The following is a 115,343-nucleotide window of genomic DNA, read 5'->3' as shown; positions in this document are numbered from 1 at the left end:
CATTAAAAGCGGCTATTACCTACCGCTCTGAAATTGAACATAATACAAAATCCAATGAAACTACGCTTCTACCGTATCCATCTTTAAGTGCGCTGACATCATCTGTTGATGCAACAACACCTCAATCAGTTAACTTAGATTTCCAAACAGGTATTGCTAAAGATACGCTAGCATTTGCCAATGTTCGTTGGGTACATTGGAGCCAGTTTGCGGTTAAACCAACTTTACTTGGTAACGTAAGTTCAATTCCAGCACCTCATGTCCGTCAAAATCTTATTGATTACTCAGACGACCAATGGTCAGCTAATGTTGGTGTAGGCCATAAATTTAACAGCAAATGGTCTGGTTCTGCATCTGTAGGTTACGATTCGGGTGCTGGCAACCCTGTTACGACTTTAGGCCCTGTTGAAGGGTATTGGAATGTTGGTCTAGGTGGTCAATATAGTCCTGCTGAAAACTATTTCATCCAAGCAGGTGTTAAATACTTCTGGTTAGGTGATGCTACTGCTCAAACTGGTGGTAATCCAGTAGGTGAATTTGAAGATAACCATGCGCTTGGCTATGGTTTGAAAATAGGCTATCGCTTCTAAGTTGTTAGAACAGCTTTGCATTAAACAAGAAAGGGCGCATAAGCGCCCTTTTCTATAACCAGCTATACAGAATTAAGCTGGAATATCACGAACTGAAGCATTACGAATCGCTTCTTTTAATGCAGCATAGCCATGAATTGGTGGGAATTGTGGAAATTCTGCAATCACATTGTCAGGCGCATCAAATAAGAAACCCGCATCTGCTTCACCAAGCATCGTCGTATCGTTATAAGAATCACCTGCTGCAATCACCCGGAAGTTTAACCCATGCAATGCTTGAACGGCTTTACGCTTTTGATCAGGTTGACGAAGCTTATAAGCTGAGATCATACCATTTTCATCAGTTTCTAATTTGTGGCAGAAAATCGTTGGCCAACCAAGTTGCTGCATTAATGGATGTGCAAACTCATAGAAAGTATCTGAAAGAATAATCAATTGAAAATGAGTACGCACCCACTCTACAAACTCTTTTGCACCTTCAAATGGCCCCATATCTGCGATTACGTCTTGAATATCGTTTAAACCCAAACCGTGTTGTTTTAGGATATTTAAACGCTGAGTCATCAACACATCGTAATCTGGAATGTCACGAGTCGTTGCTTCAAGTTCTTTAATGCCTGTTTTTTTCGCAAAATTAATCCAAATTTCAGGTACTAAAACCCCTTCTAGATCTAAACAAACGACTTCCATGCACTCTACCCTCTGTTATGTGAAAAAAATTTTTCATTATCATAGCGGAAGAATAAAAAAATGCATTGTTCTTTTTTAAATCTGTTTTTTTCATAAGTATCTATTTTTTAGTGATAAGTGTGTTTTAGCATTTCCATTAAAATAGTTCTGAAATAAATTAATATAGGTTTTAACGTTCCAAGCCTATAGCCAGGACATTCATGACTACCATCCCTACTATTGACCTTGTCGATGCACTTGCATCTGAATATGCAGATAAATCACCTTCTGAGATTATGAAACTTGCGCTTAGCCAGCAAGGTGAAGTTGCGATTTCCTTTTCTGGTGCAGAAGATGTTGTACTGATTGATCTTGCATCGAACTTAGGGATTCCTTTTCGTGTATTTAGTTTAGATACCGGTCGCTTACACCCTGAAACTTACCAATTTTTAGATACTGTCCGTAAACATTATAAAATTGATATCGAAATCTGTTTCCCAAAAAGTGATGCGGTACAAAAACTGGTGACAGAAAAGGGCTTTTTTAGCTTCTATCAAGATGAACATAAAGAATGCTGTGGTATCCGAAAAGTACAACCTTTGCGTAAAAAACTAGCCACTTTAGATGGCTGGATCACAGGTCAACGTAAGGACCAAAGCCCTGGCACACGTAATGAAATTCCTGTGGTACAAGCAGACCCCGGTTTTTCAGGTCCGGGCAAGCAATTGATTAAATATAATCCTTTGGCAAACTGGTCTAGCGCTGATGTATGGAACTATATCCGTCTCATGGAAATTCCATATAATCCACTACACGAACGTGGCTTTATCTCGATTGGCTGTGAACCATGTACTCGACCTGTTTTACCGAATCAACACGAACGTGAAGGTCGCTGGTGGTGGGAAGATGCAACCCATAAAGAATGCGGCTTACACGCAGGCAACATGAAAAAATAAAGATCACAAAACCACTGCATAGCAGTGGTTTTTTTCAACGCATAGATACACATAATTCCGTATCATTTCAACGTAAAAACGCTATACTGCAAATGACAATTTAATAATTCTAACAATGCTACTCATACATGAGCAGCTGTAGAAATTGCAGTGAGGCAATCAACGCTATGCGTCCATTACATCCTATTGATTTCATATTCTTAAATTTAGAGAAACGGCAACAACCGATGCACGTAGGTGGTCTATTTTTATTTCAGATCCCTGACAATGCACCAGATACTTTTATTCAAGATTTAGTCGCAGATATTCGTAATTCAAAATCCATTCCTATTCCTCCTTTTAACAATAAACTCAACGGCTTCTTTTGGGATGAAGACGAAGAGTTTGATTTAGATCATCACTTCCGCCATATCGCACTGCCGCATCCCGGTCGTATCCGTGAACTTTTGACTTATATTTCACAGGAACACAGTGCGCTGATTGACCGTGCAAAACCGCTTTGGACCTGCCATATTATTGAAGGCATTGAAGGCAATCGTTTTGCCATGTACTTCAAAATCCACCACGCGATGGTCGATGGCATTGCAGGTATGCGTTTAGTTGAAAAATCGCTTTCGCATGACCCAGATGCTAAAAGTATTGTGCCACCATGGTGTGTAGAAGGCCCTCGTGCAAAACGCCTGAAGCAGCCTAAAGCCAGTCGTATGAAAGGTCTGTTATCGACCATTAAGGGACAACTTGACTCTACTCCACGAGTTTTGTACGAACTGTCACAAACCGTGATGAAAGATATGGGGCGTAACCCAGATTATGTGTCTAGCTTCCAAGCGCCGAGTTCAATATTAAACCAACGGGTCAGTTCTTCACGTCGTTTCGCTGCTCAGTCTTTTGAATTTTCACGTTTGTCACATATTGCCAAGTCACTTGGTGTAACAATTAACGATATTGTGCTCGCAATTTGTTCAGGTGCATTACGTGAGTATTTAATTACACAAAATGCATTACCTAAAAAGCCATTGATTGCCATGGTGCCTGCATCTGTGCGTACCGATGATTCAGATATGTCAAACCGTATTACCATGATTTTGGCCAATCTTGGAACCCATAAAGAAGATCCGCTAGAACGGTTGAAGATTGTGCGTCGTAGTGTGCTCAATGCCAAAGAGCGCTTTAAGCGGATGAACTCGAATCAAATTTTAAACTACAGTGCTTTTGTCTACAGTGCAGCAGGTTTAAATATTGCATCAGGCTTCATGCCAAAACGTCAGGCCTTTAACTTGGTCATTTCGAATGTTCCCGGCCCACAAGAGCCGTTATATTGGAATGGTGCACGTTTAGAAGCGCTCTACCCAGCGTCTATTGTTTTGGATGGTCAAGCGCTTAATATCACCATGACCAGCTATTTAGATAAGCTTGAAGTTGGTTTAACCGCATGTCGTAATGCGCTGCCAAAAATGCAAAATTTACTCACGCATTTGGAAGAAGAAATTCAACGATTTGAAACTATTGTGAACCAAGATTCCCCAAAGTTACAGGCGGTTAGCTAACCGCCTGTTTCTAGATTTGGTATCAATTCATCAGCATCTTGAACCATACATAATGATAAAAACCCGTCTAAATTAAACAATCTAGACGGGTTTTTAGTATTTGAACTTTGATTGATTTTTTGGAGCAATTTATGTGTATAAGCTAAAATTTAGGTGAACAAATCCGTTGCTATTGTTTAATTATGACTTGTAGATACGAACTGATAATTAAGTTTATTTTCCATTATTTATAAAATTTTAGCGCATTAAATATTTTAGAATTGCGCGTTAGCACTTTAACCCTCTGGATTACATTATTTATATTTCAATATTTAAGCTTTAATTGCTCGGCACTGTTTAAGTAACTGATGACAAGCAGAACGAATCATAGACGCTGTAATTTGAACCTCATTACCACGCTCATCCACGATATAACCTGAATGGATCGCTTTTGCTTCAACAACAGTTTTAAGACCACTTTTCATTACTGTTTTACTAACACCCATAGTACACCTCTTTTTGCTAAGCCATTTTCAAGTCCAATGCAGGAAAATGGCTTTGGCTATTTGATGTGTCTAGTATTCAAAATAACAGTTCAAAAGTAAAATCTCAGTTGTAACAAGTGTTTAACGATATTCTGTTACAATTTCAGCTCAGAATGATATCGTATTGCTCTTGCGTATATAAATTTTCCACTTGGAACTTGATCACACGGCTAATAAAGTGCTCTAAATCAGCTACCGCAGGTGCTTCAGCAGTTAACAATCGGTCAATCACCGACGGATGTGCCACCACGGTAAAACCACTTTGTGACTCATAAGCACGTGCATATCTCAAGATTTCACGGAAAATTTCATAGCAAACTGTTTCAGCCGTTTTCACATAACCACGCCCCTGACAGGTTGGGCAAGAATCACAAAGAAGATGCTCCAAAGATTCACGGGTGCGTTTCCGAGTCATCTCCACCAAACCCAGCTCAGACACTTGAGTGATCTTGGTTTTTGCATGATCGCGCTCGAGCATTTTCTCAAACTGGCTCATCACTTCTTCACGATGATGTGCTTCTTGCATATCAATGAAGTCAATAATGATAATCCCGCCCAAGTTACGTAGTCGAAGCTGACGTGCAATGACCTGTGTGGCTTCCATATTGGTTTTAAACACAGTGTCTTCAAGTGAACGACCACCAACATAGGAGCCAGTATTGACATCAATCGTGGTCATGGCTTCAGTTTGATCGATCATCAGATAGCCGCCAGACTTAAGTGCCACACGTGTCTGTAAGGCTTTCTGAATATCTTCTTCGACATTGTACAAGTCAAAAATTGGACGCTCACCTGGATAATGCAGTAAGCGATTTTGCATACTCGGTACAAATTCTTGGACAAACTCTTGCAATTTGCCATGTACTTCGCGTGAGTCGACCTGAATTTTAGACGTTTCTTCGTTGGCTAAATCACGGATGACGCGTTGCGGTAAAGGCAGCTCTTCAAAAATCAAAGATGGCACAACAATACTGCGTTGTTTACGTTGTATGTATTCCCACAGTTTTGCTAAATAAGCCATGTCCTGCGCAATTTCACATTCAGGAATACCTTCAGCAGCAGTACGAACGATGACTGAACCCGGTAAATTGTGTTCCTTTTGAATGCGTTCAATCATGCTACGCAAGCGATCACGTTCTTCTTCAGACTCAATGCGCTGTGAAACACCGGTATGACTGCCATATGGCATTAAAACGAGGTAACGGGAAGGAATAGAAAGATCAGTTGATAGTCGTGCACCTTTTGTACCCAACATATCTTTCATCACTTGTACGGTGAGTACTTGTCCCGGTTGTAACAGCTCAAAAACGTTCGGGGTCGGTTGATTGCGCTGCCAGACCATATCATTGATATGTAAAAAAGCCGTTCTCGACAATCCAATATCAATAAAAGCAGCCTGCATACCCGGAAGCACACGAACAACTTTCCCTTTATAAATATTGCCCACTAACCCACGCTTCACGGTGCGCTCAACAAATAATTCATTGACCGTACCGTTTTGAATCAACGCCACCCGACATTCCATCGGTGTGACGTTAATCAACAACTCGTCAGACATATCAAAACTCAAAACATTATAAAAATTCTTGTGTTGCAGCAGTTAATTTAATGCCTTAACTGTCTGTAATAACTGTACGGTTTCATGCAAAGGCAGCCCAACGACATTGCTGTAGCTCCCTTCAATACAAGGAATATAGCGCGCAGCAATTCCTTGAATGGCGTAGGCTCCCGCCTTGCCGATTGGTTCACCTGTTGCCCAATAGCTTTCCATGTCAGCTAGACTCAGCGTTTGAAATTCAACCTGTGTGCGCACTACTATACTGTATATTTGATCTTTTGTACTGACACAAACACCTGAAAACACATCATGTTTTCGTCCAGAGATCATTTCCCACATAGAAAAAGCATGTGCTTTCGACGCTGGTTTTCCTAAAATGTGCTCATCAACGCCTAAACTGGTATCGGCGGCAATAACAATAGCATCAGGGAATTGTTGTTGTACTGCGCAAGCTTTAGCACGTGCTAAACGCTCTACATAATCCGCTACAGGTTCTCCTTCCAACACGGACTCATCAATATCTGGACTGAAAATTTCAAATTCCAGACCTAATTGTTGCAATAGTTCGCGTCGTCGAGGAGAACTCGAAGCTAAAATTATATGCGCCATTTTCTCAAGAAGTAATACATGATTGGCCAAATGAGTAAGCTAGTAACAATTGGCTGCCAATGGCGGGCAAATGAAAACTGTGCTCCACCCATCACTTGAACAATCCACACAAACAGTAAATGCGCGAAAATTGCCATTGCAGCAATAATCCATAAATTACCAAATGTGAGGATACGACGTTCACGGGTCAAAAAGCGTGTCACAAATGCAATGACCACAAAACTCAGTGCGTTCATGCCAAATGGCGCATCAGTCAATAAGTCCGTAAAGAGACCTGTGGCAAATGCAAACCAAACACCGCACCATGTCGGCTGACAGAGGACCCAAAATAGCATGATCATCATCATGAATAATGGGCGCCAACCCGATAGGTCATAAGAAAGCGGATACACCATCAGCACGGATGCCAAAATGATGGAAAAGATAATTGGAAATAATGGGTCGCGCTCTGTATGACGACTAAGCTTAGCGAGTGACATGCGGTTGCTCCATCGCTAAAGAATCGGAAAATAGCACAACCACATGATGACCACCTGCCAATTGGGCAGCAGGATTGATATCAATTTGGGCAAATTCACCACTATTGTGACGACTGACTTTCGAGACTGTCCCCACCAAATATCCTGCTGGGAAATGTGCCCCTAGCCCTGAGCTATAGACTTTTTCACCGACTTTGATATTCGCACTGGTTGGCACGTATTCCATCTTAAGTCGACCTAAGTCACCTGTACCCGTAACGATTGCGCGCATACCTGTATGCTCCATACGCACGGATAAAGAGTGCTCTTTGTCTGAGAGCAACATGACACGGCTACTATGCGGGTAAACATTGATAATTTGCCCCATAATGCCCTTGTCATCGAGTACAGTTTGTCCCACTTTAAGCTGACTGCTGGCTCCACGGTTAATCACAATAATATGACGTAAGGGATCAGCATCAGTACCAATGACTTCGGCAATCTCCATACGACCATCAATGATGAGTGGTGTATCGAGTAGTCCACGTAGTCGAGTATTTTCAGCAGAAAGTTCAGAAAGTTTCTGTAAACGGACTTGAGCCTGAATTAACTCTGCTTGCATCGCGGTATTTTCACGACGTAATTGAGCTTCAGACTTGGTTTGTTGATTCAGCCATTCTCGCGATAACACTGGATAGCTTGCAAGGGCATAAATTGGATTATATGCCGCATACAAGACGTCTCTGGCCGGTTGAATTACATGTGGCATGCGCCAATCAAAGAAAAGCACCACCAAGCATGTAATCACCGCAATGATAAATGAGCGAAAAGATGGCGGTTGTCTTGAAAACAGTTGCGTTTGCACCCGCCGAGTCCTTTTCTTAGCCTACAAATAACATGTCATGATTTGGGTTATCGAAGAATTCGAGAACCTTACCACCACCACGTGTAACACATGATAGTGGATCTTCTGCAACCACGACAGGAAGACCTGTTTCTTTTGCAAGAAGCTTATCAAGATTGCGAAGTAATGCACCGCCACCAGTCAACACAATACCGCGTTCTGCGATGTCTGAAGACAACTCAGGTGGCGTTTGCTCTAGTGCAGATTTAACCGCAGCCACAATGTTTTGCAGTGGATCAGAAATCGCTTGAGTCACTTCATCAGAAGTTACGGTAATCGCACGAGGTACACCTTCAGCCAAGTTCCGACCACGGACTTCGATTTCCAAAGGTTTTGCACCTTCTTCTGGAAGCGCCATACCAACTTCTTTTTTGATGTTTTCTGCAGTGGTTTCACCAATCACACAACCATGTGCTTTACGCACGTAATTAATGATTTGTTCATCAAATACATCACCACCGATACGTAGTGAGTCTGCATAGACACAACCTTGAAGTGAAATGATCGCGATTTCAGTTGTACCACCACCAACATCGACAACCATCGAACCACAAGCTTGCTCAACAGGCATACCTGCACCAATTGCAGCAGCCATTGGCTCTTCAATTAAGCGAACTTCACGTGCACCTGCATTGTATACAGCTTCACGGATTGCACGGCGTTCCACCAACGTCGATTTACATGGCACACACACCACGACACGCGGTGCAGGTGGGAACAAACGTTTTTCGTGCACTTTGCCAATGAATTGATTCAACATCGTTTCAGTGACTTCAAAATCTGCAATCACACCATCTTTCATTGGGCGAATCGCAGAAATATTTGCAGGTGTACGACCTAGCATTTGCTTCGCGTCAAGACCTACTGCGGCAACGATTTTTTGTGAACCACTGTGGCGAATTGCCACCACCGTCGGTTCATTTAATATAATGCCTCGTCCTGGCGCATAAATAAGTGTATTTGCAGTGCCTAAATCAATGGCAAGATCCGGCGAAAACAAGCCAATTAGTCGTTTTAGAATCACGGGGACGTTCTCAGTTAAACTTTTATATGGACGCAAGGTGGCAACTTTAACTAAATGTGATGATTTGAACAAGTCAATCGCTTATTATAAGCCACGATATTTTGAATTTTTTTAATACTGATTAGGTAATGTTATGTCTACATCGGATGCACAGCATTCTGCAGATCTAAATGCACAAACAGTTTCAGCGATTGCCCATCTGGCTCGATTGTCGCTAGATGAAGCGCAATCTGCTGACTATGCTCAAAGTTTAAATAAAATTTTAGGCATGATGGAAACCCTGAAAGGCATCGATACTGACGGTGTTGAACCACTAAAAAGTCCATTCGACAATCCACAGCCCTTACGTGAAGACGTGGTATCTGAGACCAATCATCGCGAAGCATATCAAGCAGTTGCTCCTGCCGTACAGGATGGCTTGTACCTTGTTCCGCGTGTGATTGAATAATTTTTATTCAGATCAACATTTTTTCAAATTAAACGTAAAGAAATATTTCTCATGACAGATTTACATCGCTTATCAATTCGTGAATTGTCTGAAGGTTTGGCTGGCGCTAAATTTTCTTCACGCGAATTGACAGAACACTATTTAAAACGCATTGAAAAAATCGATGCTCAAGTCAAGTCATACGTGACCGTGACTGCTGAACAAGCACTTGCGCAAGCAGATGCGGCTGATGCTGCAATTAAATCAGGCAATGCAACTGCGTTGACCGGTGTACCAATTGCGCACAAAGATATTTTCTGTACCCAAGGCATTAAAACCACTGCTGGTTCTAAAATGCTGGACAATTTTATCTCTCCTTACGACGCAACCGTTGTAGCGAAAGGTAAAGCTGCGGGCCTCGTGACACTTGGTAAAGTGAACATGGACGAATTCGCCATGGGTTCGACCTCTGAAAACTCTTACTACGGCGCAACGGCGAATCCTTGGAATTTATCGCACGTTCCGGGCGGTTCATCAGGCGGTTCAGCTGCGGCTGTCGCGGCTGACCTTGCACCATTTGCAACAGGTACAGACACAGGCGGTTCAATCCGTCAGCCTGCATCATTTTGTGGTTTGACAGGTCTTAAACCAACATACGGACGTGTTTCTCGCTTCGGTATGATTGCATACGCATCATCTTTAGACCAAGGCGGCCCAATGGCGCGTTCGGCTGAAGACTGTGCATACCTCATGAACGTGATGGCAGGTCATGACGCGAAAGATTCAACTTCGGTTGAAAAAGATGTCGATAACTATGTGGCGAACCTCAACGGCACATCAGTAAAAGGCTTACGCATTGGTATTCCTAAGCAATACTTTAATGTTGCAGGCTTAGATGCTGACGTGAAAGCACGTGTTGAAGAATCTCTAAAAAAACTTGAAGAGATGGGCGCAATCTTGGTTGAGATTGACCTGAACATGACTGAAAGCTACGTGCCGACTTACTACTTGATCGCACCTGCTGAAGCTTCTTCAAACCTTTCTCGTTATGACGGCGTACGTTATGGCTACCGTGCAGAGAATCCAGTGGATTTGATGGACTTGTACAAGCGTTCACGTTCAGAAGGTTTTGGTAAGGAAGTTCAACAACGTATCTTGATTGGTACCTACGCGCTTTCTGCGGGTTACTACGATGCTTATTATGTGAAAGCACAGAAAGTACGTCGTTTAATCCAACAAGATTTCTTAAAAGCATTTGAATCTGTAGACGTGATTGCTGCCCCTGCTGCCCCAACGACTGCTTATAAGATTGGTGCAAACCTGTCTCCTGTAGAAATGTACTTAGGCGACATCTACACCATCGCAGTGAACTTGGCAGGTCTTCCTGCGATTAACGCGCCTGTTGGTTTTGACAAAGACAACTTGCCTGTTGGCTTACAGTTGATTGGTAACTACTGGTCAGAATCTCAATTGTTGTCTGTGGTGCATCAGTACCAACAAGCAACCGATTGGCATACTAAACGCGCTGCGATTGCTGAGGAGAATGCATAATGGCGAAGAACGCTGCTAAACCAAAATCTAACCTGATTGATGGTTGGGAAGTCGTTATTGGTATTGAGATTCACACTCAGCTTGCGACAAAATCTAAAATATTCTCAGGTTCTTCTACTGAATTTGGTAATGATGCAAATACGCAAGCGAGCCTTGTTGATCTTGCAATGCCGGGCGTATTGCCAGTATTGAACAAAGAAGTGGTTGATCTTGCGATTCGCTTTGGTTTGGGTATTGATGCTTACATCGACCAAGCTTCTGTGTTTGCACGTAAAAACTATTTCTACCCAGACTCTCCAAAAGGCTACCAAATCAGCCAAATGGACAACCCGATTGTGGGCTTGGGTCATATCGACATCCAGCTTGAAGATGGCACAGTAAAACGCATTGGTGTAACCCGTGCGCACCTTGAGGAAGATGCAGGTAAATCGATCCATGACCAATTTGAAGGCATGTCAGGCATCGACTTAAACCGTGCAGGCACACCTTTACTTGAAATCGTATCTGAACCTGATATGCGTTCGGTTGAAGAAGCGGTTGCCTACATTAAAGCGATTCATACGTTAGTGCGTTGGCTAGGCATTTCTGACGGTAACATGGCAGAAGGTTCATTCCGTGCTGACTGTAACGTGTCTTTACGTCGTCCGGGTCAACCGTTTGGTACACGCTGTGAGTTGAAAAACCTCAACTCATTCCGCTTCATTGAACAAGCGATTAACGTTGAAATCGAACGTCAAATGGAAATCCTAGAATGGGATGGCACGATTGACCAAGAAACACGTTTGTTCGACCCAGTGAAGATGGAAACGCGCTCAATGCGTTCGAAAGAAGAAGCGAACGATTACCGCTACTTCCCTGACCCTGACTTGTTGCCAGTTGTGATTGCAGACGCGCAAATTGAAGCGGCTCGTGCTGCGCTTCCTGAGTTGCCTGCTGCACGTCGTGCGCGTTTCGTGGCTGACTTTGGCGTGACTGAGTACGATGCGCACGTTTTAACGCTGACGCGTGAAATGTCAGAGTTTTATGAAGCTGTTGTAAACGCTGCGGGCGGCGCTGCTCAAGGTAAAGTGGCTGCTAACTGGGTGATGGGCGAATTCTCTGGCGCTTTAAACAAAGCGAGCCTAGAACTTGCTGACGCGCCTGTAACAGCAGAAAAACTTGGCGGCATGATTGCACGTATTGTGGACAACACAATTAACGGTAAGATTGCGAAGCAAGTGTTCGGCTTTATGTGGGAAGAAGGCAAAACTGCGGATGAAGTGATTGCGGAAAAAGGCTTGAAACAGGAAACTGATACAGGCGCAATTGAAGCAATTATTAAAGACGTGCTTGCTGCTAACGAGAAAATGGTTGAAGAGTATAAATCTGGTAAAGACAAAGCCTTTAACGGTTTAGTTGGTCAAGTGATGAAAGCAGCGAAAGGTAAAGCCAACCCTGCGCAAGTGAATGAATTAATGAAGAAATTAATTGGTTGATCTGATCAGCTTTGAAAAAGGAAACCCGCTTTAGAGCGGGTTTTTATTTAAGCGAAATCCTAGGTTAAAAGCTATTCCTAATTCAAATGAAAGTAAAATCATGAGTGCCATCACTATATTATTTGTCTTCAATAAGTATTCTGTATAGGATAACGTGATTTTTTCAGAGCTAGAACCTGATATCGGGTAGGTTATAAGCTGTGTAGATTCATTATATTTCAACCATTTATGATGAGATGCATTTCTTAATTTACTATCATATTCAAGACTAAAAATGTTAAAGATACTTGTATTCCCCTCAAAACATTTCATCTTTGTTGCCTTATCAATAGTTAAGTATCTTTGATATGTTAATTTTTCACTTTGAAATTCATCATATTTTCTTTGGTTTTCAATATTATTTAAAAAAGCTATCGTGTTTATATTTGAACCTAGAATCTCAAACACTTCACCATATATCATTTTTGTGCGCTTAAAATTAGTTGAAGAAACCTTCGAATTCTTAAATGTTTCAACCTCTAAACGTGCTTGCAAATTCATTTGCTTAAATTCTTGATAATTTGAAAAGAAAGTATCAAAAATCTCCATATAGTCATTAATTTTTTCTTCTAGATTAGGAAATAAATCATCATTGGCAAACCTATGAAATTCTGACTTATTTTTTTGTAAAATACTTCTAGAAAAATCTCCTAATATATCCATATCCCTAGTTAGCCGTTCACTACCAATAAACATCTCAATAAAACGAAATATTAACTCGGTTAACTCTTGTCCTTGAATAATTTTATCTCTCTGAAGTAAATTTCCTCTAATATTAAATTTGTATGCCTTATATAAATCTTTCCAAATTTCTTCAATGTTTGAAACTCCCATTACCCCCTCTATTTTTTCAGGATTATAATTTTCCCCAAAAGCTTCTTTAAGAATTTCATTCATTTGATATAAAAATGGTGAATATAATTCTTTATTCCTAACCTCATCTGGCACTGTGAAATCTGTACTGAGATTAACTACTAAAGATTTTTCTTCATCGACATCTCCACTTTCAATATAAATTAGATTTTCTAACTCATTAAATGAAATTTTCACCTGTGGTGGATTATCTAATAACAAAACTAATTTAGAATTAGCCTCACAATGTGGGCATGTAAAGTGTAACTCTTGCTTCAATCCATGAGAAATTTGCGTTCTAGTAGTTATAAATCCATCACAAGTTAAACATTGAAAATATATTCTTGAAATCATATTACCTTGATATTTCTATATAATTTTTCATATAAATTACTATATGATATTTCTATATAATTTTCATTACCTCTAGCAAATTAAAACAACATGACCATCAAAAAAGTATCTTCTATCGCAAAACTCGAAGACTTAGGACGCATTCAACTTTCCAAGTCCTTCTTTATGCGCGACTTTCTCTATAGTGAAATCGCCAATTGGTACGGTGTACCCAACGTCCCTGACCATCCTGATATTGCCATTCGTACGGGCTCGAAACTCTGCGAAGAACTACTTGAACCACTGCAAGAAAAGTTTGGACGTATTGCCATTCGCTCCGCTTACCGCTCACCAAGCGTGAACTAAATCGGCAATGAAAAAGGACACAACTGCGCGAGCAATGAGAAAAACTTTGCAAGCCATATTTGGGACTATCCTGACGCAAAAGGCTACGGTGCAACGGCGTGTATTATCATTCCCTCACTCATCGATTTAATTGAAAAAGACCCAAATAATTGGAAACAGATTGCATATTGGATTCACAATCACTTGCCATACAGTCATCTAGAATTTTTTAAAAAAGAAAATACGTTTTGTGCATTCAATATCGGTTGGCATGAGAAACCACTTAAAGAGATCAATAGCTATGTCACAGGATCTAAAGGCAAGCTGAAAGTAACGCATGAACCAAATCTAGACTATGAAAAATTTTATCCTGATTTGCTGTGATTTATCCCTCTCCCAATGGAGAGGGAGCTTTCAAAGTGAATAAATACTTAAACGATTTTTTGGATATCCCCCTCTCCTTTTAGGAGATAAGCAGCAGTGCTGCGCAAGGGAGAGGTAAATATTTAACTTTTTAAAACTTTGTGAAAAACACTAAAGTCATTAATAATTGATAACAGCTAGCCTACTAGACTCATCATAATTTGAACTATAACCATCCATAACTTTTTATAAATCTAAATAAAAATATACAACTAAAGAATTTACAGCCTGCTTAAAACTGTCATTCCAATATGCTAAGGTAAATGAAAAATTGATATAAATCATATTTCAACAGAGGGTTACATCATGTCAAAACAAATTCTGATGCTGGTTGGCGACTATGCCGAAGACTATGAAACCATGGTGCCATTCCAGTTTTTAACTGGTCTGGGCTATACCGTACATGCAGTCTGTCCAGACAAGAAAGCTGGTGACACAGTGGCAACTGCTATACACGACTTTGAAGGTGACCAGACCTATAGCGAAAAACGCGGCCATAACTTTGCCATTAACTATGACTTTAGTACGGTAAATACCGAAGACTATGTTGGTCTGGTGATTCCGGGTGGTCGTGCACCTGAATATTTACGTATGAATGCACGTGTGATTGAAATCGTACGCGAATTTGACGCAGCGAAAAAACCGATTGCAGCGGTTTGTCATGGTGCGCAAATTTTGGCAGCAGCCAATGTACTGAAAGGCCGCACCTGTTCCGCTTATCCTGCATGTGCCGCTGAAGTCAAATTGGCAGGCGGACAGTATGCCGATATTGCAGTCACGGATGCAGTGACCGACGGTCATTTAGTTACTGCTCCTGCTTGGCCTGCTCACCCTGCGTGGATGGCGCAATTTGTTAAAGCATTAGGCGCGACGATTACCATTTAATGCTCTAGCCACCAAACTAAAGCAAATTGGATCATCATCCATTTAGGGTGAATCCATAAAAAATGCTCCTTGTATAAAAGGAGCATTTTTTATTTACTCAAAATAAAATTAACGAACCACACCTAACTTATTCCAAATTTCTGGGGTTAAAAATTTAGTCACCAATTTATTCAAATCGACATAACGCAGTACGCCTTGTAATTGTTGTTTAATTTCAGGCGTCTTTAATATTTCATCCCCTGTGATACTACCAAGCTCTTGAAAACTTTCGCCTACAGCCTGTAGACCGTCGGCTTTAATTACGGCCTGCGTTTGCGTAGAACATTGCTCCACCAAAATTCGCTGCATCACTTGAGCTAGATTTTTATCGAGTTGCGTTTTTTGCGCATCACTGACATTACTGTATTGTTTTAAATCTGGATGCGCTGCCAATGCTGAAAAAGTCCATTGTAAAACTGCTGTTTTATCCGCCGCAGTGGTCGATTTCACTAAACATTGACTGAGCTGATCGACCGTCGGACTCGCCAAACTCACCTGAGTCGTCCCGAGCATCATGAGCGTCAATACAGCCAAACCTGCTGGTCGTGAAAAACGTAGATGTAATTTATTAGATAAACCGTAAGCCATAGACCAAACTCCCAAAAGCTTGAGTCACCTTTTTATCATGAAGTGCTGTATTTGCTGTTTGGTCTATGTAACTCAACTATTCATTTTTGCTAGTCGGTGCATAGATGAGAGGATGAATCGTTGGCCTTCTATTCCAATACCAGTAAAAATGTCCGTGGGTATCGAGCAAACTATGGGTGGTCAATGTCGATTTATTACTGTCACCTCGCCAACATGCAAGTGCTGCATTACGATTATTATGGAGGTCAATAAACTCAGGATTCGAATATTTTGGCTTCGCAGGAATGTAGAGAACATCTCCCGGATTGACCCATAAATCTGCCAAGTAAATCTTGCCTAGATTTGGAAAATAGCGTCCTACTGAGATGACCAGAGGCAATTGATCCCGATCGGTCGCGCTAAATATATGCGGAAAGTCGTGATGTTCTAAATCAGTAGCCACAAAAGGAAATAAGGTTTTTCCACTACAGTCAGGCTTACCGCCATCTAGATAGGCAAAACAATGACCTGCCATCATGCCGTATTCATAATGAATCTCTGACAGTCGTTTTTGATTTGAATGAATCTGAATCGCTTCACCTGCCTGAACTAAGGTGATACCAAAAGCTGCCGCGGTTTCTTTGCTTGCCACCAATGGCATAAACTCGAAGTGTTGCCCTTCAAATTCAAGCTCCGTTTGCTCCCCCCAATTGGTAATTTTAGTCGAAATTTCAGAAGGAACCGCGTAGGGATTTCCCATCGTCATTTGCGCATTGGTTGGTGACTCGGTAATTAAATGAATCCCTGCCCCAAGTGATGCTAAATATGTTGGATGCCCACGATCATTCAAAAAGAAGGGTGTTTGCTCGATATTGACTGTAATTTCTGCCAATTCTCGGTCAAATAATGGTGCATTAAAATAAGTTTCATTTACTGAACTCATGGTTTTTCCTTATTATTTTTTAAAATTTTATCTGAGTACATGAATGGATCAGGATAAAAGCTTATTTCCCCAAATGGCTTTTATCCTGTTGAGGTTTATTTCATACGATTCAACATATTTTTTGCCCCTGCGTGGTTATAGTTGGTCGCCAAGTTTTGTAGGATGCCTTTTGCTCTTGCATTGGCGTTTGGATAACTTTTGCTATATGCAGGCACTGAGGTTAAGCATTTTGCAACGAGCATACCTGATTCAGCATAGGCTCTATTGGCATTTGCACCATTTAATTTGCCATAGCTATAAGCGCGCTGTGCATTATTACAAGCGGTGACTTGGTTTTTTCCCGCATTTAAGTCACGTCGTGCATTCACATATAAGCGCATTTGTATCTGCTGCGATGTTTCTGCAACTGGTTTCGCTGTTGGTTTGTTTTCAGGCTCTTTGGCTTTGGTTTCTTTTTTAGTCTCTACTTCTTTTTTTGTTTCATCTTTCGCATTGCTTTTTGTTGTCGTTGCTTTTGCTTTTGCTTTGCTTGATGTGGCTTTTTTAGCAACAGCTTCTTCTTGTTTATTATAATTTTTGCGACGTTCTTCGGGTCCGATGATTGCTGTATACAAACTCACTAAGCGGGTTTCAGAACGGTCATTTGATTTACGCTCTGAAACGGGTTCAATTGCAACCATCCAGCGTTGTCCATCTGCCTGACTACACTGAAATACGCCTGTGCCCTGTTTTATACTGCTATAGGTCGCTAATAATTTACGACTCCATGCATTTTTGACTTGGTTCAAATTGCTTTTATTCAGTTGAATAAATTTGCCATTTTTGGCTTGGCAGTAACTGCTCATATTTTGCTTGGGTATAACTGATTCTGCTTCCATATTTTTCTTTTGTGGCCCCCAATCATAGACGTATTCTTTCGCCTTCCCATTTGAGCTATTTAGCCCTTTTTGATTGATCACTTCTTGTGGTGATGCATAATGATTAAATGAATTTGGGTTTAAACTCTGCATGGTTGTACAACCATGTAATCCAAATCCAATACTCCCCACCCATAACATTGCCTTTAAATTCACAGCAAAAATCTCAAAAATTTCACCCTTAAAAAATAGCGTAATTTAGTGCCTTTCACAATTTTATAATCTTGATTTTATTTATTATTTTTATAAATTTAATCACTAAAATCGCATACGTTTGAGATCTATACATATGTTGTTCATTTTAATTTGATGAATTTCACATTTTATTTAAGTGTATTTGTTTATCCTTGGTGAACGGTCATCATCGTTCCCTTTTAGGTTATTTCGCAAGCATTTATGTATCGCTATGTGCTTATCAAATCTGCCATCAGAACAAGCCTCTATTATTAATCATGATATAAAACTAGGCTTATCTAGGATTCGAGCGACAATATGGAATCGAGTAAAAAAACAGCTCATCTAAAAATATTAATCTATTGATTTTATTGAAATATATTAACTTAAAATTAAAGTCATAAAAAAACCTGCATTTTAGTGCAGGTCTATTTTAAACTTATAAAATCAATTATTAATTTTTTCTTCAAATGCTCTTAAACGTTTATAAATAGAAATCAGTTCGATAATGGTTGTCCATGAGGAAATCAGGTATTGGAAAGAATCACGTACACGCCCAAAGACATTTAATATTTGCATTAATATACCGAGCGTGATTGTTCCCGCTGCAATACTTGGGAACAATATAAAGAACCCATAAATATTATCAAGCTGCATATACCAAATACGAACTAGGTTGAAATAAGCATAGTGAAAATACAGTCTAAAATAATTAAATCGGACTTTACCAAATAATTCTTTTAATGTGAAAGGGTCTGCTCGATCTGCATGATCTTCACCATAAACTAACTCTTTACGATATGCCGCTTCGACTTTTTGATTATTAAACTCCAAACCCGGTAGTTTATAACCCACCAGCATTAAAATAACCGTCCCTAAAACCGCCCAAAGGACTGCCGCCCAAACCAATGCATAGGCGATTTCCCCCACGACAGGTAATTTCTTTACATGTGTTGATAAAGTTAGCAGCACAGGTAGAAATGCAATTAAGGTCATCACCGATTCAACTAAGCTAACCCCAAGTCCTTCTGTGGTTCTCGCAAAACGCATCGTGTCTTCTTGAATACGCTGTGAGGCACCTTCGATGGTTCTCAGTTTTTCCCAATGCGCTGTATAAAAGTCATTCATCGCAGTACGCCAACGAAAAACATAATGACTGACGAAAAACAGGTTCAATACCGCCAGTGTGACATACACCATGGCCACATAGAGAAAAGTCAGTATCTCAGAATATAGCATCGTCACTTCGCCCCCACCACCTGAAAGCATTTTCTGGATCAGGTCATAGAATGGGTTATACCAAGCATTGATCACGACATTACATTCCACACTAAACCAAACATTAAACAGAATAAGTGCGGTTCCCCACACCGACCATCGCTGCCAAGGATTATCTGATTTGATCTTCCAAAAGGCTGCAAAAAGCGCCGTTGCTACAAAAAACCAAACATAGAACCATAAAAATTTGGGACTCCAAAATCGGCTGACACCAATAGGTAGTTCTGCAATATGATAATTTGCAGGTAAACCAAATATCGTACCCCAACTATTACCACCGCTATACCACAAGACAATATTGATTACGAACCATAGAAGGAATGATCCAAAAAACCATTTTGGATTTGGAAAAAACGATTTAAACATTGGCCCTACATTTCCCTGAATCTTTGTTTTTAGTTTGAGTTGCTGATGATAAGTTTTATTTCATCAATTTTGTTATTCGGATTGAATATTTAACGCTGTTTAATCTGAAATTTAACAATCAAATACAAGACGACACATCATTCTGTTAGCTTAAGCATGAAAACTGAAAATTGCCTTAAATTCCTTTATTGATCAAGTCATATTGATGATTTGGTCATTGTTTGTGGAACAAAAGACGCATCTTAGGACATATAATTACAGTTAAAAAGATTGTCATATTTTAAAATTATTTTTGATATCAATAGATTAAAAAACCATAATTTATTTAACCATTATTTAAACTTAAGTTATGGAATTCTCTAAAATATTTTCTGCGATGTAGCTCACGTCATTTACAAAACATGTTTCTTCACCAATAATATGCTAAGTTCAATTAACAACCTATGCTTGGGGAAGTAAAATGGAAAGTGCAATTGTTGAATTACTCAAACCAATTACATTAAATAAAGAAAATTGCAGTCCTTTGGTTTTTGAAACTGGTACCGTTCTAAAAGTGATTATGCAAACGCCAGAAGGCCTTTTGGTAAGTAATGATGACAAATTTAACTTTGTGATTTCATTGAAAGATAAGAATGAAGTTTGGCGCGAAATTTAATTTTCGCCTCACTTTGTGATTTGTTTTTAAATCATATTTATTCTAAGAAATTTAATCATACAATTATTGAATAAACAGGATAAGGTTCTTAAATTCCATAAAAAAAGAATCCTCCTTTTAAGCAAATATTTTTCATAACTTAGCTTAACGTTTAAATCCGTAAATCATATTTTTCTAAAATCGCATTGGTTTTCTGATGCAATCCCTCAAAATAGACTTTACTCACCAGTGCTGAAGGCTTGTTTTTTGGCAATGGACGAATTTCATGTGCGTGCGGAAAACGTTCAGTAAAATCAAATCGTTTAACCACTTTTTTAAATTCATCAATCACAAGATTTTCATCTTTACAAAAGACATCATAGGCTTGCTGTTTTTCTGCATCCCAAAACTGCTTAAATGCATCTTGAACACTTTGGCCATTCAGCATTCGTGGTATTTGTTCATCAATAAATTTCTGAATCAAATCCATTTTTTTATACATTTTTCGGTCATTACTGAGTAAAGATTGGAGTTGTTGCTGCTGTTTCGCTCTTTGAATCGAGGACGGTGGCGCAGCAGCAATCATATTTAATAATGTATAAATATAATCCTGATTTACATAATCACTAATAATAAAATCTAAAGCAAAATTCACGTCACGTAGCACTGAATCTTTTTCAACCGCTGTACCTTTATTTATTCTGTCATACAAATCTTTATATTTAGATTTATAGTCCTCAAGTTCTTGCGGCACTATAACTGCTTTATCAACATCAAAGTCTGTATACATTTTCAGTTGTGAATGTAGACGAATCACATCACGAAAAGCTTGAATAAACTGCAACTGCTGACTTTCGAGTTTTAGATCATCTACTGACTGACACTCAGGTGTTATTTTTCTTAATTCACTAACACACTTATTAAATTCTGCTAATTGTTGATCCAACGGTGGCACAATCACTTGCTCAAAATTTTGGTCGTCTGCAAAAGTAGAAAGAGCTTTATCTGTTGCCTGCTTTAAATTTCTAAAACACACGACATTGCCAAAAGCTTTTGTTGGCTTATAAATACGGTTTGTACGCGAAAAAGCCTGAATTAAACCGTGATATTTTAAGTTCTTGTCGACATAAATCGTATTAAGTGGCAATGAGTCAAAACCTGTCAGGAACATATTCACCACCAACAGCAAATCAATTGGCGGACCTTTCAACTCCCCAACTTCTTTAGGTGGTTTAGGGACTTTGAAGTACTTAACGCGATCACCTAGATTTTTATAATATTCATAAAATCCTTCGTCACAGTTATAGCTAGCCAGATGGCGCGTATTAAATTCTGCAATGATCCGTTCAAGTTGCGCTTTACGCCCCATATCAACTTGACTCGGCTGTTCAAGTTCTTCTTCAGAAATCGTACCTGTTGTGGAGTCATTGGCGTCGTTTGTCGTATCCTGCGCTCCAAAAGAAAAAATCGTACCAATCACTAAAGGGGTATAAATTTCTTCCTTCTTGTCCGCTTCTGCAACCAACTCTGCTTGGACTCTGGTAAATATTTCATAATATTGAAGTAGGACATCTACTGAGCTGACACAAAACATTGAACAAAATTCGCGTTTTGCCGTTTTTTTGTCATGATTTTTTAAAATATAACGTACAATTTTTTCTAAGCGCTCAGGGTTGTCATACAGTTCTTTAGTATCGATGCCTTGTATTTTTTCATCACCTGCATTCACCTGATGAGCGGTAAATTGTCCTACGTAATCAATTTGAAATGGTAAAACATTTTTATCTGCTATCGCATCGACAATCACATATTTATGCAGTCGTTTAGGGAATAGATATTCTGTGGTGTATTTCACGCCACCAATGCTTTGACAGTTCACAGGAAAAATAGGCGTGCCTGTAAAACCGAACATTTGCGCCTGTTTAAAGAAGCGTTTGATATTTTGGTGAGTATCACCAAATTGACTGCGGTGGCATTCATCAAAAATAAATACGACTTTTTTATCTGCCAAATCAGCGATCAATTCTCTGAATTTAGGGAGTGTAATTGCGTTATTCAGCTTTTGAATGGTTGTCACGACCAATTTATCTGTGAGTATATTGCTTTCATTTTTTCGTGAATTCAGCCGTTTACCGATGAGCTGTTCGACCAATGTTTTGGTGTTGGTCGTTTGGTCTACGCAGTCGGGAACAAAGGCATTGAACTCTTTGGTGGTTTGATTATCGAGGTCTTTTCGGTCCACGACAAAGATAACTTTTTCTATTTCAGGCAACTGACGCATGATTTCACTGGCTTTAAATGCCGTGAGTGTTTTACCCGAACCCGTTGTATGCCAAATATAAGCATGATCGGTTGAGGTTTTCACATGCTGAATCATGTTTTCAACTGCATAGACTTGATAAGGTCGCAGCACCATTAAGCATTCATTGGTTTGATGCTGAACGATGTATTTACTGATCATTTTCGTAATATGTTCTGCGTTTAAAAATGCTTCGGTAAATTTACTCAAATCATTAATTGCTTTGTTGTTTTCATCTGCCCATGGAAATGTGAAATCAAACAGTGGCGTACCGTGTGAATAATATAAGCAATTTACGCTGTTGCTAATGACAAACAGCTGTATGTATCCAAACAAACCTTTTCCAGATGTATAGGCATTTTTACTGTAGTTATGCACTTGGTTAAACGCCTGTGCGATTTCTACACCACTGCGTTTAAGTTCAACTTGTACCAACGGAAAACCGTTGATCAATAGCGTGACATCAAAACGGCTGGTTTCTGTACCGCTCTCACCGTATTGGACCGTCACTTGGTTGGTCACTTGAAAAATATTTTTTTCTGCATCATCACTTAAAAAGCGCAGTGTTTGGGTAGTACCATCTTCATGTTTAAGCTGATATGAACCACGTAAAAGTTTGGCTTTGCCGAAAATCGTATGTTCACTGCTCAGATAATTCCATACCTGTTCCCATTGCTCATGTGTGAGTGGTGCAGTCAGTGAGTTAAATTTTTCTATCTGTTTTTTTAAGTTTAGGAGTAAAGCTGTTTCGTTTCTGTACTGAACACGTTCGTACCCTAAAGTTGTTAAGTGCGCTATAAATTGGTTTTCGAGTTCGAGTTCTTTTTGGGTCGACATTTATAATACTGCTCAGTTTTTAACTATTGGTATGTATATCTTTTGATTCTAATAGATTTATTATATTTTTCAATCTTTTAAATTCATCAAATAAACATCTAAACTGATGATACAGATCACTGTTTTTTCTTTTAGGAATCCTTATTTTCTTTCTTCTATAAAAGATTCCTGCATTTATTCAAATACAGGAATTTTATGAAACCCTATAAACAATCACACAAACATCTGCTGTAACAAGCCTTTTTTCCACTGTTTGGCTTGTTCAATTTGCTGTGCAACAGTTTCAATTTTTTGGTCAATAGCAGATAAAAAATTGGCAATTTGGGTTTGTTCTTCTAAACAAGGTACTTTGACCTCAATATTACCAATTGAGGTTGTATTTAAACTTGGCACACCAGTGGCTTCATTCAAATTTAACCAATTAACCAATAGCAGTTGCTGATAAACAAATTTAGGTATTAATCTCTCACCAATTTCCGTATAAAAAAGAGTATCAACTGTCCAAAATTTCCCAGATATAAACTGAGGTTTATCAATCGTACCTTTACGACCAATAAGAATACTGTCGCCGTCGTAAAGATAAGAATCAACGTATCGCATTATCCCACCTGTCCCAAGAACAGGAATATTTCCTTCTTTTAATGCCTTATGATCTTTTCCATATTTGATAGTAATAACATCTCTAAATTTTAAATTTTCCCACTCCCCAAACTCACTCCCATCATCCGCTTTAAAACGAATCTGTTGGCTAAAGAGCTTTTGCATCATGCTCTGTTTATATTGGCTCAGTAGTTTATATTTCTGAGTTAGTAGGTTAATCTTTTCATCCACAGCGGAAAGAAAAGAAGCGATTTTTGTTTGTTCTTTAATTTTAGGAAGATCAAATGAGAAATCACCAATTTGTTTTAAATTCAAATTTGGTTGTGCGCCTGTAGAAATATTTGAATCAATATATTTTTCCATCAAAGGTGAGTTCAATACCTTTGATACAAATACATTGCTATATTCTTCTTTTAATCGAACTATTGCTAAAGCCTGATTTGTATTCGCAGGTAAAAATTTCTTTTGAACAATGGCATTTTTACCAATCGTAGCTCCGGCAATGGCAAATAAAATATCACCTTCTTTAAGGACCGATCTTTTCAATTCTTTATTATGAATTTCACTATTAATCGTCTGACATTTGGATAGATCAAACCCATTTTCAGTAATAGCTTCAATTTTTAAGAAGTTTATATCACCATTTACAAATTGTTTTGGAGTAGTTCCTTTTGTCACCAAACTACTAATTTCTAGTAAACAAACAGAACTCCAATCACCATCAAATTCTTTAAACCGTAACTTAGGTGAAGCCATTACTTCACCTCCGTAAAAGGTGAATCAATGCCGAGTTCTGCACAAAACTTAGAAATTTCTGCATCAGTTTTTAGACTTTCAACCTCTAAGGTTTGAAGCTGTTTCGCTATTGCATCTAAATCAATTTCAGCTTCCGCTTCAAAAGTATCGACATAACGCGGAATATTCAAATTGTAATCATTGTCAGCAACTTCTTGCAGACTCGCTACGTATGCATATTTTTCAATATTTTGACGGTTTTCAAATGCACCAATAATATTATCTAAATGCTCAGGCAAAAGCTTGTTTTGATTCTTTTGCTTATCAAACTCGTTACTCGCATCAATAAATAAAATATTGTCGCTATGCTCACGGTTTTTCTTCAACACCAACACACAAGTCGGAATAGTCGTGCCATAGAAAATATTGGCAGGCAAACCAATAATCGTATCAATCACATTTAACTTTTCGATTAAATGCTTACGAATATGCCCTTCACTCGAACCACGGAACAAAACCCCATGCGGCAGTACAATCGCCAAAGTCCCATTTTCATCTAACTGATAAAGCATGTGCTGTAAAAACGCCATATCTGCCTTAGAACTTGGAGCTAATTTGCCAAAATCACGGAAACGCGGATCGCTTAAGTATGACTCACTCGCAGACCATTTAGCAGAAAATGGTGGATTCGCTACAATCGCATCAAATTTCAGTTCCATATGCTGTGGACGTTTTAAAGTATCTTCCTGCTTAATTTCAAACTTTGAATAATGCACATCATGCAAAATCATGTTCATACGTGCCAAGTTATAGGTCGTACGATTCATTTCTTGACCGTAAATCGCATCCACATCACCAACTTCACGCTTTACACGTAGCAATAAAGATCCTGAACCACAAGTCGGGTCATATACACTGCGTAAACGCTCTTTACCTAAGGTGACAAGTTTTGCAAGCAAAGTCGAAACCATTTGCGGTGTATAAAACTCACCTGCTTTTTTACCAGCACCTGAAGCAAATTCACCAATGAGAAACTCATAAGCATCGCCTAAAATATCAGACTCAGTATTCGATAGATCAAAATTAATATCGTCTAAATGTACGATCACACGGCTAATCAACTCATTACGGTCATCAGGCGTATTTCCTAACTTGGTCGAACTTAAATCCATGTCTTCAAACAAATGCGAAAAATCATCGGCCGCATCTGTACGCAGCGTACTTTGCTCAATTGCCTTAAGGGTTTTAATTACATCATCCAAAATGTATTTTTTTGCTCGAGCCAATGTTGCCATACTATGGAACAATTCTTGTGGCGCTAAGAAATAGCCCATACTGGCAAGACATTCTTCACGCACAGCACTCAAATATGCTTGATTAATTTCAGTATCTTCGACCAATTCTGCAAACTTAATTTGATCAGGCGCCAAAATGTCGTTGGCATTATTTTGAATTTTTTCAGACAAATATTTGTAGAAGATCAAGCCCAAAATGTAATCACGGAATTCATCTGCCCCCATTTTACCGCGCAAAGTATTGGCAATATTCCAGAGTTGTTTTTGCAGTTCTTGAAGCTGGACTTGAGTCATTGTTGTACCAAAAAATGTTTTTAATTAATCATAAAAAAAGCCGAACCCGAAGGTTCGACTTTTTTGAATTTTGGTGGAGATGGCGGGAGTTGAACCCGCGTCCGCCAGCACTACGCTCGAGAATACTACATGCTTAGATATCGTCTATTGATTTAGCTCTTTGTGACCCGACGAACAGGGTACAAATCGCGATCCTTAAAGATTTAGTATAAGACCCCAAGGCTTGATCTTATACGGACTTGTGTGCGTTCGCTTCAGTCGGGACCCCTAACCACAAGTATTCAGGGATGCGGACAAGCTGCCCTTAGGCAGCTAGAGCGTAAGTTTCGTCGTTTGCGACTAAAATATGCAAATTTGATTTACGAGAGAAAATGCGCTCTCGACATGCATCTATGAGTTTCATCACCAGCGTCGAAGCCAGAAACATCCCCAAAGTAGCGTCATCATAGCATAACTGCAAAAAATTGCGATGCAATTTTGAAACAATTACACATTGATCTGCGCTTAATTACATAATTGCGTTAATATTTTATTTTTCAAGACCGCAAAAGAAAAATATATGAGCTATTTATTGGCACTCGATCAAGGAACGACTTCAAGTCGTGCGATCATTTTTAACGAACATGGACAAGTTCAAGCTACAGCTCAACGGGAAACCCATATTCAAACCCCACATTCGGGTTGGGTGGAGCAAGATGCTCAGGAAATTTGGAGTACCCAAATTGCCGTCGTACAGCAAGCGCTCGCTTCTGCCCGTATCCTCGCCAAAGACATTAAAGCCATTGGCCTGACCAATCAGCGTGAAACCACTGTGGTTTGGGATAAACGCACAGGTCAACCGCTCGCTCCTGCAATTGTCTGGCAAGACCGCCGTGCAACCGAGTGGTGTGGGCAACTAACTCAACAAAACCTCAATGACCTCATTCACAAAAAGACCGGTTTACGTATCGACCCCTATTTTAGTGCTGGGAAATTGGTCTGGTTATTAGAACACACCCAAGGTCTACGTGAACTCGCAGAGCAAGGTCATGTGGCTTTCGGCACGATTGACAGTTGGTTGGTGTGGAACCTGACACAAGGTGCAGAGCATGTGATTGAAGCAAGCAATGCCTCACGAACCATGCTAATGAACTTGCAGCAACAAGCTTGGGATGAAGAACTCTTAGAATTATTTGATATTCCCCTTTCGGTCCTTCCTAAAATCATCAGTTCAGATGAATATATTGCAGATACCGCTACAGGTTTACTTGGCGCAAACATTCCCATTACCGGCATTTTAGGTGATCAACAATCTGCGCTATTTGGTCAATCTTGTTTTGAAGCCGGTACAGCCAAAAATACCTACGGTACAGGCTGTTTCATGTTGTTTAATACCGGCACTGAAGTTCAATATAGTCAAAATAAACTACTCTCGACATTGGCGTGGAAAGCACAAAACCAAACCCATTATGCACTCGAAGGCAGTGTCTTTATGGCGGGTGCCATTGTGCAATGGCTAAGAGACGGTTTAGGGATTATTCAAAAAAGCAGTGATGTTGAAAAACTCGCGTGCCAAGTGGAGCATACCGATGGCGTGGTTTTGGTTCCTGCCTTTACTGGACTAGGTGCTCCGCATTGGGACAGTGATGCCCGCGCCCTCCTATGTGGAATGTCACGTGGTACCAATAAATCCCACATTGCTCGAGCCGCCCTAGAGGCCATTGCCTTTCAAGTGTCGGATGTATTGACCGCCATGCAGTCAGATCTGTCTAGTCCACTTAAAGAACTCCGAGTCGATGGCGGTGCCAGTAGCAATGATATGCTGATGCAATTTCAGGCCGATATTTTAAATGTGCCTGTACTGCGTCCTAAACTTTTAGAATCAACAGCATGGGGCGCTGCCGCAATGGCTGGACTCAAAGCGGGTGTGTTTTCAAATCTTGATGAAATTGCCGCATCATGGCAATTAGAACGTGCTTTTGAACCAAAAATGAATGCTGATCAACGTGAATTTCATTTGGCTCAGTGGCAGTCTGCACTCAAACGGGCGCGCTCGGACCTTTGATTTTTTTCAATCAACGCCGTATGCAATAAAAAACCGCTCGAATGAGCGGTTTTTTATACTTGATGATATTTAGTGTGCATGACCACCACCCACACCTGCTTTAGGTCGTGGACAGAGCCAAATGATCAGTGCAGCGAATATAAAGACACCCGCCAAGACTAAGAACACATGATTGGCTGAAAGCGTTAAGGCTTCTTTATCCACCAAACTGGAGATGTAACCCAAAGCAGCTTCTGAACTCATTCCATGATTCACCAAGGTATTTTGTACCTCAGTAACATGTAAATTACTGACCATTTCACTGCGTGCGACTTTGGTGTGATCATCCCAAATGGTTACTGCAATCGACGCTCCAATTGCCCCTGCCATGGTTCTTAAGAAGTTCATCAATCCTGCTGCAGATGCCATGTCTTGTGGCAGTACCGATGCTAAGGCCATATTTGACAAGGGAATAAAGAAAAATGGCACGGCAAAACCTTGTAATATTTGCGGTAAAGCCAAAGCCATAAAGTCTGCATCCGTGGTCCAAAAGGCGCGCATAAGAGTTACACCGCCCAAGATACTTAAACCAAAACTCGCTAAAGCACGTTGATCGTATTTGGTTGCAAGCTTCGCAACAATTGGCGACATGGTCAGACTACCGACGCCCATCGTTGCAGTGAGATAGCCTGCCCACGTTGCGGTATAGCCCAAGTTGATCTGTAACCACTGCGGAATCAGGACAATACTGCCAAAAAAGGCACCAAAACCAAAGGCCAAAGCCAAGACCGAAATGGTAAAACTTCTGTACTTAAACAGCAGTATATTTACCACCGGATGCCGTTCAGTCAGCTCCCAAATCGTAAAAACGATCAACCCGACAAATGCCGTCAGTGCCAGCACCACGATAAATGGATGATTAAACCAATCTCGCTCATGGCCCAAGTCCAACATCAATTGCAAGGCACCGATCCACAACACCAACAGCAGTAAACCACCGCGGTCTATTTTCAATTTCTGTGTAGGTGTTTCAGCCGTTTTCAGTAAGCGCATCGCTGCGATAGCACAACCGATCCCGACAGGAATATTGATAAAGAAAATCCAATGCCAAGATAAATTATCACTGATCGTACCACCCAAAATTGGACCTAAAATGGGGCCAACCACAGTGGTCATTGCCCACATCCCCATGGCTTGCGATTGCTTTTCAGGAGGGAAAATGCGCATTAACAACGTTTGGCTCAGTGGCATAATTGGGCCACCAAACAAACCTTGCCCAATTCGGCAAAACACCAACATTTCCAAACTGGTCGATAAACCACACAGTATCGAAAATACCGTAAAGCCAAACAGGCTGATCACAAAAACCCGTACAGAACCAAAGCGTCCAGCGAGCCAACCGGTTAATGGCACACAAATCGCTTCTGCCACGGCATAAGAGGTAATGACCCATGTCCCTTGGGATGCCGATACTGCAAGGCTACCGGTAATATGCGGCACAGATACATTGGCAATGGTCATGTCGAGCACAACCATAAAGTTCGCCAATGCCAAAACCAAGGCAGCGATAATCAGACGACCACCTTTCAGGTCAGTCATTTGCATTTGCTGATTCATAGGCAATTACTTCGATTTCAGGTCAATCGTCGCTTCCATAGACAGCCCCACACGTAGTGGGTGTTCTGCCAACTCTTTTGGATCCAAACGAATCCTCACAGGTAAACGCTGAACCACTTTAATCCAGTTTCCTGTGGCATTTTGTGCTGGAATCAAGGCAAATGCTGAACCTGTGCCACCAGAAAAACCAGTGACTATGCCATTAAATTTAACTTTGTCACCATACAGATCAGATGTCAGTTCAACTTTTTGACCCGCTTGCACCCCTGCCAATTGGCTTTCTTTAAAGTTGGCATCGACATATAACTGAGAGACAGGCACCACCATCATTAATGACGTTCCCGGTGCAATGCGTTGCCCAACTTGAATATTGCGACGTGTCACTACACCATCAAAGGGTGCTTTAATTTGTGTACGTTCTAAGTCCAACTGAGCTTGTTGTAGACGTGCTTGTGCAATTAAAACATCTGGGGTTGAATTTTCATTGCTGTCTTGAATTAATGCATCATTTGCCGCTTTATTACTTTGTGCCGCTTTTTGACTAGATTTGGCTTGAGCGAGTCCTGCTTGTGCCACATCAAAACTGGCTTTAGCGGTATTCACAGCACTCTGCGCTGTGCTTAATTCTTCTTTAGAAATCGCACCTGAAGCAGCCAATTGTTGACGACGTTGTAATTCATCTTGTGCTTTATTCAGATCGGCTTGTGCTTTGGCCACTTGTGCGCTTGCACTATGAATTGCATCATCACTGACAAAGATTTGCGAGTTTAAAGAACTACTATTCGCCGCAGTTTGTTTGTATTGGCGTTTTGCTTTAAGTAATTCAGCCTGTGCCTGAGCTAAGGCAATTTCAGCATCACGAGCATCAATGCGAACAAGCACATCGCCTTTTTTCACTTGCTGCGTATCACTCACCAAAACCTCTGCCACTTGCCCCGTGACCATCGAGGTAATCGACGCTGTTTCTGCACCGACATAGGCATTATCGGTACTGACGGAATGATTTAGAAATATTGACCAAATCAAATACATCACCAAAGCAATCACGATCAATACAGCCACTATACCAAGGCCTTTTTTTCTGCGTGCTTTTAATTCCTGATCGGTGGGCTGCTCTGTAGATGGGGTTTCTGGCAGGTTACTAACGGTATCTGTCATAGATTTGTCCTAAATCTAGCAGACTTGGTCATGGCATCATGAGCTTTGCAAAGCATGTCAACTTTGCTGTCAGATAATGGTGTCGTGAGAAAGTCTATCTTCTTCAATTTTCCGGCATTTTAAAGCTAAAAAATCATATCCTGAGAATAGAAAATGTAACTCGTCAGTCTTTTTTTCGTCGGCAACAGGATAAAATCATGCCCTGCTGCCAATACTGGACTTTATTTTTTCATCATTTTGAATGTGTTAACTTAAAAATGGCTTAATAAGCATACGATGCAATCGCCGTTGCAATCGCTTTACCTTCATCATTAACCATGGTCATACGCATAGTGCAACCCTTACGGCCTAAACGTAAGGTTTCAGCTCGTGCAACGAAATACTGTCCACGTCCTGGCGCCAAATAATCCACACGCATATCGACGGTCGCTAAGCGAGATACCTTTTTACTCGTTTCTGCTAGATCTTCAGCTGTGGCCTTTTTATACAATTCAGCCATCGCTGAAATACCACCGATACTGTCGAGTAAAGTTGCCGCAACACCACCATGTAAAATTTGGAATGCGACATTTCCAATTAAATTACTGGCCATATCCACACGTGCTTCGATCTGACCATCAATCACCGTCATTTTCATGGCATTGTGTACAAAAAATGGGGAGCTGTTAAATGCTTGAGCAATGTTATTTAATAAAGTATCGATTTCAATCTTCGAGTTTAGGTCAATATTACCGGTCCAACTCTTATTTACATCTGTCATAGCCTACTCGAATCGCTGTCATTGAATAAAAAAATAATACGGGGTGCGCCAAACCCTCATTATGCGTCTACAATAGTCAAAGTTTAATACTGATCAATGAGATTGTTATGACCTATACGTTCAATCGTCCAGCTTTTCCTGCCACCCGCATGCGTCGCATTCGTAAAAATGACCAGCTTCGTGCCATGGTGCGTGAAACTCAACTGACGACTGATCATCTCATTTATCCAGTATTTGTGTTGCCAGGCCAGAAACAAACTCAAGACATTCCAAGCATGCCAAACGTACAGCGTCTATCTGCTGACTTGTTACTAAAAAAGGCAGAACGTTTACTCGAATTGGGTGTTTCAAAATTAGCTTTGTTCCCAGTTACACCACAGGAAGATAAAAGCTTAACGGCTGAAGCAGCTTGGCATGAAGATGGCTTAGTCCAAAGCACCATCCGCTTATTAAAAAAAGAACTACCAGAAATGGTTCTCATCACTGATGGTGCTCTCGACCCATACACCACACATGGTCAAGACGGTATCATTGATGATACCGGCTATGTACTGAATGATGAAACCGTTGAATGCTTAATTAAACAAGCGCTCAGCCATGCCGAAGCGGGTGCAGATGTGGTTGCACCAAGTGACATGATGGATGGTCGTATTGGTGCGATTCGCCAAGCGCTTGAAGCCAATGGCCATATCTATACCAACATCATGGCCTATTCTGCAAAATATGCGTCTAGCTTCTATGGTCCATTCCGTGATGCGGTAGGTTCTTCAAGCAACCTCAAAGGTGGCAATAAATACAATTACCAAATGGACATCGGTAACCGTGCTGAAGCGCTACATGAAATCGCACTCGATATTCAAGAAGGCGCCGACATGGTGATTGTAAAACCGGGTATGCCGTATTTAGATATCGTCCGTGAAGTCAAAGATAACTTCGGTGTTCCAACCTTTGTCTATCAAGTGAGTGGCGAATACGCCATGTTGGCAGGTGCCATTCAAAATGGTTGGTTGTCTGATAGCGTGATTATCGAATCGCTTATGAGTTGCCGCCGCGCAGGTGCAGATGGGATCTGGACTTACTTTGCTGAAGATGCAGCACTCATGCTGAAAGACATGAAATAACCTGCAAAGCCTTCCTGAAATAGTAACGTTCAGGAAGGCTTTTTTATCTCTGTAAAATTCAAAAAACAGTCATGGAAGAAAAACTTCGGCATTACTGAAGTTTAGATCAAACTTATACATTCATCGGTTAAAAGAACATGAATATTGCCATTATTGGGGCGGGTATTAGTGGTTTACTCAGCGCATTAGAACTGGTTGAACGTGGTTGTACGGTGACGATTTTCGACCAACAACGCACAGGTTCTGCTGCATCATGGGCCGGTGGTGGCATCCTCTCCCCGATGTATCCTTGGCGATATCCCAATGAAGTCAATGCGCTTGCACGTTATGGCAAACAGAGCTACCAAAGATGGAATGAAAAATTAAAACCTATGACTGGGATTGATTTTGAAATTCATGAAACTGGGATGCTGATTTTTGATGAAGATGATTTTGAAATCGGTTTAGATTATGCCCGTTTGCACCAAGATCCAATGCAACAGGCGGAATATTTACAATCCGAGCAAATTGAGCAGATTAATCCTCACATTTCAGCACGCTTTGCACATGGCATTTATTTTTCGCAATTAGCCAACATCCGTAATCCGCGACTTTTACAGTCATTAACGGCTTATTTACAGCAGCATCCCAAAGTTCAGATTTATGAACATTGCCCTATCCGCCAATTAAACCGTTCGGACAATCGTATCCAGTCCATCACCACCGCAGATGGCAAACAACATACAGCTGATCAATTCGTTATTGCCACGGGCGCTTGGTCAGCCGCATGGAGTGAACAACTAGACATTGAGATACCCGTACAACCCGTACAAGGACAAATGCTTCTCTTTAAAACTCCGCAGAACTGGTTGCCGACCATGTGCATGAATAAAGTCATGTACTTGATTCCACGCCAAGACGGTCATGTGGTTTGCGGCTCAAGTATGCGCCAATGTGGCTTTGATACTCAGACCACAGATGCAACCTTGCAGCATATTCAAAAATCCTGCTTTGACATGGTACCAGAGCTTGCCAACTTTCCGATTGTGAAATCTTGGGCTGGCCTGCGTCCATCTTCCCCTGAAGGGATTCCGTATATTGGGCAGATGCCAAATTTCGACAATCTATGGGCAAACTTTGGGCATTTTAGAAATGGTTTATGCATGGGACCTGCTTCAGCTCAGTTATTGGCTGAACTGATGACTGGGGAAACACCTTCATTCAATGCAGACCACTATAGTCCGACTCGCCTGTTTCAAGATGCATTATTAAGTGTCGAATAATGGTCAATCCGTCAAATTCAACTAAGCCAATAAATCCTGCAAGGCTTCTTTTAACGTCGGAAATTTAAACTCAAAGCCTTGCTGTAATAATGCGGCTGGCTGAACCAATTGACCATTTAAAATTAATTGCGATTGCTCACCCAATAAAATTTTAAAGATAGTTGCAGGCACATTGAGCCACGGCTTTTTGGCTAATTGACGTGCTGCAATCTGCGCAAACTGAGCCTGCGTCGTTTTTTCAGGCGCAACCAAATTGAAAATATGCGGATCGATTGGCGTGGGTTCAAGCAATGCATGTTTTTTCTCTGCTTGTTTCATTAAAAACAGCATACTTCGGATCACATCTTGTATATGTATCCACACAAAAGGCTGCCGACCGGAACCTATTTTGTTGACCAAATTGAGCTGAATCGGTCGCAGCATTTGCGGTAAGATTCCGCCACCTTCAGCCAAGACCACACCTAGTCGTGTGATAATGGTATTTTGTTCAGGAAATTGGCGTGTGACTTGCTCCCAACTTTGGCATAGCTCTGACATAAAAATGGCTTGTGGTGCAGCATTTTCATCGCACACTTTTGTCCATTGTTCTTCAATATCAATACCATAATAGCCAACAGCCGAACCTGAAATAATGCATTTCGGAAAAATTTTACGTTTACGTAAATATTGATACAGCGCTTCTGTGGTTTTGACCCGACTTTCTAATAATTGCTGTTTACGCGTCTCTGTCCAGCGACCTTTGCCGATACTTTCACCTGCAAGATTAATCACATAATCAATTCTGTCATGAGGAATTTGATCGAGCTGCTGTACCCAAGTTAAATGTGGTGATTTAGAAATACGCCCAGCCTTACGACTGAGCCCAATCACTTTATAATCCGCAGCTAAAAGTGCCTTGATGAGATGTGTGCCAATAAAACCGCTGCCACCCGTCAGCAGTACTGTGGGCTGATGCATAATTTGTTCTTATCTATATGAAATAATACTGTTATCTATAGAACAAGATCACCAGATGATCAAGCTTTATGCGCCAAACTTTTGAGAAGCCATCCGCTGTGCTTGCGGACCATAAAACCAATAGGTGATTAAATACAAAGGGATAGCCATCAGTAATAACATGATCACCATTAAACTCATAAACTGAGGATGTTGAACATAGAGCATTAAATTTTGCCAAATTTCAGGATCTTTTCTTGAAAAAATTGCGATACCCAAAAGTACAAAACCAAAATTATATAACCAAAAAATCAGGCTAAAACCTAGGGTAAATTTTTTACGTTCTGCCTGTGTCGGTGCTCTCTGATTTTTATTTAAAAACCGAAATAACACCACGATCATGGCAATCAGATAGGGTACGACCGTTAAAATACCACCCACACCCTGTGGCAATAATGCTGCGATCACACCGCAAATACAGGTCATGATTAAACAAATGAAAAAAAACAAGAAAAAATAACGTGTTAAAGACACCATGACCCTAACCCAAGAAGAAGTTGACACCTAGTATAAAAAAAAATGCATTTTTTTTCATTTTCATGTCAACCAATCTGTAATCAGCTACGTTATATAGGGTACAAGGTCTGTAGCAACCGATGATTTGGACGGCATCCACAATGTTTCGGTGACCTTTTTAAAAGCAATAAGTTTCATTTTGAATTTAAGTATGAACAGCAGCCATCACTTAAATTTAAAATCGATTTTTTGACCGACGATTTCATCATCACTCGAATCGTCGGTCTTTTATTTTGTGCCTTATGTATTCAGCATTTAATTTTTATATTCTACACCCAAAAAAATCAGCCGATAAAATATCGACTGACTAAAAACTTGCTGCAACTTTAAAATAAGTCACAACTGCAAATCTATGTTATGCAGCACAGTAGCGATTACGCCCCTGTCTTTTGGCTACATAAAGGTTTTTATCAACTTGATCCAGAAATTGCATTGGATTATCAAGATCTGAAGGAATAATGGTTTTTACCCCCATGCTGAGTGTGACGAGTTCCGACACCGCAGAGGCTTTATGCGGTAATCGTGCAGCACGCACGGCATCCATAATTCTATCGGCCATCATTGCTGCTGCTGCCTCATTGGTCTCTGGTAAAATCCAAGCAAATTCCTCGCCACCAAAACGCGCAACTAAATCACGAGGCCGTGTACAACAAGATTCCAAACTTTTAGCAATTTGACGCAGACATGTATCCCCAATCACATGACCATTCAAGTCATTGTATTGTTTAAAATAATCTAAATCGATCAGAATTAAACTCAGCGGCTTTTGCGTGCGTATCGCGTTCAACCATTCCCGTTGATAAAAATCATCAAACAAACGTCGATTGGCAATACCGGTTAAGCCATCTTTATATGAATATTCTTCGAGCTGACGTTGCAATTTTTGTAGCTGTTCTTCTTGTTTTTTCCGCTCGGAAATATCAAACATAAAGCCTACAAGACAATCTACATCACCGTTTGGTTTACGCACGACATGTACAACATCTCGTATCCAGAGATACGAACCATCTTCTTTAAGTGCACGATAATCTGCTTCATGATCTACACCAGCCATAGACTGTGAAACACAATAATTCAGTACATAATTACGGTCTTCGTCGTGCATACGTGATGCCCAATCATCTACCGTTTTCCAACTACTTTGTTTCCAACCGAGTAACTTTTCAATTTGCGGTCCAATATAGCTGAATGTTTTACTGTCCCAATCAATACACCAAGGAATGGCTAATGTAGACTCTAATAAAGTCTTATACACCATATTATTTGCAAGTTTTTCTTCATCAAAAGGATTATTTGGCATGTTGCATCTCCTGCTACCCCAAATGCAGGTAATATACCCGCTGTACAATAATTCACCTATATACAGGATTAGAACAACATTTTATATTCCTAGTTCTTAGTATTTTTTAGCCTAATTTCAAATCTCTGCTATTTGAAATGTGCAATCCATCAAACAAAGAGCAATAACAATGAACCAGCTCTGCTATTTTGAAATTCAAAGCTCCGATCCAAAGCGTGAAGTTGCCTTTTATTCTGCGATTTTCGGTTGGTCATTTATCCCAGTTGAAGGGCTACCGATTCAATACTTCCGTATTGAAACTCAAGGCATTCATGGTGGCCTCTTAGAGCGCCCTGCTCAGACTCCACCAACGCACTGCGGCACCAATGCATTTACCTGTAGTTTTGAAGTTGAAGATTTCGACCATATCGCTGAGAAAATTTTGGCGCAGGGTGGTCAAATTGCCATGGAAAAATTTGCGATTCCTGGTCAATGTTGGCAAGGCTATTTCTTAGACCCAGACCACAATACCTTTGGCCTCGTACAAGTCGATTCAAATGCACAGTAACAGCTTAGATTGATGACCTTGTAACTGTCGAGAACGACTTAGTTTGACGTATGAATGATTAATCACCCTCGAAAATGTGAACATCTGTGATACTTTAGACCCCAATCAATTTTTTTGATTTTTGGGGGCTTGCATGACTGTTCGTTTTTTTCATACTTCTGATTGGCATTTAGGACAATTCTTCTATAACCACTCACGTGACTACGAACACGAACAGTTTCTTCATTGGTTACTCGAACAAATAGAACAAAAGCAGCCGCATGCCCTGCTGATAGCTGGCGATATTTTTGATGTCATCAACCCAGCTTCCAAAGCGCAAAAACAGCTCTATCAATTTTTAGCCGATGCGCATGTGCGTGCCCCGCACATGCAAACCCTGATGATCGCAGGCAATCATGACTCAGGTTACCGTATTGAACAAGTTGAGCCATTATTAGAAAAATACCATGCCAAAGCTGTTGGCGTGGTCCATAAAAATACTGAAGGTCAGCTCGATTTAGACCGATTACTCGTGCCTATTTATGATGAACACAAAAATATTGTGGCATGGTGTCTAACCTTACCTTTTTTACGGGCTGCCGAGATCACCGGATTCAATGATCAAACCACCAATAGCCAAAACGCTATTACCTATGTGCATCAGCAATTAATTGCGGAAGCCAAAGCACGTAAAACTTCAGATCAAGCCTTAATTTTAATGTCACATGCCCACATGCAAGGCGGTGAAACGTCGGACTCAGAGCGCCCGATTATTATTGGCAATGAAGAAGCGCTTTCGACTGCCCTATTTGATGATGTAATTGACTATGTCGCACTTGGGCATTTGCATAAACCGCAAAAAGTCGCACAGACCCATATCCGTTATAGCGGCTCACCGATTCCCCTGTCATTTAGTGAAATTAATTATAAGCACCAAGTGCTTGAGATCAGTATTGATCCAACTCAAACAGATGAATCACGCTTTCAAATGGGGTCCTTAGCAATTCCGCGCAGTGTGCAATTGCATCGCATCAAAGGCACAATTCCAGAAGTTTTGGCACAATTATCTGCTTTGGCGAGCGGTGAAATTGAAGATATTGATCAGCGTGAATATGTCGAAATTGAATACCATACCGACACCCCGCCTGCACCGAATTTACGACAGCAGTTTGAAGAGGCTTTAGCGCCGAACCGTTATCGGTTGGTGCGCATCAGCCGCCGTTATTTAAACTCAGATCAAAATAATCAGCAACAAGCCGCAATCAACCTTGATCCACCTACGCCTGAAAAATTATTCCAAAACCTTTGGGAAAAACAAGGCTATGGTGCTGATGACACCGTAATGAAAGATTTTTTAAGTTTGGTCGATGAAGCACAAAAATCACTTGAAGATGATGTGAACGCTTAAGGAATTGCCATGAAAATTTTATCTATACGTATTAAAAACTTGGCATCTTTAGCGGGTGAACATTTTATTGATTTTGAATCTGAGCCTTTAGCCAGTGCAGGCTTAGTAGCAATTATTGGCAAAACTGGTGCAGGTAAATCAACCATTTTAGATGCCATGTGTTTGGCGTTATTCAACGAGGTACCACGTCTTAAAAACAGCGATGGTAAACTTATTGATGTAGATGGGTCAGAACTCCTCACGAAATCAACACAAACAATATTGCGCCGTGGTACAGCCCAAGGCTTTGCCGAGCTCAGCTTTGTTGCTCAAGACCAAAAAGTCTATGCTGCACGTTGGGAAATTAAACGTGCACGTGAAAACCCAAACGGTAAATTGCAAAGTGTACAGCGTTCACTAAAATGCTTAACGGACGAAACAATTATTGCTAATCAAACCAAACAGGTTGAAAAGCATATCCCCGAAATTATAAAACTCAGTTTCGAACAATTTACCCGTACAGTACTACTCGCACAATCAGAGGTCACTGCTTTTTTAAAAGCACGTGATAATGAACGTGGAAAACTTTTAGAATATCTAACCAACTCTGAAATCTTCGCAAAAATTGGTCAATTGGCCTTTGATAAAACCAAAGAAATTGCCAATCAGCGTAAAGAGCTGGAAAATGTTTTAGGACATATTGAAATATTGTCTGATGAAGATCTAATAACAACCACGAATCAATTCAATACGGTTTCTACAGAATATAAAAAGCTGGAAATAGAAAAATCAGCGTTCGAAAAAAATCAACAGTGGTATGAACAAAAGCAAAAATACGAAACTGATGTGCAAGCACGTCAGCAACAACTACAAAATCAGCAACAACAACTTGATGCACTTGCGCCTGAAAAGCTACAACTGCAACAACTTGAACGCTTTTCATCTATACGCCCAAGTGTAATTCAACAAAAAAATATCAAGCTTGAAATTGCACAATTACAGCCGCAATTGACACATGCACAACAGCATTTTTCAGAGATTGAACAACAATTCAATGCTGAAAAAACCATCTTTGAAAAAATAGATACAGAACAAAAACAACAGCATCAATTTGAGATTCAACATCAAGACAAAATTAAACTGGTGCGTGACCGGATTGCTGAACGTCTTGTATTGGTAGATCAATTACGCAAAGCGCAAGGTGATTTTAAAGAGATTGAAAACCAACTTGTTCCGCATATCAACAATGAAAAACAGATGAAGGAACAGCTTGAGCAACTGCAAACCAATATTGCTCAACACACGGCACAGCTAGAAAGTTCAAATCACTTTGCCTCACTCGATGATGCACTTTCAGCGCATATCACACAGACTCAACGATTTATTCAAAGTTATGCACAATTTGAAAAAAATTATGGCAATGTGCAACAAGCCAATACACAATTACAGACACAACAAAAACAACTTGAAAAATTAACGCAAACATTTGGGCAAGAAGATGCGCTCAATCAGAAAATTTCATCACTACGTTACGAACGTGACCAGCTTTTACAAAAATTAAATCAGCTCAATGTTGTTCAGCAACAATGGCAAAGCTTCCAAAATATTGATGCTGAAAACACCAATCTCATGACGGTGAAACGTACACTAGCTCAGCAAATTAAACAAAGTCATACGCAGCTAAAAACGGCCGAACTTACCTATCAAACGCAGAAAAATGAGCGTGAAAAACTGCAACACATGTTGCAACAACAGCGCTTACTGAATACGGAAAATATTGAAAAATTGCGTGCAGATTTGGTCGATGGCGAAGCGTGTTTAGTCTGTGGAAGTACCCATCATCCTTATTCAGAAAAAGAAGCTTTTTCTGATGAATTACTGAAACTACAAACGCAACAAGAACAACAAGCACTTGCATTGGAAAAAGTGGCTTTCGAAGCTTGGCAAAAATTACAAACCACCTCCACTCAGCAAACCGCGTTAATGGATGCCAATGCGCAACAGCTAGCGACCTTAAAAATACAACTTGATCAGGCAAAAAATGCGCTTCAACAACAATTAAATATTCTAAATATTTCTTTTGATTTTTCACATCAGCATGAAGCCTTGGCGCAACTGATTCAGACAAGAATCAATGAATCACAACAAGCGCAAAAACAAACTGAAGATGCCTTAATTTCACATGAAAATGCTCAAAAACAAAGTCATGCACTCATAACTTCAATTCAACAAACCACACAGCACTTATCCAGTGTGCAACAAGCTGAAATCAATATTCAGCATATTCTCATTGTGTTGAATGACGTAGAAAAAAAATTATGGGAACAGTCGACTTTAAGCGCGGCTAAACAGATTTATCACACACTACAACAACGTCAAAATTACTTAAAGCAACGCCACGAGTTAAATACTCAATATAATCAAACTTCACAACAGCTTGAGCACTATCAGCAACAAATTAAATTTAGTCAGGAAAAAATTCAAACGGCTCAAAATCTAATTGAAAATTTAACAATTGAGGGCAAAAAAAATAGTGATATTGCGATTCAAACTATTTTTGAGATGACCCAAACACAAGTTGAAAAACCACATGATTGGTTAAATGATTTTGACCAAAACAGACAACTGTTACAGACGAGATTCAATCAGGCTCGTCAAACATTCGATCAAGTACGTCAAGCCTTTGAAACCAGTCAAAGTCGCTTAAAAGAATACCTCACCCAGCAAACACAATTAGTCACTCAAATGAGGCATGTTGAAAATACGCTTCAACAATGGATGAGCCAAAATTCAGAATTTAGTGAAACGCTGTTAGCGCAACTTAGTGCAATTTCATATGAACAAGAACAGCAGCTTAAACAGCGTGTTTTAAATGCAGAACGTGCCTATTCAGATGCTCAAGCAGGTATTCAGGCTATTCAAGAAACGTTGAAACAGCATTTAAAAACACAGCCTGAAATACAAATTTTACAAATCGAGCGTGTCATTGCACTAAATCTTAAAGCCCTTGCAGAACAGCAAGAACTTAGAGATCAACTTAAAAGTAAGTTAGATGTTCATTTTTCTAACCTCAGCAAACAAAAACAATTTGCCGATCAGATTCAACAGATCCAATCTGAAGAACATCGTTGGAATAAAATTTCGAGCTTAATGGGCGATGCAACGGGCAAGAAGTTCCGTGATTTGGCGCAGCAATATAACCTTGATATTTTAATCGAGTATGCTAACCAGCAATTGGCGATACTTTCACAGCGCTATACCTTAAAGCGCCTTGAAAATTCCTTAAGTCTAGCCATTATCGATCATGACATGGATGGCGAAACTCGCTCTGTCTCTTCGCTTTCAGGTGGTGAGTCGTTCTTAACAGCACTCGCTTTATCCTTAGCCATTGCAAGCATGGCATCAGGAACAACGAAAATCGAAAGCCTATTTATTGACGAAGGATTTGGCACGCTAGATGCCTCAAGTCTACACATGGTCATGAATGCTCTAGATCAGTTGCAAAACCAAGGCCGTAAAGTAGTATTGATCTCGCATATTCAAGAAATGCACGAACGAATCCCTGTGCAAATTCAAGTCAATCCTGTCGGAGCAGGTGCAAGCACCATCCAAATCGTATCTTAAAAAAAGCCTGCTTAAAGCAGGCTTTATAATTTTTGATTCTCTAGATCATTACGTCCCGAGTGGACGTAGCGTTAAAATCTGTTCACTACGCCCAAATGGGCCATGGACATCATGCAATACAGAACTACTCAAACCAACACCATCCGCTCCATACTGCTGCACGGTTTCCAGACCTAACCACTGTCCCTGTGGTAAACGGTGCAAATGGATTTGTAGATCCAGATTTGGAAAGCCCCAGCCAAATGGCCAATCCTGACGCGGAACAATACCATTGGCGGTATCAACCATGCCCATTAAACGGACAAAATCAGCAGTCGGCTCACCTTCAACCATGTCATGCTGTGTTCTCAGCCACACAATGCCTTGACCTGCACGGCGCCCATGGCTTCTTGCTTCAATCGACTGAATATATCCCCCCGGCCACTGACGGATACCGTCCCAAATCGGCGCAGTTTCTGGCCCAGTCACATCAGCATCCTCCAAACCTTTCACGGACTGGCTATTTTGCGTCATCATGCGCCAAGTGCGTGCCACAATGCAGGTTTTGCCCTGAGCCCGCATTTCAGATTCAATCAGTTCAATGGTTTTTCCCGGACGAATCACTTGCGTGATTATTTCAAACTCGCCAGCAGGAATTAAGCCCAAAATATCGAGGCTAATGCGCCCGATACGCATATCATGACGTGGTGAAAAACGGTCTAATTCAGCACAAATAATGCCTGTAGCTGGTGCCATGTGTTGCTCATGTGCATTCCATGCACCTTGTGCTAAATTGGTCGAATGGTAATGTGCCGTGACACAGCCTTGCGCATCTACGTCGCGTTGAATCAACTGATAATATGCCGTCATGAACTTCCCTATTTGTCCAAGTGTGAATTACTTCAATATCAAAAACATCCTGATTATTTTGTACTCAACTTTAATGGAAAGTTCAAATTAAAAGGCTCACTTTGAACCCATAGGTTTCATCTATTGTGAAAATTTATCTGCTGTGCTTACACTTTATAAGCCTAGTTTTTGAAAGCAGGCTGAATCTTCTGTCCTATTTTGAATAATCACGTGCGCCAAACAATGCTGTCCCCACGCGAACCATCGTTGAACCCGCAGCAATCGCATCAGTCATATCGCCTGACATCCCCATACTTAATGTATCCCAATCTTCAGGTTTCGCATGCTGTGCTTTGACGTGTTCAAAGAGCATTTTGGCATCAGCAAACGCTTGCGGATTGTTTGGAGCAGGAATCACCATCAGTCCACGTAAGCGTAAATTCGGTAGCGTAGAAATCTGTGCGACCAAACCTGCTACTTCATTCGGCTGACAGCCATCCTTCGTATCTTGCGCATCAATATTGACTTGTAGGCAAATATTCAAAGGTGCTTGCGTCGCTTCTCGCTGGCTTGATAAACGCTCCGCAATAATCAAACGGTCTACCCCATGCACCCAAGCAAAGTTTGAAGCCAAATGTTTGGTTTTATTGCGCTGTACATGACCAATGAAATGCCAATCAATCTCTAAATCTGCCAAAGCCTCAATTTTTTCAAGCGCTTCTTGCAGATAATTTTCACCAAATGAGCGTTGCCCCGTTGCATACATTTCTCTTAGCATTTCAGCAGGATGCGTCTTAGATACAGCCAACAATTCAACCGATTGCTGTGGTCGACCCGCAAGTTGGCAAGCCTGCTCAATTTGCTGCAAGACTTGATTTCGTGCTTCTTGAAGTTTATTCATTGACTGGGTTCTCATTTCATTCATCTTTTTTTGCATTGCCCTGCAACTAAGTGTTGGTTAAGCTGTGGGAAAGCCTTATTATTCTATCAAAATAATTAAGATTTAATTTTTATCTCGGGGATTTTATGGACATTACAGAACTATTGGCCTTTGCTGCCAAAAATAACGCTTCGGATTTACATTTATCTTCTGGTATGCCACCAATGATTCGTGTGGATGGTGAAGTTCGTCGTATCAACCTTCCTGCTCTTGAACATAAAGAAGTGCACAAATTGGTTTACGACATCATGAACGATAAACAGCGTCGTGATTACGAAGAAAAATTAGAAACTGACTTTTCATTTGAAGTACCTGGTGTGGCTCGTTTCCGTGTGAACGCATTTAACCAAAACCGTGGTGCTGGTGCCGTATTCCGTACCATTCCTTCAAAAGTACTAACCATTGAAGATCTTGGCATGGGCCAAATCTTCAAAGATATTTGTGAATATCCACGTGGCATCGTATTGGTGACCGGTCCAACAGGTTCGGGTAAATCAACCACGCTTGCTGCGATGGTTGATTACATCAACGACAACCGTTATGACCATATTTTAACGGTCGAAGACCCGATCGAATTTGTACACGAATCAAAAAAATGCTTGGTCAACCAACGTGAAGTACACCGTGATACGCACGGCTTTAACGAAGCACTTCGTTCCGCACTGCGTGAAGACCCGGATATTATCTTAGTCGGTGAGATGCGTGACCTTGAAACCATTCGTTTGGCGCTGACAGCTGCTGAAACCGGTCACTTGGTCTTCGGTACACTCCATACAACCTCTGCCGCAAAAACCATTGATCGTGTGATTGACGTATTCCCTGCTGAAGAAAAAGACATGGTTCGTGCCATGTTATCTGAATCACTTCAAGCCGTAATTTCACAAACCCTACTCAAGAAAAATGGTGGCGGTCGTGTGGCTGCGCATGAAATCATGATCGGTATTCCTGCGATCCGTAACTTGATTCGTGAAAACAAAGTCGCGCAAATGTATTCTGCGATTCAAACGGGTGCCAACTACGGTATGACCACACTCGATCAAAGCTTAAAAAACCTTGTCGCAAAAGGCATTATTAGTACGCAAACTGCACGGACTGCAGCGAAACAACCCGAATCTTTCTTGTAATTTTTTTATTTTTCTGGGGCGATCGTTATGGATTTTAACGGCTTACTTGATTATATGGTGGAGAAAAAAGCATCGGATTTGTTTATTACAGCCGATGTTGAACCCTCGATTAAGATCAATGGGCAAATTTTGCCAATTGGCTCGACTAAGTTACCGGGCCCGACTGTCGGTCAAATCTTACATTCGATTATGTCTGACAAACAGCGTAAGGAATTTGCCGATACGCGCGAATGTAACTTTGCCATTAGTAATACCAGTAAATCTGCTCGTTTTCGTGTCAGCGCCTTTCAACAACGTGACCAGCCAGGTATGGTGCTGCGTCGTATCGAAACCGTTATTCCAACGATGGATGAGTTGAAATTACCGCCGATTTTAAAAGAATTAGCGATGACCAAGCGTGGCATTATCATTTTCGTAGGTGCAACGGGTACAGGTAAATCAACCTCTTTGGCATCTTTGATTGGCTATCGTAATGAAAATAGCAAAGGTCATATCATTACAATTGAAGACCCGATTGAATTTGTACACCAACACCGAGGCTGTATCATTACCCAACGTGAAGTGGGTATTGATACCGACTCTTTCGAAGTTGCCTTAAAAAATACGCTACGTCAGGCACCTGACGTGATTCTGATTGGTGAGATTCGTTCACGAGAAACTATGGACTATGCGATTGCCTTTGCTGAAACCGGTCACTTGGTTTTTGCAACACTGCATGCCAACAACGCCAACCAGGCCATCGATCGTATCATTCACTTCTTTGAAGCAGATCGTCATAGTCAGCTATTCATGGACTTGTCTTTGAACTTAAAAGCAATGGTTGCGCAGCAGTTGATTCCAACCATTGATGGTAATTCACGTCGTGCTGCCATTGAGATTTTGATCAACTCACCTTTAATTTCAGACTTAATCCGTAAGGGTGAAGTGCATGAAATTAAAGACCTGATGAAGCGTTCTCGTGAACTAGGTATGCAAACCTTTGACCAAGCCTTATATGACCTTTATAAAGCCAAGCAAATTAGCTACAAAGATGCGCTCAAACATGCCGACTCACCGAACGACCTGCGTCTACAAATTAAATTGTCTGAAGAAGGCGGTGAGCATTTACTGCGTGCAAATTCAAATATTACCTTTGATGGTCAACATTAATTTTGCTTAAACGCTTTCGGAAATAAAAAACAGACTTCACATGAAGTCTGTTTTTTATTCATTCTCATCCGCATCGGATTATTTTTTACGATATGCTTCTTGGCATTCAGGCGCATCACAATAGCCATAAAGATTTAATGAGTGACCTGTAAGTTGGAAACCAAATTTTTCTGCCACTTGATGTTGCTCATGCTCAATCACATCATTAGTAAATTCCACCACTTTATTGCAGTTTTGACACACAATATGGTCATGGTGATCTTCTTGCATAATCTCAAAAACAGAATGATTGTTTTCAAAATGATGGCGTTGAATAATACCTGCAGCTTCAAACTGTGTTAACACGCGATACACAGTTGCTAAACCCACATCTTCACCCTGTTCAAGTAAAGTCTTATAAATATCTTCTGCGCTTAAGTGATGTTGTCTTGAATTTTCAAGCAATTCCAATATTTTAATTCGTGGAAGTGTAACTTTAAGTCCAGCTTTACGTAAATCTTGATTTGAAATAGGCATGAAAAAAGGTCTCTCAACAAAATTAAAGTTGGAATATGCAACAAAGTTTAGATGCAGTATGATCTATCCTTGGATCAAATGCATCATAATTAATTTGGGATAGTTTAGCAAAATGCAAAAAATCATGCTGACGTTATTTGTCACTTCATTGCTCGTAGGCTGTTCAACCTTGGGCGTTTATAAAGTTGATATTCCACAAGGTACACCTTTAACTCAAGCACAAGCGGCTAAAATTCAAGTGGGAATGAGCCACCAACAAGTTCGCTTTTTGCTAGGTAGTCCAACTGTTGCCGATCCAATGAATCCGTTACGTTGGGACTACATTTATAAGTATACCCCAGGAACATATGCTAAAAAAGCCAAGATTCCTGCTGCACATGGTCAACACTTAAAAATCTTCTTTGACCAAAACGGTATCGTTCAAAAAATTGAAGGCTTAGAAACCATTCCAGAGTCTCAACCTGGCTTACCAGGTTCTAAAGAAGCGATTTTAACTGCGCCACCACTATAGTCGCTTTCAGATAAAAATAAACCCCTAAATTTAGGGGTTTTTTTTATAAGTACAATTGTTTGAAACGATTGCCTCGACAATAACGACCAACGGGATTTTTCTTGGCGCGATTACGACGAATATCTTTCGGATTAATGGTTAATGCACGATAGATTTCGACACGATCACCTGCTTCAAGTAACTGAGATGAATCGCTTACACGCGCCCCGAAGATTCCTAGTGTTAATACTTCTGGTAAATCTACTTGTTTTCGAATGCCACTTTGCACAATAGCATCTTCAACCGTCATACCGGGATTAAAGATTAGAGGAATTAATATCTGCTGTTCCACGCTCGCATAAGCCACCCACACTTGTAACTGAGCTGTCATTAGAATAACTGCCCAATCACAGCCACCAATGCCAATATTATTGACAAGGGCACTACGATACGTACAGCAATACGCCAAATATTATAAAAGGTTTCATGACTGAAGTTCATTGACTTACGTAGATGACTAATCTTCATAATCCAACCTGCGAAAATCGCATAAATCAGACAAATAATTAAGCCCCAAATCAACAAGGCAATATTAAATACTGGAACAACAGTGCTCAGTGCCCATACAAAAACCGCAACCAATAAAATCGCCCATTGCACCACTATGGCCAATTGGCGTTGTTGTAATTGTTCACGTGCCATTTGAATCAGCAATGCTGAAGCTGCGACTAAACCCACAACCAGTGCTAAAGCAGATACTTGTGCTTTTGCTGCGAAAAAGGCAAAAGCAATCACTGCCAAAAGTTGAGCGATCCAAATTGGAAATACCGTTTTGCTTGCAATCTCTTGTTGCTTCACGGCTGGTAAACTTGACTGCCAGTACAAGCCCATCCCCAAACCACTTGCTACGAGCGCCAAGACTGTTGCATTGCCCCACTCACTAAATTCGAGCGCAGTCATTTTCCACTCTGGTAAGGCAGTTCCCATAACATTCGCTAAGACTACTGCAGCAATCACACCAATAGCGGTCAAAATCACTAAAAATTGGCGTGGTACAAACGACAATGCAAATGCAATGACCGCAAGGACAGCCAAAATAATGCTATAGGCAAAGCCATTAGCTGTAAAAATTGCCACATATTGCGATGCGGCTGAAAGCATGGCACCTGCTAAAAATGGAATAAATACTACGGCAAGCCAACCCACCAAACGCCATTTTGGCGAAGCATCTGCATCACGTGTCAGCGAAGACAGCGCTTGGACTGCTGTGGTTTTTGAACGTTTTGCTAAAGCAATTTCCAAATAACATAGCGGTAAAGCTAAAATAAGCATTGTACCTAGCCACAACAGCCAGAAATCTAGCTGACGTTCAATTTGAATACCTGTTACCGGTGCTAAAGTTGCAATAATGATAAAAGATAAACAGAACGCCATCAGTGGCGATAACCATTTCGACATCGCATTGTCCTGCATGACAAATTCCTTTGAAAATTCTAGCGCTATTTTGCCTTGCTGTGCCTTGAAAATCAAAAACAAAAAGCAAATCACCTTAAAGGTGATTTGCTGCGCAAATGATATTATTAGAATTTAATTGTTTTTATTTCATTTTTTGAGGTTATGAAAAGAAACGTGCAAACCAATTTTTGCCTTTTTTCTTTTCTTTTTCTTTGATGATACCCATCATATTTTCTTTAACCGCACCGACATAATCAGCATCATCGTGCTGGATATGGTTAATCAGCCATTTTGAAAGCACTTCATGTAATTCATTTTCAATCGCATGACCCATTTCAAAACGGTCGCGGTAAGATTCAATTTTTTTAATAAATAAATCATGTACGCGTTTATGTGGCACACGATATTTATAACCCGCTTCTTCTTGTAAAGATTCTTCGAAGGTAAAATGTGATTGGGTGTAATCAATAATGTTTTCCAGAATTTGTTTTACACGATCACGATCTGTATTTGCGTCAATGCCATCAATTTCATTGATGTAGTCAAGAATACGTTTGTGTTGATCGTCAATCACATCGATACCAGTATTGTATTCTGGAACCCATTTCATTTTCATTACGACCACCTATAAATATGAAGGACTTATCACGTAAATTTCATCATATAATTAAAGAACTTAAATAAAAATGAAGTAAAAAGGTTGGTTTTAATTGAAATACTGCCATTTATATTATAATCAATTGTTTTTATTATGTTAATTTATTTAATCCCGAGTATAAAGCTAAGATATTTTTTAATCAATTCAATATCTTAGAAAACACGCTTAATTCAATAAAGTGTAAAATATTCATTTTTATAATGAATATCTTTCATTCAAAATTAATACTGATCTGCACGTGTGACACGTTTTAAAGATGGGTCCAGCCGCTCACGTTCTAAACGTTCAACAACCGTCTTTGCAGCACGTATTGGACGACCATGTTGAAATAAAATCATTTCACCCGGCTCAAATGCTGTCCAAACTTCATTTTGCGTTAAGGGTTCAGTGGTAATCACGGCAACACGGTCTTCAGGCGTAGTGACTTCACTAAAATCGACTTCAACATCAATATCAATCAACTGTGCAGGCTGAAATGGAAACTCTCGAACCAGCCAATGCAGCTTGGTAATCGCATAACTAAATAGCGCCTGCCCATTCGACAAACAAAAATTAAAGGTGCCATGTTCTGCAATTTTAGGAGAAATTTCTAATAACAGATCAAACACCTGATCGAGTGTAGGTTCGGTATAACCAAAACGTTTCACCATTTGCTCGAGCATATAGCAAAAGGCCAATTCACTGTCGGTATTGCCGACGGGGCTGAAGCGCCCTGTGAGCTCAGGCTGAAAGCCATGCAGGTCGCCATTATGCGCAAAAATCCACTGTCTGCCCCACAATTCACGACTAAATGGATGTGAGTTTTCAAGATTAATTTTGCCTTGCGTCGCTTTACGAATGTGTGCAATCACATTGCGAGATTTAATCGGGTAGTTTCGGATCAGCTCAGCAATCGGAGACTCTACAGCAGATTGATTGTCGACAAATAAACGACATGCTTTATCTTCAAAAAAAGCGATACCAAAGCCATCACAATGATCTGAGGTAATTCCTGCTCGCTGCGAAAATCCCCGAAACGAAAAAGTAATATCGGTGGGAGTCGCACAATTCATTCCGAGCAGCTGGCACATATTGATCATTTCAGCAGTAAATCTATGATTTCTCTATTGTGCATGACAGTTTTAGTTGTTGTAAATCTAAAATCGGCGCCATTATAAGAGTTTTTATAATCCAACAAGGCAAATACATTATTTGATCTTTACAAATCTCACTTAGCCAACTGATAAATAATAAAAAAGCCTCAAAAGAGGCTTTTTTATATCAAAAAATGCTAAGTATCTTAAGCTTTTTTCACATTGGTTCGATTGGTGATTAATGTACCCACACCATGATCCGTAAAAATTTCAAGTAATGTTGCATGAGGTACACGACCATCAACAATATGCGCGCTGATTACGCCACCTTTGACTGCATCTAATGCACAGCCAACTTTCGGAATCATGCCGCCGTAAATCACGCCAGTTTCAATCAAACGATCGACTTCTTGGGTGGTTAATCCAGTCAGCAGATTTTTATTTTCGTCTAAAACGCCCGTGATATTGGTCAATAGAATTAGCTTTTCCGCACCCAATGCTTCCGCCACTTTACCTGCAACCAAGTCAGCATTGATGTTATAGGTGTTGCCGTCTTCGTCTACACCTAATGGTGCAATCACAGGAATAAAATCGCTTTGGGTAAACATTTCAAGTACGTCAGTTTTCACACCAACCACTTCGCCAACGAGACCTAAATCAATCTGTTTTACTGAACCATCTTCGGCTGTTTTTTCCATCAATAATTTTTGCGCACGGATCAAATTACCATCTTTACCCGTTAAACCAATGGCACGGCCACCGTGTTTATTGATTAAGTTCACAATCGATTTGTTCACGCTGCCGCCCAAGACCATCTCGACAACTTCCATCGTTGCAGGATCAGTCACGCGCATACCGTCAATACGATCAGACTCACGGCCTAATTGTTTAAGGAATGAATCCACTTGTGGACCACCGCCATGTACCACAATCGGGTTTAGACCAACCGTTTTCAGCAATACGATATCACGTGCAAATGAGCTCTCAAGCTCAGGATCGGTCATGGCATTACCACCATACTTCACTACCAGCGTCTTACCCGCAAAACGTTGAATATACGGCAAAGCTTCCGTCAGGATTTGTGCTTTGTCGATGCCAGTATGTTGATGTGGCATTTGCCTCTCCTTATTGAGCATCTGGAATGTCATGAGCAATGTCTGGATAGTGCTCAACTAACATGGAAACAAACAGATCTCGTATTTCTTTTAAGCGTGCTGATGAGTTGGCATCAAAGCGTAAAGTGAAATACTCACCTGTATTCGATGCTCGAATGATGCCAAATCCATCATCAAAATCAAGGCGTATTCCATCAATTTTACTGATTTGTGCCAGAATTCGCGTAGAATTGGCTTCAACCTGCTTTAAAACTTCCGCTGGATCATGCTGATGCGTACTGACATATAAATCTTCGGTACTAAAGCGCTCTGGATATTTCGCCAAAGCTTCTGACAATGTCAGCCCCTGAGTTTGAATATATTCTAAGACCCTTAAGGCAGCATATAGACCGTCGTCATAGCCACCACCACGACCGTCATTAAAAACATAATGCCCTGCGTATTCACCACCAAAAACCGCTTTGCCTTTAGATTGGGAAATATATTTTCGCAAGAAACTACTGCCCGTTCGAATCATGACAGGCTGCGCATCTAAATCGCACACGGTATCCCGAATCATTGTTGAACATTTCACATCAAATACCACCTCTGCATGTGGTTTTTGAGTCAAACAAATTTCAGCAAATAAACACAATAATCGATCTGCAGAAACGACTTTGCCAGTTTCATCAATCAGCACTAAACGATCACCATCACCATCTAAAGCAATGCCAATATCGGCTTTTTGTAGCTGTATGGCTTGGCGGAGATGGGTTAAATGTTTGAGCTGTGATGGATCTGGAGCATGATCAGGGAAATGTCCATCAGCTTGGCAACGTAATGCCAAAACTTCACAGCCTAATTTATTTAATAATAAGGCTGCACAATGCCCAGCTGAACCATGCATGCCATCGATCACAACTTTAAGTGGTTGCTGTAAATGAATGTCATCTAAAATAAATTTCTGATAGGCCAAACAATATTCAGGCTTGATTTCGTGTGGCTCAATTTCAGTCATCAAATGCACACGTTCCGATGAAAAACAATTTCGTGCTTCGACTGCAACGTGTTGAATCATCTCTGGACAAGGTGGCTCACCTTTGATAATCCACTTGATACCATTATCTGATTTTGGATTATGGCTCGCCGTCACCATAATGCCATTGCCTTGAAATTGTCCCGCAATAAAATACAACATCGGGCTTGAGCAGCAGCCAATAATTTCCGCTTCAAGGCCAGCCTCATGGCAGACTTTTTGAATTATTTTTGCATAGGTTGGACTGGTTAAACGCGCATCATAGCCAATGGCAAGTCTCTTTTGCCCTACATCTAAATATTGTTTGACTAAGCCACAAGCAATTGACTGAACTAAATCAGCATTTAAGAGCGATATTTTCCCGCGAATGTCATATGCACGAAAAATATGTTGCGGAAAGTGACTAAACAGTGAACCCATACTATGTTCTTCTAATTACATCTTTATTAATTAAAAAATCTTAAATTCTATTTAGAATTTAAGCTTTTAATTAAAGGATAAAATCCTGAAAAAAAGTGTAGCTTTTTTATAACAATTTTAGTTAATAATCAATTAATAATATTTAAACACTGATCAAAAACTTAAAATCAATCCAAAAACACCTATTATCTCTAAATTATTTTTTTAAATAAATCAAAACTTTACAGTTTATAAAATATCAAACCACGCGTTCATCTATATTTATTTTACTTTTCAAACATTTTTAAACCCCTCTTCCACTCTGTACAAATATAGTAAATTGATTAAATTTAAATCAACAAACAAGGCTCAATTTATTCTTCTCTATTAAAATATAAACCGAGTAATTTCATCAGAATTAAATTTTTCGAGATAAGCCTATAAACGATATTGATAAAAGCCTAAACACTCTAAATATAGGTTTGATTTTTAATAAATTAAAATGATATAAATAAAAACCATCACGAGGATGGTTTTTATTAGCTACTTGATTGTAGGCATTTACTTGTCAACACACTGGATCAAAAGTCTTGCGCTGATTAGTTTTTACCTGTATGACCAAAACCGCCTGCTCCTCGTTCAGTGGCTTCAAACTCATCCACAATATCAAACTGAGCTTGTACAACTGGCACTAAAACATATTGTGCTAAACGCTCACCCGGCTCTAGGCTAAATGCCGTTTGGCTACGGTTCCAAACAGATACCATCAATTCACCTTGGTAGTCTGAGTCAATCAAACCGACCAAGTTACCCAACACGATTCCGTGTTTATGACCTAAGCCTGAACGCGGCAAAATTAAACCTGCAAAGTTAGTGTCTTCGATATAAATCGATAGGCCTGTTTTTACCAGAACAGTTTGACCCGGCTCAATCACGGTAGTCTCTTCTACACATGCACGTAGATCAAGGCCTGCCGAACCTGCTGTTGCATAAGTTGGCATTGGCCATTCTGTACCTAAACGTGTGTCGAGAACTTTAACTTGAACTTTCATGGTTCATTCCTGTTTCAATAAAACGAATTTTCAAAAAATAAAAATAATCTACGCTTTAAGCTTTAACGCTTAATCAGCGCACGTAAATTTTCTAAATAATGCTGTGCTTGCTGTTTAGGATCGATATCCCCTGCTAGCTTTTTCTTGCGTCCTAACCACTCCAATTCATCTTGTGGTAGTTCATCCAAGAAACGGCTTGGTGTCATTTGTCGCATTTGCCCACCGGCTTTACGTTGCTCAGCCAAAGTCATGGTTAAACCTTGACGTGCACGAGTAATCCCCACGTACATCAGTCGACGTTCTTCCTCGACCGTGTCGGCAGCAATGGAGTTCTTATGCGGCAGAATTTCTTCTTCTAGACCAATCAAATAAACAAATGGAAATTCCAGACCTTTCGACGCATGGAGTGTTAACAAATTGACTTTATCAGTGTCTTCTTCTTCTTGTTGCTGTTCTAACATATCGAGCAACACCATTTTACGAATCACACTTTCAATGTTCTTTTCATCTACATCTTCTGCACGGTTAATCAAACTTTGAATACTGCTATACAGCACTTCAATGTTATCGAGTTTGGTTTTTTCCTGTGCTGGCGTTGCTGCCGACTCTTTCACATAGTCGATATAACCCGCTTCTATCATCATGCGACGAATGATCGGAACAGGCTCATCATCTTCTAACAATTCACGGGTAAAGGTCGAAATAAAGTCCGCAAATTCGGCCAATTGGGTTGTGGCTTTTTTCGGAATCGCCATACTTAAGCGCTGGTCGCCTGCTGCACTGAGTAAGGATAAATTACTTTCCTGCGCAAATAGACCAAGCTTTTCCAAAGTCACAGGGCCAATCGCACGTTTTGGTGTATTGATAATTCGTAAGAATGCACTGTCATCTTCAGGGTTGATGATCAAACGTAAGTAGCTCATCAGGTCCTTAATTTCAGCACGAGCGAAGAAAGACTGACCACCCGATAATTTATACGGGATCTGCATTTGGCGTAGCTGTGTCTCTAGAGCACGCGCTTGGAAATTACCACGGTATAAAATGGCGTAGTCTTTCCAATTTTTACCGTTCATCAGCTTGTGCGTAATCAAGTCTTTTACGACGCGTTCTGATTCATCATCGTCATTACGACAAGTAATCACGCGGATCACTTCACCATGGCCTTTATCTGACCAAAGCTTTTTATCGAAAATATGTGGGTTATTGCCAATAACTGTATTGGCAGCTTTTAAAATACGACTGGTCGAGCGATAGTTTTGCTCAAGCTTAATCACTTTCAGATTACGGAAATCTTCCTTCAATAAAGCCATATTCTCAGGCTTAGCACCACGCCATGCATAAATCGATTGGTCATCATCACCTACCGCGGTGAACTGTCCCATGACACCCACGAGTAATTTCACCAAAATATATTGCGCGGTGTTGGTATCTTGATATTCGTCGACCAATAAATAGCGGATTCGATTTTGCCAACGATCACGCACTTCTGCATTTTCTTGTAATAAGCGCGTTGGCATGACAATCAAATCATCAAAATCAACGGCATTGTACGCACGTAAATTACGCTCATACAGTTGATACAAATGCGCAAATTGAACGTCTTCTGCTGTTTCACAGGTGGTATGCGCTTGCTCAGGTGGAATCAGATCGTTTTTCCAATCTGAAATCATTTTCATGGCTTTGGCAATCAGCTCTTTACTTTCTGCACCCGACAAATTGTCGCGATGCATTAAGTCCATCAAAATGCGTTTGCAGTCATCTGCATCTAAAATTGAAAAGTTATTTTTCAGTGGTGTATTTTTTAATTCCAAACGGAGCATGTTTAGCCCGAAGTTATGGAATGTAGAAACCGACAGCCCTTTTGCCTCTTCACGGCTCATCAGCTTCGTCACACGCTCTTTCATTTCACGCGCAGCTTTATTGGTAAAGGTCATCGCGGTGATACGGTGCGCAGGAATACCACAATGCTTCACCAAATAGGCAATTTTACGGGTAATCACCGATGTTTTGCCTGAACCTGCCCCTGCAAGTACTAACAAGGGTCCTTGAGTGTATTTCATTGCTTCAAGTTGCTTGTCGTTCAACTGACTTGCCAGTGACATAGTCTTTCCTCTTATTAATTCGAGGATGATTATAGTCATCTGAAACGATCTTGCCTAATGCAAAATGTATTTTATCGGTCATTAAAAATGCCATAAAAAAAGCCACCCGAGGGTGGCCTTTCGTTTCGAACTAAAACTTATTTAGTTTCGTAAACTGAGATTTCTACGCGACGGTTTTGTTCACGACCTGCAGCAGTTGAGTTATCCGCTACTGGAGAAGTTGAACCGTAACCACGTGCAGTAATACGAGTTGAAGAAATACCTTGAGACGCTAGGTAGTTTTTCACTGAGTTTGCACGGTTTTGAGAAAGTGGGTTGTTGATCGCATCAGAACCTGTGTTATCTGTGTGACCATGTACAACGATTGCAAGTTTGTTTGCAGTACCGTCTTCACGCAATACTTTAGCAACGTCATTCAACGCAGATTGGAACTGAGATTGAATAGTTGAAGAGTTAGTTGCGAAAGTTACTGATGGCATTACAAGGTTGATCGAACCATCTGGATTACGACCTACGTCAACACCAGTACCAGCCAATTCTTGTTTAAGACGTTGTTCTTTCTTATCAAGAAGAAGACCAGCACCCGCGCCAACTACAGCACCAATTGCAGCTGCTTGACCCATTTTGTCTTTATCAGCATTAGAATAAGCAATACCAGCGCCTAAAAGAGCACCTAGACCAGTACCGATTGCTGCTTTGTCATATTCCATGTTTTGACAACCAGTAAGTGCCATTGCCCCAACTACTGCCGAAATTACTAGTGCACGCATTGCATGCCTCCTTCTTTGTGTTTTGTTGTATGGTTGAAATGATGAAGTAAAACAAATGGCTGAACCATTGATTTTTTGTTAATAATAAAACGTTTAGTTACAATTTGTAATATGAATACGAGATTTATTTGTTAATTCCATCACAATTTCTTCACAGTTCAGCAGATGCCCTTTTTTATTTAATCAACTCGAACTATATTTACTAGAATCAATCATTATTTGGACAATTTCCGCTAGGACTTTTTATATGTCATCTCAAACAAATAAGCAACCGACACTAAAAAAAATTAGCAAAGGACTTACCGTCGGTTCCGTTATGACAGGCAGTACTTTTTTCCATGGTCCTCCTGTTTTAGCCCTTGGTCTGACCAAACTCTTTAAAAAATCAAAAAAGGTCGATGAAACCAACATTAAAATCACCAACAGTTGGCTCACCGTCAATAACTGGCTGATTGACCATGTTCTGCCTAATACCGAATGGGACATTACCATCGATGAAGGCCTCGACTTAAATTTGCAGGGTCGCTATCTCATGACCTGTAATCATCAAAGTTGGGTCGATACGACAGTCAACCAATATTTTGGTTTAACCCGTATGCCTCTGACGCGTTTCTTTACCAAATGGGAGCTCATTTTCATTCCATTTGTGGGACAAGCTTTTAAAATTTTAGGCTTCCCAATGATGAAACGTCATAGCAAAGAACAAATCGCGAAAAATCCTGAACTTAAATATCGAGATATGGAAGAAGCGCGTAAATCTTGTGAACAGTTATTGAGCCAGCCTTTTACCCTGCTGAACTATTTGGAAGGCACTCGCTTTACCCCTGAAAAACATGCACAGCAGCAATCGCCGTATCAAAATCTTCTTAAACCAAAAGCAGGTGGTTTGGCACTGGCACTCAATATTTTAGGGGATCAAGTCGATGCTCTCGTGGATATGACCATCGTCTATCCAAATGGTGCACCAGGTTATGGCGAATTTTGGCTCGGTGAAGTTCCGCGTATCGCCGTGGATTTACGTAAAATTGAAATTCCAACGTGGATGCATGGCGGCAACTATGAAGATGATGCAGAATTCCGTGAAAAATTTCAGCATTGGGTAGATGAGCTGTGGACGGAGAAAGACCAACTCATTACTCGTATGAAAGCTAAATACTCAGTTACTGAATAATTAAGAAGAAGTTTTTATGTCGCAGAACAGCATGCCGCAAAACAAGAAATCTAAATATCATCATGTCAATCCAAACAGTTGGTCATTCAAACTGTTTTTGATTTATGACATTTTCATGGTGTTTATTATTGTTTTTAACTTGTTCTGCCTATGCATGAACTTTTTCCTCATGAGCAATCTTGGCAGTTGGTTCTTTAACAGTATCCACCTGCCCGATGTGCTGAGTTTTTACCGTGAACATTTGCATCCGTGGGTCATTACCACCGAAGCGTGGTTTATTATCTTTTTGATAGTCGAACTGTTGGTACGTTGGGCGATTGCTAGCATCAACAAGCACCATCAGCGCTGGTTCTTCTTCCCGTTTATACATTGGTACGAAATTTTAGCTATTGTGCCGCATTTACGTTTCCTGCGTTTATTTCGTGCGGGCATTATTGCTTATCGACTGTATGAAATGGGCTATCAAATCGTGCCTTCTGCATGGCAGAAAAAGGCATTGTTCTACTATCGAGTCGTGATGGAAGAACTGTCAGATCGTGTGGTACTTACCGTGTTAGATGGTGTTAAGCATGAGCTCAATACCAGTACAACCCATAAAGACCTAATTAGTAATCTTGTGCAGCATCACCGTGAGATGTTCACCCAAGTTTTAGCTGAGATTTTGCAAGAAAATTTAAGCAAAGAGCTACGTACTGAACGTGAATTGATCGCCAAAAATGTCGGACAAATCGTCAGTCAGGCCATCGAAGATACCCCAGAACTCACGCAGCTATTGCGCTTAGTGCCAATCGTTGGCAGCCGCATTGAACAGCAGATTCAAAGTATCGGGCAACGTTTGGGTGAAAATATTACCCAAGGTTTAATTTCCCCATTGGCTTATCCCAATACATCGACGGCTCAAAAACCCAATCTATATTTAGACATTTCACAGCGTGTTAGCCGTATTGAAATCGAAAATAATGCCCAGCTGGATGAGTTGGTTCGCTCTGCGGTTTTTGAAAGTCTAGAGGCTATTCGTAAGCAAGTGAAAGTAAAACAGTGGCAGCAGATTATGCAGGAACAGGACCAAGCTACAGAATAAACACTTAGTCAAAAATAATTGCGAACTCCGCTAGAGTATTCATGCAAATTGTTCTAGGATTTGCTCTATTTACAACATAACTACTTCGGCACAAAAGTAATAGTTAGAAGTCTCAAGGATTCAATATGGCTGATATACGGATAAAAGGCAAAATGGTCAATGCGATTCGCATTCACCTCGATACCAATGATCATGATGCGATCCGCCAGCAACTTACTCCAATGTTCCAAAAGGCTTTTCCACCCGGAACATTAGCCGTGATTGAAAGTACGGTTGATCAAGAACTAATTGCACTGATTCAACTACTTATTAGTATTGAAATTCAACCGATTGGTGTCACTGAAGGTCCGCTATCGGACCAAGCACGTGCTATCCAATTTCCCGTAGTTCCTGCGGATCGCAAACTACAACAAGTTAAACCGACACGCGAACAAGTGGTTGAAGAACCCGCACCTGCAGAAGAAAAAACCGAAGATAAAATTGCTGCAGTCGAAGTACCGACCATTCGTCATGCTACGTCGTATCACAATGAAATCTTACGTACAGGTCAATGTTTAGTCCAAGACCATGGCGATATCATTATTAATGCTGGTATTAATAGCGGTTCAGAAGTAATTGCTTCAGGAAATATACATATTTATGGTAGTGCTCGTGGTAGAGTCATTGCCGGAGCTGGTGGGAACACGGCTGCACGTATTTTCTGCCATTCATTAGAAGCTGAATTGGTTTCAATTGCAGGGACTTACTGTGTCGCTGATGACATTCCACCTCATGTGGTCAAACAGCCAGTACATATTTATTTGAATGACCAGCAAGAGCTAGTATTTGAAGCTTTGCAATTTTAATGTATAAATAATCACCAAACCCCTAATTAAAAAAGGGGATTTAAACCATAACAGGAGTGGATTCGGTGGCGAAAATTGTTGTCGTAACATCAGGTAAAGGTGGCGTAGGTAAAACAACTACAAGCGCATCTTTTGCAACAGGTTTAGCCCTTCGCGGCCACAAAACTGTTGTGATCGACTTTGATGTGGGTTTACGTAACCTAGACTTGATCATGGGCTGTGAACGCCGCGTTGTATATGACTTTGTAAACGTATTGAATAACGAAGCTCGATTACAACAAGCGCTTATTCGCGATAAAGATATTGAAAATCTCTACATTTTACCAGCATCTCAAACACGTGATAAAGACGCGTTAACAGATGAAGGTGTAGCACGTGTAATGGACGAACTTTCTCAAGAGTTCGATTACATTATTTGTGATTCACCTGCGGGTATCGAACGTGGTGCAATTTTAGCAATGTATCATGCTGATGAAGCGATCATTGTAACGAACCCAGAAATTTCTTCGGTACGTGACTCTGACCGTATTATTGGTATGCTTGACAGCAAAACCAAAAAAGTAGAACAAAACGAAGGTCGTATCCGTAAGCATCTATGTATTACACGTTTCAATCCAGAACGTGCGGATAAGCAAGAGATGTTGACGATTGATGACATTTCAAAAGATATTTTACGCGTACCGACTTTAGGTGTTATTCCTGAATGTAAAAGCGTTCTACAAGCATCAAACGAAGGTAAACCAGTGATTCTGTTTACAGAAGAAGCGGCTGGCCAAGCGTATGATGACCTTGTTGCACGTTTCCTTGGTGAAGAACGCCCTTACCGTCATATTACGGTAAAACCTAAGGGTTGGTTAGCACGTCTATTTGGAGCGTAATCATGGCAGGATTCTGGAGCAAACTTTTTAGCAGCGACGAGAAACCGTCAAGCGCACAAACGGCAAAAGATCGTTTAAAAGTCATCGTGGCATCTGAAAATGGTCTAGGTAAACGCCTCAGCCAAGACAAGATCGACATGATGAAAAAAGAAATCATGCAAGTGGTAAACCGCTATGTTCGTGGTGTAGATGAGCAACATATTCAAATGTCTGTTCGTTCTGAAGCGAATATTGAAATGCTTGAAATGAATATCAATTTGCCTGAAGAACGTTAATCTGAATTCTGATTAGCCAAGTAAATTGAATCAAGGCAAAATGTGAGAGTGGCAGAAATAGGATTTTAGCTATATTCCGCCCACTTGAAGTACAGCTTCAAGTCTTGCGACTAGGTAAAGCCGTGCTTTACTCATCTAGTCTCTCATATTTTGCCTTTTTGTATTTTTAAACCAGCAAGGAGATTGCGATGGCATTATCTCAGCCAGCAACGTTCAACGAAGAATGGTCAGATGAGCGTGTATTTGCCTACCTTACTCAGCTTCCTCCTGAAGGAGTGAATGGCGACTTTCACGTGCTTTACCATGCTTTCAAACATATGCGTCCAAATGACTATGAGCGTCTTTTGACTCAATTCGTTGCCGATGGCCGTGATGTGAACGCAACTAATCCTGAAGGTCAGCGTATTCATGACGTAATTGCTCAATACCCACGTCAAAGCGCAGGTTTCCTCGAAGTATTGGCAAAATTTGCTTAATTTCGAGTACCAAAAAAAAGCCCGCATGATGCGGGCTTTTTTTATCAGATTTAAAATCGGCGTTATTGAATATCATCATGATCAATGCACGATCAACATGAGCAATGGAAACATCAAGCCAAAACCAATGGTTTGTACACTAATAATCGCCGCCATCAGTTGTGAATCGCCCCGATAATAGCGTGTCAAAATATAAGACGATGATGCCGTCGGCAAAGCAAAAAAGACCACTAAAATCATCCGCTCAAAATCAGTCAAACCCATCCATGTACTCAATAGATAAGCAATACATGGCATTAACATGAGACGCCCTATCGTATTTAAACTTAAACGACGTAGATCGGCGCGCATTTGCTGAAACTGTAATGCCGCTCCCACAGACAATAAACCCAAAGGTAAACTCATTGCCGCCAATATTTTTAGCAGCTCGGGTAAACCATTAAATAAGGTGAGACCTGATAAATTAAATAGAACACCGACTACACAACCTAGAATGAGCGGATTTTTCGCGATAGAAATACAGGTTTGTCCAAGCTGTTTAACGCTGATATTGGAAAAAGACAGGACAGAAATGATATTCACCAAAGGAACAGCCACAGCAATCAACATCGCAAACATTTGCATGCCTTCTGAGCCAAACAGCGCCCCCATTAATGACAAGCCAATATAGGTATTAAAACGAATATGACTTTGGATATACACGCCAAAACGCTGCACGGGGATATGCATAAACTGCTTGATCCCCCACAACACGATGCTGATCAAACAGGTGCCCGCAACCAGTACTGTCAACATTCGTGAAACAGTGTTCATATCCAATTGCACGGCTGATACATTCAAAAATAGCAGCACAGGAAATAAAACGTAGTAATTAAGTTTTTCTGAATTTGCCCAAAATTCATCCTGAACAAACTGTGTGTATTTAAGCACATAGCCCATCGCGATTAATGCAACGAGGGGAAACAATGCGACGACGATATTCATGCTGTACGCCTTGAAATAAAGTAGCTATTTCATCTTTAACCATTTATGTAGCACAATATAATCCTCATCTAGACTCATAACAAAATGAGTAATTACTCATGGCAATGACATTTTCTCAGCTTGAAATTTTTATTAAAGTCGCAGAACAACAAAGCTTTACTCTCGCTGCTCGACAGCTGGGAATTACTCAGTCAGCTGTCTCTCATACCCTAAAGTGTTTAGAGCAACATTGGAATGTCAGCTTATTTAGCCGTGAACAAGGCGAAATTAGCCTGACTCATATTGGTCAGCAGTTATTACTGCATGCCAAAGAAATCATCAATACGGCACAAATCATGCAACAAGAAGTGCATGCCGCACATGGTATTCAACAAGGAACGTTGAGAATTGGCTCTTTTGGTTCTTCTAGTTCGATTCATCTGCTTCCAGAGCTATTAAAGGCATATAGAGAGCGCTATCCGCACATTGAGATCTATGTCGAAGAAGGTACCGATGCAGAAGTGTCTCGTTGGATTTCTGAACGTCAGATTGATGTGGGTTTTGCCGTACTCCCTAAGCCGCAGCTGTTCACCTTCCCGTTAATTCAAGACATTTTCATTGCCTTGATTCCAGATAGTTATTCAGTTTCCAAACACAGTCATTTAAATATCCAAGACCTGCAAAATTACCCCTTTATTATGACCCGTGCGGGCAGCCAGTCCCATGTCGAAAAACTGCTTAAACAACACCACATACAACCTAAAATCACCTATCAAATGTCGCAACTGTTAACCATTTTAAATATGGTGAATTTACAGGAAGGGATTGCTATCGTTGCAGATATGGCGATGCCTGCTGAGCTGTTGGCATTGCATCCACATGTGGTCAAACGTCCACTCTTTCCAAATACCCAACGGCAAATTGGACTCGCCGTAAAAAATCAAAAACTCATGAGCCCTGCCTGCAAAGCCTTTATCGAATTGGCCCAGTCCATGTTCTACCAAGATGAGTTCTCAATCTAAAAATAAAAAAAAACCTGCCGAAGCAGGTTTTTTGTTTTAGGACTTAGACCAAGATATCTCGTTTGCCATTTGGCCCCATCCCACTGACGATGCCATTTTCTTCCATCTGATCAATAATCCGTGCTGCACGGTTATAGCCGAGACTGAATTTACGCTGTAAAGATGAGGTCGATGCTTTACGTGTTTCCAAAACGAAACTAACACATTGATCATACAGCGCATCACGGTCTGATCCACCATCACCATCTTCAAAACCGCGAGATGTCGGCTCTTCATCATAAGGCGTGAGGATTTCATCGACATAATTCGGTTCACCGCGCTCACGCCATGCATCACAAATACGGTTCACTTCATCGTCTGAAATAAACGCGCCATGTACCCGTTCAGGTTCAATTTTCCCCGGTCCGAGGAATAACATATCACCATGGCCCAGTAAGTCTTCCGCACCACCAGCGTCTAAGATAGTACGTGAATCCAGTTTACTGTTCACACGTAGCGCAGCACGCGTTGGAATATTGGCTTTGATCAAACCTGTCACTACATCTACGGTTGGACGCTGAGTCGCCAACAGCAAATGAATCCCTGCTGCACGTGATTTTTGTGCAAGACGGGTAATCATTTCTTCAGCTTTTTTACCCACTTGCATGATCATGTCGGCAAATTCGTCGGCAACAATTACGATCAACGGCATAGGCTGTAAACGTGGCGCACGACTTTGCGTTGCTGAGTCATCTGGCTTCCAAGTTGGATCAATGAGATCTTCACCATTAGCCATTGCTTCTTCAATTTTGCGGTTAAAGTCAGTCAGCTTACGTACTTTCATCAAAGACATCAGCTTATAACGACGCTCCATTTCATTCACACACCAGTTCAATGCACTCACCGCATCTTTCATGTCAGTTACAACAGGCGTTAACAAATGTGGAATATCGTTATAGTTGGCAAGTTCCAACTGTTTCGGGTCAATCATAATGAGACGCAGTTGCTCAGGTGTGTATTTCAACAACATCGACAACAACATGGCATTGACTGCGACTGACTTACCAGAACCCGTAGTACCTGCCACCAACATATGCGGCGCTTTCGCCAAATCGGCCAAGACAGGATTACCTGAAATATCTTTACCCATCGCCATACTAAGTAAGGCATTTGGATCACGGTAAGCAGGAGTTTCTAACAGCTCAATAAGACGAACCATTTCACGTGAACTATTTGGGACTTCAATCCCGATATACGGTTTACCCGGAATGACTTCCACCACACGTACAGAGGCCATAGACATCGAACGTGCCAAGTCACGTGAAATATTGGTCACTTTCGACGCTTTCACACCAGGTGCTAAATCAAGTTCAAAACGTGTTACGACTGGTCCCGGCTGTGCCTCTACAACTTTGGCTTTGACATTAAACTCTTGCAGTTTAATTTCTAAAAGTTCAGACAAGCGAGACAATTGCTCTGCAGTGAAATTGACTTTCTTGTTCGGATCAACCGGATCTAAGATTTCCAAGCCCGGCAAAGTCGGTAAATCCAAGCGTTTTTGTGCCACTTGCATCGCACGTGACATTGGACGACCAGAGGCATCGGTTAAAGGAGCATCAAAGTCAAAATCATCTTCGAGATCTAAATCGATGTCTTCAGGTTTGCCCGCCGTTTCTTGCCACACTTCACGGAAAGCATCTTTATTCGAGCTGATTAAGGCTTTTTCATCATCAGATACAAAAGTCTGCGGCTGCGTATTGATTTCAGCACGAACCAAAGGCGTAGATTGCGCGTAACTACTGGTTGTACGAACCGGCTGCGCCTGTTCTATCGCTCGCTCTGCTTCTTCAACCAGCAAATCATCAAGATCATTAAATTCGGTTTCAGCACTGATATTTTTCGGTGTGGTCAGCGGTGTAATCTGTGCAGCAGCTACACCTAAACCTGCAACTGTGGCAGCAGCACCTGTAGCAAATTCATTTGAATGCGTTGTTGGACTTTCATTTTGCGCTGTATTAAATGGGCTATGCACATCCGTCGCTGTTTTACTATTCGGGACAGCCGCTAACAGCTCATCGAAGATTTCATCATCATCCCAATCCACTGATTTTTTAGCAGGTTGCACCGCTTCTGTCGGAGAATTCGAATGCACATCTGCTGTTTTGTTGAAATATTCAGTTTGATTGGCAGGCTGCTCTTCTTCCGCAGCTTTGAGTAAAGCATCAATATCTTGTTTATGCCTTTGGTCATCATTTGAATGCAAGGCACGCCAAACCTCTCCTGTCGCAACAACACGTTGTTGATCTTGCTCAAACTGACGCACTTTCGCCAAAGTATGTTCAAAATCATCATCGGATGGTGTAGCAGTCTCCATCGAATCTACCGTAGATAAATGCTGTACATTGCCTTCTTTTTCTGCCCATTCTTTATCAGCAATATCATCAAATAAACGCTCAGCAACACGATCGCGTACTACAGGGTCAACCTCTACGGCATGATGCTCATGGGCGGGTGTAACTGGTGCAACCACTTTTGATGCATGCGCAGCAGCACTCTCTTTTTTAGTCGTTGGTACTGTACGGTCAAATGCGGTGTCGCCTTCAGGCACATTGCGATAGAACAAATCTTGCAGATAAGCTGGTGTCGATTTCATGGTTGCCCATGTCTTATTCCACTTGATGCCAAAGGCCAAAGTGAACAACATGATCCAAAATGCAATAAGAAATATTGCTGCACCATAGACCGTTAAAATTTGTTCAAGACTTTGACCCAGTTCATAACCAATAATCCCGCCCGATGCATTTTCTAAAGTATCTTCAGGGACATTCCAAAATAGGAAAAGTAAACTTGAAGTTGCCAGTAAAATAAAGAACTGAGCGGCATAACGAAATGGACGGTTTAAAAAACTACGTGGCCACCACACTTGAATTGCTTCGAGAAATAAATAGACAGGTATCAGCAGACTTGCCCAACCTAAAAATCCATAGAGTAAATCAGCGATCCATGCACCTGCGACGCCGCTGGCATTTGAAACTTGCTGAGTATCACTGGATAAATGCATCCATCCCGGATCAAATGGCGTATATGTGACTGTTGCAAGGAACAGATATATCCCAAATGAAACAAGGAATAAAGTCATTATTAAGCGCTGTGCATATGCACCCGACACCGCTGTCATATACGTTCCTGTAACCAATTCTTCATGAATGTTTTTGTCATTACCCACAACAAAAATGGGCTGAATCTAAACCTGTTATTATGCACCTGTTCAATAAAAAAGATGCAAGATAATTTAAGTATAGTTGTTAACTTTATTCTATATAGCTCAAAACGATTTCGATGATCAATAATATCGACTTTAATCTCACACAATCGTTTCAAACTTTGACGTATAATTCCACAAATTATCATATAAAAAAAGGATTCTACGGATGAGCGCTCGTCACTCACGTCTAATTATTTTAGGTTCTGGTCCTGCAGGTTATAGCGCTGCGGTATACGCTGCCCGTGCGAACCTGAAACCGACACTCATCGCAGGTATTCAATTAGGCGGTCAATTGACTACAACGACAGAAGTAGACAACTGGCCAGGTGGTGCAGAAGGTTTAACAGGCCCTGCCCTAATGGAACAAATGCAAGCTCATGCTGAACGTTTTGGTACAGAAATTGTGTATGACCATATCAACGAAGTGGACCTCAATGTTCGTCCGTTCGTGCTTAAAGGCGATATGGAAGAGTTTACTTGTGATGCATTGATTATTTGTACAGGTGCAACTGCACAATATTTAGGTCTTGAATCAGAAGCTGCTTTCATGGGTCAAGGCGTAAGCGCATGTGCAACATGTGATGGCTTCTTTTATAAAAATCAAAAAGTCATGGTTGTCGGCGGTGGTAATACTGCTGTGGAAGAAGCGCTGTATCTTTCAAACATTGCTTCTCATGTCACTCTTGTACACCGTCGTGACACTTTACGTTCAGAGAAAATCCTTCAAGATCATCTTTTTGCAAAAGAAAAAGAAGGTAAAATCAGTATTATTTGGAATCACCAAGTGGATGAAGTCATTGGCGATAACACCGGTGTGACTTCTGTACGTATTAAATCTACGCTAGATGATTCAACTCAAAATGTTGATGTCACTGGAATGTTTGTGGCGATTGGTCACAAACCAAACAGCGGTATTTTTGATGGTCAATTGAACCTACGTGATGGCTACATCCAAGTTCAAAGCGGAACTGCGGGTAATGCAACACAAACGTCTATTCCGGGTGTATTTGCTGCGGGTGATATTGCCGACAGCATTTACCGTCAAGCCATTACTTCTGCAGGTTCAGGCTGTATGGCTGCACTCGATGCTGAAAAATACCTTGATGCACTCGGTGAATAATCTTTTGCTTAAGTCATTTGCTTAGCTAAACAGTTTTAAAAATTAGCCGACCTGATGGTCGGCTTTTTTATGTATGATAAAAATCCGTGTAACTCAATAAGAAGCTTGGCATGCCGATACTCCCTCCTTCTGAATTTACTTTCCCCGATCCAGCTGAATGCGATCCTGATGGTGAAGGCTTAATTTGCATCGGTGCTGACCTCTCTCCTTCTACATTGTTTGAAGCCTATAGCCATGGTCTTTTCCCGTGGTTTAGTGAAGGTGATCCGATTTGCTGGTGGTGTCCTGAACCCCGCTGCATTATTCGACCGCAGGACTATCATCCAAGCAAATCGTTATTACGCAGCATGAAAAAAATGGACTATAAGATCACCATTAATCATGCGTTTGAAACTATGATTCGCTCATGTTCATTGCCACGTAGTTATGCCAATGAAACATGGATTTCAGAAGATATTATTCAGGGATATTCTGCGCTGTTTGAAGCAGGCTATGCTTATAGCATTGAAGTTTGGGAAAATGAGACCGTTGTCGGAGGACTCTATGGCGTCAATATTGGCCATGGCTGCTTTGGCGAGTCTATGTTTAGTACACGAACAGATGTCTCTAAAATGGCGTTTTACACCTTAATGCTCATCGGGCAAGAGAATCAGTTGCCATGGATTGATTGCCAATTGGTCAACGATCACCTCTTAAGCTTAGGTGCGAGTACACTTTCTCGCCAACAATACCTTAATTCGTTACAAGATGTTGTTAAACAACCCTCTATCGATTGGAAAAAGTATCAGGACAGTGTATTTTCAAGTAAAACAATAGCGCAATGGGCAAGTCTCAGCGCATGACAATAAAAGAGGGATATTACGATGAATTCCTATCAACCGAAGTCCCTGTTGAACGAATTACAGTACTACATCACGCCTCCGCATGATTGTAGCTACTTAGAAAATAAATCTGCTCGGATGGTCTTTCTTGATCCTGTCCATCGTATTGATGTGGTCACGTTATCTGAACTTTCCCGCATGGGTTTTCGTCGTAGTGGGGATTTTGTCTACCGCCCTGAATGTCATCTTTGTCGCCAATGTTTGTCCTCTCGCGTTCCTGTTCATGAATTTCAAATGAACAGCGTGCAAAAAAAAGCGTGGAAACGGAATCAAGATTTAACGGTGAAAATTAGCCGTCCTCAAGATGCCGATGCAAAGCATTATGCCCTGTACGAACGCTATATCAATGAACGGCATGCTGATGGTGATATGTACCCACCTAGCCAAGATCAATTTGAAAAATTTTTAATTAATAGCTGCACTGACAGTTTCTTTTTAGAGCTATGGTTGGATGAGCAACTAATCAGTGTATCTACCTGTGATCCACTCGATGATGGTATTTCAGCGGTATATACCTTTTTTGATCCTGATGAAAGCCGTCGCTCACTAGGGACTTTTGCCATTCTGAAACAAATCGAGCATGCACAAAAGCTTGGATTGCAATATGTCTACTTGGGCTATTGGGTGCCAGATTCGCAAAAAATGAATTATAAATCTCAGTACATTCCACTGGAACTTCTGCTTGATGGACAATGGCGTCGACTCAATCGACCACTGACCCAAGAAGAAATTAGCCAACTGGGGGATTCCCTGATGACCACCTTACCTTCAGGTTGGAATAATCCTATTATTAAATAAAAGGGATCAAACAAAAGATCTTCAATAAAAAAGCATTCGTTTATTCACGAATGCTTTCTTTAAATCTGATGACGCTTCACCGCTTTTATTTAAATAAAGCTGCAAAATCATCAATACAAGCCTTCACCATAATAATGGCGTGCTCACGAGTTCCATCGGCATTTGGATAATAATTCTTTCGCAAATCGATTTGATGAAAATCCGCTTTTTCATATAAACGGATCGCTGGTTGATTACCTTCTCGCACTTCTAAGAAGATTTGAATGGGGTTATTTTTGAGTAAGGCAATAGATTCATCGAGTAATTGAAAACCTAATCCTTTGCCTTGCTGGCTCGGATCGATCGCCATTAACAATAAATTTGCTTCATCTAAAACGGGTTGTAAAATGCAAAAACCTACAACTTTTCCTTGTCGCTCAATCACCGTACTTTGATAGGCAGCAATCGATTCTTGAAATTGTTTTAAGGTCCAAGGATGGCTTTGTACGCGGCGCTCGATATCGTAAACCTGCTGTACATCAGCGTCTTGCATCAAACGAATCATCTTCGTTTATCTTTCTATAGCTAGGGTATGCGCATTATAAAAAGTTTGCTTCTAAAGTTGAATAAAAAAAAGAGCGATTTACATCGCCCTTCTCAAAAAGTCACCACAGCGCTGTGATTAGAGACCCAAATATGCTTTCCACGTTTTTAACAAACCTGAAGTATCTAAATCATTCGGGTGAAAACCTGGTTTAAAATACATCAGCATTTCTTTACCCATACCAGTGATGATGCCTTTTGAAGGGCTATAACCATAGGTATAAATATCTTTTAATGCTTCAAAATTAAGCTTGTTATCTTCTTTTAATAAACGAGCAACAAAGTAGCTTTGTACGAAGAATAAAGTCACCATTGCGCCAATCAATGAGCCTGTTCGGAGTGCGTAGGCCTTAATTCCCTGACCAAAGACACCTTCAAAAACATCATAAGCCACGGCTTTATGTTCATTTTCTTCAATCGCATGCCACAACCACATATTTTTCATGGTTTCATCTGTCATTAAAGCTTGAATATGTGGGTTAACCAATAACTGTGAAGCGATGGTTGCAGTGAAATGCTCAAGTGCCGTAGTTGCGGTAAGATCTACCATTTCTTGAGTGATACCAACAGGTTTACCAATACGTGCAAAAACTTTTCGCACACCTTGGATAACTCGACCCGTTGCCTTATCAAGCGTTTCGACATCATGACCGTATTTTTGTGCAGAGGCATTGAAACCTTCATGCTCTTGCGTATGCATGGCTTCCTGACCAATGAAAGCACTAATTTCTTTTTGTAGGGCTTCATTATTTGCGATCGCGGGATGTTTACGTACTGCACGCACACTATCAATAAAGAACATTTCACCCGCGGGAAATAAAGCAGATAATGCGGTCATAAAATGTGTCAAACCAGCTGAGCCGTTCATCCAGTACTCTGGTACCGCATCAAAATCAAAATTCATGCGGCGTACAGGGAAACTTGCACCTGCTCGATTAGTAATCTTTACTTTAGCGTTCATGCCTAACTCCTTTTTGAGTTATGAAATACTCAAACTTTTATTGGTTTTCTTGAGTTCATATTACGGTTTTATTGACGCGTAATTATTTCAGTTAAGGACAGTGAATTATCACTAAAGGACAGCTTTAAAAAATATTGTCAGACAATTTCCCTATCACATTGAATAAACATAAAAAAAAGCGCCTCAAAGAGGCGCTTTTTTACACACATTTAGTGATTATGCAGTTACTTTAGAAACTACACCAGCACCAACTGTACGGCCACCTTCACGGATCGCAAAGCGTAAGCCAGCGTCCATTGCGATTGGGTGGATTAATTCTACTGACATTTCTACGTTGTCACCAGGCATAACCATTTCAACGCCTTCTTTAAGCGCGATCGCACCAGTTACGTCAGTTGTACGGAAGTAGAACTGTGGACGGTAACCGTTAAGGAATGGAGTATGACGGCCACCTTCGTCTTTAGAAAGTACGTATACTTCTGCGTCGAATTTAGTATGCGGTTTGATTGTACCTGGTTTAGCAAGTACTTGACCACGTTGAACGTCTTCACGTTTAGTACCACGTAGAAGAACACCACAGTTCTCGCCCGCACGACCTTCGTCAAGAAGTTTACGGAACATTTCTACGCCAGTTACAGTTGTTTTAACTGTATCTTTAATACCAACGATTTCAACTTCTTCGCCTACTTTCACGATACCAGTTTCAACACGGCCAGTTACTACTGTACCACGACCTGAAATTGAGAATACGTCTTCGATTGGCATAAGGAATGCTTGGTCGATAGCACGTTCTGGTTCTGGGATGTAAGAGTCAAGAGCTTCAACAAGAGCAACTACAGCATCTTCGCCGTATTGACCAGCTTCACCATTAAGCGCTGCAAGAGCAGAACCACGGATTACTGGAGTGTCGTCGCCTGGGAAGTCATAAGTAGAAAGAAGTTCACGAACTTCCATTTCTACTAATTCAAGAAGCTCTTCGTCGTCAACAAGGTCGCATTTGTTTAGGAATACAACGATGTAAGGTACACCTACCTGACGAGAAAGAAGGATGTGTTCACGAGTTTGTGGCATTGGACCATCAGTCGCAGCACATACAAGGATCGCACCATCCATTTGCGCAGCACCAGTAATCATGTTTTTAACATAATCGGCGTGACCTGGGCAGTCTACGTGAGCGTAGTGACGGATTGGAGAATCGTATTCTACGTGTGAAGTATTAATTGTAATACCACGTGCTTTTTCTTCTGGTGCAGAGTCGATTGCAGCGTAATCTTTCGCTTCACCACCGAATTTTTTTGCACATACAGTTGCAATTGCAGCTGTTAAAGTAGTTTTACCGTGGTCGACGTGACCAATTGTACCCACGTTAACGTGTGGCTTATTACGTTCGAACTTAGCCTTAGCCATGAGATCTTCCTTTTTAAACTACTCATGCAGGGATACTGCATGAGCATTTGGTTTTTAACTATGAATTAGTTTGGGCTTATAGTAATCGAAAGATTACTCGTCGTCACCTTTTTTACCGCCAGATTGGAACTTAGCGATGATGCCTTCAGCCACGTTACGTGGTGTTTCAGCGTATTTAGCGAATTCCATAGAATAAGTTGCACGACCTTGAGACATAGAACGCATATGAGTTGCGTAACCAAACATCTCAGAAAGTGGAACTTCTGCACGGATAGCTTTAGTACCACCAGGTAAATCGTCCATACCTTGAACAAGACCACGACGACGGTTTAAGTCACCCATGATATCGCCCATGTAGTCTTCTGGAGTTTCTACTTCAACTTTCATGATAGGTTCAAGCAAGATAGGATCTGCTTTCATGAAACCGTCACGGAATGCGTAAGAACCAGCCATTTTGAACGATAATTCGTCAGAGTCGACGTCATGGTAAGAACCATCGAACAATGTCGCTTTGATGCCAACAACTGGATAACCAGCTAGGACACCATTCTTCATACGTTCTTGGATACCTTTGTCAACCGCACCGAAGAATTCTTTAGGTACTACACCACCTACAACTTCTTCAGCGAACTCGTAATCTTTGCCAGCATCTTCAGCAAGTGGTTCTAAACGTACGTATACGTGACCAAACTTACCTTTACCACCAGTTTGACGTACGAACTTACCTTCTTGTTCAACTGATTTTTTGATCGTTTCACGGTAAGCTACCATTGGTTTACCAATGTTCGCTTCAACGTTGAATTCACGCTTCATACGGTCAACAATAATGTCAAGGTGAAGCTCACCCATACCAGCAATAATTGTTTGACCAGATTCTTCGTCAGTACGTACGCGGAATGAAGGGTCTTCTTTCGCCAAACGACCTAAAGCAACAGACATTTTTTCTTGGTCAGCTTTAGTTTTAGGCTCAACCGCAAGCGCAATTACTGGCTCTGGGAATTCCATACGCTCTAGTGTAATTACATTGTTTTCATCACATAATGTATCACCAGTCGTAGTATCTTTAAGACCTACACATGCTGCGATATCACCCGCACGAATTTCTTCAATATCGTGACGGTCATTTGCGTGCATCTGTACGATACGGCCAACACGTTCGCGCTTCATTTTAACTGGGTTATAGCAAGGGCTACCTGCTTTAAGCACACCAGAGTAAACACGTACGAATGTTAAGTTACCTACAAATTTGTCGTTCATGATTTTGAACGCAAGCGCAGAGAACGGAGCATCGTCAGACGCTTCACGAGAACCTTCAGTTTCGTCTTTGTCGTCAAGGATACCTTTAATCGCCTCGACATCAGTCGGCGCAGGTAAGAATTCAATTACAGCATCCAACATACGTTGAACACCTTTGTTTTTGAACGCTGAACCACATAGCATTGGTTGAATTTCATTCAACAATGTACGTGCACGTAAACCTGAAACGATTTCTTCTTTAGTTAACTCACCTTCTTCAAGGTACTTGTCCATGAGTTCTTCTGATGCTTCCGCAGCAGCTTCAACCATGTTAGTACGCCATTCGTTAGCTAGTTCAACTAATTCAGCAGGGATTTCGCCATATTCAAACTTCATACCTTGAGACGCTTCGTCCCAGATAATCGCTTTCATTTCGATTAGGTCAACAACACCCTGGAAGTTTTCTTCTGCACCGATTGGAACAACGATTGGCACTGGATTACCACCAAGACGTGTTTTAACTTGTTCAACAGCACGGAAGAAGTTCGCACCAGTACGGTCCATTTTGTTCACGAATGCAATACGTGGAACTTTATATTTATTTGCTTGACGCCATACAGTTTCAGACTGAGGTTGTACACCACCTACAGCACAGTAAACCATGCATGCACCGTCAAGAACACGCATAGAACGTTCAACTTCAATAGTGAAGTCTACGTGTCCTGGGGTATCAATTACGTTAATACGGTGCTGTTCGAATTGGTTACCCATCCCTTTCCAGAAGCATGTTACTGCCGCTGAGGTAATAGTAATACCACGTTCTTGCTCTTGTTCCATCCAGTCTGTAGTTGCAGAACCTTCGTGAGTTTCACCAAGTTTGTGACTCTCACCTGTGTAGAACAAAATACGTTCTGAAGTGGTAGTTTTACCAGCATCAATGTGCGCAGAGATACCAATGTTACGATAACGAGAAATTGGGGTTTGACGAGCCATGATTTCTAGCATTCCTAAATTTTGTTGTTTAAAACAGGACGCTTTAAGCTGCATAGCAACTTAAAGCGATTCGATGACAAAACAGTGACAACTGATTTGTCACCCTCCTGAATAGGGGCTGTTTTATCCGCTTAGAAACGGTAATGAGAGAAGGCTTTGTTGGCTTCAGCCATACGATGCACATCTTCACGTTTTTTGATCGCTGCGCCTTTACCTTCAGCTGCATCAAGCAACTCACCAGCAAGACGTAAAGCCATAGTTTTTTCAGAACGCTTAGCAGCAGCATCTACTAACCAACGCATAGCCAAGGCAGTACGACGGGATGGGCGTACTTCCATAGGCACTTGGTATGTAGCACCACCAACACGGCGTGCTTTTACTTCGACCATAGGACGAACTTTTTCAAGAGTAGTCTCGAAAAATTCAACTGGGTCTACTTTAGATTTTTCTTGAACGCGGTCTAAAGCACCGTAAACGATACTTTCAGCAATAGATTTTTTACCATCTTGCATTACGTGGTTCATGAATTTAGCGATTGTTTGGCTGCTGAACTTAGGATCCGGAAGGATTTCACGGGCAGCAACTACGCGACGTCTTGGCATTTTAATACACCTAATAAATATGACACTTCAGGTTACTCCAGCAGGTGCACAAAGTGTCATGTGCTTTCGCTGGCCTTACTATACGTCGCTTGGAATTTTCACAAAAAATGCAGAAATCAGACAAGCGAGACGATAAAGGATTGCAGTTCTAACGAACTAAGAAGTTAATCTTTTCAGATTATTTCTTAGGACGTTTAGCACCGTATTTAGAACGAGACTGGTTACGATCTTTAACACCAGCACAGTCTAAAGAACCACGAACGGTATGGTAACGTACACCCGGTAAATCTTTAACACGACCACCACGGATAAGAACAACACTGTGCTCTTGTAGGTTATGGCCTTCACCACCGATGTAGCTAGAAACTTCGAAACCTGAAGTTAAGCGAACACGGCAAACTTTACGCATTGCTGAGTTAGGTTTTTTAGGTGTAGTTGTGTAAACACGTGTACAAACACCACGACGTTGTGGACAAGCCTTCAACGCAGGAACTTTAGATTTTTCAACTAAAGTTGTACGACCCTTACGGATCAACTGATTTGTTGTTGCCATTTGGCAATTCTCCCGTTAATAAAAAGCCCCAAAAAATACTACTTTTTGAGGGCATGCAATTGTAAGCGAAGACTTAAAATTGGTCAACAATATACGATCATCGAAAACATTTATTCATCGTGATTTGCGCAATTTTTCACCCACAAATAAATAGTTTATTTTTCAGAAGAATCTGCTGATTTTTTTGTAACTTTATCTACGGCTGCTGTTTTGGCTTTACGCGGCTTAGTTTTGGGTGCAGCTTTTTCCACTGGGACATCCTCCTGCTGTACAGATTCCAACACATCAAACTCATCTTTTTCAGCTAAAGTAGGTTTTTGCGCAGCCCCGGGTGCATGAGGCTCAACAACTTTCTCCGCAAGTGCCTCCAAACCTTCTGAGACTTTTTGTTCCTGCTCTACTTCCACTTCGGCTGCATCAGAGTTTTTAACTTGTGCTTTTTTGATGACTTTTACTGCGCGGATACTCTCATGACCTGCAACATCTATGGTCTGATCTAGTACCGGCTCAGCCAAATCAATATCTTTCGCCTTAATACCTTCTAGTAATTTAGGTGTTGCTTGAGCAAGCAACTCAAGAGAACGCTCATAGGCATGTAAAGGTGACAAGCTAATATCCTGATGCTGCAAAATATATTGGCGCGCATTAGAAAAGACTTGCTGTGCCTTCTGATTCACTTCATCCACTAAACGGCGACTATACACTACACTTACACCAACACTCGCCACAGGAGATAATCGTGATAGCTGATTTAACAATGAAACTTTTGGCATTTGATTGAGCCATGCCCACTTAAACTGACCATTTTCATCTAGTACATATTTTTTCAATGCTGCTGCATCAGTATCTGAACCCACCAATTGCTGCAATTGATGTAAATCACTATTTTGTAGCGTACTACTCAGAGCTTTTATTGCCATAAGCAAAGTTTGTTTTTCTGCAATTAAACTCAAGTCGACCTGTTTAAAAATAAACTGAACAATATCTTGGTCACTTTCTTTGCTTAAGTCGAAACCATAAGAACGTCCAACTTGATAAATCACTCGCAGAGTCATAATCAGTGAAGCAGGGATATCAATACTTGAACCAATGACACCTGTCGCACCTGTTAAAGCCCCTTGAATCGAAGCAATCCATTTATTTTGCTCACCCAGAGCCTGACTAATACGACGCGAACGATCGACATCTTGTGTCAACTCTTCTAAATCACGTACCCCAGCTTCATCCAGTACAGCATCTACAGATGAAATATCCGAACTAAAATGATTAAGTCGATCAAATAAATAATCAGAAATTTTGTCACTAAATTGAGGAGCAACAAAATTAGCCACATTATTTACAGTATTAAAATGTCGACCGAATAATTGTCTAGAAACATTTGGAACGTGTTCACGTAAGATTTGCTGAGGATTATCATATTTTTTTACATCAAATACGCCCGCTTGCCTTGACTGCCCCTCCAAGGTTTGACCATTTTTTTGAGGTTGAATGACCTTAGTTACGGATTCGGGTGCGACATGATTAATGATGGACACCCCAGTAGAACTGAACTTTTTAGCCACTCCAAAGGCGTTTGAGAGTAGACCTGCCGTTGGTTTATTATTCGTTTTCACCATTCCCTACCTCATTAAAACTATTCTTGAAATTATTGATAAATACTAGGTGTAGTCAAACTTTATCACAACTTGAATATGTATCTTTAAGTTAAGTTTTTTGCTGCAAAGTTGCAAATTAGCTCAGTCAACAATAGGCATAGGATTTGCCATAAGAATTCAAAAAGCTTTCTGCTATCATTATTCCAATCAAATTATATGAGTTCGCCTATTTAGAAAGTTTCCTTCGTATACTTTCTATAGCTTGCTCACACACTACCTATAAAGGATCTGTAGATGAAACGTGTTGTAATCACTGGTATGGGCATCAACTCATGCATTGGTAATACATTAGAAGATGTCACTCATTCTTTGCAAAACGGGATTTCTGGAACACGTTTCAACCCAAGTTATGCTGAACTTAATTTTAAAAGTCATGTCAGTGCGGCTGCAGAACAAAACTTTGACGGTATTGACCGCCGTTTAAAACGCTTTATGGGCGTATGCGCAATGTATGCATACAACTCAGCTTTGGCTGCGGTAGAAAATGCAGGCTTAACAGCAGAACAAATCGGTGGTAATCCACGTTACGGTATTGCGGGTGGGTCAGGTGGTGGTTCAACTGCATCTGTTGTTGAAATGAAAGAACTTCTAGACACCAAAGGTGCACGTAAAGTTGGTCCATTCTTTGTACCACGTAATATGACCAACACCATTACTGCAAACGTGGGTGTTGCATTTAAAATGCAAGGTATTGCACACACCATTACTAGCGCATGTGCAACATCTGCAGATGCCATTGGTTATGCATACAATTTGATTCAATTAGGCAAACAAGACTTAATGCTTGCCGGTGGTGGTGAAGAAGACCATTGGTCACAAAGTCTTTTATTTGATGCAATGGGCGCACTTTGTTCAAAATATAACGACACTCCAGAGACTGCTTCACGCCCTTACTCTGCTGACCGTGACGGTTTCGTGATCGCTGGCGGCGGTGGCTTCGTTGTACTAGAGTCACTTGAACATGCTCAAGCACGTGGTGCAAACATTTTGGCTGAAGTTGTCGGCTATGCAGCAAATTCTGACGGCGCTGACATGGTTGCACCATCGGGCGAAGGTGCGACGCGTTGTATCCTTATGGCTTTAGAAGAAGCTAAACAACATGGTGTAGATACCATCGACTATGTTAATACACACGGTACATCTACTCCGGCAGGCGATGTCACTGAACTTAAAGCGATGGAGCGTGCTTTCGGTGAAGGGCAAGTTCCTCCGCTCAGCTCGACCAAATCGATGACCGGTCACAGTCTGGGTGCTGCAGGTGTACAAGAAGCGATTTACTCTATTTTAATGATGCAAAATGACTTTATAGCACCAAATATCAACGTGACTGAACTTGACGAAGGTGCAAAACCTTTTGATATCGTACTTGAAAAACGTGATGCAAAATTGAATACTGTGATGAGTAACAGTTTTGGTTTTGGCGGTGTAAACGCTTGCCTCGTTTTCAAAAAATGGGAAGCATAATATAAAGTTTGCTGCTTTGGCGCTTCGGTGCCAAAGCACATACCCACCGCCCTTTTAAGGGTTAATATATGGATGCTCCATCAGATGCTTTCCTCTGGGTAAAAGCATTGCATATCATCGCAGTTGTTTGCTGGTTCGCAGCGCTATTCTATCTCCCTCGCCTTTATGTCTACCATGCTATGAGTGATGATGCTACGAGTCATCAGCGCTTTCAAATCATGGAACGTAAGCTATACCGCGGCATTATGTGGCCCGCTATGATTGCTACACTGATCACGGCGCACTTCCTCGTCGATTGGGGCGATGCAACACGACACTACCATGAAGCGCTTTGGTTCTATTTAAAAGTTGGATTGGTTGGACTATTGGTGATTTATCATTTTGTTTGTGGTTATTACCGTAAAAAGCTTATCGAAAATGCACATTATAAGTCGCATAAATTCTGGCGTTATTTTAATGAAATGCCCACTTTGATTTTATTTGCGGTTGTCATTTTAGTTGTAGTGAAGCCAAGCTTCTAAACGACTGTAAAAAAAGCCCCTACTCATTGGGGCTTTTTTATTTCTATATCAAAATGTTTATATACAAAAACTACAACTGCACACAGCTATCTAAAATATTCCAATTGTGTGCTCTAAATTGCTCACGCGGATACGGCACTTCAGCACACAACATCCCCTCTTTCTTAAAGAAACGTCGACCGTGGCTATTTTGATTCAACTGCATTAAATCAGTCGCACCCTGATTCAACAAATTAAAAATCATAATTCGATCATTCAAAATGTGCCCCGCAAGTACATAGCGCTCCCAAGGCACCCACTCTATATTGGACAAAGTATTGCCCAAATAATTTTTGATATGCCAAGATGAATACTGTCCCTGTTTTTAACCACCCTGCATCCTAAACGAATCATAAGAAAGCTCAGATAGCTGTGCCGCCTCTTCATATTGCTTAAACAATTGATTTGCAGTTTGATTTGGCAAATACAACCAATACATCAAGGAGGTATTCCAGCCCGATGACTGCTGCACCTGATCCAACACCGCATATATGCCATAGGCTTCCAATTGTGCTGCTGAGCGCAAACTCAACTGACTGGCACTTAAAGGCTCCAAATAAACTACTTGTCCAGTCTTTAACTGCTCATTACGTATAATTCAAACATAACGTGCCAGCCAGCTTTGAATCAACATCCTTTCAACCAATGAGTTCGGGCGCTCAAGCATCTGCTGCAATCTGTGATATTCAGCCATATAGCATCCAGCTTATCCTCTTTATTTAACGCAATATTGATCTGATAAAGGATCGCTAACTGATTTAAATACTTAAAGTCTGGATATGCGGAATTGCTCGGCATACTTAAACTGCGGTATTGGTCTGCATGCTGCAACCATGTGTTAAAGCGCTGCAACGGCACCTTTTCTTGCTGTATCAACGCACCAAGCACCTGATGATGCTCAACAACAAATGCGCTAGCTGCCTTAGGATCATCGACCAGCAATTGCTGAAACTCCGCAACTAAATTCGTCTGTTCTTCTGACCACTTTTCACGTGTTAGCTTCGCATTCAATGGCTGGCCCAATACATTCTGATGCTCTTGCCCCAACAAACTAAATGCCCAATCTTGATGATAACGATAGCGCCCAACATTCAATGCCGAAAACCGATCTGCGGCATTCAGCCCAAGCAAGTTAAAATACGGCTCTTGTGTGTAATTTGAATGATAAGAAATTTCAGACTGCTGCCACTTGAGCACCCGAGGATCAATACGCTCATCCCACCGCAGCCAAAGACAAAAACACACAACAACTGCAAGCAACAGCAAGAAAATAAAGATGATTTTTTGTTTCATTGATTTCTTATTTTGAATTATTTCAGCCGCATTATATTCAACTTCACCATTCACGCATACAAAAAAAAGCCATCACAAGATGGCTTTTTTTACTTTAAACACAAATATTTATGCAGGAATACGAAGCACCTGACCTGGGAAAATGTCATCGGCATTTTTTAGCAAAGGACGGTTTGCTTCAAAAATTTTATTGTATTGATTTGCATCACCATAAAATTCTTTAGAGATTTTAGACAGGTTATCCCCCGACTTGACAGTATAGAACTTACTTTCAGGCTCAGGACTCGTCACTGTTAACTGATCATCCACTTGCGCCACATGATCAATATTCCCTACCGCCAAGATAATCTTTTCACGATCCGCTTGGCTTTGTACCTGACCTTTCACTGTCGCTAGATCTGAAGTACCGTTATAACTCACAGACAAACCAGTTACAGGCAAGCCCAGTGCTTTAATATGACCCAATAACTTATTGGCAATTTCTTGTGCAGATGGTTCAGAAGGTGTTGCTGGCGCTGCCTGAGGCTCTGCAGGTGCTGTATTTTTTTTACCGATACCTTTTACAAAATCAAAAAGACCCATGTTTTTCTCCGTTGTTTTTACTGTTTTAAATAATTTAACTATTGTTCAAACTCTATTTTTATAGCTAAAAAATAACCGCTTTTGAGTTGTTGTTGGTGACAGAAACGTAAGCTAATGTAAAAACAAAATATTCGGCATAAAAAAGCCACCGAATGGTGGCTTTTTAAATCAGCATCGCTGAAATCTAAAATTAACCTAGTTTCTTAGAAACATAGTCAATTGCAGATTGTACAGTAGTGATTTCGTTTGAATCTTCATCAGGAATAGTGATGTCGAAATCGTTTTCGAAAGACATAACTAATTCAACTAGGTCTAGAGAGTCTGCACCTAAGTCATCCATGAAAGAAGCTTCGTTTTTGATCTCGTCTGCTTTAAGACCAAGTTGTTCAGCTACTGCTTGTTTTACGCGTTGTTCGATATCGCTCACAGGAATTCTCCTCATTGCTTGTGGCGTTTTTAATGCCGTTAGTTTAATTGAATCTAAATCGTTTTGAAAGTTTATACTTGAGCGCTTAGCTCATGTATAAACCACCATTTACATGTAATACAGTTCCGGTAATGTAACTTGCCTTTTCAGAAGCAAGAAAACTTACGGCATTTGCGATATCTTGCGGCTCACCTAAACGGTTTAAAGCCACTTGATCACTCATCTTTTTACGAATTTCTTCGCTTAACTGTTCTGTCATTTCTGTTGCAATAAAGCCCGGAGCCACTGCATTCACAGTGATTTGGCGGCTTCCCATCTCTTTTGCAAGGCTGCGACCAAAGGCCTCAATCCCTGCTTTTGCAGCAGAATAGTTTGCTTGTCCTGGGTTAGCAAAATGTGCAACCACAGAACTAATATTAATAATTCGTCCAAAACGTGCTTTGGTCATGCCCTTTAAAACACGTTTAGAAAGTCGATAAACGGCTTTCAAATGAATGTTGAGAATGTCATCCCAATCATCTTCTGACATACGAAGTAACAAATTATCTTTGGTAATACCAGCATTGTTCACCAAAACCAATACAGAACCAAAGTTTTGCTCAATGTCTGATACCAATGCATCGATTGCAGTTGCATCACGTACATCTAGAACTTTACCCGCACCATTTTCAGCAAAAGCAGCAGATAATTTTTCCGCACCCGCTTCTGAAGTTGCAGTACCTACAACAAAATAACCGTCTTGAATCAATTGCTGAGCAATTGCTGCTCCAATCCCTCGGCTCGCACCTGTTACTAAAGCAACTTTGCGTTCTTGTGTCATGCAATTTTCCCTTCTGCCACTAAAATGGCATTCAGTGCATCTTCCATACGACCTTTCGTGTCGAGTGGGAATGCTTTTTCAATATTTGGCAAACGTTTTGCGAGATTCGCAAGGACATTACCCGGACCACATTCAGCAATGTACTGAATACCTTGGTCTTGCAAATACTGCATGGTCTTTGTCCACTGTACAGATTGGTATAACTGTGCAGTTAACGCCTGACGTAATTGCGCTACATCAGTCGCGATTTCAGCGCCTACATTTTGTATTACAGGTATAGTAGGCAGCTCAATGGCAGTTTGTTCCAATGCTGTCGCAAACTGTTCAGCAGCAGGTTTCATCAATGCACAATGCGATGGCACAGAAACCGGAAGTGCAATTGCCTTACCGCCATTTTCCTTAGCAGCAGCCATAACCGCTTCAACCATGGCTTTATCACCCGCAATGACAACTTGACCTTGTGCATTGTAGTTTGCAGCATCTACTGAACCTGGGCCTTCTGCTTGAGCACAAAGTTCAATGACTTTGACATCATCTAGACCCAAAATTGCCGCCATTGCACCTTGACCTTCAGGTACAGCACTTTGCATCAACTGACCACGTAGGTTCACCAGTTTAACGGCATCACCTAGGCTCATCGCTCCCGCAGCAACCAAGGCGCTGTATTCACCTAATGAATGACCTGCAAGGTATTTCGGTGCAACACCACCTAACTCTAACCACACACGCCATAAAGCAATACTGGCAGTCAGTAGTACAGGTTGAGTAAATTCTGTTTGGTTTAACCCTTCACCACTTTGCGCAATTTGCCAAAGATCAAAGCCAGCCGCTTCTGATGCTTCTGCAAATGTTGCTTGCACACTACTAAACTGTTCTGCAAGTTCAGCGAGCATGCCGACTTTCTGTGACCCTTGACCCGGGAACACGAATGCAGTTTTAGTAGCTTGAGCTGCTTGCTCGAGTTGTTTAGCAGACATAAAAAAATCCTTTATCAAGACTGGTGAATTTATGCTATTTGGACATTTATTCAACACAATCCCATGTAAGCTTGTTTCAGGGACGGAAATTTAACACTTAATTTTTGTCTTGGTAATTGCCAAATGCAACAAAAAATCGGTACAAAAAAAGGGAGCTTAACGCTCCCATTTTTTCTACTAAGCTTGACGCTTAATACATCACCAATTATTCAGCAGATGCTTTAGCGAATAATTGACGACCACGGTAGATACCATCTTTAGATACGTGGTGACGACGGTGAGTCTCGCCAGTAGCTTGGTCTACAGTTAATGCATTCTCGGTTAAAGCGTCATGTGAACGGCGCATGTCACGGCGAGAGCGACTTTTACGGTTTTGCTGAACGGCCATGATGGCTCCTTACAAAGATCGAAAAAATGGATCAGAACAAATTCGATTGTCTTATACTCGAGAGTATAACACAAAAATTAGTTAAGTTTACCCTTCAAACCTGCCAAAACATCAAACGGGTTGTCCCGTTTTTCTTCAACAAGCTCTTCAGCGGCAGGTTGATGCTTATGTTCACAAGCGTCGTGCTTAGGTGACAAAGGCATCAACAATAACAATTCATCCTCTATCAGTGAGAGTAAATCAGCAGTCGCAGGTGCATCATATGAACCTTTGGTTGTTGCTTCACTTTCACCTAAAACGATGAAATCAGCATCCTCATCCAAGCGCTCTATCAGTGACTCGTCATCTACAAGAGCTAGATGAAAACTTAAAACAAGTGGGATCTCAACAGTATCCAGACAACGCTGGCATTCCATTGGAACATTTGTTTCAACATGACCATCCAGCCATACAATGCGATGATAAGCATCCATTGATAGCTTACAGTCTATGTTAATCAATTGATCATCAATTGATCCAACAGCTTCACGAGCAATACGAACAAAGCGAGATAATGGCAGTGTTCCTGACCATTTAAAGCCCTGTTCAGCCCATTTAAACGGCTCAATCTGTGCCGGAAAGGTATTTGCTGACATAATTAAGGCGGCAATTCTACAAATTCATCAGTACTCTGTCAAAGATTAAGATACAATTTTGTACTTATTTAGACAGACCATTTGGGTAACTTAAGTTATGCATCTGTTGCAGCCGCAAACAGAAGTGAATGTTTCATCACTTATGAGCACAATTTCAACGCTTGATTCTGACATTTCAACTGACCAAGTGCAACTCTCGGCTTGGGAGAAACTTTCCACAGAAACAGAACACGTCGATTGGCTCATCTTACACTTTAATCATTGGTTTTCCCACCTGAATGTGAGCTTAGTGAAAGGTGACTTTGAGCCCGAGTACTTTCCTGCTGATTCAAACGGCCCTGCCCGTATTCAATTTGCCCATGGTTATTTCAATAGCGCCCTGCATGAAATTAGCCATTGGACTATTGCTGGCGAGCAACGCCGTTTACTTCCCGATTTAGGCTATTGGTATGCACCAGATGGTCGTAGCAAAGAGCAACAAGCCCTCTTTGAACAGGTAGAAATTAAGCCCCAAGCGATCGAATGGTTATTTGCCAAAGCCTTTGGACGTAAATTTCGTGTCTCACTTGATAACCTTACTGGTGAAGGCGGTGATGGCAGTAGCTTTAAAGATAATGTCTATGCACAATTACAGGCTTATTTTAAGGGCGAAGCCAAACTTCCACGCGATGCTTGGCGCTTTATCCAATGCATTTGCCACTGTACACGTGCTGGCAAAATGTTACAGGCGAATGAATTTCAACGTGAAATGCTTGATTAAATTATACAATTTGACTGCATTTCACATTGCACAAAGCAAATAGACCGCGACATAATGTCTAGAGCTTTTAATAATAAGAGGAAAACGACATGTTGCATTTAAGAATACATCCGGAAAATCCTCAGCCCCGTTTAATTACGCAAGCCGTTGAACGGATTCGTGCCGGCGATGTGGTGGTTTATCCTACAGATGCCGCCTATGCCATCGGTTGCCAAATTGGGAACAAAAATGCCATGGAACGCATTGCCCAAATTCGTCAGCTCGATGCTAAACATCAATATGCGATTATTTGTGCAGATTTATCTGACATTGCCACTTATGCCAAAGTCGACAATGCCATGTATCGTTTATTGAAAAATAACACCCCTGCGGTCACTACCTTTATTTTGCCTGCGACCAGTGAAGTTCCTCGCCGTTTAATGCATCCTAAAAAGAAAACCATTGGACTACGCATTCCGAGCAACCCGATTTGCCAATTATTACTCAAAGAACTCGGTGAGCCTTTATTAACATCGACCTTAATTTTACCTGGCCAAAAAGAACCGATTGATGATCCTTATGAAATTGAACTGCAAATCGGCAAACGAATAGATGTATTAATTGATGGCGGTTTAGGTACTTTAAATACCACTAGCGTTGTAAACCTTGCAGGTGAATACCCTGAAGTGATTCGCCGTGGTGTCGGTGATGTCAGTGCATTTGAATAGCGTGTACTGTTAAATACATACTGTAACCAATCAGAGGCTCAGCATGTAATATACGTCTGCTTAAAACTCGGTTAATGCACCTTTCGATAAAGGAATCGACCTGATGACTTTATTTCAGATTTTACTCAAGCTCCAAAATGCGACAGACCTCAGTGTCTCCGAGCAAAGCAGTCTCAATCATTTTGCTATATATGCCACTGAGCCGTGGACTTTAGAATCCACGGCTCAACTGAGGGCAAAAGATGAAAATTTAATTTCACCAATAGCGACAACACAGCCGCAAATTTTTCGTTATTTTCTGCATGCATCAACGGTCAAATCACTGTTTAAACGTAGAGCTAATCAAAACCTCTGCTCGCAAGCGCAGTGCCAACTCATCATAGAATTTGCACTTGAACAAAAGATATGACTAACAGGCTCAAAGCCTTGAATAGTGGTTTTTGCTCAAGCGCAATAAAGCTGCATAAATTCTTTTAAGTGAATTTTTTGTTGTCCCAGCTCATCAAAATTATTTGTATCGAGCCAAGCTGCATAAGCTTGAGACAACATTGGCCAATCCTGATCTAACATCGCAAACCAAGCGGTATCACGGTTACGACCTTTCACAATCACATGTTGACGAAACAACCCTTCAAATTGAAAGCCAAAACGCAAAGCAGCGTTTTTCGAAGGCGTGTTCAAGTCATCACACTTCCACTCCACCCGTCTATATCCCGCTGAAAAGCATGCTTTTAACAATAGATAAATGGTTTCTGTTGCGGCGGTTGATCGCTTCATTAAACTTGAAAAAAAGACATTGCCAATTTCGATGACAGCATGTGCTGGGCGTACATTGAGCAATCCAATCCACCCTACAATGGCATCACCGACCTCAATGACATAATGCATCGAACCGGTAAAATGAAAGGATTGCTGAAAATAATCACGCAATTGCTGCATGCTTTGAATTTGAGAATAAGGCAAATACGTCCAACAGCGTTCATCAGGTTCTTGTTGTACTGTCTGCCATAGCCGCTGTAAAAGACTATCATCAAGCTGATCGGGTAGCATCGGAATAAGCCGAACAGATTGCCCCACTTCGGTTTTACATCTGAACTGGCAAGGTTCAAACTGCGTCAACGTCATCCCTACAGACTGACCCCATTGATTATATTGTTGTGGCATAGCTAATATTCTTTTAGTCAATTCATTCAAATCATTTCATGAAGGATGCCCATCATCCAGACATCACAGCTTAAATGAGTTCATGGATTGATGAGTGTATTTTTTACAATTAACACAAGATGTGATCGATATCACAGCTTTAAAATTTTACATGTGTATAAATAAAGCCTATTCCCTATAAATTTTAAGTTTTTTACCCAATTCAACCGTTCAGTAATTTCTTTAAACGCATTTTTCCATTACACTATTCCCTATAACTTTTGTGCTTTTACTTTCGATGTGAGATCGAAGCGAAAGCTGTCTGCATGCCTTTGAAAATTCGCGTGGCCTATAATTGCAATGAACCAAACTGTCCATAATTCTATGGAAGATGCTCCACACATTCGTGTTTTGGATGAGTGGCAAGAAGCTATTCCAGAAGATTTGTACATTCCACCCGCTGCATTTGAAATTCTATTAGAGCATTTCGAAGGACCACTCGACTTTCTGATTTACCTGATTCAAAAAAATGGCTTCGACTTATTACAAGTCGATATTGCCCCGATTGCATCCCAATATTTGTCCTATATGGATGCAATGAAATCTCTAGATATTGAATTAACCGCAGACTATATGGTGATGGCAGCCCTATTGGCCGATTTAAAATCGCGTCTATTATTGCCAAAACCTAAATCGACCGCAGCACATGAACAAGATCCTAAACAAGAATTGATTGACCGTTTAGAAACCTATTTGCGCATCAAACAAGCTGCGGAAAGATTAGGTCAAATGTCGGTATTGGATCGAGATACTTTCGATACCAATGTCAGTTTAGGAACGATTGTCGAAACCAATGATGGTTATGACATTCAATTACTTCGTGATGCCATACTCTGTGTCTTTAATCGACCAGAACCGGTTACCCACCAAATTTTGCAAGAGCCTGTCTTACTCGAAGAACGTATTGCTTATATTGAAACTAAGCTAGAGTCAGGTGAAGTATTAGACTTTGCGGACTTACTCAAACCAAGCCAAGGCCGCATGGGTGTTGTCGTGACATTTATGGCCGTGTTGGAACTGACACGCCAACAAAAAGTCCAAATTGTCGCATCAGGTGTAGAAGCACCGCTTGCAATTCAAGGAGCACGTGCATGAACACTGAACTTAAACAAATGACTGCGGTGTCTTCAGAAGATAATCTGCATGAAATTCTGATGCAGCTTGAAGCCATTATTTTTGCCAGTGAAGCGGCAGTGAGTATTGCCCGTTTAAAAGAGGCTTTCCAAGACCGTTTCAGTAAAACCGAATTACGCCAATATTTGCAGCAGCTTTCAATGCTGCAACACGGCAGATCAATTGAACTTGTTGAAACCGCTCAAGGTTTCCGTTTTCAAGTACGTGCAAAATATCGTAATATTATTGCACAGACCTGGCCTGAACGACCAACTCGTTTATCGCCATCCTTGCTCGAAACTCTTTCTGTCATTGCTTACCATCAACCGGTAACCCGCGCAGATATTGAGCAAATCCGTGGGGTGACCAACAATAGTCAAATTTTACGTACGTTATTTGACTGGAACTGGATTAAAGAATCTGGTTTTCGTGAACTCCCAGGACGACCCGCGTTGTTAGTTACAACGCCTCAATTTTTAAATGCTTTTGGTCTAACCTCTTTGGGCCAATTGCCTCCCCTGCAGGATGCCAAGGAAGCTTTTATGGCCCTCGATGCGAATGCACCGAAGTCATAAATAGGTGAACTGTTGATGATAATTTCTAAGGTTATGCTGTCATGAGTGAAAAATTGCAAAAGGTGCTCGCACGCGTTGGTTTGGGTTCTCGCCGTTATATGGAAGAAGTCATTGCCGCTGGTCGTGTGAGCGTAAATGGGCAAATTGCCCAAGTGGGTGAACGTATTGAACCAGGTGATGAGCTTCGCATCGATGGTCGTAAAGTTCAGTTCCAAATTGAAGACGAAATTCGTCGCCGTGTGTTGATTTACTATAAACCAGAAGGCGAAATTTGTTCACGCAATGACCCTGAAAACCGTCCAACGGTATTTGAACAATTACCTCAAATTACCGGCGATCGTTGGGTAATGGTGGGTCGTCTAGATATTAACTCTACAGGTCTATTGCTGTTCACGAATGACGGTGAACTGGCGAACCGTTTAATGCACCCTTCTAGCGAAATCGAACGTGAATATGCCGTTCGTGTCATGGGTGAAGTCACTCCTCAATTAAAAAACAACATGTTACAAGGTGTTGTTTTAGATGATGGCCCTGCAAAATTTGAGTCATTCTCTGAAATTGGTGGTGACGGTATTAACCGTTGGTATCAAGTGGTCGTAAAAGAAGGTCGTAACCGCGAAGTTCGTCGTATTTTCGAGTCTCAAGGCTTAAAAGTGAGCCGTCTTTTACGTACACGTTATGGTTCAGTAATTCTGCCACGCGAACTACGTACTGGTCGCTGGATCGAGCTAGATAAACAAGATATCGACAACTTAACCAAGTCCGTTGAGCTTAAACCACGTCAAGGTACTGGCCTGTTTGGTATGGCGAAACGTCGTACTGAACGTATGCAAGATAAACCAATGGCAGCACGTCGTGGTGGTTACTTACGCCAACAACGTCGTGACAGTGACGAAAACCAGCCACAACAAAGCAATGGTTATCAAGACAATCGTGGCGAACGTCGTACTGGTGGTACTGAAGGTGGATTCCAAGGCAATGGATTTAATCGTTCAGAGCGTCGCAACGACGGTTTCAACAATAACCGTAATGATCGCAACAGTGAAAACTTCGGTAACCGTGAACGTCGTAACGACAATTTTGGCAATCGTGAGCGTCGTAATGACTCTGTGCCAAGTCGCGCATTTAGCGGAAACAACAAAGGCTTTAAGAAATTTTAATTTCTTAAGTATAAAAAAACCGCTCATTTGAGCGGTTTTTTTTATGATTACTAAGCAAATTGTTCAGTGGTTTGTGGAATCGCACTCAGCAAACGCTTGGTATATTCATGCTGCGGCGATCTATACAACTCATCCGAGTTTGCAATTTCAACGATATCACCATGGTTCATCACCATGATTTGGTCAGAAATATATTTCACTACAGATAAATCATGTGAAATAAAGATATAGCTCAAACCAAACTCATCTTGTAAGTCTTGCAATAAATTCAGAACTTGGGCTTGAACCGAAACATCTAATGCAGAGACAGACTCATCACAGATCAAAATTTCTGGCTTTAAGGTCAAGCATCGTGCAATGGCAATACGTTGACGCTGACCACCAGAAAACTCATGTGGATAGCGATAAAATGCTTGTGCAGGCAAACTGACACGTTCAAGTAAATCAAACGCCATTTGCTCTCGTTCTGCATCATCCTTCCCAATCTGATGCACTTGCATCGGCTCCATCAGAATTTGACCCACAGTAAAACGTGGATTAAGTGAAGCATATGGGTTTTGGAAAATGATCTGTATTTTGCGCTGATATTGGGTAAATTCTTTTTCGCTCATCGCCAAAATATCATGACCTTCAAACAGCGCCTGACCACCTGTCGCTTCCTGTAGACGCATCAGTAAAAGGCCGATTGTGGTTTTACCTGAGCCAGACTCTCCAACCAACCCGAGCGTTTTACCTTTCGCCAGTTGAAACGAGACACCTTTGACCGCCTGATATTCATCCTTACCAAATAAACCCTTGCGGCTATAAAAAGATTTTTTCAGGTCTTTGACATCTAAAATAATCTGTTCGTTACCCGTAAGACCACGCGTTCGTTGTCTACGGGTTTCCTCAGATAAATGCACATCCTCAATCAGCTCATCACCATTTTGACGCATAAAATCACTGATCATTGGCAATTTATAAGGACGCTCAGACATCTGAGGACGGCACTTGAGCAAAGCGCGTGTGTAAATATCTTTAGGATGATCCAGCACTTCATTGACCAAGCCTTGTTCACGGATTTCTCCATGACGCATGACAATCACCTGATCGGCAATTTCACTTACCAATGCTAAATCATGTGTAATGAACAGCATCGACATCTCACGTTTCTTTTGCAAGGCTTCGAGTAAATCTAAAATTTGCTTTTGAATCGTCACATCAAGTGCTGTGGTTGGCTCATCTGCAATCAATAACTTCGGCTCACATGCAATTGCCATAGCAATCATGACCCGCTGTTGTTGGCCACCTGACATTTGGCTAGGATAGGCATCAATTTTCGTTTCAGGAGAAGGAATACCCACTTCCTTCAATAATTCCAAAGTCCGTGCTCTTGCCTGCTTACGTCCCATACCTAGATGAAGTCGTAATACTTCTGCAATTTGATCACCCACCGTAAAGACAGGATTGAGTGACGACATCGGTTCCTGAAAAATCATCGCAATATCTTTACCGCAGATATTGCGCATTTCTCTTGGTGACAGACTCAGTAAATCCCGCCCTTCAAAAACTATTTTACTGCTCGTATCTATACGGCTTTGATCACGTGGCAACAGCCCCATGGTTGCCAACGAGGTCACCGACTTGCCACTGCCAGATTCTCCCACAAGCGCCACAGTTGTATTGGCAGGAATGTCAAAAGATATTCCTTTGACCGTTTCGATATAACTTTTATCTTCAGCTTTAAAGCTCACTTTCAGGTTTTGAACACTGAGGAGCGTTGGTTTAACAGTTTGATTTTGTTCCGTCATCCTTTACTCCTCCTTATTTCAATTTTGGATCTAATGCATCACGCAATGCATCAGTAAACATTGAAAATGCCGTAACCAAAACCGCCATCGCTACAGATGCTGCGATAAGTTGCCACCATTTACCTAAAATCAATTCACTTTGTGCTTCATTAAGCATACTTCCCCATGACACAACCCCAACAGGAACACCAAATCCCAAGAAGCTCAAAATCACTTCTGACTTAATAAAGGCCACCACTAAAATCGAGATTTGCACCAATGCAATATGACTGACGTTCGGAAAGATATGCACAAAGATGCGTCGGAAATGACTCACCCCTATCGCTTTGGCAGCGAGTACATATTCACGCGAAGTATGTTTCATATACTCTGCGCGAATCAGACGATACACCCCCGTCCATCCAGTAAGCCCTAGAATGAGGACAATCGATAAGATCCCCTTTTGCTGTAGTACAGCAGCAATCGCAAGAACCAAGAGCAAATACGGAATCGAGGTAAAAATGTTATAGAACCAGTTTAAAATATCATCAACCCAACCACCAAAGTAGCCAGAAATTGCCCCTAAAATTGTCCCAATCACGACAGCAAGTAATGCAGCTACCACGCCAACAATAATAGATGTTTCAGCACCCTTAATGGTTTTTTGCAGGACATCCTGCCCCCATTTATCCGCACCAAACGGTAAAGTTTGTTTTAGCTCGCTTTGTTGATCTAACAAATGACCACCCAATTGCTGATCAATCGCCTTCATATCTTCTGCTAATGGATCGACAACGCCATAGTAGTCAATTGCATTGGCACCACCTTGCTCAGTCGCAATCTCTGCATTCAGTTCAGCAATTACATCCTTTAAAGGATCAACAGGATTTTCAGGCAATGCCATATCTTCTGCTGATGCTTTGGTTTTGGCTGTTTCATTGAGTTCCGCCCCAATAAAACTTGGAGGTGCATAACTAACTGCCACTTCTTTATTCCAATTGGATGCAACCACGCCTGTCATCGACAATAGCAACACCACGAAATAGCACAGTACAACGAACAACGACACCATCGCTAATTTATCGGCCTTTAGGCGTCGCATCGCCAACTTCCACAAGCCAGTCGATGCAGGTGTTGATGCCGTTGCTTTGGTCTTATTGAATATTCCTAGCATAGGCCACCTACTTCAACTGAACGCGAGGATCGACAAGTTTATAAATCAAATCCGCGATTAAGTTAAAAATCATTGTAGCCGCTGCAACGTAGACTGTAATCGCCTTAATGACAGGGAAGTCACTGCGTTCAACAGCAATAATGACTTCACGACCAATACCCGGAATACCAAAGAATCGTTCAATCAGGAAAGCGCCTATCAGCAGTGCCGGTAGACTCGACATGACATCGGTAATAATTGGAATTGAGGCGTTACGCAGTACATGTACACCTAAAATACGGCTTTCACCCACACCTTTTGCGCGCGCAGTTCGAACATAGTCTTGATTGACTTCATCCAATACAAAACTGCGGTATAAGCGCAAAGTTGGCGCAATACTTACCACCAACATAATTAAGATAGGCAATAAACCGTATTTAAATAAGTTTTCGCTAAAGTGATCACTCCAGCCTTGAACCGGAAACCAACTCAACTGATATGCAAAAACATATTGAAAAACAATAATATAAACCAAAATACTGATCGACATACCAATCGTACAAAGCATCATAATCATACGATCGGTTAATGTGCCACGAACTGAAGCCACAGCAAGTGCCAAACCAATTGAAATGATCGTTTGCAAAATAGTTAAAGGAATTAAAATCGTCAGTGATGGTCCTAGACGGGTCAAAATAATATCTGACACCGACTCACCTGTACTCCAACTCATTCCATAATCAAAAGTTAAAATCTGCTTAATGAAGATCCACAATTGGACATAGTAGGGTTGATCAACCCCCAACTGTTGACGGATGTTTTCAATTTGCTCTGGGTTCGACATTTTGCCTGCTAAAATATAAGCAGGGTCCCCACCTACCCAATTAAATAAGAAGAATATGAGCAGAACAACCCCCAACATCGTTGGGATCATCTGCCATATACGCCGTATGATATATGCCAGCATAAAGTTGTCCTTACTTCACTCGTTGTCCAGTAATTTCATCAAAGAAAGCTTTGTTATCAGGTTTACGACCTAAGAAATCATGTACCAATTTTTCTGCTTCATATTGACCACCTTGCGACAAGATCGTTTTACGGTAGCGTTGTCCCACTTCAGGGTTATTTAGGTTATCTCCGAAAGCAGACAACATATCGAGTGCCATCACTTCAGACCACATATAGCCATAATAGCCAACTTGGTAACCGCCCATGATATGGTTGAATTGTCCTGGGAATTCAGTGCTTGGGACATAGCCTAAAGCTGTCTCGCCTTCCATTTTCTTCCAGACATCTAAAGGTTTAACACTCAAAGCATCTGATGAGTGAAGTGCCATATCATATTTTGCATACAAGGCTTGACGTGCATAATGCAAACCACGTCCATAGCTATGAACTACTTTTAATTTATTAATCAGTGCATCATCTACAGGTGGACACGCTGGATTACAGTAATTTGCGAGTGTAGATAAAGTTTCTTTACGACGCGCCCATTCTTCATACATTTGTGAAGGTGCTTCTACAAAGTCGCGCTCTACTGAAGTCCCCGATTGGGATGCATAGCGTGTATTGGACAAAATACCGTGTAAAGCATGACCAAACTCATGAACAAAGGTTTCAAGTTCATCACTATTTAGACCTTTACGGTTAAAATTAGTCACCAAAGCAGAAATTGGTTTACGCTTAGTCAAGGTACTACCACCTTTTACGCCCCAAACAGCCGCATGACCATACTTCCCTTCACGTGGGTATTTATCGATATATAAACCACCAAGCAACTCACCGGTCTTTTTATCTTTTACATCGTAATATTCAACTTCTGACTGCCAAACATCGACTTTCGCAGGCTTAAATTCAATGCCATAAAGGTCAGATGAAATGGCAAAAATCCATTCTTGAGATGCTTGGGTTGGGAAATAGTCACGCAATTTTTCTTGATCGATTTGATACTTTTCTTTGCGAAGTTTTTCACTCCAGTAACTCTCACTCCAGCGATTGATTTCAGCTTTTTCGAGTGGAATTTTCAGGCTTTTCGCTTTGAACTCACGTAAAGTCTCAACTTCTTTTTTCTCTAAAGGTGCCACCGTTTGATGAACATCGGCTAAGAACTTATTCACTGTTTCAGGGTCTTTTGCCATACGGTGTTGCAACACCCATTCGGCATAGCTTTTTTTGCCAAAGAGCTGCGCAATTTCATAACGTAAATCCATTGCTTGCTTTAACAATACTAAGTTTTTCTCAGTACCACGACGCGTGAATGCAGTTTGGTAACGCTTACGCGCATCATCGCTTTCTGCGAGTTCCATAAATGGACGGTATTCTGGGTATTCAAAACCGAGCAAATAATTGCCCTTTTCATTTTTCTTTAAGCCCGAAATATAGCTGTCTGGCAAGCCTTTCAACTCCGCCGGTGTAAACTCCAGTTTTTCTTTATTATCTCGTACATTACGCGCATATTCTTGTTCAATTTTTGCTAATTCATCAAAGATAGCTTTCAAACGAGCACGTTTTTCAGGTGTAAATTGTACCCCTGTATTTTCAAAACCATCCAAGATGTCTTGACGCATTTTTTTATCAATTTCGTCATTGGTTTTGAGTTTTTTAATTTGCTCATAAAGTTTTGGATTTTGATAAACCGAAGTTTGAAACTCCATAATTTTAATTTCACAATCTTCCGCAGCCTTACGTAAAACCTCATCAGGATCGACGTTGCTATATAGTCCGATTGGTCCATAAAAATCTTCAAATTTGGCAAAAATTTGATCCCACTCCGCCAAAACAGGTGCTACTTTTGCATTATTTTTTATCTTTTTTTGCTCAAATGCCGCTAAATCTGTTTTCACTTGCTGAATTTTGGCATCACACAGCGCAGGTATTTCTTTGGCTTGGAACTTTGGCAAAGTACTCCGTATTGAATCTTCGGCTTGAACGAATTGGCTAGCGCCGATCATCAACATACTGAGGGTGGTGAGTTTCAAAGCTTTATTTTTCATAATTTCTCCAGTTTTGTTCCATTTTATTTTTTCGGGTCAATATCGATGTACATCCATTCTGTTGCCAAAATTGGATGCTTTTTATAACCAATCACGCGTGGTTGCGACAACACACTACGGTAACGTGCATAATTAATTTGGACAGGCATGTACACTTCTAATATGCGTGACATTTTCCGATAGATTGCATCACGCTCCGGTCCCGGTTTCATACGCTGCGTCTGTTCATATAAACGGTCGTATTCAGGAATTTTTGAACAGCCGTTGTTGGTGACATTGATATTTTTGCCATAGAACAATTGCATAAAATTGTCTGCATCTGGATAGTCTGCGATCCATGCAGATGCTTTAAACATGGTTTTACACTGTTTTTCGGCTTTTAAAGCTTCTGCAAATGGCATCGACTTTGTTGTCATTTTAATTTTGATGCTATCTAAAGTTTTCTTCCAAAATTCGCCCAACTGCTGACTACGGCTACTATTGCCCGATATCGTCATTTCAATCGTAAGCGGTTTACCATTCGGTTGAGTACGCCAACCATCTGCGCCGACTTTATAGTTATAACGATCGAGCAATAAATTTGCCGCTTTAACTGAGTATGGAATACTCGACTTATAATTCGGGTCATAGCCGACAACGCCGAGTGGAATTGGGCTTTGTAATTTTTGTGCATCACCATTCATCAAAATTTTGATTTGATTATCTGCTGAATAAGCCATCGCCATTGCACGACGTAATGCAATTTTTTCTTTACTAAAACCTCCAACCACAGGGTTTTGCATATTCCAATAGTGATAGTCGATAGAGGGGTCAGAAATCCGCGACATTTGGATGCCTTTTTTAGCCAACTCAGGCTTTAGCTCTCCATCTTTTAAGGCTTGTACCGACAAATCTCCATCTAGTACCAACAAATCCGCTTCATTTTTTGCAAAGGTCAACCAACGTGATTGTGATTCTTCCATCACCTGAATATCAATCACGCCAATTTGCGGCATTTTTTTGCCTTGCATGGCTTTTACAATCTTTTCATCTTTGGCATCTGATGCTTTAAAGTCCCAGACAAAGCCACGATAGTTTGGATTGGCCTTTAAAATAATTCGTGAACCAGGTGTCCAGCGTGTCAAAATATATGGCCCTGTGCCCACAGGTTTACCCATCACAAAACCCGCTTTGTCTCGATATTTTTCGACCACTTCACGTGCCATGGCCGATGCAGGTTGATGAGCCAATAACATTGGAAAGTTTTGATCTGGAGAATTTAAACGAATGACAAGGGTATACCGATCAGGGGTTTGTATGCCTTCAATGGGCGCATCATAATCAAACTTACCTGTTTTTTTTGCCTTTTCTAAAACCTTCTCCATCCCTAAAATACGACCATCAAGTAGCCAACTGTTTGGTGAACGAAGTTGTGGATCGACTAAACGTCTAAAGGTATATGCATAATCAGCCGAGGTTAATTCTCTTTTTTTGCCCTTAAATACAGGATCATCCGCAAAATAAATGCCTCTTTGCAGGCGAATGGTATAAGTCAAACCATCAGCACTGATTTCTGGCATCGCAGCCGCCGTTTTAGGAACCAACTTTGCTGGTGATGCTAAATAGTCATAGGTATATAAGGTTTCAAAGATTGAGGTATTCACATGTGCAGAATACAGATCATGTACGCCAACTGGGTCAAAACCTGTTTCTGCGACAGGGAAAATATGACGTAAAACTTTATTTGGATCTGCTGGATTCTTTGCCATTGCTAATGTCGGCATCGCACTGAATAGCACTCCCCCCATCAAACACGCTGTAGCAAATTTGGTTAGCGTAAAATTCGAATTTCGCTTCATTGTAATCCTGACTCAATTATTTTTTACTAGGCTGAATATCGAGATATTGCCAACTGGTGTTCATCATTGGATGTGTTTTATACCCCTGAATTTCAGGGTGAATTAACCAATTACGAATCCGTGTAGAATGGATAATCCAAGGGTTATCCGCTTCAATTTGACGGTTCATTTTTTCATAAAAAGGTTCACGATCTTTAGGTTTCAACACAATTGCTTGTTTATATAAAGCGTCATAAGCTTTAGATTGATAACAACTTAAATTCCCTTGTCCTGAATTTGGCCCATATAGTAATTGAGCAAAGTTCTCCCCTTCAGGATAATCTGCAATCCACGCTCCTGACCACATCATATATTTACATTGCATTGCTTCTTTTAAATTATCAGCAAAGTTACTGACCTTAAACTGTACCCGTATCCCAATGGCATCGAGATTTTTTTTCCACAACTCAGATTGAATCACTGATTTAGAGCTATTTTCAGTATTTATTTTTAAGGTCAACGCTTTACCATCGGGCAAGGTTCGATAACCATCAGCACCTTTCTTATACCCAAATCGATCCAGTAATTTATTGGCCAGCAATGGGTTATATCCCAAACTGCTGCGATATTTTGGATTAAAGCCACTCACACCTTCTGGCAAAAACATTTCAGCCTTTACGGCCTGCCCTTGATATAACTGTTTAATCGCTTCAGCTTGATTGTATGACATGCTGATAGCACGGCGTAACGCAATCTTTTCAAGGCTTTGACCACCGACAAGCGGGTCTTGCATATTGAACATGCTGTAGGTGATTTCAGCATCTTTATTTGGATAATGCTTAATGCCGAGCTTTTGCATATCAGGCTTAAGTTTATTTTGCGAATCTAAGGCTTGCGGTACTGCATTTGAGGTCAATTTATCAAAATTCAGCTGCCCTGTTTTAAATGCTAACCACCGTGACTGTTCTTCTTCAATAATACTGACGGAAACTTTGCCGATTTGCGGCATTTTCTTCCCGTTCATTTCTTTAACTAACTGATTGTCCCAAGCTGTGCCTGTCGATTTAAAATTCCAGACAAAACCACGATAATTCGGGTTTGCAACCAGTTCGATCTTGCTACGTGGCACATATTTACTGAGCTGATACGGTCCCGTTCCCACAGGATGCTGTGCAATTTTATTGCCATAAAATTCAACAACTTCTTTTGAAATTGCACCAAACGTAACATAGGCCAAAATATATTGAAAATTATAGTCAGGGCGCGTCAAAGTAATTTGCAAAGTATAAGGATCTATCGCTTTTAGGCCGGCAATAGCCGCATTGTAATTAAATTTTCCTGACTTCTTTGCATCCGCAACGACCGCATCCCCTCCTAAGATTTTGCCATCAATAAATGAATAGGTCGGAGAACGGTTAGCTGGATCTAAAATTCGTTGAATCGCGTAAATGTAATCTTGCGCAACTAGCTCGCGTTTTTTTCCCTTAAAGGCTGGATCATCTGAAAAATGGATGCCTCTTTTGATTTTGAAGGTATAGACTTTTCCTTCTTGTTCAATCTTTGGCATCGCTTCAATGGTATTTGGAACAAGAACAACAGGACGTGCTAGATAGTCATATTTCAATAAGGGTTCAAAAATGGCTTCCGCAATATTGCCACTATAATAATTATAGGTTTTGACCATATCAAAACCATCATCAGGTGCTTCAAATGCAATATTTAAAACTTTATTCGATTGTGCAGAAGCTTGAACCTCGGCCATCATCCCTGTTGAAATTAATAATGCAAGGAGCGCTATTTTAAATTTTCTAGTTTCCAAACCTTTTCCTTTCTGATGATTTTTTAATAATACAAAGCCGCAAGCAGACTTTAAATAAAGCCACCCTCACTAAAATAAAACAATCTAGTTTAAATTGAGTTTTAAACGTAGAACTTAATACAGCAATTAATATAAAGCGAAATTCATGCCACCACTCCTTGGTTGAAAGTTATCTGAATTAAATATCCTTTTAAATTCATTTTTTAAGATAAATTTATACTAATAGCGACTTTCCGAGTAAAGCTCGTTTTTATCAAAAATTCAACTCTTGGATGTGTACTCATCCATGCACATTCTGCACAAATATAATACATTCCTGATTCATAATGGATCATGTTCAGATGAAATGACAGACAACAGACAACTAAGCCACTGAATTTATGGTTTTTATTTTTTATTTATTTCTCTTATTAGCCTTATAAATCAAACACATAAATATGAATTAAATCACACTTTTTATGGTTTAATTTGCACCTAATCATGTTTTTAAATTTTTTTTTGATCAAATGTTAAATTCCCAACAAACCCCAATCAAAAGGATAATTTTAAAAAATATACTTACCGTTCATCTTAAATTTCTCCAATTTAAAATCAATAATGTAGATATTTATCAGTATTTTATATTTGAAAATAAAATTTAAATATAAATATGGCACTTGAATTGCTTAAAAAGAATCAAGCAATATCGCTAACTACAACAAAAAGGAATACTTTTACTATGAAAGAGAAAAAAAATGCTAAATCTGTGGGGGGCACACCATTTAGCAAAACAATACTTAAATTAAGTACTCTTAGTTTAAGTATGCTGTGTTTATCTTTAGCGCATGCAGCAGATAATACGGACGAAGAAGAGAAAGCTCAGCCAAAAGTAGCTAAAGTGACCGTAACAGGCTCTTCAATTAAAGGGGTAGCAGCACAGAGTGCATCACCAATTACGGTGATTAAAGCTGAAGAATTAATTAAACAGGGTGTTACCACTGTGGAAGAAGCGATGAATAAAGTCAGTGCTAACCAGGCTGGCTTTGTGACTTCCCAGAATATTGGTAAAAGTAATACCTCTGGTTCTTCAGCAAATTTACGTGGTATTGGTACCGATAAAACACTTGTCCTTTTAAATGGTCGCCGTCTGGCAAATAGTCCATTCAGTACTTCAGAAGTCAATTTGAATATCATTCCATTGGCAATGGTAGACCGCGTCGAAGTCCTACGTGATGGTGCATCTGCCGTTTATGGTGCAGATGCAATCGCAGGTGTAATCAACTTTATCACTAAAAAACAATATACAGGCGCTGGTATTAGCGGAGGTATATTTGCACCTGAAGAAGCTGGAGGCGATAAAAAGGACGTCTCTATTTTTGGTGGTTATGGCGATTTAGATGAACAAGGTTTTAATGTCTATGGTGTTATCGATTATCGTAAAACCGACCCAATCTGGGCTAAAGATCGTAAAGTCAGTAAACGTGGCGGTTTAATTCCTGAACTCGGTATGGCAATTGGATCGACAGCTGGATTCCCTGCAAATATCGGTGATTCAGGCGTTGGTATTGTTAACCCGTATATCAACGATAACTGTAATAATGCACCAAATACATTTGTCTCTGGTACACGCTGTTTACTTAATACCCAAGCATTGATTGGTATTATTCCGGAAGAAGAAACACTATCTGCTCTTGGTAAAGCTACAATTAAAATCAATGACAATATCAATGCTGTTGCTGAATACATCTATACAAAAAGCGAAGTCACCACTTCTATTGCTCCAGATGTTTGGGGTGGTAGCCTAACTATTCCGAATACAAGTAAATACTACCCTGGCAATGGCATAACTCCAGGTATAACTGGTTTAAAAGATGATGAAGCTGCCCTTTATCTTCGTTCTCAAGCTGGTAATCGTGTATCACACACCATTAATGAATCGAATCGTGTCTTTGCCGGAATTGAAGGTGAAGCTTTAGGCTGGGATGTGAATGCTGGGGTGACATATGCCAAAGGTGAATCAAGTGACAGCTTCAAGAGCGGCTATCTCAACATGGAGAAAGTACAAGATGCGCTGAATGATGGAACACTTAATCCATTTGGTGCGCAAGCACCTGAAGATGCAGGGAAATGGTCGACTTTTGATGTTAGAGGTAAAACAAACGTCGCGAGTTTAGAATCAACTTCTGTTGACTTCACAATTAGCCGACCAATTTTCGAACTACCTGCGGGTGAAGTTGGTTTTGCATTCGGTGGTAGTTTCACTAAGCAAGATTGGGAGGCTAAAGTAAACTCACCGATTGTCGCTTTAGTTCCTGGTAGTGGTATAGACCCTGATAAACCAATCAGTAAAGGTGATCGTGAAAATACAGCATTCTTTACAGAATTCCACATTCCGATTTTACCAACCTTAGAAGCTCAACTTGCAGCGCGTTATGATGATTTCAGTGATTTCGGCGATACATTCAACCCGAAAGTTTCATTACGTTGGGAACCGACAAAGCAATTGATGTTCCGTTCGTCATATAGCACTGGTTTCCGTGCCCCAAGCCTTTGGGAAATCAACGCTCCACAAAGCGAAACATACACTAGCGCCAGCTTCGACAATCCAAGATTTTGTGATGCTGAGGGCAAGCCAAATGATGTTAACTACGCCGACCAATGTGGTATGCAATTCAAACGCAAGCAAGGTGGTAACCCAGATCTTCAACCTGAAGAATCAACATCATATACAGCTGGTTTCGTCTTTGAACCAATCAAAAACTTAGTCTTTACTGCTGATTACTACAATATTGAAATTGAAGATCTTGTTGGTTCAATTACACCTGACATGATTTTCGACAATCTTAGTCAATACGGTAACTTAATTGTATATGCACCAGATGGCCGAATTCAGTATTTAAATACAACACTGCAAAACATGGGTGGTTTAAAAACTTCTGGTGTTGATTTAAGTCTAAATTATCAAACTCCAAATACACCTACAGGACGTTGGGGCTTCGGTATTGATGGTACTTATGTCATCAAAATGGATTACCAAACTGAAAAAGGCGGTGAATGGGAAGGCTTAGTCGGTGTTTATGATGACCCTGCAGTTGTCCGCTGGAAACATACGGCCAACCTAAATTGGGCATATGAAAACTGGGGATTGCGTTTCGAACAACAATTCACCCGCGGTTATGAAGACGCATCTGAAACTCGTGATGTTGCTGACTATACCTTGTATAACGTTGCAGGTACTTACAAAGGCTTTAAAAATCTAGAGCTTACAGCAGGTATCAAAAATATGTTTGATGCCGAGCCAGCTGCATCTGACGCAAAAAACAATGCACAGTATGGTTATGACCCTCGCTACAGCGATCCAACAGGACGTACTTACTTTGTACGTGGTACATATAAATTCTTCTAAAACATAACTTTGCTAACACGGTTACTCGTCTAACCGTGTTAGTAGCGTTAATTTATTTAATTAGTCAAACATAAAAAATGCAAAAAACACTTATATCTCAAGTGCCAATTTCACTATTGATTGTTTGTCTCACATTTCAGGAGTAGTAATGGGCAAAAGCTTTTCCGAATTAGAAAATAATTCCGGCAAACGCCTGATCGGAATTGGGGCAGTCATTCTTCTGCATCTCATTGTACTCTACGGATTAATTACTGGCCTGTCCAAAAAAGGTGAGAAAACTGTAGAAGAACCTGTTGAATTAATCATTATTCAAGATAAAAAACCTGAGCCAGAAAAACCGAAACCAATTGAAAAACCACCTGAATTACCAAAACTCGTTAAGGAAGTGCTCAAAACACCAGACCCTCAACCTGAACAAAAGGTTGTTGAAAAAGCTGCACCAACACAAACAGTGAAAGCCGTTTCAACACCTACGCCTACAGCCTCTCCATCTCCTAGCCCTGTTGCAGCACCTGCACCAATCGCTGCGGCAGCACCCGCTCCTGCCCCTGCTCCAAAACCAGCTGGGGAAACACGTGGTGCATCTGAGGGTAGCGTTGGATGTAAAGAACCAGATTACCCTCGTGAAGCTGCAATGGCAGAAGAAGTAGGAACTGTCCGCATCTCTGTATTGGTTGGGCCTGACGGCAGTGCGAAACAAGTGAAGGTCAAAAAATCGAGTGGTACTAAATCTCTAGATAAGGCTGCTAGCAAAGCATTCAGCTTATGTACATTTAAGCCTGCACTCAAAAATGGTGAGCCAGTTGAAGATTGGTTTGATATTGAATACGAATTTAAACTTGATTAATGAATCTACAAAAATTTGGAGAATATGAATGAATAAAATGATGAAATCAGCACGTATTTTTGCATCAGCAACTGTATTAGCAACAACTACATTACTCCCGCTTCAATCTGTATTTGCTGAAGAATCTGCAACACCGCCAAGTATGGTTAAAGTCGAAATCAGTGAAGATAAAATTCAAATTACCGATGATGGAACACACACGCCACCACCAAAACCAGCAGCAACCCAAGAAGTCCACAACCCGTATGGCTTAGAAGCACTATGGCGTGAAGGTGACATCGTTGCTAAATCGACACTCTTTATCTTGGTCCTGATGTCGATTGGAACTTGGTACATCATGGTCACTAAATTTATTCAACAAGCTAAAATTAAGCGCCAAGGCAAAGAAGCTGAAGCTAAATTTTGGGATGCAGCTTCAATTGATAGCGCTGCAGAAACCTTAGACGAATCGAGTGCATACCGCTTTATTGCAGAAAAAGGCATTAATTCAACCAAAAAACACGGCGGTAATCTGCTGGAACGTATTGACTTCAACACATGGGTAACTATTTCAATCCAGCGTGCTATCGATAAAATTCAAAGCCATTTAAGTGGTGGATTAGCTTTCCTCGCTACTGTAGGTTCGACTGCACCATTTGTGGGTTTATTCGGTACAGTTTGGGGTATTTACCATGCTTTAACGGCAATTGGTATTTCAGGTCAAGCATCTATTGATAAAGTTGCAGGCCCAGTCGGTGAAGCCCTAATTATGACGGCAATTGGTTTGGCTGTAGCAGTACCTGCGGTTCTTGGCTATAACTGGTTAACACGTCGTAATAAAGCAGTTCTAGATAATGTTCGTACCTTTGGTTCAGATCTACACACCGTACTTTTAAGCGGTGAGATCAAAAACAATAATAACGACACAAAATAAGAGAGGCATCAGCCATGGGAATGATGGTCAATTCAGATGGTGACGAAGATGATGTAATTTCAGCCATTAACACAACACCTTTGGTTGATATTATGTTGGTGCTGCTCATTATTTTCTTAATTACAGTACCTGTTGCAATCCATACAGTTCCGGTGAAGTTGCCTGAGGAAAAGAATACGCCTTATGAAACTAAACCGATCAATATTCAGATTGCTGTCAATAAAAATGGCGATATCTTCTGGAATGAAAAATACATTGCAGATAAAGATACGCTGATCAGTCGACTACAAGCGGAAGCTAAAAAGCGTCCGCAACCTGAAGTTCATATCCGTGGCGATCAGGTGACAAAATATGAAGCGATTGATGAAGTCATTAGTGCAACACAAGCAGCAGGAATTGGCAAAATTGCTTTTGTCACCACCCCTGTTGCCGCACCATAATCGGATGAGGGACAAGGTATGGGAATGAATGTCGGTTCCGATAAAGACGATGATGTTATGTTGGACGTCAACATGACGCCATTGATCGATGTGATGTTGGTTTTGCTCATTATGTTTATTATCACAATTCCAATTCCAAATAACTCGATCAATATTGATTTGCCAAACGGTACGCCACCGCCAACCAATGAAAAGCCGCCTGAGCCGGTCACTTTACGGATTGATGCGCAAGGTAAATTATTTTGGAATGGTCAACCCGTTGCCAATAAGCAAGCTTTAGAAACACTTTTTGCTGGTGTTGCACAACAAGCAGATCAGGATACGATCAAAGTGCAACCTGACAAAATGACAGAATATAAAGATGTCGCTATGGTGATGGCAGCAGCACAACGTTTGAATGTCAAAAAAATTGGGGTCTCAGCAAATCAATAATTGCTCCCCAACAAAAAAAGCCAACTGATCACCTCAGTTGGCTTTTTTAATTCTTCACAGAAATCTATACAGTTAGTGACTCAGAAAGAAACTCTTATTATTTATTAAGTATTTTTCTGCTTCCAAAATTCATATAGCTCATGATCACAGTTTGGCTTTAACTGACTAAAACTCAACCCTTGCTGTTCATGAGGTTCATGTCTTAATTTTTCGGCAATCTCTGCTGTAGATAAGCCATAGGCTTCTGCATCAGCATTTGAATAGGCATACACAATTTTTTCAACTCCAACCATTCGCAGAGCTGCCAAACACATTGGACATGGTTGTCCGCTCGCATAAACGACACAGTCCTTCAAAGACGTCGTATTTAAATTTTGGGCGGCTTGTCTTAATGCATTTAACTCGGCATGAGATGTCGGATCGCCTGAGATTAATATTTGATTCACCCCTGTACTCACCACAGCACCATGCTTAACGATCACAGCACCAAATGGTCGCCCACCTTGCTCAATATTTTCTTTCGCAAGTTGAATCGCAAGTTCTATAAACGCATGATCCGTCATAATTACACCCCATCATTGTCAATATATAGAGTTAGCCCATTATGCCAATACAGGAACATCAATCCATAACGCCTCTGGAAAGTGTTTCGCTAAATATGCTTTTAAATATTCAGCAGTATCTTTAGAAATCAATGCATCTTGCGATTCATCATTTAAATTATAAGCCAGTGCATAAAGTGCCAAGCCACGACTTTTTAGTGCTTCCAAACTTAAAATCGTATGGTTAATGCTGCCCAAACGACCTGATGTCACCAAAATAACGGGATATTTTTTCTCTACAACATAGTCGATGGTTAAAAGATCCGTGGTTAATGGCACCATCAACCCACCCGCACCTTCGAGTAAAACATTGTCATATTTTTCAGTTAAACGTTTTGTCGCGTATTCGATTTTAGCAAAATCAATGTCACGTCCATCGATTTTGGTGGCGAGATGTGGCGATGCAGGATAACTAAATATTTCAGGCATCGTGAGTTTGGTTTCATCTTCGACCAACAACCCTGTACCCATAATTTGACGATGTTGTTCTATATCCTCAGAAATATCGACATTGCCTGTTTGGATCAACTTTTGGGTAATAGTTTTTTGGTCCTGCTCATTCCACAATTTCGCTAAATAACCTGTTGTATAAGTTTTACCAATGCCTGTGTCTATTCCACTGATAAAGTAAATTTGAGCCACTTATTTTTTCCTTACAATACATTGGATGGGATGATAGGTCAGCGGATACTGAAGCACCTCTGAATCAGGAGTAGATACAAACTGTGCATAATCTAGATAAAACTGCTGCAAAGTACTTTTTGTCCAGCGATGCTGCGCCGTTGCAGTCACGCCCGTTGCCTTAATATGCTGAAGCACATCGCGCGGATGCTCAAAATACAGTTGCTGTACCTCTTGCTTCATCATGACAAATTCAAAACCACAATCCATCAAAAACCGTTGCAGCAGATGAATTTCAAAATAATCCAAACCGCAGCCCGTCAGTTGCTTCATTTCACGCAAATTTTCCCTACCAAAACTGCTGAATACAAAATATCCTTGTGGCTTTAAAGCTTCATATATTTTGCTAAACAACTGCGGTAAATCGGACATCCACTGCAAAGCAGAACTTGAAATAACCAAGTCTAAGTTTTGCGGAAGCGCCTGCTTTTCAATATCACCCATCAGCAGATGGGTATGGGTCTTTTGCAAAAAGGTAGCATCTTGCAAAGTGACGATATTTTCAGACAAGTCATTCAAATATAAAGTATCAATTGCACAATGCTTGAGCACTTCCTGCGTGAACATTCCTGTACCGCAACCAATTTCCAAAGCCTGATGCCAATGTTTTTTCCCGACATACTGATCCATCAGTCCTGCCAGCTCTGTGCAGATTCTTTTTTGAACCACAGCCTGCTGATCATAGGTCAACACAGCTTTAGAAAAGCGCTGCTTAATTTGAGATTTATCCAGCATCTTACTCTGCCATTAGTTGCTTGATTAATGTATGCAGCTCTTCTTGACCAATGTTGGAAGTCAAAGAGATGCGTAAGCGCGAACTATGCTGCGGCACAGTGGGTGGACGTACAGGCATGATATAAAAACCTGCCGCTTGCAAAGCTTGAGCCTTGGCAACAGTTTTATTCGACTCGCCAATAATGACCGGCACAATATGTGATGTAGATGGACAATCAAAACCTTTGGCTTGCACAGTTTGCTGCAAATTTTGACTGATTTGCTGTAAATGTTGACGCTCTGCTTTTAAATTTAAAACGTTCTTGAAAATAAAATCTGTCCACGCCATACAGATTGGAGGCTGTGCAGTACTAAAAATCAACGGTCGCATCGAGTTAATCAAATAGTCACGAATAATCGCATGACAGATGAGATACCCCCCTATTGAAGCCAGTGCTTTACCAAATGTCCCGACTAAAAGATCAATATCATCCATCACCTGATATTGCTCAGCACAGCCTAAACCACGCTCACCGCGCACACCGATTGCATGCGCCTCATCGACATACAACATCACTTTGGGAAATTGTTTTTTGATCCGAACCAATTCAGCTAAATCGGTTTCATCACCATCCATACTGAAAATCGATTCCGTCACCACAATGATCCGCTCAAAAGCCTCATCTTCATGGTATTTACATAAAAGCTGAAATAGATGCGCCAAATCATTATGGCGATAACGTACATATTTCGCACTCGATAATCGGATGCCATCAATCATACTGGCATGAATCAGCTTATCCGCCAATATCAAGGTTTTACTGTCTGCAAGCGCAGGTAAAATCCCGATATTCATGTGATAACCACTGTTGAATAACAGAGCTGCACGGCCGTGAAAGGCTTGGCTTAAATTGTCTTCAAGCTGTTCATATTCAGGAAAATTTCCTGTCAGCAATCGAGAGGATGATGAACTCATCCAACGCTGTGCATTTGGGGTTTCATCAAAAAATTGCTCACGAAGCTGAACATTGGACGCCAAGCCCAAATAGTCATTTGACGCCAAATTCAACATTTTGTGATCATGAATACTAATGTAACGATCGTGCTGATGATTTGACGTGAACTGACGTAAGTTGCCATGCTGTTTCAGCTGATCAAGCTGCTCTGAAAAATGGTTGAGCAGATTCATGCTGGCTGCTCCATGTTTTTCACCACCTCAACCATTTGTTCTAGCAAAATTTTTAATTCATGCTCAGAAATAATATATGGCGGCATCACATACACTAGCTTACCAAATGGACGAATCCAAATGCCGCGACGGACAAACTCCTGTTGTAGCGTTTTCATATCTACATTAAAGGTCAATTCCACCACACCAATTGCACCAAGTATTCGTACGTCTTTGACATGTTCAAGCGAGGAAAGTGCTGGTAAATAAAACTTTAATTGAGCTTCGATACGTCGAATATTGGCTTGCCAATCTCGAGACAGCAGCAGTTCGGTACTTTTTACAGCCACAGCGCAAGCCAAAGGATTTGCCATAAAGGTTGGGCCATGCATAAACACACCCGCTTCGCCTTGGCTGATCGTATTCGCAACTTTCTGCGTAGTCAGGGTTGCAGACAAGGTCATATAACCGCCTGTCAGTCCTTTACCAATACACATAATATCTGGCTCAACTGCGGCCCATTCCCATGCAAATAATTTTCCGGTACGGCCAAAGCCTGTGGCAATTTCATCAAAAATCAATAAGACCTGATATTTCTCACAGAGTAATTTAGCTTGACGTAAATATTCTGGGTGATAAAAACGCATCCCCCCAGCACCTTGCACAATCGGCTCTAGAATCAATCCCGCAATATTTTCATGCTGTTCGGCGAGTGTCTTTTCCAGTTCAGCAATATCCGCTGGATTCCACGTTTGGTCAAAGCCAACTTGCGGCGCGGGAACAAAAATTCGATTGGGCAAACTTGAACCAAAAATCTGATGCATCCCTGTCACGGGATCACACACAGACATCGCATTCCAAGTGTCGCCATGATAGCCAGAACGTGGTGTGATAAAATTGGTTTTATTCGGTTGATGCAAAGACGCCCAATACTGCACTGCCATTTTCAAGGCTACTTCGACAGCAACCGAACCTGAATCAGCAAAGAAGATTTTATCTAAACTGGGCGGTGTGATTTTTAACAGTAATTTAGCCAGTTGAATCGCGGGATCATGTGTCAATCCACCAAACATGATATGAGACATCTGTTGCAGTTGATCGGTCACAGCTTGATTTAGCTCAGGATGGTTATAACCATGAATCGCACACCACCATGAAGACATACCATCAATCAATTGACGACCATCTTCAAGCTCAATCATCACCCCTTGCGCACGTTTCACTTTAAACGTTGGAAGGGGCTGAGTCATCGATGTATAGGGATGCCAAATATGCTGCTGATCAAATTGTAGATCGGTTAAATTGACCATCCCTCACTCCATGTATCAGGCTTAAACATCAATGTGGCAAGATGTTAAACCCACGGCAAGGAAAAATAAATTGCCATAAAGCCCAGCTATTCAGAGATTTGTTCTATTTTCTTTAAATATTGGCAGATTTTGCAACTTATGACTTCAGATTGAAACAATGGAAAGCCATGTGATCCAGAAACCAATTCAGTCTCCAAAAACTTTACAGCTAAATTACGCAGTAAGCGTTCAACTTTGTAACTAACTAAAAAATCTTGCTTAGCAAACAAATGGTATTGATGACCAGTGTAATTTTTCAAGATACTGACATTATTAAGCTTCTCCAAACAGTTCAATCCTGCTCGAAGCACATCTAAATTTTGCGCTTGAATCAAACTTTGCAAGGTGATGAAATCTTGCTTGCTGCTATCAGTGCCCTGACAAACCATATAACCAAACTTTTTTAGGGTCGAAATTGCATCCTGCTCGAAAGATTGTTTGAAGCTTTGAAAAGTCGCTTGATCCATCCCAGCAGACCACTTTTCATGAGCCACAAAACTTGGATTTGAGCCAAGTGTGATCAGCACTTTTTGTTGTTGATATTTTTTTTGAATTTCATCTACCAAAATCGTCGCCAATTGACCACCAAGTGACCAGCCAATAATCACATCAAATTGCTTCGCCAATGCAACTTTCTGTTCGAGCACTGCTAGATTTAAGGCATCAAAAATATTCCATAATTCGACCTGATAACCTTGAGCGATCAATGCCTGCTGTAAAGGAGCAAGTAATTTACGACCGCCGCCCCAGCCAGTAATAAGTAAAATATGTTGATTCAATACAAACTCTAAAATTAAACGATTCCACATAGTATAAAAGTTCAAAGCAAGTTTGATAGTGGCATTTCAGCACATCAACCGATTTGCCAAAAGACATTCGCAATCGACTTCAATAAATATAAAATCAGCCAGCCTACAGCGCTTTAAAATTTGTTAAGATCGAATAAAGAACAATATAAACTGATGCTCTATGAAAGTTTCTTCATTGCTTAAAATCTGTTTAATGACATGTGCTTTAATAGCAACGACCCAAATCACAGTTGCCGAAACATCAATACTCAGCACCAGTCAAAACAAACAAAAACAATGGGTTGGCACACCCGCACCCAACTTTAAATTGCAAGATCAAAATGGAAAATGGCACGAACTGAAGCAATATCAAGGCAAATGGCTTGTTCTGTACTTTTATCCCAAAGACAACTCACCCGGTTGTACAGAAGAAGCCAATCAATTTAAAACCCTATATCCACAATTTTTAAAAAGTAATGCGGTTGTTTTGGGCGCAAGCTTAGATGATGTTGCATCACATCAAAAGTTCTCTAAAGCACTCGGACTTCCCTTTCCAATTCTTGCCGACCAACAGCACAAGCTGGCTACTCAGTTAGGTATTGTACGAAACTTAGGGATTTTGAAAGTTGCCAAACGTGAAACCTTTCTCATTGACCCGAAAGGCATTATTGTTTATCACTACACCAGTGTGATTACACAGACACATGCGGCGCAAGTCTTGGCAGATATCAAAAGACTACAACAATAGTTTTCATGCCCCAATAAAAAACCCAGCAGAAGCTGGGTTTTTTGGATATTTTTTAAATTACATTTGAGACTGAATATAATTTGGTAGGCCAATAAGTTCGATCAAACGCATTTGCTTTTCAAGCCAGTAAGTATGATCTTCTTCAGTATCTGACATTTGCTGACGCAGCATATCACGGGTCACATAGTCACCCTTTTCTTCACACAATTTTACGCCTTGTGCAAGTTTCTCACGAACATGATATTCAAGCGCCAAATCCGCTTTTAAACAAGTCACAACGTCTGTACCGACTTCAATATCATCACGATTCATATTCGGCGTTCCTTCAAGGAACAATACGCGCCGAATCAATGCATCTGCATGTGAGCCTTCTTCTTGGCTTTCATGATCGATACGTTCAAAGATTTTACTTAAGCCCCAATCTTCATACATACGGGAATGAATTAAGTATTGATCACGAGCAGCCAGTTCGCCACCGATCAGCATATTTAAGTAGTCTACGACTTCTGGATTGCCACGCATTTTCTTCACTCCATACCCTTTTCAAATATTATGGACAAGTTTCAAAATGAATGCAAAATATAATTTTTGTAAGCTTATGATTTATATAAAATTTAAATGATAAACATACGCATTTGCAGTTCAATTCCGCGCATTTTTCACATATAAAAGAAGCCCTTGCAGAATATTCAAAGCGCTTAGAACACAAAATAAGCAAAAATCGCTAGATGCTGTTTTTTGTAACAATTAACAATGCGTCTTGTTTAGCAAAAATTCGCCGGATTGATCCAAGACGCCATACTTGCAATGCCTCGCCTCTATTCATGGAATAGTGCACTGATGACCCAAATTTCCAAAGAAGACAGACTTAAGCTGAAGTCCAACGTGCATTGTTCCATGCTTGCTGCTGCTTTGAATCTAAAAAAGTCCAAGCGACAAAACGGCTTTCTTTTTGTCCCTGAGTCATTTTAATAGTTTTCACATCCACTGCGCCGCTCTTCGCTAAGGCCTTTAAAAGCACTGGCAATGTTGTTTTCTTGGAAACTAGTGTACTAAACCAAAGGCATTGCTCTGCAAACTGAATGCTCTCTTGCACCATTTGGCAGACAAATCGTTCTTCGCCGCCATCACACCAGAGTTCGTTTTTTTGACCTCCAAAGTTTAACACCACCTTGGTACGATCAACCGGCTTGCCCAGTTTTCTTAATTTTTGCGTTGCTGTCGCGTTGGCTTCATCTTGCGAGGCATGAAATGGCGGATTACACATGGTCAAATCAAAACGATCTGAAGGTTTGATCACACCATTGAAAATATTGCTCGCTTTTTTCTGCAATCGAATCTGAATACCTTTACGCAGATTCGGATTTGCCTCCACAATAAATTGGGCACTTTTAACCGATGCAGCATGAATGTCTGAGCCGACAAATTTCCAGCCATAGCTTCGATGACCAATGATCGGATAAATACAGTTCGCGCCAACGCCAATATCTAAGACTTGAACGGTGTTTCCAGCTGGAATCAGACCTTTATTGTTAGCACTCAACAAGTCAGCCAAATAGTGGATATAGTCCGCTCGCCCCGGAATAGGCGGACAAAGATAATCTTGAGGAATATCCCAATATTGAATGCCATAAAAATGCTTGAGCAATGCTTTATTCAACATTTTCACAGCGTGCGGATCAGAAAAATCTACCGATAAATCGTTATATTTATTTGGGCTGACAAAAGGTGCAAGTTCCTTACAGCTCTTGATTAACTGAGGAAAATCGTAACGACTACGGTGCAGATTTCGTGCATGTAATTCCGACTTTTGCTGCGGAAAAGATTTCTTTGCTTGCGCCATATGTATGCCAATATTCAACGGGAGAACAGAATCATCTGATAAGGCAGGATATCTACCTGCAAATTAGTTGATATTGTACGTGAATTTACCCCCCAATTGCTCCCCCAACCTGTTATTTGTCTTTCTGCAAATCAATAACCACGTGGACATCTATTCTTATTTAATCTGTACATTTTTGGTTGCTATAGCATTAGATTTCATTAAAAAAACCGTGGAAGATGAAGAATCAACAAAAAAGCCCAATCTGTGATGATAGGGCTTTTCATATCAGCATAAAATAATGATTTATATGAAATAAAAGTTAGTATTCGTATAGCGTGTATTATGTTAATTTTAGGGGAACTTAATATTCATTATCCATCTAAATCAAATATATCTAGAGAATCAACATACGGTAAGATCATATAATTATGATCTGATAAATGTCGTTTCAACCTACTACTAGTTTCTTGATTATAAGAATAAATGTTATCTAATTCTTCGAAGAGAGAATCCAGTTTCTCTAAGGTAAAGCTTGGCTTCTTGATAAAAAATAATAAACTCGCACCTAAGCCAACATATTCTAGATCAAAATTCTTATCCAAATATTGGATTAAACTGAAAGATTCAAAAGGAGATAGATCACAACTAAAATATCCATTGAGCTGTGCTGCAAATTTTTCATGATCATTTTCAGAATTAACTAATTTAATTTGAATAACTTCATCTAAAATTTTTTCAGGCTGCTCATTAATTTTTAATAAAACAGATAGGTCTTGATCACTATAATTAAATTTTCCATGTAGATCATGAATGTTCACCTTATTTTCAGATCTTAATAATTGATCAATATGATACTTAACCTGAAATGGCAGGGTGTTGTCATAGCTTATATCTTCATCTTCACCCTCTTCAATAATTTCCGATGTATCAAAATAAAGTCCATCTCCCATCGAAGCATGCATAGACGTATATTCACACTGTCCTATATCTTCTAAAAGCATTAACACTTTCTTAGGAGCATTTTTTGCTTTAATTTCTAAATACAAATTGAGAACATCTTTCCAAGATTTAGATTCACTAATTGTTGCAAAACACAACAATTCTTGAGCCTCATCACTTAAAAGGGGATTTGCTTTCTTTTCGATATTAAGTGTAGTCATAAGATTTTTAGAAAGTTAACTGAAGCCAAGAATTATGTCAGATCTCCTCCATTTAACATAATGGCTGTTATACGAAATGAAATTGTTAGAACCCATTTAAAGTGTCTATATTCTCACCAATAAAAATGTCTGGTTTATGATGATTTTTATCACCATGGACTGGATATAAAATATAGATGCTGATCACTATGTCTGACAAAGAAATTCAAC

109 protein-coding genes and 1 other RNA gene (1 of these 110 running past the window's edge) are annotated in these 115,343 nt (G+C 40.7%); 42 read left to right on the top strand and 68 right to left on the bottom strand.

Annotation, left to right across the window (positions count from 1 at the left end; all coding sequences use genetic code 11):
* On the top strand, positions 1-590 hold the 3' portion of the coding sequence (locus FTV11_RS00550; protein WP_180064049.1) for an OmpP1/FadL family transporter. It extends 562 nt beyond the left edge of the window; 590 of the gene's 1,152 nt are visible here — the last part of the coding sequence; the start codon falls outside the window, past its left edge; its stop codon occupies positions 588-590.
* Positions 591-662: 72 nt separating this feature from the next.
* On the opposite strand, the gene thrH is transcribed toward FTV11_RS00550, so the two are convergent.
* Positions 663-1,280, bottom strand: coding sequence for a bifunctional phosphoserine phosphatase/homoserine phosphotransferase ThrH (gene thrH / locus FTV11_RS00545; RefSeq protein ID WP_078189978.1), 618 nt, complete (start codon positions 1,278-1,280; stop codon positions 663-665).
* 200 nt (positions 1,281-1,480) lie between these two features.
* On the opposite strand from thrH, the gene FTV11_RS00540 reads away from it, so the two are divergent.
* Complete coding sequence (locus FTV11_RS00540) at positions 1,481-2,215, top strand: phosphoadenylyl-sulfate reductase (protein ID WP_180026497.1); 735 nt, start codon at positions 1,481-1,483, stop codon at positions 2,213-2,215.
* Positions 2,216-2,382: 167 nt separating this feature from the next.
* Positions 2,383-3,762: a wax ester/triacylglycerol synthase family O-acyltransferase gene (locus FTV11_RS00535; protein ID WP_180026498.1), complete on the top strand. Its 1,380-nt coding sequence runs from the start codon at positions 2,383-2,385 to the stop codon at positions 3,760-3,762.
* Positions 3,763-4,073: 311 nt separating this feature from the next.
* Here FTV11_RS00535 and FTV11_RS00530 read toward each other — a convergent pair whose 3' ends face one another.
* The 6 genes from FTV11_RS00530 to FTV11_RS00505 all read right to left on the bottom strand — a co-directional run bounded on the left by FTV11_RS00530 (position 4,074) and on the right by FTV11_RS00505 (position 8,839).
* Complete coding sequence (locus tag FTV11_RS00530; RefSeq protein ID WP_168379036.1) at positions 4,074-4,247, bottom strand: PA1571 family protein; 174 nt, start codon at positions 4,245-4,247, stop codon at positions 4,074-4,076.
* Between the two features lie 142 nt (positions 4,248-4,389).
* Positions 4,390-5,844, bottom strand: coding sequence for a ribonuclease G (gene rng / locus FTV11_RS00525; protein ID WP_111885603.1), 1,455 nt, complete (start codon positions 5,842-5,844; stop codon positions 4,390-4,392).
* 42 nt (positions 5,845-5,886) lie between these two features.
* The gene (locus FTV11_RS00520; protein ID WP_168379037.1) at positions 5,887-6,453 is read right to left on the bottom strand and encodes a Maf-like protein; all 567 of its coding nucleotides are present in this window, start codon (positions 6,451-6,453) and stop codon (positions 5,887-5,889) included.
* Entirely contained in the window at positions 6,441-6,932 is a 492-nt protein-coding gene (mreD, locus tag FTV11_RS00515) for a rod shape-determining protein MreD (protein WP_168379038.1), read from the bottom strand. Before mreD ends, FTV11_RS00520 begins: the two co-directional genes overlap by 13 nt.
* Positions 6,919-7,776, bottom strand: a complete 858-nt coding sequence (mreC, locus tag FTV11_RS00510; protein ID WP_078189984.1) for a rod shape-determining protein MreC — start codon at positions 7,774-7,776, stop codon at positions 6,919-6,921. The genes mreD and mreC overlap by 14 nt, the downstream gene beginning before the upstream one ends.
* A gap of 16 nt (positions 7,777-7,792) precedes the next feature.
* On the bottom strand, positions 7,793-8,839 hold the full coding sequence (locus FTV11_RS00505; RefSeq protein WP_086178633.1) for a rod shape-determining protein: 1,047 nt from the start codon (positions 8,837-8,839) through the stop codon (positions 7,793-7,795).
* Between the two features lie 133 nt (positions 8,840-8,972).
* Here FTV11_RS00505 and gatC point away from each other — a divergent pair, with 133 nt between their 5' ends.
* From gatC to gatB, 3 genes are read left to right on the top strand one after another with little or no spacing between them, the layout of a single operon-like run.
* Positions 8,973-9,287: an Asp-tRNA(Asn)/Glu-tRNA(Gln) amidotransferase subunit GatC gene (gatC, locus tag FTV11_RS00500; RefSeq protein ID WP_078189985.1), complete on the top strand. Its 315-nt coding sequence runs from the start codon at positions 8,973-8,975 to the stop codon at positions 9,285-9,287.
* A 51-nt stretch (positions 9,288-9,338) separates the two neighbouring features.
* Positions 9,339-10,817 (top strand): Asp-tRNA(Asn)/Glu-tRNA(Gln) amidotransferase subunit GatA, encoded by a 1,479-nt coding sequence (gene gatA, locus FTV11_RS00495; RefSeq protein ID WP_180073210.1) that lies wholly within the window; start codon positions 9,339-9,341, stop codon positions 10,815-10,817.
* A complete protein-coding gene (gatB, locus tag FTV11_RS00490; protein ID WP_180073209.1) occupies positions 10,817-12,292 on the top strand; it encodes an Asp-tRNA(Asn)/Glu-tRNA(Gln) amidotransferase subunit GatB in 1,476 nt (491 codons plus the stop codon). Before gatA ends, gatB begins: the two co-directional genes overlap by 1 nt.
* Positions 12,293-12,322: 30 nt before the next feature.
* Here gatB and FTV11_RS00485 read toward each other — a convergent pair whose 3' ends face one another.
* Entirely contained in the window at positions 12,323-13,537 is a 1,215-nt protein-coding gene (locus FTV11_RS00485; RefSeq protein ID WP_180073208.1) for a hypothetical protein, read from the bottom strand.
* A 165-nt stretch (positions 13,538-13,702) separates the two neighbouring features.
* On the opposite strand from FTV11_RS00485, the gene FTV11_RS16980 reads away from it, so the two are divergent.
* Positions 13,703-13,882: a hypothetical protein gene (locus tag FTV11_RS16980; protein ID WP_257223106.1), complete on the top strand. Its 180-nt coding sequence runs from the start codon at positions 13,703-13,705 to the stop codon at positions 13,880-13,882.
* 708 nt (positions 13,883-14,590) lie between these two features.
* Positions 14,591-15,169 carry a DJ-1/PfpI family protein gene (locus tag FTV11_RS00475; protein WP_180073207.1) on the top strand — a complete coding sequence of 193 codons (579 nt, stop codon included), beginning with the start codon at positions 14,591-14,593 and terminating at the stop codon, positions 15,167-15,169.
* A gap of 108 nt (positions 15,170-15,277) precedes the next feature.
* On the opposite strand, the gene FTV11_RS00470 is transcribed toward FTV11_RS00475, so the two are convergent.
* From FTV11_RS00470 to sbmA, 4 genes are all read right to left on the bottom strand, one after another.
* Positions 15,278-15,724, bottom strand: a complete 447-nt coding sequence (locus FTV11_RS00470) for a hypothetical protein (protein WP_227591924.1) — start codon at positions 15,722-15,724, stop codon at positions 15,278-15,280.
* Between the two features lie 148 nt (positions 15,725-15,872).
* A complete protein-coding gene (locus FTV11_RS00465; protein WP_180073206.1) occupies positions 15,873-16,718 on the bottom strand; it encodes a hypothetical protein in 846 nt (281 codons plus the stop codon).
* A gap of 95 nt (positions 16,719-16,813) precedes the next feature.
* A complete protein-coding gene (locus FTV11_RS00460; RefSeq protein ID WP_373685389.1) occupies positions 16,814-17,791 on the bottom strand; it encodes a hypothetical protein in 978 nt (325 codons plus the stop codon).
* A 465-nt stretch (positions 17,792-18,256) separates the two neighbouring features.
* Positions 18,257-19,453, bottom strand: a complete 1,197-nt coding sequence (gene sbmA / locus FTV11_RS00455) for a peptide antibiotic transporter SbmA (RefSeq protein WP_180073205.1) — start codon at positions 19,451-19,453, stop codon at positions 18,257-18,259.
* A 460-nt stretch (positions 19,454-19,913) separates the two neighbouring features.
* On the opposite strand from sbmA, the gene FTV11_RS00450 reads away from it, so the two are divergent.
* A complete protein-coding gene (locus FTV11_RS00450; protein ID WP_180004283.1) occupies positions 19,914-20,108 on the top strand; it encodes a hypothetical protein in 195 nt (64 codons plus the stop codon).
* 151 nt (positions 20,109-20,259) lie between these two features.
* On the opposite strand, the gene FTV11_RS00445 is transcribed toward FTV11_RS00450, so the two are convergent.
* From FTV11_RS00445 to ssrA, 4 genes are all read right to left on the bottom strand, one after another.
* The gene (locus FTV11_RS00445) at positions 20,260-23,223 is read right to left on the bottom strand and encodes a type I restriction endonuclease subunit R (RefSeq protein ID WP_180073204.1); all 2,964 of its coding nucleotides are present in this window, start codon (positions 23,221-23,223) and stop codon (positions 20,260-20,262) included.
* Positions 23,224-23,436: 213 nt separating this feature from the next.
* Entirely contained in the window at positions 23,437-24,579 is a 1,143-nt protein-coding gene (locus tag FTV11_RS00440) for a restriction endonuclease subunit S (protein WP_180073203.1), read from the bottom strand.
* Positions 24,579-26,147: a type I restriction-modification system subunit M gene (locus FTV11_RS00435; protein WP_180073202.1), complete on the bottom strand. Its 1,569-nt coding sequence runs from the start codon at positions 26,145-26,147 to the stop codon at positions 24,579-24,581. Before FTV11_RS00435 ends, FTV11_RS00440 begins: the two co-directional genes overlap by 1 nt.
* Before the next feature lie 71 nt (positions 26,148-26,218).
* Positions 26,219-26,578, bottom strand: a transfer-messenger RNA (tmRNA) gene (gene ssrA, locus FTV11_RS00430).
* A 128-nt stretch (positions 26,579-26,706) separates the two neighbouring features.
* On the opposite strand from ssrA, the gene glpK reads away from it, so the two are divergent.
* Positions 26,707-28,191 carry a glycerol kinase GlpK gene (gene glpK / locus FTV11_RS00425; protein WP_180022282.1) on the top strand — a complete coding sequence of 495 codons (1,485 nt, stop codon included), beginning with the start codon at positions 26,707-26,709 and terminating at the stop codon, positions 28,189-28,191.
* 69 nt (positions 28,192-28,260) lie between these two features.
* Here the strand turns inward: glpK and FTV11_RS00420 are convergent, their stop codons facing one another.
* The 3 genes from FTV11_RS00420 to FTV11_RS00410 form a co-directional block, all read right to left on the bottom strand.
* Positions 28,261-29,787 carry a DHA2 family efflux MFS transporter permease subunit gene (locus FTV11_RS00420; protein ID WP_180073201.1) on the bottom strand — a complete coding sequence of 509 codons (1,527 nt, stop codon included), beginning with the start codon at positions 29,785-29,787 and terminating at the stop codon, positions 28,261-28,263.
* A 6-nt stretch (positions 29,788-29,793) separates the two neighbouring features.
* The gene (locus FTV11_RS00415) at positions 29,794-30,945 is read right to left on the bottom strand and encodes an efflux RND transporter periplasmic adaptor subunit (protein WP_180073200.1); all 1,152 of its coding nucleotides are present in this window, start codon (positions 30,943-30,945) and stop codon (positions 29,794-29,796) included.
* 262 nt (positions 30,946-31,207) lie between these two features.
* Positions 31,208-31,705: a thioesterase family protein gene (locus FTV11_RS00410; RefSeq protein WP_180004269.1), complete on the bottom strand. Its 498-nt coding sequence runs from the start codon at positions 31,703-31,705 to the stop codon at positions 31,208-31,210.
* A 107-nt stretch (positions 31,706-31,812) separates the two neighbouring features.
* Here FTV11_RS00410 and hemB point away from each other — a divergent pair, with 107 nt between their 5' ends.
* Entirely contained in the window at positions 31,813-32,826 is a 1,014-nt protein-coding gene (gene hemB / locus FTV11_RS00405) for a porphobilinogen synthase (RefSeq protein WP_180073199.1), read from the top strand.
* 137 nt (positions 32,827-32,963) lie between these two features.
* Entirely contained in the window at positions 32,964-34,088 is a 1,125-nt protein-coding gene (thiO, locus tag FTV11_RS00400) for a glycine oxidase ThiO (RefSeq protein WP_180073198.1), read from the top strand.
* A 21-nt stretch (positions 34,089-34,109) separates the two neighbouring features.
* Here thiO and FTV11_RS00395 read toward each other — a convergent pair whose 3' ends face one another.
* The 3 genes from FTV11_RS00395 to FTV11_RS00385 all read right to left on the bottom strand — a co-directional run bounded on the left by FTV11_RS00395 (position 34,110) and on the right by FTV11_RS00385 (position 36,900).
* Complete coding sequence (locus FTV11_RS00395; RefSeq protein WP_180022278.1) at positions 34,110-35,045, bottom strand: TIGR01777 family oxidoreductase; 936 nt, start codon at positions 35,043-35,045, stop codon at positions 34,110-34,112.
* 66 nt (positions 35,046-35,111) lie between these two features.
* Complete coding sequence (locus tag FTV11_RS00390) at positions 35,112-35,561, bottom strand: ABZJ_00895 family protein (protein WP_168379056.1); 450 nt, start codon at positions 35,559-35,561, stop codon at positions 35,112-35,114.
* A 394-nt stretch (positions 35,562-35,955) separates the two neighbouring features.
* Entirely contained in the window at positions 35,956-36,900 is a 945-nt protein-coding gene (locus FTV11_RS00385) for a GGDEF domain-containing protein (protein WP_180073197.1), read from the bottom strand.
* 169 nt (positions 36,901-37,069) lie between these two features.
* Here FTV11_RS00385 and FTV11_RS00380 point away from each other — a divergent pair, with 169 nt between their 5' ends.
* From FTV11_RS00380 to FTV11_RS00370, 3 genes are all read left to right on the top strand, one after another.
* Positions 37,070-37,447: a VOC family protein gene (locus tag FTV11_RS00380; protein WP_168379058.1), complete on the top strand. Its 378-nt coding sequence runs from the start codon at positions 37,070-37,072 to the stop codon at positions 37,445-37,447.
* A 133-nt stretch (positions 37,448-37,580) separates the two neighbouring features.
* Positions 37,581-38,834 (top strand): exonuclease SbcCD subunit D C-terminal domain-containing protein, encoded by a 1,254-nt coding sequence (locus tag FTV11_RS00375; protein WP_168379059.1) that lies wholly within the window; start codon positions 37,581-37,583, stop codon positions 38,832-38,834.
* 9 nt (positions 38,835-38,843) lie between these two features.
* The gene (locus FTV11_RS00370) at positions 38,844-42,437 is read left to right on the top strand and encodes an AAA family ATPase (protein WP_180073196.1); all 3,594 of its coding nucleotides are present in this window, start codon (positions 38,844-38,846) and stop codon (positions 42,435-42,437) included.
* 48 nt (positions 42,438-42,485) lie between these two features.
* On the opposite strand, the gene FTV11_RS00365 is transcribed toward FTV11_RS00370, so the two are convergent.
* The gene (locus FTV11_RS00365; protein ID WP_078193098.1) at positions 42,486-43,286 is read right to left on the bottom strand and encodes a thioesterase family protein; all 801 of its coding nucleotides are present in this window, start codon (positions 43,284-43,286) and stop codon (positions 42,486-42,488) included.
* Positions 43,287-43,479: 193 nt separating this feature from the next.
* Positions 43,480-44,166, bottom strand: a complete 687-nt coding sequence (locus tag FTV11_RS00360) for a YggS family pyridoxal phosphate-dependent enzyme (protein WP_180040456.1) — start codon at positions 44,164-44,166, stop codon at positions 43,480-43,482.
* Positions 44,167-44,291: 125 nt separating this feature from the next.
* Between FTV11_RS00360 and FTV11_RS00355 the strand changes: the two genes are divergently transcribed.
* Complete coding sequence (locus tag FTV11_RS00355; RefSeq protein ID WP_078190026.1) at positions 44,292-45,329, top strand: type IV pilus twitching motility protein PilT; 1,038 nt, start codon at positions 44,292-44,294, stop codon at positions 45,327-45,329.
* A 27-nt stretch (positions 45,330-45,356) separates the two neighbouring features.
* Positions 45,357-46,478, top strand: coding sequence for a PilT/PilU family type 4a pilus ATPase (locus FTV11_RS00350; RefSeq protein ID WP_168379063.1), 1,122 nt, complete (start codon positions 45,357-45,359; stop codon positions 46,476-46,478).
* A 78-nt stretch (positions 46,479-46,556) separates the two neighbouring features.
* Here the strand turns inward: FTV11_RS00350 and fur are convergent, their stop codons facing one another.
* Complete coding sequence (gene fur / locus FTV11_RS00345; RefSeq protein WP_078193101.1) at positions 46,557-46,994, bottom strand: ferric iron uptake transcriptional regulator; 438 nt, start codon at positions 46,992-46,994, stop codon at positions 46,557-46,559.
* A 112-nt stretch (positions 46,995-47,106) separates the two neighbouring features.
* On the opposite strand from fur, the gene FTV11_RS00340 reads away from it, so the two are divergent.
* Complete coding sequence (locus tag FTV11_RS00340; protein ID WP_078193102.1) at positions 47,107-47,505, top strand: outer membrane protein assembly factor BamE; 399 nt, start codon at positions 47,107-47,109, stop codon at positions 47,503-47,505.
* 43 nt (positions 47,506-47,548) lie between these two features.
* On the opposite strand, the gene FTV11_RS00335 is transcribed toward FTV11_RS00340, so the two are convergent.
* From FTV11_RS00335 to FTV11_RS00295, 9 genes are all read right to left on the bottom strand, one after another.
* Positions 47,549-47,875 (bottom strand): RnfH family protein, encoded by a 327-nt coding sequence (locus FTV11_RS00335; RefSeq protein WP_180004252.1) that lies wholly within the window; start codon positions 47,873-47,875, stop codon positions 47,549-47,551.
* The gene (locus FTV11_RS00330) at positions 47,875-48,957 is read right to left on the bottom strand and encodes a hypothetical protein (protein WP_180026559.1); all 1,083 of its coding nucleotides are present in this window, start codon (positions 48,955-48,957) and stop codon (positions 47,875-47,877) included. Before FTV11_RS00330 ends, FTV11_RS00335 begins: the two co-directional genes overlap by 1 nt.
* Before the next feature lie 142 nt (positions 48,958-49,099).
* The gene (locus FTV11_RS00325) at positions 49,100-49,555 is read right to left on the bottom strand and encodes a bacteriohemerythrin (RefSeq protein ID WP_078190032.1); all 456 of its coding nucleotides are present in this window, start codon (positions 49,553-49,555) and stop codon (positions 49,100-49,102) included.
* A 263-nt stretch (positions 49,556-49,818) separates the two neighbouring features.
* Positions 49,819-50,667, bottom strand: coding sequence for a class II glutamine amidotransferase (locus FTV11_RS00320; protein ID WP_180073195.1), 849 nt, complete (start codon positions 50,665-50,667; stop codon positions 49,819-49,821).
* Positions 50,668-50,876: 209 nt separating this feature from the next.
* The gene (gene argB / locus FTV11_RS00315; protein ID WP_078190033.1) at positions 50,877-51,785 is read right to left on the bottom strand and encodes an acetylglutamate kinase; all 909 of its coding nucleotides are present in this window, start codon (positions 51,783-51,785) and stop codon (positions 50,877-50,879) included.
* 10 nt (positions 51,786-51,795) lie between these two features.
* A complete protein-coding gene (locus FTV11_RS00310) occupies positions 51,796-53,220 on the bottom strand; it encodes a phosphomannomutase/phosphoglucomutase (RefSeq protein WP_180050362.1) in 1,425 nt (474 codons plus the stop codon).
* A 578-nt stretch (positions 53,221-53,798) separates the two neighbouring features.
* On the bottom strand, positions 53,799-54,251 hold the full coding sequence (gene dut / locus FTV11_RS00305) for a dUTP diphosphatase (protein WP_111885270.1): 453 nt from the start codon (positions 54,249-54,251) through the stop codon (positions 53,799-53,801).
* Between the two features lie 62 nt (positions 54,252-54,313).
* Positions 54,314-56,353: a UvrD-helicase domain-containing protein gene (locus FTV11_RS00300; RefSeq protein ID WP_078193107.1), complete on the bottom strand. Its 2,040-nt coding sequence runs from the start codon at positions 56,351-56,353 to the stop codon at positions 54,314-54,316.
* A gap of 137 nt (positions 56,354-56,490) precedes the next feature.
* On the bottom strand, positions 56,491-57,123 hold the full coding sequence (locus FTV11_RS00295) for an OmpA family protein (protein ID WP_078190036.1): 633 nt from the start codon (positions 57,121-57,123) through the stop codon (positions 56,491-56,493).
* A gap of 247 nt (positions 57,124-57,370) precedes the next feature.
* Here FTV11_RS00295 and FTV11_RS00290 point away from each other — a divergent pair, with 247 nt between their 5' ends.
* From FTV11_RS00290 to FTV11_RS00265, 6 genes are all read left to right on the top strand, one after another.
* The gene (locus FTV11_RS00290) at positions 57,371-58,294 is read left to right on the top strand and encodes an acyltransferase (protein WP_180073194.1); all 924 of its coding nucleotides are present in this window, start codon (positions 57,371-57,373) and stop codon (positions 58,292-58,294) included.
* Positions 58,295-58,310: 16 nt separating this feature from the next.
* On the top strand, positions 58,311-59,375 hold the full coding sequence (locus FTV11_RS00285) for a preprotein translocase subunit SecA (RefSeq protein WP_373683927.1): 1,065 nt from the start codon (positions 58,311-58,313) through the stop codon (positions 59,373-59,375).
* 125 nt (positions 59,376-59,500) lie between these two features.
* Complete coding sequence (gene minC, locus FTV11_RS00280; protein ID WP_078193110.1) at positions 59,501-60,220, top strand: septum site-determining protein MinC; 720 nt, start codon at positions 59,501-59,503, stop codon at positions 60,218-60,220.
* Positions 60,221-60,285: 65 nt separating this feature from the next.
* A complete protein-coding gene (minD, locus tag FTV11_RS00275; protein ID WP_067670152.1) occupies positions 60,286-61,098 on the top strand; it encodes a septum site-determining protein MinD in 813 nt (270 codons plus the stop codon).
* Positions 61,099-61,100: 2 nt separating this feature from the next.
* Complete coding sequence (minE, locus tag FTV11_RS00270; protein WP_078190039.1) at positions 61,101-61,373, top strand: cell division topological specificity factor MinE; 273 nt, start codon at positions 61,101-61,103, stop codon at positions 61,371-61,373.
* Between the two features lie 188 nt (positions 61,374-61,561).
* On the top strand, positions 61,562-61,849 hold the full coding sequence (locus tag FTV11_RS00265) for a PA4642 family protein (RefSeq protein ID WP_067766167.1): 288 nt from the start codon (positions 61,562-61,564) through the stop codon (positions 61,847-61,849).
* Between the two features lie 81 nt (positions 61,850-61,930).
* On the opposite strand, the gene FTV11_RS00260 is transcribed toward FTV11_RS00265, so the two are convergent.
* Positions 61,931-62,833: an AEC family transporter gene (locus FTV11_RS00260; RefSeq protein WP_180026554.1), complete on the bottom strand. Its 903-nt coding sequence runs from the start codon at positions 62,831-62,833 to the stop codon at positions 61,931-61,933.
* A gap of 104 nt (positions 62,834-62,937) precedes the next feature.
* Between FTV11_RS00260 and FTV11_RS00255 the strand changes: the two genes are divergently transcribed.
* Positions 62,938-63,834 (top strand): LysR family transcriptional regulator, encoded by an 897-nt coding sequence (locus FTV11_RS00255; RefSeq protein WP_180063915.1) that lies wholly within the window; start codon positions 62,938-62,940, stop codon positions 63,832-63,834.
* Between the two features lie 43 nt (positions 63,835-63,877).
* Here FTV11_RS00255 and FTV11_RS00250 read toward each other — a convergent pair whose 3' ends face one another.
* The gene (locus FTV11_RS00250; RefSeq protein ID WP_180073193.1) at positions 63,878-66,991 is read right to left on the bottom strand and encodes a DNA translocase FtsK 4TM domain-containing protein; all 3,114 of its coding nucleotides are present in this window, start codon (positions 66,989-66,991) and stop codon (positions 63,878-63,880) included.
* 253 nt (positions 66,992-67,244) lie between these two features.
* Here FTV11_RS00250 and trxB point away from each other — a divergent pair, with 253 nt between their 5' ends.
* From trxB to FTV11_RS00235, 3 genes are all read left to right on the top strand, one after another.
* Positions 67,245-68,198: a thioredoxin-disulfide reductase gene (gene trxB / locus FTV11_RS00245; protein ID WP_180026552.1), complete on the top strand. Its 954-nt coding sequence runs from the start codon at positions 67,245-67,247 to the stop codon at positions 68,196-68,198.
* Positions 68,199-68,308: 110 nt separating this feature from the next.
* Positions 68,309-69,040: a leucyl/phenylalanyl-tRNA--protein transferase gene (gene aat / locus FTV11_RS00240; RefSeq protein ID WP_180026551.1), complete on the top strand. Its 732-nt coding sequence runs from the start codon at positions 68,309-68,311 to the stop codon at positions 69,038-69,040.
* A 21-nt stretch (positions 69,041-69,061) separates the two neighbouring features.
* On the top strand, positions 69,062-69,877 hold the full coding sequence (locus FTV11_RS00235; protein ID WP_078190044.1) for an arginyltransferase: 816 nt from the start codon (positions 69,062-69,064) through the stop codon (positions 69,875-69,877).
* Between the two features lie 85 nt (positions 69,878-69,962).
* Here FTV11_RS00235 and rimI read toward each other — a convergent pair whose 3' ends face one another.
* The 7 genes from rimI to FTV11_RS00200 all read right to left on the bottom strand — a co-directional run bounded on the left by rimI (position 69,963) and on the right by FTV11_RS00200 (position 77,827).
* Positions 69,963-70,421: a ribosomal protein S18-alanine N-acetyltransferase gene (gene rimI, locus FTV11_RS00230; RefSeq protein WP_180004229.1), complete on the bottom strand. Its 459-nt coding sequence runs from the start codon at positions 70,419-70,421 to the stop codon at positions 69,963-69,965.
* A 117-nt stretch (positions 70,422-70,538) separates the two neighbouring features.
* Positions 70,539-71,420: a metal-dependent hydrolase gene (locus FTV11_RS00225; RefSeq protein WP_078193116.1), complete on the bottom strand. Its 882-nt coding sequence runs from the start codon at positions 71,418-71,420 to the stop codon at positions 70,539-70,541.
* 216 nt (positions 71,421-71,636) lie between these two features.
* Positions 71,637-72,827, bottom strand: a complete 1,191-nt coding sequence (gene tuf, locus FTV11_RS00220; protein WP_180002848.1) for an elongation factor Tu — start codon at positions 72,825-72,827, stop codon at positions 71,637-71,639.
* 93 nt (positions 72,828-72,920) lie between these two features.
* Entirely contained in the window at positions 72,921-75,056 is a 2,136-nt protein-coding gene (gene fusA / locus FTV11_RS00215) for an elongation factor G (protein WP_180004228.1), read from the bottom strand.
* 131 nt (positions 75,057-75,187) lie between these two features.
* The gene (rpsG, locus tag FTV11_RS00210) at positions 75,188-75,658 is read right to left on the bottom strand and encodes a 30S ribosomal protein S7 (RefSeq protein WP_005011815.1); all 471 of its coding nucleotides are present in this window, start codon (positions 75,656-75,658) and stop codon (positions 75,188-75,190) included.
* A 178-nt stretch (positions 75,659-75,836) separates the two neighbouring features.
* Positions 75,837-76,211: a 30S ribosomal protein S12 gene (rpsL, locus tag FTV11_RS00205; protein WP_000246374.1), complete on the bottom strand. Its 375-nt coding sequence runs from the start codon at positions 76,209-76,211 to the stop codon at positions 75,837-75,839.
* A gap of 155 nt (positions 76,212-76,366) precedes the next feature.
* Complete coding sequence (locus FTV11_RS00200) at positions 76,367-77,827, bottom strand: EcsC family protein (RefSeq protein WP_180073192.1); 1,461 nt, start codon at positions 77,825-77,827, stop codon at positions 76,367-76,369.
* 273 nt (positions 77,828-78,100) lie between these two features.
* On the opposite strand from FTV11_RS00200, the gene FTV11_RS00195 reads away from it, so the two are divergent.
* Positions 78,101-79,330 carry a beta-ketoacyl synthase N-terminal-like domain-containing protein gene (locus tag FTV11_RS00195; protein ID WP_111885033.1) on the top strand — a complete coding sequence of 410 codons (1,230 nt, stop codon included), beginning with the start codon at positions 78,101-78,103 and terminating at the stop codon, positions 79,328-79,330.
* Between the two features lie 68 nt (positions 79,331-79,398).
* Positions 79,399-79,851 carry a protoporphyrinogen oxidase HemJ gene (gene hemJ / locus FTV11_RS00190; protein ID WP_180022661.1) on the top strand — a complete coding sequence of 151 codons (453 nt, stop codon included), beginning with the start codon at positions 79,399-79,401 and terminating at the stop codon, positions 79,849-79,851.
* Between the two features lie 70 nt (positions 79,852-79,921).
* Here the strand turns inward: hemJ and FTV11_RS00185 are convergent, their stop codons facing one another.
* The 9 genes from FTV11_RS00185 to FTV11_RS00145 form a co-directional block, all read right to left on the bottom strand.
* Complete coding sequence (locus FTV11_RS00185) at positions 79,922-80,164, bottom strand: hypothetical protein (protein WP_180022662.1); 243 nt, start codon at positions 80,162-80,164, stop codon at positions 79,922-79,924.
* A gap of 51 nt (positions 80,165-80,215) precedes the next feature.
* Entirely contained in the window at positions 80,216-80,446 is a 231-nt protein-coding gene (locus FTV11_RS00180; RefSeq protein WP_180022663.1) for a hypothetical protein, read from the bottom strand.
* 71 nt (positions 80,447-80,517) lie between these two features.
* Positions 80,518-81,183 (bottom strand): hypothetical protein, encoded by a 666-nt coding sequence (locus FTV11_RS00175; protein ID WP_180005432.1) that lies wholly within the window; start codon positions 81,181-81,183, stop codon positions 80,518-80,520.
* 108 nt (positions 81,184-81,291) lie between these two features.
* A complete protein-coding gene (lysM, locus tag FTV11_RS00170) occupies positions 81,292-81,765 on the bottom strand; it encodes a peptidoglycan-binding protein LysM (protein ID WP_078190053.1) in 474 nt (157 codons plus the stop codon).
* A gap of 190 nt (positions 81,766-81,955) precedes the next feature.
* The gene (gene acpP, locus FTV11_RS00165; RefSeq protein WP_078190054.1) at positions 81,956-82,192 is read right to left on the bottom strand and encodes an acyl carrier protein; all 237 of its coding nucleotides are present in this window, start codon (positions 82,190-82,192) and stop codon (positions 81,956-81,958) included.
* Between the two features lie 85 nt (positions 82,193-82,277).
* Complete coding sequence (gene fabG, locus FTV11_RS00160) at positions 82,278-83,012, bottom strand: 3-oxoacyl-ACP reductase FabG (protein WP_078190055.1); 735 nt, start codon at positions 83,010-83,012, stop codon at positions 82,278-82,280.
* Complete coding sequence (gene fabD, locus FTV11_RS00155; RefSeq protein ID WP_180073191.1) at positions 83,009-83,989, bottom strand: ACP S-malonyltransferase; 981 nt, start codon at positions 83,987-83,989, stop codon at positions 83,009-83,011. The genes fabG and fabD overlap by 4 nt, the downstream gene beginning before the upstream one ends.
* A gap of 205 nt (positions 83,990-84,194) precedes the next feature.
* Entirely contained in the window at positions 84,195-84,377 is a 183-nt protein-coding gene (gene rpmF, locus FTV11_RS00150; protein ID WP_004279227.1) for a 50S ribosomal protein L32, read from the bottom strand.
* A gap of 77 nt (positions 84,378-84,454) precedes the next feature.
* Positions 84,455-85,012 carry a DUF177 domain-containing protein gene (locus FTV11_RS00145; RefSeq protein ID WP_078190057.1) on the bottom strand — a complete coding sequence of 186 codons (558 nt, stop codon included), beginning with the start codon at positions 85,010-85,012 and terminating at the stop codon, positions 84,455-84,457.
* Between the two features lie 97 nt (positions 85,013-85,109).
* Here FTV11_RS00145 and FTV11_RS00140 point away from each other — a divergent pair, with 97 nt between their 5' ends.
* The 3 genes from FTV11_RS00140 to FTV11_RS00130 all read left to right on the top strand — a co-directional run bounded on the left by FTV11_RS00140 (position 85,110) and on the right by FTV11_RS00130 (position 86,888).
* The gene (locus FTV11_RS00140) at positions 85,110-85,772 is read left to right on the top strand and encodes an elongation factor P hydroxylase (protein ID WP_180073190.1); all 663 of its coding nucleotides are present in this window, start codon (positions 85,110-85,112) and stop codon (positions 85,770-85,772) included.
* Positions 85,773-85,861: 89 nt separating this feature from the next.
* Positions 85,862-86,479, top strand: coding sequence for an L-threonylcarbamoyladenylate synthase (locus FTV11_RS00135; RefSeq protein ID WP_078190059.1), 618 nt, complete (start codon positions 85,862-85,864; stop codon positions 86,477-86,479).
* 103 nt (positions 86,480-86,582) lie between these two features.
* Positions 86,583-86,888: a hypothetical protein gene (locus FTV11_RS00130; protein ID WP_180005435.1), complete on the top strand. Its 306-nt coding sequence runs from the start codon at positions 86,583-86,585 to the stop codon at positions 86,886-86,888.
* Between the two features lie 35 nt (positions 86,889-86,923).
* Here FTV11_RS00130 and FTV11_RS00125 read toward each other — a convergent pair whose 3' ends face one another.
* Positions 86,924-87,643, bottom strand: coding sequence for a GNAT family N-acetyltransferase (locus tag FTV11_RS00125; protein ID WP_180026726.1), 720 nt, complete (start codon positions 87,641-87,643; stop codon positions 86,924-86,926).
* A 339-nt stretch (positions 87,644-87,982) separates the two neighbouring features.
* On the opposite strand from FTV11_RS00125, the gene FTV11_RS00120 reads away from it, so the two are divergent.
* Genes FTV11_RS00120 through rluB form a run of 3 tightly spaced genes read left to right on the top strand, consistent with a single transcriptional unit; the run spans position 87,983 to position 90,530 of the window.
* On the top strand, positions 87,983-88,777 hold the full coding sequence (locus tag FTV11_RS00120) for a ScpA family protein (protein WP_078190062.1): 795 nt from the start codon (positions 87,983-87,985) through the stop codon (positions 88,775-88,777).
* Positions 88,774-89,370, top strand: a complete 597-nt coding sequence (scpB, locus tag FTV11_RS00115) for an SMC-Scp complex subunit ScpB (RefSeq protein WP_078190063.1) — start codon at positions 88,774-88,776, stop codon at positions 89,368-89,370. The genes FTV11_RS00120 and scpB overlap by 4 nt, the downstream gene beginning before the upstream one ends.
* Positions 89,371-89,411: 41 nt before the next feature.
* A complete protein-coding gene (gene rluB, locus FTV11_RS00110) occupies positions 89,412-90,530 on the top strand; it encodes a 23S rRNA pseudouridine(2605) synthase RluB (RefSeq protein ID WP_180073189.1) in 1,119 nt (372 codons plus the stop codon).
* A 50-nt stretch (positions 90,531-90,580) separates the two neighbouring features.
* Here rluB and FTV11_RS00105 read toward each other — a convergent pair whose 3' ends face one another.
* The 6 genes from FTV11_RS00105 to FTV11_RS00080 all read right to left on the bottom strand — a co-directional run bounded on the left by FTV11_RS00105 (position 90,581) and on the right by FTV11_RS00080 (position 100,027).
* Positions 90,581-92,320, bottom strand: coding sequence for an ABC transporter ATP-binding protein (locus FTV11_RS00105; protein WP_180026725.1), 1,740 nt, complete (start codon positions 92,318-92,320; stop codon positions 90,581-90,583).
* Between the two features lie 13 nt (positions 92,321-92,333).
* Positions 92,334-93,473 carry an ABC transporter permease gene (locus FTV11_RS00100; protein ID WP_078190066.1) on the bottom strand — a complete coding sequence of 380 codons (1,140 nt, stop codon included), beginning with the start codon at positions 93,471-93,473 and terminating at the stop codon, positions 92,334-92,336.
* A gap of 7 nt (positions 93,474-93,480) precedes the next feature.
* Positions 93,481-94,419 (bottom strand): ABC transporter permease, encoded by a 939-nt coding sequence (locus FTV11_RS00095; protein WP_078190067.1) that lies wholly within the window; start codon positions 94,417-94,419, stop codon positions 93,481-93,483.
* A 10-nt stretch (positions 94,420-94,429) separates the two neighbouring features.
* Positions 94,430-96,445: a M3 family metallopeptidase gene (locus tag FTV11_RS00090; RefSeq protein WP_180073188.1), complete on the bottom strand. Its 2,016-nt coding sequence runs from the start codon at positions 96,443-96,445 to the stop codon at positions 94,430-94,432.
* A 23-nt stretch (positions 96,446-96,468) separates the two neighbouring features.
* Entirely contained in the window at positions 96,469-98,232 is a 1,764-nt protein-coding gene (locus FTV11_RS00085; RefSeq protein WP_373685390.1) for an ABC transporter substrate-binding protein, read from the bottom strand.
* Positions 98,233-98,299: 67 nt separating this feature from the next.
* Entirely contained in the window at positions 98,300-100,027 is a 1,728-nt protein-coding gene (locus FTV11_RS00080; protein ID WP_180050335.1) for an ABC transporter substrate-binding protein, read from the bottom strand.
* Positions 100,028-100,799: 772 nt separating this feature from the next.
* Between FTV11_RS00080 and FTV11_RS00075 the strand changes: the two genes are divergently transcribed.
* The 5 genes from FTV11_RS00075 to FTV11_RS00055 all read left to right on the top strand — a co-directional run bounded on the left by FTV11_RS00075 (position 100,800) and on the right by FTV11_RS00055 (position 106,098).
* Positions 100,800-103,466: a TonB-dependent receptor gene (locus tag FTV11_RS00075; protein WP_168379578.1), complete on the top strand. Its 2,667-nt coding sequence runs from the start codon at positions 100,800-100,802 to the stop codon at positions 103,464-103,466.
* Positions 103,467-103,614: 148 nt separating this feature from the next.
* Positions 103,615-104,313, top strand: coding sequence for an energy transducer TonB (locus FTV11_RS00070; RefSeq protein ID WP_180026721.1), 699 nt, complete (start codon positions 103,615-103,617; stop codon positions 104,311-104,313).
* Positions 104,314-104,350: 37 nt separating this feature from the next.
* Positions 104,351-105,226, top strand: coding sequence for a MotA/TolQ/ExbB proton channel family protein (locus FTV11_RS00065; RefSeq protein WP_373685391.1), 876 nt, complete (start codon positions 104,351-104,353; stop codon positions 105,224-105,226).
* A gap of 14 nt (positions 105,227-105,240) precedes the next feature.
* A complete protein-coding gene (locus FTV11_RS00060; RefSeq protein WP_078190074.1) occupies positions 105,241-105,666 on the top strand; it encodes a biopolymer transporter ExbD in 426 nt (141 codons plus the stop codon).
* Between the two features lie 18 nt (positions 105,667-105,684).
* Entirely contained in the window at positions 105,685-106,098 is a 414-nt protein-coding gene (locus FTV11_RS00055; RefSeq protein WP_078190075.1) for a biopolymer transporter ExbD, read from the top strand.
* Positions 106,099-106,202: 104 nt separating this feature from the next.
* Here the strand turns inward: FTV11_RS00055 and FTV11_RS00050 are convergent, their stop codons facing one another.
* The 6 genes from FTV11_RS00050 to FTV11_RS00025 form a co-directional block, all read right to left on the bottom strand.
* Positions 106,203-106,661: a nucleoside deaminase gene (locus FTV11_RS00050; RefSeq protein ID WP_180073187.1), complete on the bottom strand. Its 459-nt coding sequence runs from the start codon at positions 106,659-106,661 to the stop codon at positions 106,203-106,205.
* Between the two features lie 39 nt (positions 106,662-106,700).
* Positions 106,701-107,342 (bottom strand): dethiobiotin synthase, encoded by a 642-nt coding sequence (gene bioD / locus FTV11_RS00045; protein WP_180073186.1) that lies wholly within the window; start codon positions 107,340-107,342, stop codon positions 106,701-106,703.
* Positions 107,343-108,116, bottom strand: a complete 774-nt coding sequence (bioC, locus tag FTV11_RS00040) for a malonyl-ACP O-methyltransferase BioC (protein WP_180073185.1) — start codon at positions 108,114-108,116, stop codon at positions 107,343-107,345.
* A 1-nt stretch (position 108,117) separates the two neighbouring features.
* On the bottom strand, positions 108,118-109,284 hold the full coding sequence (locus tag FTV11_RS00035) for an 8-amino-7-oxononanoate synthase (RefSeq protein ID WP_180073184.1): 1,167 nt from the start codon (positions 109,282-109,284) through the stop codon (positions 108,118-108,120).
* A complete protein-coding gene (gene bioA, locus FTV11_RS00030; protein ID WP_180073183.1) occupies positions 109,281-110,573 on the bottom strand; it encodes an adenosylmethionine--8-amino-7-oxononanoate transaminase in 1,293 nt (430 codons plus the stop codon). Before bioA ends, FTV11_RS00035 begins: the two co-directional genes overlap by 4 nt.
* 86 nt (positions 110,574-110,659) lie before the next feature.
* Complete coding sequence (locus tag FTV11_RS00025) at positions 110,660-111,421, bottom strand: YqiA/YcfP family alpha/beta fold hydrolase (RefSeq protein WP_180073182.1); 762 nt, start codon at positions 111,419-111,421, stop codon at positions 110,660-110,662.
* Positions 111,422-111,581: 160 nt separating this feature from the next.
* Here FTV11_RS00025 and FTV11_RS00020 point away from each other — a divergent pair, with 160 nt between their 5' ends.
* Positions 111,582-112,148, top strand: coding sequence for a peroxiredoxin (locus FTV11_RS00020; RefSeq protein ID WP_180073181.1), 567 nt, complete (start codon positions 111,582-111,584; stop codon positions 112,146-112,148).
* 57 nt (positions 112,149-112,205) lie between these two features.
* Here the strand turns inward: FTV11_RS00020 and bfr are convergent, their stop codons facing one another.
* The 3 genes from bfr to FTV11_RS00005 form a co-directional block, all read right to left on the bottom strand.
* On the bottom strand, positions 112,206-112,670 hold the full coding sequence (gene bfr, locus FTV11_RS00015; RefSeq protein ID WP_067762676.1) for a bacterioferritin: 465 nt from the start codon (positions 112,668-112,670) through the stop codon (positions 112,206-112,208).
* A gap of 346 nt (positions 112,671-113,016) precedes the next feature.
* Positions 113,017-113,991 (bottom strand): 23S rRNA (adenine(1618)-N(6))-methyltransferase RlmF, encoded by a 975-nt coding sequence (gene rlmF / locus FTV11_RS00010; protein WP_180073180.1) that lies wholly within the window; start codon positions 113,989-113,991, stop codon positions 113,017-113,019.
* A gap of 353 nt (positions 113,992-114,344) precedes the next feature.
* Complete coding sequence (locus FTV11_RS00005; RefSeq protein WP_180011991.1) at positions 114,345-115,133, bottom strand: hypothetical protein; 789 nt, start codon at positions 115,131-115,133, stop codon at positions 114,345-114,347.
* Positions 115,134-115,343: the final 210 nt, after the last annotated feature.

This window comes from Acinetobacter sp. YH12231 (assembly GCF_013417755.1).
GTDB classification, from domain to species: Bacteria; Pseudomonadota; Gammaproteobacteria; order Pseudomonadales; family Moraxellaceae; genus Acinetobacter; species Acinetobacter amyesii.
Note: the sequence above shows the minus strand (reverse complement) of the source record. Positions and strands in the feature narration are given on the sequence as shown.

What these genes read in the sequence shown, in the direction of transcription:
- thrH (WP_078189978.1), bottom strand. Translation starts at nt 1,280, where the DNA reads ATGGAAGTCGTTTGTTTAGATCTAGAAGGGGTTTTAGTACCTGAAATT.
- FTV11_RS00540 (WP_180026497.1), top strand. Translation starts at nt 1,481, where the DNA reads ATGACTACCATCCCTACTATTGACCTTGTCGATGCACTTGCATCTGAA.
- FTV11_RS00535 (WP_180026498.1), top strand. Translation starts at nt 2,383, where the DNA reads ATGCGTCCATTACATCCTATTGATTTCATATTCTTAAATTTAGAGAAA.
- FTV11_RS00530 (WP_168379036.1), bottom strand. Translation starts at nt 4,247, where the DNA reads ATGGGTGTTAGTAAAACAGTAATGAAAAGTGGTCTTAAAACTGTTGTT.
- rng (WP_111885603.1), bottom strand. Translation starts at nt 5,844, where the DNA reads ATGTCTGACGAGTTGTTGATTAACGTCACACCGATGGAATGTCGGGTG.
- FTV11_RS00520 (WP_168379037.1), bottom strand. Translation starts at nt 6,453, where the DNA reads ATGGCGCATATAATTTTAGCTTCGAGTTCTCCTCGACGACGCGAACTA.
- mreD (WP_168379038.1), bottom strand. Translation starts at nt 6,932, where the DNA reads ATGTCACTCGCTAAGCTTAGTCGTCATACAGAGCGCGACCCATTATTT.
- gatC (WP_078189985.1), top strand. Translation starts at nt 8,973, where the DNA reads ATGTCTACATCGGATGCACAGCATTCTGCAGATCTAAATGCACAAACA.
- gatA (WP_180073210.1), top strand. Translation starts at nt 9,339, where the DNA reads ATGACAGATTTACATCGCTTATCAATTCGTGAATTGTCTGAAGGTTTG.
- gatB (WP_180073209.1), top strand. Translation starts at nt 10,817, where the DNA reads ATGGCGAAGAACGCTGCTAAACCAAAATCTAACCTGATTGATGGTTGG.
- FTV11_RS00485 (WP_180073208.1), bottom strand. Translation starts at nt 13,537, where the DNA reads ATGATTTCAAGAATATATTTTCAATGTTTAACTTGTGATGGATTTATA.
- FTV11_RS16980 (WP_257223106.1), top strand. Translation starts at nt 13,703, where the DNA reads ATGCGCGACTTTCTCTATAGTGAAATCGCCAATTGGTACGGTGTACCC.
- FTV11_RS00475 (WP_180073207.1), top strand. Translation starts at nt 14,591, where the DNA reads ATGTCAAAACAAATTCTGATGCTGGTTGGCGACTATGCCGAAGACTAT.
- FTV11_RS00470 (WP_227591924.1), bottom strand. Translation starts at nt 15,724, where the DNA reads ATGATGCTCGGGACGACTCAGGTGAGTTTGGCGAGTCCGACGGTCGAT.
- FTV11_RS00465 (WP_180073206.1), bottom strand. Translation starts at nt 16,718, where the DNA reads ATGAGTTCAGTAAATGAAACTTATTTTAATGCACCATTATTTGACCGA.
- sbmA (WP_180073205.1), bottom strand. Translation starts at nt 19,453, where the DNA reads ATGTTTAAATCGTTTTTTCCAAATCCAAAATGGTTTTTTGGATCATTC.
- FTV11_RS00450 (WP_180004283.1), top strand. Translation starts at nt 19,914, where the DNA reads ATGGAAAGTGCAATTGTTGAATTACTCAAACCAATTACATTAAATAAA.
- FTV11_RS00445 (WP_180073204.1), bottom strand. Translation starts at nt 23,223, where the DNA reads ATGTCGACCCAAAAAGAACTCGAACTCGAAAACCAATTTATAGCGCAC.
- FTV11_RS00440 (WP_180073203.1), bottom strand. Translation starts at nt 24,579, where the DNA reads ATGGCTTCACCTAAGTTACGGTTTAAAGAATTTGATGGTGATTGGAGT.
- FTV11_RS00435 (WP_180073202.1), bottom strand. Translation starts at nt 26,147, where the DNA reads ATGACTCAAGTCCAGCTTCAAGAACTGCAAAAACAACTCTGGAATATT.
- glpK (WP_180022282.1), top strand. Translation starts at nt 26,707, where the DNA reads ATGAGCTATTTATTGGCACTCGATCAAGGAACGACTTCAAGTCGTGCG.
- FTV11_RS00420 (WP_180073201.1), bottom strand. Translation starts at nt 29,787, where the DNA reads ATGAATCAGCAAATGCAAATGACTGACCTGAAAGGTGGTCGTCTGATT.
- FTV11_RS00415 (WP_180073200.1), bottom strand. Translation starts at nt 30,945, where the DNA reads ATGACAGATACCGTTAGTAACCTGCCAGAAACCCCATCTACAGAGCAG.
- FTV11_RS00410 (WP_180004269.1), bottom strand. Translation starts at nt 31,705, where the DNA reads ATGACAGATGTAAATAAGAGTTGGACCGGTAATATTGACCTAAACTCG.
- hemB (WP_180073199.1), top strand. Translation starts at nt 31,813, where the DNA reads ATGACCTATACGTTCAATCGTCCAGCTTTTCCTGCCACCCGCATGCGT.
- thiO (WP_180073198.1), top strand. Translation starts at nt 32,964, where the DNA reads ATGAATATTGCCATTATTGGGGCGGGTATTAGTGGTTTACTCAGCGCA.
- FTV11_RS00395 (WP_180022278.1), bottom strand. Translation starts at nt 35,045, where the DNA reads ATGCATCAGCCCACAGTACTGCTGACGGGTGGCAGCGGTTTTATTGGC.
- FTV11_RS00390 (WP_168379056.1), bottom strand. Translation starts at nt 35,561, where the DNA reads ATGGTGTCTTTAACACGTTATTTTTTCTTGTTTTTTTTCATTTGTTTA.
- FTV11_RS00385 (WP_180073197.1), bottom strand. Translation starts at nt 36,900, where the DNA reads ATGCCAAATAATCCTTTTGATGAAGAAAAACTTGCAAATAATATGGTG.
- FTV11_RS00380 (WP_168379058.1), top strand. Translation starts at nt 37,070, where the DNA reads ATGAACCAGCTCTGCTATTTTGAAATTCAAAGCTCCGATCCAAAGCGT.
- FTV11_RS00375 (WP_168379059.1), top strand. Translation starts at nt 37,581, where the DNA reads ATGACTGTTCGTTTTTTTCATACTTCTGATTGGCATTTAGGACAATTC.
- FTV11_RS00370 (WP_180073196.1), top strand. Translation starts at nt 38,844, where the DNA reads ATGAAAATTTTATCTATACGTATTAAAAACTTGGCATCTTTAGCGGGT.
- FTV11_RS00365 (WP_078193098.1), bottom strand. Translation starts at nt 43,286, where the DNA reads ATGACGGCATATTATCAGTTGATTCAACGCGACGTAGATGCGCAAGGC.
- FTV11_RS00360 (WP_180040456.1), bottom strand. Translation starts at nt 44,166, where the DNA reads ATGAATAAACTTCAAGAAGCACGAAATCAAGTCTTGCAGCAAATTGAG.
- FTV11_RS00355 (WP_078190026.1), top strand. Translation starts at nt 44,292, where the DNA reads ATGGACATTACAGAACTATTGGCCTTTGCTGCCAAAAATAACGCTTCG.
- FTV11_RS00350 (WP_168379063.1), top strand. Translation starts at nt 45,357, where the DNA reads ATGGATTTTAACGGCTTACTTGATTATATGGTGGAGAAAAAAGCATCG.
- fur (WP_078193101.1), bottom strand. Translation starts at nt 46,994, where the DNA reads ATGCCTATTTCAAATCAAGATTTACGTAAAGCTGGACTTAAAGTTACA.
- FTV11_RS00340 (WP_078193102.1), top strand. Translation starts at nt 47,107, where the DNA reads ATGCAAAAAATCATGCTGACGTTATTTGTCACTTCATTGCTCGTAGGC.
- FTV11_RS00335 (WP_180004252.1), bottom strand. Translation starts at nt 47,875, where the DNA reads ATGACAGCTCAGTTACAAGTGTGGGTGGCTTATGCGAGCGTGGAACAG.
- FTV11_RS00330 (WP_180026559.1), bottom strand. Translation starts at nt 48,957, where the DNA reads ATGCAGGACAATGCGATGTCGAAATGGTTATCGCCACTGATGGCGTTC.
- FTV11_RS00325 (WP_078190032.1), bottom strand. Translation starts at nt 49,555, where the DNA reads ATGAAAATGAAATGGGTTCCAGAATACAATACTGGTATCGATGTGATT.
- FTV11_RS00320 (WP_180073195.1), bottom strand. Translation starts at nt 50,667, where the DNA reads ATGTGCCAGCTGCTCGGAATGAATTGTGCGACTCCCACCGATATTACT.
- argB (WP_078190033.1), bottom strand. Translation starts at nt 51,785, where the DNA reads ATGCCACATCAACATACTGGCATCGACAAAGCACAAATCCTGACGGAA.
- FTV11_RS00310 (WP_180050362.1), bottom strand. Translation starts at nt 53,220, where the DNA reads ATGGGTTCACTGTTTAGTCACTTTCCGCAACATATTTTTCGTGCATAT.
- dut (WP_111885270.1), bottom strand. Translation starts at nt 54,251, where the DNA reads ATGAAAGTTCAAGTTAAAGTTCTCGACACACGTTTAGGTACAGAATGG.
- FTV11_RS00300 (WP_078193107.1), bottom strand. Translation starts at nt 56,353, where the DNA reads ATGTCACTGGCAAGTCAGTTGAACGACAAGCAACTTGAAGCAATGAAA.
- FTV11_RS00295 (WP_078190036.1), bottom strand. Translation starts at nt 57,123, where the DNA reads ATGCGTGCACTAGTAATTTCGGCAGTAGTTGGGGCAATGGCACTTACT.
- FTV11_RS00290 (WP_180073194.1), top strand. Translation starts at nt 57,371, where the DNA reads ATGTCATCTCAAACAAATAAGCAACCGACACTAAAAAAAATTAGCAAA.
- FTV11_RS00285 (WP_373683927.1), top strand. Translation starts at nt 58,311, where the DNA reads ATGTCGCAGAACAGCATGCCGCAAAACAAGAAATCTAAATATCATCAT.
- minC (WP_078193110.1), top strand. Translation starts at nt 59,501, where the DNA reads ATGGCTGATATACGGATAAAAGGCAAAATGGTCAATGCGATTCGCATT.
- minE (WP_078190039.1), top strand. Translation starts at nt 61,101, where the DNA reads ATGGCAGGATTCTGGAGCAAACTTTTTAGCAGCGACGAGAAACCGTCA.
- FTV11_RS00265 (WP_067766167.1), top strand. Translation starts at nt 61,562, where the DNA reads ATGGCATTATCTCAGCCAGCAACGTTCAACGAAGAATGGTCAGATGAG.
- FTV11_RS00260 (WP_180026554.1), bottom strand. Translation starts at nt 62,833, where the DNA reads ATGAATATCGTCGTCGCATTGTTTCCCCTCGTTGCATTAATCGCGATG.
- FTV11_RS00255 (WP_180063915.1), top strand. Translation starts at nt 62,938, where the DNA reads ATGACATTTTCTCAGCTTGAAATTTTTATTAAAGTCGCAGAACAACAA.
- FTV11_RS00250 (WP_180073193.1), bottom strand. Translation starts at nt 66,991, where the DNA reads ATGACAGCGGTGTCGGGTGCATATGCACAGCGCTTAATAATGACTTTA.
- trxB (WP_180026552.1), top strand. Translation starts at nt 67,245, where the DNA reads ATGAGCGCTCGTCACTCACGTCTAATTATTTTAGGTTCTGGTCCTGCA.
- aat (WP_180026551.1), top strand. Translation starts at nt 68,309, where the DNA reads ATGCCGATACTCCCTCCTTCTGAATTTACTTTCCCCGATCCAGCTGAA.
- FTV11_RS00235 (WP_078190044.1), top strand. Translation starts at nt 69,062, where the DNA reads ATGAATTCCTATCAACCGAAGTCCCTGTTGAACGAATTACAGTACTAC.
- rimI (WP_180004229.1), bottom strand. Translation starts at nt 70,421, where the DNA reads ATGATTCGTTTGATGCAAGACGCTGATGTACAGCAGGTTTACGATATC.
- FTV11_RS00225 (WP_078193116.1), bottom strand. Translation starts at nt 71,420, where the DNA reads ATGAACGCTAAAGTAAAGATTACTAATCGAGCAGGTGCAAGTTTCCCT.
- tuf (WP_180002848.1), bottom strand. Translation starts at nt 72,827, where the DNA reads ATGGCTAAGGCTAAGTTCGAACGTAATAAGCCACACGTTAACGTGGGT.
- fusA (WP_180004228.1), bottom strand. Translation starts at nt 75,056, where the DNA reads ATGGCTCGTCAAACCCCAATTTCTCGTTATCGTAACATTGGTATCTCT.
- rpsG (WP_005011815.1), bottom strand. Translation starts at nt 75,658, where the DNA reads ATGCCAAGACGTCGCGTAGTTGCTGCCCGTGAAATCCTTCCGGATCCT.
- rpsL (WP_000246374.1), bottom strand. Translation starts at nt 76,211, where the DNA reads ATGGCAACAACAAATCAGTTGATCCGTAAGGGTCGTACAACTTTAGTT.
- FTV11_RS00200 (WP_180073192.1), bottom strand. Translation starts at nt 77,827, where the DNA reads ATGGTGAAAACGAATAATAAACCAACGGCAGGTCTACTCTCAAACGCC.
- FTV11_RS00195 (WP_111885033.1), top strand. Translation starts at nt 78,101, where the DNA reads ATGAAACGTGTTGTAATCACTGGTATGGGCATCAACTCATGCATTGGT.
- hemJ (WP_180022661.1), top strand. Translation starts at nt 79,399, where the DNA reads ATGGATGCTCCATCAGATGCTTTCCTCTGGGTAAAAGCATTGCATATC.
- FTV11_RS00175 (WP_180005432.1), bottom strand. Translation starts at nt 81,183, where the DNA reads ATGAAACAAAAAATCATCTTTATTTTCTTGCTGTTGCTTGCAGTTGTT.
- lysM (WP_078190053.1), bottom strand. Translation starts at nt 81,765, where the DNA reads ATGGGTCTTTTTGATTTTGTAAAAGGTATCGGTAAAAAAAATACAGCA.
- fabG (WP_078190055.1), bottom strand. Translation starts at nt 83,012, where the DNA reads ATGACACAAGAACGCAAAGTTGCTTTAGTAACAGGTGCGAGCCGAGGG.
- fabD (WP_180073191.1), bottom strand. Translation starts at nt 83,989, where the DNA reads ATGTCTGCTAAACAACTCGAGCAAGCAGCTCAAGCTACTAAAACTGCA.
- rpmF (WP_004279227.1), bottom strand. Translation starts at nt 84,377, where the DNA reads ATGGCCGTTCAGCAAAACCGTAAAAGTCGCTCTCGCCGTGACATGCGC.
- FTV11_RS00145 (WP_078190057.1), bottom strand. Translation starts at nt 85,012, where the DNA reads ATGTCAGCAAATACCTTTCCGGCACAGATTGAGCCGTTTAAATGGGCT.
- FTV11_RS00140 (WP_180073190.1), top strand. Translation starts at nt 85,110, where the DNA reads ATGCATCTGTTGCAGCCGCAAACAGAAGTGAATGTTTCATCACTTATG.
- FTV11_RS00135 (WP_078190059.1), top strand. Translation starts at nt 85,862, where the DNA reads ATGTTGCATTTAAGAATACATCCGGAAAATCCTCAGCCCCGTTTAATT.
- FTV11_RS00130 (WP_180005435.1), top strand. Translation starts at nt 86,583, where the DNA reads ATGACTTTATTTCAGATTTTACTCAAGCTCCAAAATGCGACAGACCTC.
- FTV11_RS00125 (WP_180026726.1), bottom strand. Translation starts at nt 87,643, where the DNA reads ATGCCACAACAATATAATCAATGGGGTCAGTCTGTAGGGATGACGTTG.
- FTV11_RS00120 (WP_078190062.1), top strand. Translation starts at nt 87,983, where the DNA reads ATGAACCAAACTGTCCATAATTCTATGGAAGATGCTCCACACATTCGT.
- scpB (WP_078190063.1), top strand. Translation starts at nt 88,774, where the DNA reads ATGAACACTGAACTTAAACAAATGACTGCGGTGTCTTCAGAAGATAAT.
- rluB (WP_180073189.1), top strand. Translation starts at nt 89,412, where the DNA reads ATGAGTGAAAAATTGCAAAAGGTGCTCGCACGCGTTGGTTTGGGTTCT.
- FTV11_RS00105 (WP_180026725.1), bottom strand. Translation starts at nt 92,320, where the DNA reads ATGACGGAACAAAATCAAACTGTTAAACCAACGCTCCTCAGTGTTCAA.
- FTV11_RS00100 (WP_078190066.1), bottom strand. Translation starts at nt 93,473, where the DNA reads ATGCTAGGAATATTCAATAAGACCAAAGCAACGGCATCAACACCTGCA.
- FTV11_RS00095 (WP_078190067.1), bottom strand. Translation starts at nt 94,419, where the DNA reads ATGCTGGCATATATCATACGGCGTATATGGCAGATGATCCCAACGATG.
- FTV11_RS00090 (WP_180073188.1), bottom strand. Translation starts at nt 96,445, where the DNA reads ATGAAAAATAAAGCTTTGAAACTCACCACCCTCAGTATGTTGATGATC.
- FTV11_RS00085 (WP_373685390.1), bottom strand. Translation starts at nt 98,232, where the DNA reads ATGGGGGGAGTGCTATTCAGTGCGATGCCGACATTAGCAATGGCAAAG.
- FTV11_RS00080 (WP_180050335.1), bottom strand. Translation starts at nt 100,027, where the DNA reads ATGATGGCCGAGGTTCAAGCTTCTGCACAATCGAATAAAGTTTTAAAT.
- FTV11_RS00075 (WP_168379578.1), top strand. Translation starts at nt 100,800, where the DNA reads ATGAAAGAGAAAAAAAATGCTAAATCTGTGGGGGGCACACCATTTAGC.
- FTV11_RS00070 (WP_180026721.1), top strand. Translation starts at nt 103,615, where the DNA reads ATGGGCAAAAGCTTTTCCGAATTAGAAAATAATTCCGGCAAACGCCTG.
- FTV11_RS00065 (WP_373685391.1), top strand. Translation starts at nt 104,351, where the DNA reads ATGATGAAATCAGCACGTATTTTTGCATCAGCAACTGTATTAGCAACA.
- FTV11_RS00060 (WP_078190074.1), top strand. Translation starts at nt 105,241, where the DNA reads ATGGGAATGATGGTCAATTCAGATGGTGACGAAGATGATGTAATTTCA.
- FTV11_RS00055 (WP_078190075.1), top strand. Translation starts at nt 105,685, where the DNA reads ATGGGAATGAATGTCGGTTCCGATAAAGACGATGATGTTATGTTGGAC.
- FTV11_RS00050 (WP_180073187.1), bottom strand. Translation starts at nt 106,661, where the DNA reads ATGACGGATCATGCGTTTATAGAACTTGCGATTCAACTTGCGAAAGAA.
- bioC (WP_180073185.1), bottom strand. Translation starts at nt 108,116, where the DNA reads ATGCTGGATAAATCTCAAATTAAGCAGCGCTTTTCTAAAGCTGTGTTG.
- FTV11_RS00035 (WP_180073184.1), bottom strand. Translation starts at nt 109,284, where the DNA reads ATGAATCTGCTCAACCATTTTTCAGAGCAGCTTGATCAGCTGAAACAG.
- bioA (WP_180073183.1), bottom strand. Translation starts at nt 110,573, where the DNA reads ATGGTCAATTTAACCGATCTACAATTTGATCAGCAGCATATTTGGCAT.
- FTV11_RS00025 (WP_180073182.1), bottom strand. Translation starts at nt 111,421, where the DNA reads ATGTGGAATCGTTTAATTTTAGAGTTTGTATTGAATCAACATATTTTA.
- FTV11_RS00020 (WP_180073181.1), top strand. Translation starts at nt 111,582, where the DNA reads ATGAAAGTTTCTTCATTGCTTAAAATCTGTTTAATGACATGTGCTTTA.
- bfr (WP_067762676.1), bottom strand. Translation starts at nt 112,670, where the DNA reads ATGCGTGGCAATCCAGAAGTCGTAGACTACTTAAATATGCTGATCGGT.
- rlmF (WP_180073180.1), bottom strand. Translation starts at nt 113,991, where the DNA reads ATGGCGCAAGCAAAGAAATCTTTTCCGCAGCAAAAGTCGGAATTACAT.
- FTV11_RS00005 (WP_180011991.1), bottom strand. Translation starts at nt 115,133, where the DNA reads ATGACTACACTTAATATCGAAAAGAAAGCAAATCCCCTTTTAAGTGAT.